This is a genomic window from Microbulbifer agarilyticus, assembly GCF_019800665.1.
In the GTDB taxonomy this organism is placed as follows: domain Bacteria; phylum Pseudomonadota; class Gammaproteobacteria; order Pseudomonadales; family Cellvibrionaceae; genus Microbulbifer; species Microbulbifer agarilyticus_C.
Window position 1 is genome coordinate 288358 of record NZ_JAHVKO010000005.1, and the last position, 115343, is coordinate 403700.

General features: G+C 57.2%; 102 protein-coding genes and 2 tRNA genes (2 of these 104 only partly in view). 45 read left to right on the forward strand and 59 right to left on the reverse strand.

The features are described 5' to 3' along the window. Positions 1-216 carry the final stretch of an acyl-CoA thioesterase gene (locus KUV22_RS13990; RefSeq protein ID WP_222232103.1) on the forward strand. It extends 600 nt beyond the left edge of the window, so the window shows 216 of its 816 coding nt (coding positions 601-816); its start codon lies off the left edge, out of view; it ends in the stop codon at positions 214-216. Positions 217-243: 27 nt separating this feature from the next. On the opposite strand, the gene KUV22_RS13995 is transcribed toward KUV22_RS13990, so the two are convergent. From KUV22_RS13995 to KUV22_RS14025, 7 genes are all read right to left on the reverse strand, one after another. Beyond that, positions 244-1212, reverse strand: a complete 969-nt coding sequence (locus KUV22_RS13995) for a zinc transporter ZntB (RefSeq protein WP_222232104.1) — start codon at positions 1210-1212, stop codon at positions 244-246. 14 nt (positions 1213-1226) lie between these two features. After that, a complete protein-coding gene (locus KUV22_RS14000) occupies positions 1227-2090 on the reverse strand; it encodes a D-hexose-6-phosphate mutarotase (protein WP_222232105.1) in 864 nt (287 codons plus the stop codon). Positions 2091-2175: 85 nt separating this feature from the next. Next, positions 2176-3009, reverse strand: coding sequence for an MBL fold metallo-hydrolase (locus KUV22_RS14005; RefSeq protein WP_222232106.1), 834 nt, complete (start codon positions 3007-3009; stop codon positions 2176-2178). Positions 3010-3025: 16 nt separating this feature from the next. After that, complete coding sequence (bamC, locus tag KUV22_RS14010) at positions 3026-4189, reverse strand: outer membrane protein assembly factor BamC (protein WP_222232107.1); 1164 nt, start codon at positions 4187-4189, stop codon at positions 3026-3028. A gap of 101 nt (positions 4190-4290) precedes the next feature. Next, positions 4291-5166, reverse strand: a complete 876-nt coding sequence (gene dapA / locus KUV22_RS14015) for a 4-hydroxy-tetrahydrodipicolinate synthase (RefSeq protein ID WP_222232108.1) — start codon at positions 5164-5166, stop codon at positions 4291-4293. A 137-nt stretch (positions 5167-5303) separates the two neighbouring features. After that, entirely contained in the window at positions 5304-6260 is a 957-nt protein-coding gene (lpxL, locus tag KUV22_RS14020) for an LpxL/LpxP family Kdo(2)-lipid IV(A) lauroyl/palmitoleoyl acyltransferase (RefSeq protein ID WP_222232109.1), read from the reverse strand. 222 nt (positions 6261-6482) lie between these two features. Beyond that, entirely contained in the window at positions 6483-6716 is a 234-nt protein-coding gene (locus KUV22_RS14025) for a DUF2789 family protein (protein ID WP_222232111.1), read from the reverse strand. A 278-nt stretch (positions 6717-6994) separates the two neighbouring features. On the opposite strand from KUV22_RS14025, the gene KUV22_RS14030 reads away from it, so the two are divergent. Further along, on the forward strand, positions 6995-9631 hold the full coding sequence (locus KUV22_RS14030; protein ID WP_222232113.1) for a TonB-dependent receptor plug domain-containing protein: 2637 nt from the start codon (positions 6995-6997) through the stop codon (positions 9629-9631). Between the two features lie 92 nt (positions 9632-9723). On the opposite strand, the gene KUV22_RS14035 is transcribed toward KUV22_RS14030, so the two are convergent. Both KUV22_RS14035 and fabV read right to left on the reverse strand, forming a co-directional pair. Further along, on the reverse strand, positions 9724-10767 hold the full coding sequence (locus KUV22_RS14035; RefSeq protein WP_222232115.1) for an NADP(H)-dependent aldo-keto reductase: 1044 nt from the start codon (positions 10765-10767) through the stop codon (positions 9724-9726). 89 nt (positions 10768-10856) lie between these two features. Beyond that, the gene (gene fabV / locus KUV22_RS14040) at positions 10857-12035 is read right to left on the reverse strand and encodes an enoyl-ACP reductase FabV (RefSeq protein ID WP_222232116.1); all 1179 of its coding nucleotides are present in this window, start codon (positions 12033-12035) and stop codon (positions 10857-10859) included. 438 nt (positions 12036-12473) lie between these two features. Between fabV and KUV22_RS14045 the strand changes: the two genes are divergently transcribed. Then, positions 12474-12887 (forward strand): acyl-CoA thioesterase, encoded by a 414-nt coding sequence (locus KUV22_RS14045; RefSeq protein WP_222232118.1) that lies wholly within the window; start codon positions 12474-12476, stop codon positions 12885-12887. Positions 12888-12957: 70 nt separating this feature from the next. On the opposite strand, the gene KUV22_RS14050 is transcribed toward KUV22_RS14045, so the two are convergent. Next, positions 12958-13815: a universal stress protein gene (locus tag KUV22_RS14050; RefSeq protein ID WP_222232120.1), complete on the reverse strand. Its 858-nt coding sequence runs from the start codon at positions 13813-13815 to the stop codon at positions 12958-12960. Positions 13816-14048: 233 nt separating this feature from the next. Then, positions 14049-15557, reverse strand: coding sequence for a SulP family inorganic anion transporter (locus tag KUV22_RS14055; RefSeq protein ID WP_390625292.1), 1509 nt, complete (start codon positions 15555-15557; stop codon positions 14049-14051). Positions 15558-16026: 469 nt separating this feature from the next. On the opposite strand from KUV22_RS14055, the gene KUV22_RS14060 reads away from it, so the two are divergent. The 6 genes from KUV22_RS14060 (at position 16027) to KUV22_RS14085 (ending at position 23410) form a co-directional block, all read left to right on the forward strand. After that, a complete protein-coding gene (locus KUV22_RS14060) occupies positions 16027-17307 on the forward strand; it encodes an efflux RND transporter periplasmic adaptor subunit (protein WP_222232122.1) in 1281 nt (426 codons plus the stop codon). Between the two features lie 70 nt (positions 17308-17377). Then, the gene (locus KUV22_RS14065) at positions 17378-18079 is read left to right on the forward strand and encodes an ABC transporter ATP-binding protein (protein ID WP_222232124.1); all 702 of its coding nucleotides are present in this window, start codon (positions 17378-17380) and stop codon (positions 18077-18079) included. Between the two features lie 26 nt (positions 18080-18105). Next, the gene (locus KUV22_RS14070; protein ID WP_222232126.1) at positions 18106-19428 is read left to right on the forward strand and encodes an ABC transporter permease; all 1323 of its coding nucleotides are present in this window, start codon (positions 18106-18108) and stop codon (positions 19426-19428) included. A gap of 21 nt (positions 19429-19449) precedes the next feature. Continuing rightward, positions 19450-20658, forward strand: a complete 1209-nt coding sequence (locus KUV22_RS14075) for an FtsX-like permease family protein (RefSeq protein WP_222232128.1) — start codon at positions 19450-19452, stop codon at positions 20656-20658. A gap of 26 nt (positions 20659-20684) precedes the next feature. Continuing rightward, complete coding sequence (locus tag KUV22_RS14080; protein ID WP_261319552.1) at positions 20685-22079, forward strand: sigma-54-dependent transcriptional regulator; 1395 nt, start codon at positions 20685-20687, stop codon at positions 22077-22079. Next, positions 22079-23410, forward strand: a complete 1332-nt coding sequence (locus tag KUV22_RS14085; protein WP_222232130.1) for a sensor histidine kinase — start codon at positions 22079-22081, stop codon at positions 23408-23410. The genes KUV22_RS14080 and KUV22_RS14085 overlap by 1 nt, the downstream gene beginning before the upstream one ends. Positions 23411-23433: 23 nt before the next feature. Here the strand turns inward: KUV22_RS14085 and KUV22_RS14090 are convergent, their stop codons facing one another. The 9 genes from KUV22_RS14090 to KUV22_RS14130 form a co-directional block, all read right to left on the reverse strand. Further along, entirely contained in the window at positions 23434-23838 is a 405-nt protein-coding gene (locus KUV22_RS14090; protein WP_222232132.1) for a hypothetical protein, read from the reverse strand. 74 nt (positions 23839-23912) lie between these two features. Then, positions 23913-24170, reverse strand: coding sequence for a hypothetical protein (locus tag KUV22_RS14095; RefSeq protein WP_222232134.1), 258 nt, complete (start codon positions 24168-24170; stop codon positions 23913-23915). A 602-nt stretch (positions 24171-24772) separates the two neighbouring features. Continuing rightward, on the reverse strand, positions 24773-26428 hold the full coding sequence (gene aceF, locus KUV22_RS14100; RefSeq protein WP_222232136.1) for a dihydrolipoyllysine-residue acetyltransferase: 1656 nt from the start codon (positions 26426-26428) through the stop codon (positions 24773-24775). A 27-nt stretch (positions 26429-26455) separates the two neighbouring features. After that, positions 26456-29125: a pyruvate dehydrogenase (acetyl-transferring), homodimeric type gene (gene aceE, locus KUV22_RS14105; RefSeq protein ID WP_222232138.1), complete on the reverse strand. Its 2670-nt coding sequence runs from the start codon at positions 29123-29125 to the stop codon at positions 26456-26458. Positions 29126-29827: 702 nt separating this feature from the next. Continuing rightward, complete coding sequence (locus tag KUV22_RS14110) at positions 29828-30445, reverse strand: class GN sortase (protein WP_222232140.1); 618 nt, start codon at positions 30443-30445, stop codon at positions 29828-29830. Beyond that, positions 30442-32856: a marine proteobacterial sortase target protein gene (locus KUV22_RS14115; RefSeq protein ID WP_222232142.1), complete on the reverse strand. Its 2415-nt coding sequence runs from the start codon at positions 32854-32856 to the stop codon at positions 30442-30444. Before KUV22_RS14115 ends, KUV22_RS14110 begins: the two co-directional genes overlap by 4 nt. 178 nt (positions 32857-33034) lie before the next feature. Further along, positions 33035-34138, reverse strand: coding sequence for a phosphoribosylaminoimidazolesuccinocarboxamide synthase (locus tag KUV22_RS14120; RefSeq protein WP_222232144.1), 1104 nt, complete (start codon positions 34136-34138; stop codon positions 33035-33037). Between the two features lie 165 nt (positions 34139-34303). Continuing rightward, positions 34304-35404 (reverse strand): AI-2E family transporter, encoded by a 1101-nt coding sequence (locus KUV22_RS14125; protein WP_222232146.1) that lies wholly within the window; start codon positions 35402-35404, stop codon positions 34304-34306. 101 nt (positions 35405-35505) lie between these two features. Continuing rightward, positions 35506-35784 carry a sulfurtransferase TusA family protein gene (locus KUV22_RS14130; RefSeq protein WP_222232148.1) on the reverse strand — a complete coding sequence of 93 codons (279 nt, stop codon included), beginning with the start codon at positions 35782-35784 and terminating at the stop codon, positions 35506-35508. A gap of 212 nt (positions 35785-35996) precedes the next feature. Here KUV22_RS14130 and KUV22_RS14135 point away from each other — a divergent pair, with 212 nt between their 5' ends. Beyond that, positions 35997-37466, forward strand: coding sequence for a M48 family metalloprotease (locus KUV22_RS14135; protein WP_222232150.1), 1470 nt, complete (start codon positions 35997-35999; stop codon positions 37464-37466). Between the two features lie 55 nt (positions 37467-37521). Here the strand turns inward: KUV22_RS14135 and nadA are convergent, their stop codons facing one another. From nadA to KUV22_RS14225, 18 genes are all read right to left on the reverse strand, one after another. Further along, complete coding sequence (gene nadA / locus KUV22_RS14140) at positions 37522-38601, reverse strand: quinolinate synthase NadA (protein ID WP_222232152.1); 1080 nt, start codon at positions 38599-38601, stop codon at positions 37522-37524. Between the two features lie 190 nt (positions 38602-38791). After that, a tRNA-Lys gene (locus tag KUV22_RS14145) sits at positions 38792-38867 on the reverse strand. 123 nt (positions 38868-38990) lie between these two features. Then, positions 38991-39066, reverse strand: a tRNA-Lys gene (locus KUV22_RS14150). 138 nt (positions 39067-39204) lie between these two features. Further along, on the reverse strand, positions 39205-39879 hold the full coding sequence (queC, locus tag KUV22_RS14155; RefSeq protein ID WP_222232154.1) for a 7-cyano-7-deazaguanine synthase QueC: 675 nt from the start codon (positions 39877-39879) through the stop codon (positions 39205-39207). Positions 39880-39945: 66 nt separating this feature from the next. Further along, complete coding sequence (gene queE / locus KUV22_RS14160) at positions 39946-40632, reverse strand: 7-carboxy-7-deazaguanine synthase QueE (protein WP_222232156.1); 687 nt, start codon at positions 40630-40632, stop codon at positions 39946-39948. A gap of 155 nt (positions 40633-40787) precedes the next feature. Further along, positions 40788-41582, reverse strand: coding sequence for a tol-pal system protein YbgF (gene ybgF / locus KUV22_RS14165; protein WP_222232158.1), 795 nt, complete (start codon positions 41580-41582; stop codon positions 40788-40790). Between the two features lie 57 nt (positions 41583-41639). Next, positions 41640-42113: an OmpA family protein gene (locus tag KUV22_RS14170; protein ID WP_222232160.1), complete on the reverse strand. Its 474-nt coding sequence runs from the start codon at positions 42111-42113 to the stop codon at positions 41640-41642. 136 nt (positions 42114-42249) lie between these two features. Then, positions 42250-43545 (reverse strand): Tol-Pal system beta propeller repeat protein TolB, encoded by a 1296-nt coding sequence (tolB, locus tag KUV22_RS14175; RefSeq protein ID WP_390625297.1) that lies wholly within the window; start codon positions 43543-43545, stop codon positions 42250-42252. Continuing rightward, a complete protein-coding gene (gene tolA / locus KUV22_RS14180; RefSeq protein WP_222232161.1) occupies positions 43545-44297 on the reverse strand; it encodes a cell envelope integrity protein TolA in 753 nt (250 codons plus the stop codon). Before tolA ends, tolB begins: the two co-directional genes overlap by 1 nt. 19 nt (positions 44298-44316) lie before the next feature. After that, positions 44317-44748, reverse strand: a complete 432-nt coding sequence (gene tolR / locus KUV22_RS14185; RefSeq protein ID WP_222232164.1) for a protein TolR — start codon at positions 44746-44748, stop codon at positions 44317-44319. A gap of 35 nt (positions 44749-44783) precedes the next feature. Continuing rightward, positions 44784-45476 (reverse strand): protein TolQ, encoded by a 693-nt coding sequence (gene tolQ, locus KUV22_RS14190; protein ID WP_010131016.1) that lies wholly within the window; start codon positions 45474-45476, stop codon positions 44784-44786. After that, positions 45473-45886 (reverse strand): tol-pal system-associated acyl-CoA thioesterase, encoded by a 414-nt coding sequence (gene ybgC / locus KUV22_RS14195; RefSeq protein ID WP_198039992.1) that lies wholly within the window; start codon positions 45884-45886, stop codon positions 45473-45475. Before ybgC ends, tolQ begins: the two co-directional genes overlap by 4 nt. A gap of 106 nt (positions 45887-45992) precedes the next feature. Continuing rightward, positions 45993-47012: a Holliday junction branch migration DNA helicase RuvB gene (ruvB, locus tag KUV22_RS14200; RefSeq protein ID WP_010131018.1), complete on the reverse strand. Its 1020-nt coding sequence runs from the start codon at positions 47010-47012 to the stop codon at positions 45993-45995. A 42-nt stretch (positions 47013-47054) separates the two neighbouring features. Further along, entirely contained in the window at positions 47055-47666 is a 612-nt protein-coding gene (ruvA, locus tag KUV22_RS14205) for a Holliday junction branch migration protein RuvA (RefSeq protein ID WP_222232165.1), read from the reverse strand. Positions 47667-47721: 55 nt separating this feature from the next. Beyond that, positions 47722-48252, reverse strand: a complete 531-nt coding sequence (ruvC, locus tag KUV22_RS14210) for a crossover junction endodeoxyribonuclease RuvC (protein WP_222232166.1) — start codon at positions 48250-48252, stop codon at positions 47722-47724. Between the two features lie 281 nt (positions 48253-48533). Continuing rightward, positions 48534-49277: a YebC/PmpR family DNA-binding transcriptional regulator gene (locus KUV22_RS14215; RefSeq protein ID WP_222232167.1), complete on the reverse strand. Its 744-nt coding sequence runs from the start codon at positions 49275-49277 to the stop codon at positions 48534-48536. Between the two features lie 82 nt (positions 49278-49359). After that, on the reverse strand, positions 49360-51138 hold the full coding sequence (aspS, locus tag KUV22_RS14220) for an aspartate--tRNA ligase (protein ID WP_222232168.1): 1779 nt from the start codon (positions 51136-51138) through the stop codon (positions 49360-49362). A gap of 42 nt (positions 51139-51180) precedes the next feature. Then, positions 51181-51438 carry an FmdB family zinc ribbon protein gene (locus KUV22_RS14225; RefSeq protein WP_222232169.1) on the reverse strand — a complete coding sequence of 86 codons (258 nt, stop codon included), beginning with the start codon at positions 51436-51438 and terminating at the stop codon, positions 51181-51183. 298 nt (positions 51439-51736) lie between these two features. Here KUV22_RS14225 and KUV22_RS14230 point away from each other — a divergent pair, with 298 nt between their 5' ends. The 4 genes from KUV22_RS14230 to KUV22_RS14245 all read left to right on the forward strand — a co-directional run bounded on the left by KUV22_RS14230 (position 51737) and on the right by KUV22_RS14245 (position 55701). Further along, positions 51737-52165: an HU family DNA-binding protein gene (locus KUV22_RS14230; RefSeq protein WP_010131025.1), complete on the forward strand. Its 429-nt coding sequence runs from the start codon at positions 51737-51739 to the stop codon at positions 52163-52165. Between the two features lie 133 nt (positions 52166-52298). Further along, a complete protein-coding gene (locus KUV22_RS14235) occupies positions 52299-54029 on the forward strand; it encodes a proline--tRNA ligase (protein WP_222232170.1) in 1731 nt (576 codons plus the stop codon). After that, positions 54029-54604: a lytic transglycosylase domain-containing protein gene (locus KUV22_RS14240; RefSeq protein ID WP_222232171.1), complete on the forward strand. Its 576-nt coding sequence runs from the start codon at positions 54029-54031 to the stop codon at positions 54602-54604. The genes KUV22_RS14235 and KUV22_RS14240 overlap by 1 nt, the downstream gene beginning before the upstream one ends. 62 nt (positions 54605-54666) lie before the next feature. Further along, positions 54667-55701, forward strand: coding sequence for a helix-turn-helix domain-containing protein (locus KUV22_RS14245; protein ID WP_222232172.1), 1035 nt, complete (start codon positions 54667-54669; stop codon positions 55699-55701). 243 nt (positions 55702-55944) lie between these two features. Here KUV22_RS14245 and KUV22_RS14250 read toward each other — a convergent pair whose 3' ends face one another. Continuing rightward, entirely contained in the window at positions 55945-56256 is a 312-nt protein-coding gene (locus KUV22_RS14250) for a c-type cytochrome (protein WP_222232174.1), read from the reverse strand. Positions 56257-56493: 237 nt separating this feature from the next. Between KUV22_RS14250 and KUV22_RS14255 the strand changes: the two genes are divergently transcribed. Beyond that, on the forward strand, positions 56494-57399 hold the full coding sequence (locus KUV22_RS14255) for a peptidylprolyl isomerase (RefSeq protein WP_222232176.1): 906 nt from the start codon (positions 56494-56496) through the stop codon (positions 57397-57399). Continuing rightward, the gene (locus KUV22_RS14260) at positions 57396-58409 is read left to right on the forward strand and encodes a HupE/UreJ family protein (protein ID WP_222232178.1); all 1014 of its coding nucleotides are present in this window, start codon (positions 57396-57398) and stop codon (positions 58407-58409) included. Before KUV22_RS14255 ends, KUV22_RS14260 begins: the two co-directional genes overlap by 4 nt. Positions 58410-58486: 77 nt before the next feature. Here KUV22_RS14260 and KUV22_RS14265 read toward each other — a convergent pair whose 3' ends face one another. From KUV22_RS14265 to KUV22_RS14295, 7 genes are all read right to left on the reverse strand, one after another. Continuing rightward, a complete protein-coding gene (locus KUV22_RS14265; protein ID WP_043317624.1) occupies positions 58487-58963 on the reverse strand; it encodes an Lrp/AsnC family transcriptional regulator in 477 nt (158 codons plus the stop codon). Between the two features lie 126 nt (positions 58964-59089). Beyond that, on the reverse strand, positions 59090-60295 hold the full coding sequence (locus tag KUV22_RS14270) for a pyridoxal phosphate-dependent aminotransferase (RefSeq protein ID WP_261319554.1): 1206 nt from the start codon (positions 60293-60295) through the stop codon (positions 59090-59092). Between the two features lie 203 nt (positions 60296-60498). Further along, positions 60499-62700, reverse strand: a complete 2202-nt coding sequence (locus KUV22_RS14275) for an autotransporter outer membrane beta-barrel domain-containing protein (protein WP_222232180.1) — start codon at positions 62698-62700, stop codon at positions 60499-60501. A gap of 76 nt (positions 62701-62776) precedes the next feature. Then, positions 62777-63292, reverse strand: coding sequence for a DUF2878 domain-containing protein (locus KUV22_RS14280; protein WP_222232182.1), 516 nt, complete (start codon positions 63290-63292; stop codon positions 62777-62779). Positions 63293-63384: 92 nt separating this feature from the next. Beyond that, the gene (locus KUV22_RS14285; protein ID WP_222232184.1) at positions 63385-64842 is read right to left on the reverse strand and encodes a cryptochrome/photolyase family protein; all 1458 of its coding nucleotides are present in this window, start codon (positions 64840-64842) and stop codon (positions 63385-63387) included. 37 nt (positions 64843-64879) lie between these two features. Next, positions 64880-65926, reverse strand: coding sequence for a YbgA family protein (locus tag KUV22_RS14290; RefSeq protein ID WP_222232186.1), 1047 nt, complete (start codon positions 65924-65926; stop codon positions 64880-64882). Between the two features lie 171 nt (positions 65927-66097). Continuing rightward, complete coding sequence (locus tag KUV22_RS14295) at positions 66098-66235, reverse strand: hypothetical protein (RefSeq protein WP_222232188.1); 138 nt, start codon at positions 66233-66235, stop codon at positions 66098-66100. A gap of 27 nt (positions 66236-66262) precedes the next feature. On the opposite strand from KUV22_RS14295, the gene ydiJ reads away from it, so the two are divergent. The 3 genes from ydiJ (at position 66263) to KUV22_RS14310 (ending at position 71188) form a co-directional block, all read left to right on the forward strand. Next, positions 66263-69334, forward strand: a complete 3072-nt coding sequence (ydiJ, locus tag KUV22_RS14300) for a D-2-hydroxyglutarate dehydrogenase YdiJ (protein ID WP_222232190.1) — start codon at positions 66263-66265, stop codon at positions 69332-69334. Positions 69335-69418: 84 nt separating this feature from the next. After that, positions 69419-70141 carry a tetratricopeptide repeat protein gene (locus KUV22_RS14305; RefSeq protein ID WP_261319555.1) on the forward strand — a complete coding sequence of 241 codons (723 nt, stop codon included), beginning with the start codon at positions 69419-69421 and terminating at the stop codon, positions 70139-70141. 618 nt (positions 70142-70759) lie between these two features. Beyond that, entirely contained in the window at positions 70760-71188 is a 429-nt protein-coding gene (locus KUV22_RS14310; RefSeq protein ID WP_222232194.1) for a 3D domain-containing protein, read from the forward strand. Positions 71189-71284: 96 nt separating this feature from the next. Here the strand turns inward: KUV22_RS14310 and KUV22_RS14315 are convergent, their stop codons facing one another. After that, positions 71285-71959, reverse strand: a complete 675-nt coding sequence (locus KUV22_RS14315; RefSeq protein WP_222232195.1) for a hypothetical protein — start codon at positions 71957-71959, stop codon at positions 71285-71287. 214 nt (positions 71960-72173) lie between these two features. Continuing rightward, positions 72174-72488 (reverse strand): hypothetical protein, encoded by a 315-nt coding sequence (locus tag KUV22_RS14320; RefSeq protein ID WP_261319556.1) that lies wholly within the window; start codon positions 72486-72488, stop codon positions 72174-72176. Between the two features lie 165 nt (positions 72489-72653). Between KUV22_RS14320 and trhO the strand changes: the two genes are divergently transcribed. Beyond that, entirely contained in the window at positions 72654-73661 is a 1008-nt protein-coding gene (gene trhO / locus KUV22_RS14325; RefSeq protein WP_222232197.1) for an oxygen-dependent tRNA uridine(34) hydroxylase TrhO, read from the forward strand. An 88-nt stretch (positions 73662-73749) separates the two neighbouring features. Here trhO and KUV22_RS14330 read toward each other — a convergent pair whose 3' ends face one another. Both KUV22_RS14330 and apbC read right to left on the reverse strand, forming a co-directional pair. Beyond that, positions 73750-74121 carry a hypothetical protein gene (locus tag KUV22_RS14330; protein ID WP_222232199.1) on the reverse strand — a complete coding sequence of 124 codons (372 nt, stop codon included), beginning with the start codon at positions 74119-74121 and terminating at the stop codon, positions 73750-73752. 189 nt (positions 74122-74310) lie between these two features. Then, a complete protein-coding gene (gene apbC, locus KUV22_RS14335) occupies positions 74311-75471 on the reverse strand; it encodes an iron-sulfur cluster carrier protein ApbC (protein ID WP_315857560.1) in 1161 nt (386 codons plus the stop codon). 252 nt (positions 75472-75723) lie between these two features. Here apbC and metG point away from each other — a divergent pair, with 252 nt between their 5' ends. From metG to KUV22_RS14370, 7 genes are all read left to right on the forward strand, one after another. Then, the gene (gene metG / locus KUV22_RS14340) at positions 75724-77775 is read left to right on the forward strand and encodes a methionine--tRNA ligase (RefSeq protein WP_222232201.1); all 2052 of its coding nucleotides are present in this window, start codon (positions 75724-75726) and stop codon (positions 77773-77775) included. A gap of 281 nt (positions 77776-78056) precedes the next feature. Further along, complete coding sequence (locus KUV22_RS14345) at positions 78057-78782, forward strand: hypothetical protein (RefSeq protein ID WP_222232203.1); 726 nt, start codon at positions 78057-78059, stop codon at positions 78780-78782. Positions 78783-78959: 177 nt separating this feature from the next. Continuing rightward, the gene (locus KUV22_RS14350) at positions 78960-79895 is read left to right on the forward strand and encodes a D-2-hydroxyacid dehydrogenase (protein WP_222232204.1); all 936 of its coding nucleotides are present in this window, start codon (positions 78960-78962) and stop codon (positions 79893-79895) included. Positions 79896-80234: 339 nt separating this feature from the next. Next, positions 80235-82847, forward strand: a complete 2613-nt coding sequence (locus KUV22_RS14355; protein WP_222232206.1) for a zinc-dependent metalloprotease — start codon at positions 80235-80237, stop codon at positions 82845-82847. Between the two features lie 282 nt (positions 82848-83129). Beyond that, positions 83130-83414 carry a DUF883 family protein gene (locus KUV22_RS14360; protein ID WP_222232208.1) on the forward strand — a complete coding sequence of 95 codons (285 nt, stop codon included), beginning with the start codon at positions 83130-83132 and terminating at the stop codon, positions 83412-83414. A gap of 139 nt (positions 83415-83553) precedes the next feature. Then, positions 83554-84084, forward strand: coding sequence for a hypothetical protein (locus tag KUV22_RS14365; RefSeq protein ID WP_222232210.1), 531 nt, complete (start codon positions 83554-83556; stop codon positions 84082-84084). Beyond that, a complete protein-coding gene (locus KUV22_RS14370) occupies positions 84053-84295 on the forward strand; it encodes a hypothetical protein (RefSeq protein ID WP_222232212.1) in 243 nt (80 codons plus the stop codon). The genes KUV22_RS14365 and KUV22_RS14370 overlap by 32 nt, the downstream gene beginning before the upstream one ends. Here the strand turns inward: KUV22_RS14370 and KUV22_RS14375 are convergent. After that, the gene (locus KUV22_RS14375) at positions 84292-85647 is read right to left on the reverse strand and encodes a nitrate regulatory protein (RefSeq protein ID WP_222232214.1); all 1356 of its coding nucleotides are present in this window, start codon (positions 85645-85647) and stop codon (positions 84292-84294) included. The two genes, KUV22_RS14370 and KUV22_RS14375, sit on opposite strands and share 4 nt — an antisense overlap. A gap of 195 nt (positions 85648-85842) precedes the next feature. Between KUV22_RS14375 and KUV22_RS14380 the strand changes: the two genes are divergently transcribed. Further along, the gene (locus KUV22_RS14380; RefSeq protein WP_222232216.1) at positions 85843-86733 is read left to right on the forward strand and encodes an NAD-dependent protein deacetylase; all 891 of its coding nucleotides are present in this window, start codon (positions 85843-85845) and stop codon (positions 86731-86733) included. Between the two features lie 60 nt (positions 86734-86793). On the opposite strand, the gene yghU is transcribed toward KUV22_RS14380, so the two are convergent. From yghU to KUV22_RS14395, 3 genes are read right to left on the reverse strand one after another with little or no spacing between them, the layout of a single operon-like run. Beyond that, on the reverse strand, positions 86794-87681 hold the full coding sequence (gene yghU, locus KUV22_RS14385) for a glutathione-dependent disulfide-bond oxidoreductase (RefSeq protein ID WP_222232218.1): 888 nt from the start codon (positions 87679-87681) through the stop codon (positions 86794-86796). Between the two features lie 59 nt (positions 87682-87740). Further along, positions 87741-88307, reverse strand: coding sequence for a transglutaminase-like domain-containing protein (locus tag KUV22_RS14390; RefSeq protein WP_222232220.1), 567 nt, complete (start codon positions 88305-88307; stop codon positions 87741-87743). A gap of 40 nt (positions 88308-88347) precedes the next feature. Then, a complete protein-coding gene (locus KUV22_RS14395; protein ID WP_222232222.1) occupies positions 88348-88803 on the reverse strand; it encodes a GNAT family N-acetyltransferase in 456 nt (151 codons plus the stop codon). Between the two features lie 327 nt (positions 88804-89130). On the opposite strand from KUV22_RS14395, the gene rsxA reads away from it, so the two are divergent. The 8 genes from rsxA to KUV22_RS14435 all read left to right on the forward strand — a co-directional run bounded on the left by rsxA (position 89131) and on the right by KUV22_RS14435 (position 98976). Next, positions 89131-89706, forward strand: coding sequence for an electron transport complex subunit RsxA (gene rsxA, locus KUV22_RS14400; RefSeq protein WP_010132630.1), 576 nt, complete (start codon positions 89131-89133; stop codon positions 89704-89706). A 10-nt stretch (positions 89707-89716) separates the two neighbouring features. Next, positions 89717-90325: an electron transport complex subunit RsxB gene (gene rsxB, locus KUV22_RS14405; RefSeq protein WP_077406312.1), complete on the forward strand. Its 609-nt coding sequence runs from the start codon at positions 89717-89719 to the stop codon at positions 90323-90325. Beyond that, positions 90322-92499 carry an electron transport complex subunit RsxC gene (rsxC, locus tag KUV22_RS14410; RefSeq protein ID WP_261319557.1) on the forward strand — a complete coding sequence of 726 codons (2178 nt, stop codon included), beginning with the start codon at positions 90322-90324 and terminating at the stop codon, positions 92497-92499. The genes rsxB and rsxC overlap by 4 nt, the downstream gene beginning before the upstream one ends. A gap of 25 nt (positions 92500-92524) precedes the next feature. Next, the gene (gene rsxD / locus KUV22_RS14415) at positions 92525-93577 is read left to right on the forward strand and encodes an electron transport complex subunit RsxD (protein WP_222232224.1); all 1053 of its coding nucleotides are present in this window, start codon (positions 92525-92527) and stop codon (positions 93575-93577) included. Beyond that, the gene (rsxG, locus tag KUV22_RS14420) at positions 93577-94284 is read left to right on the forward strand and encodes an electron transport complex subunit RsxG (RefSeq protein ID WP_222232226.1); all 708 of its coding nucleotides are present in this window, start codon (positions 93577-93579) and stop codon (positions 94282-94284) included. Before rsxD ends, rsxG begins: the two co-directional genes overlap by 1 nt. Then, positions 94284-94997, forward strand: coding sequence for an electron transport complex subunit E (locus KUV22_RS14425; protein WP_222232228.1), 714 nt, complete (start codon positions 94284-94286; stop codon positions 94995-94997). Before rsxG ends, KUV22_RS14425 begins: the two co-directional genes overlap by 1 nt. Positions 94998-95571: 574 nt before the next feature. Beyond that, positions 95572-96291, forward strand: coding sequence for a TetR/AcrR family transcriptional regulator (locus tag KUV22_RS14430; protein WP_222232230.1), 720 nt, complete (start codon positions 95572-95574; stop codon positions 96289-96291). A 234-nt stretch (positions 96292-96525) separates the two neighbouring features. Next, positions 96526-98976, forward strand: a complete 2451-nt coding sequence (locus KUV22_RS14435) for an MltF family protein (RefSeq protein ID WP_261319558.1) — start codon at positions 96526-96528, stop codon at positions 98974-98976. Positions 98977-99061: 85 nt separating this feature from the next. Here the strand turns inward: KUV22_RS14435 and KUV22_RS14440 are convergent, their stop codons facing one another. The 4 genes from KUV22_RS14440 to KUV22_RS14455 form a co-directional block, all read right to left on the reverse strand. Next, on the reverse strand, positions 99062-100210 hold the full coding sequence (locus KUV22_RS14440) for an SO2930 family diheme c-type cytochrome (RefSeq protein WP_222232234.1): 1149 nt from the start codon (positions 100208-100210) through the stop codon (positions 99062-99064). After that, complete coding sequence (locus KUV22_RS14445) at positions 100203-101510, reverse strand: parallel beta-helix domain-containing protein (RefSeq protein WP_224919085.1); 1308 nt, start codon at positions 101508-101510, stop codon at positions 100203-100205. The genes KUV22_RS14440 and KUV22_RS14445 overlap by 8 nt, the downstream gene beginning before the upstream one ends. 419 nt (positions 101511-101929) lie before the next feature. Beyond that, a complete protein-coding gene (locus KUV22_RS14450) occupies positions 101930-102529 on the reverse strand; it encodes a Yip1 family protein (RefSeq protein WP_222232238.1) in 600 nt (199 codons plus the stop codon). Between the two features lie 438 nt (positions 102530-102967). Continuing rightward, positions 102968-104032 (reverse strand): branched-chain amino acid aminotransferase, encoded by a 1065-nt coding sequence (locus KUV22_RS14455; RefSeq protein WP_222232239.1) that lies wholly within the window; start codon positions 104030-104032, stop codon positions 102968-102970. Positions 104033-104479: 447 nt separating this feature from the next. Here KUV22_RS14455 and KUV22_RS14460 point away from each other — a divergent pair, with 447 nt between their 5' ends. Together KUV22_RS14460 and KUV22_RS14465 are read left to right on the forward strand one after the other, a co-directional pair. After that, on the forward strand, positions 104480-104860 hold the full coding sequence (locus KUV22_RS14460) for a hypothetical protein (RefSeq protein ID WP_222232241.1): 381 nt from the start codon (positions 104480-104482) through the stop codon (positions 104858-104860). Positions 104861-104876: 16 nt separating this feature from the next. Then, positions 104877-106172 (forward strand): hypothetical protein, encoded by a 1296-nt coding sequence (locus KUV22_RS14465; RefSeq protein WP_222232243.1) that lies wholly within the window; start codon positions 104877-104879, stop codon positions 106170-106172. A gap of 647 nt (positions 106173-106819) precedes the next feature. Here the strand turns inward: KUV22_RS14465 and KUV22_RS14470 are convergent. Next, positions 106820-107287: a hypothetical protein gene (locus KUV22_RS14470; RefSeq protein ID WP_222232245.1), complete on the reverse strand. Its 468-nt coding sequence runs from the start codon at positions 107285-107287 to the stop codon at positions 106820-106822. 10 nt (positions 107288-107297) lie between these two features. On the opposite strand from KUV22_RS14470, the gene KUV22_RS14475 reads away from it, so the two are divergent. The 7 genes from KUV22_RS14475 to KUV22_RS14505 form a co-directional block, all read left to right on the forward strand. Next, positions 107298-107777: a hypothetical protein gene (locus KUV22_RS14475; RefSeq protein ID WP_222232247.1), complete on the forward strand. Its 480-nt coding sequence runs from the start codon at positions 107298-107300 to the stop codon at positions 107775-107777. Positions 107778-107838: 61 nt separating this feature from the next. Continuing rightward, positions 107839-109035 (forward strand): hypothetical protein, encoded by a 1197-nt coding sequence (locus KUV22_RS14480; protein ID WP_222232248.1) that lies wholly within the window; start codon positions 107839-107841, stop codon positions 109033-109035. 123 nt (positions 109036-109158) lie between these two features. Further along, on the forward strand, positions 109159-110739 hold the full coding sequence (locus tag KUV22_RS14485) for a hypothetical protein (RefSeq protein ID WP_222232250.1): 1581 nt from the start codon (positions 109159-109161) through the stop codon (positions 110737-110739). 349 nt (positions 110740-111088) lie between these two features. Then, positions 111089-113179 carry an SUMF1/EgtB/PvdO family nonheme iron enzyme gene (locus KUV22_RS14490; RefSeq protein ID WP_222232252.1) on the forward strand — a complete coding sequence of 697 codons (2091 nt, stop codon included), beginning with the start codon at positions 111089-111091 and terminating at the stop codon, positions 113177-113179. 11 nt (positions 113180-113190) lie between these two features. After that, positions 113191-113553, forward strand: a complete 363-nt coding sequence (locus tag KUV22_RS14495) for a hypothetical protein (protein WP_222232268.1) — start codon at positions 113191-113193, stop codon at positions 113551-113553. A 118-nt stretch (positions 113554-113671) separates the two neighbouring features. Then, positions 113672-114466 (forward strand): MotA/TolQ/ExbB proton channel family protein, encoded by a 795-nt coding sequence (locus KUV22_RS14500; RefSeq protein WP_010132654.1) that lies wholly within the window; start codon positions 113672-113674, stop codon positions 114464-114466. 97 nt (positions 114467-114563) lie between these two features. Beyond that, positions 114564-115343, forward strand: the 5' portion of a protein-coding gene (locus tag KUV22_RS14505; RefSeq protein WP_222232269.1) for a hypothetical protein. 525 nt of this gene lie beyond the right edge of the window; the window shows 780 of its 1305 coding nt (coding positions 1-780); it begins with the start codon at positions 114564-114566; its stop codon lies off the right edge, out of view.

A 115343-nucleotide genomic window follows, 5' to 3' on the forward strand; every position in this document is an offset into this window, starting at 1 on the left:
CTGGTCACCACCCTGTCCCCCGCCAGCACTTTGACCTGGACCGTGGAACTTATGCCCGCTGCCCACGACCTCGAGGCAAACTGCAACGACTGGTGGCAGTACCTGGCGGAAGTAGAGCAGGCGGAAGACGGCTATGCGGTGATTGGCGCACGCCTGTGGGATGCGCGCGGTCGCCTGATTGCGCTGTCGCGACAGACGGTAACAATCTTCGGCTGATTGCGGGCCAGGATTCGTCAGCAACGTTTACAGCCATTTTCTCCAGCGAAATGCCACCAGCTGCAACACAACAGTGACAACCAGCAGCACGCTGAAAATAATAAACGCTTGGGGGTTTTCCGAACCGGGAATCCCCCCGACATTAACCCCCAGTAACCCGGTAAAGAAGCTCAGCGGTAAAAAAACCGCAGCAATAATCGACAGTAAATACATCCGGTTGTTGAGCTGCTCAGAGATGCGGCTGGCCAATTCCTCCTGGGTGACAGCCGCACGATCGCGGATCTCATCAATATCCTCGATATGCCGCAACAAACGATCGCTGACTTCACGCAGCTGCATTTGATCCCGCTTACTTATCCACGGCCGCCTCTCCGCCATAAGATGGGTCAGCGCGTCACGTTGCGGAGTGAGGTAGCGACGCAGGGTAATGGTTTGCTTGCGCAAAACGGCGAGATCTGACCTCAAGTCGGCACTATCGCCGGCGACAACCCGATCTTCCAGCCCATCCATCGCATCTTCAAAGCTGTCCACCGTGTGCCCCATGTGCCACACCAGCAGTCCCGCTAATTCGAACAGCACTCCCGCACTCGTCGTTGGGCCACGGCCGCGCTCCAGTTGCTCTCGCAGGTCTCTGACTGCAAGCAGCGGTCGCTTGCGGGTGGTGATAATTCTCGACTCTTCGACCCACAGGCGCAGCGACACCAGGTCTTCCTGCTCAGATTCGGGATCAAGATTGACGCCGCGCAAGGCTATCAGCAGTCCATCGCCAACGGCTGTGCTTCGCGGCCGCGTCTCTTCCGTCAACAGGGCCGCAGCCACCAGGGGATCGAGTTGGGCGGTATCTGATACCCACGACTGCGCCTGTGCGTCGGAATAATCCAAATGCACCCACAGGCTGCCCTGAGCAGGCTTCCAGGCATCAACTTCAGCCCAGGTTAGATTGCGGGCACCGCCCTTACCGTCCAGAAGGTATGCGTGAATCAATCCGTTGTTCATCAGCACCTCTTGGTTTAGCGGGTGAGCTCCAGACGGGCGCCCGCTGTCTCACCCGCTGCAAGCTGCCAGCTATTCGCAAAAGCGTTGCCGTGTTCCACACAGACAAACCCCGTGTAATGCGGACCGACGTCGGCCATTGTGGCAGCGAGCTCTGCACCTGGGTTCCAGGTAATGACGGTGTGGCAGTTTTCACTGCGGGTATGAATTGGATTCGGGGTCAAGATAGTCTGCTCGGCGGGCGCCTGCTCAAAGACACGGTCAATCTCACCGGAAAAGTTCAGATTCCCCTCGAGAAGGTCGCGGGAAAAGCCCGTGGTCTTATCCAGATATTCAACCCCGGACAATCCCTCTACCTGCACGGTATTGACGTCATCCACAGCGAAATAGCTGTGTAGCGCCCAACTGTATTCCGCGGCAACCTCAGCGGTATTGGTCAGCTCAAGGTCGAACGTCAACGCCTCGCCCAGGCCAATAGTAAGCGAACAGTGGAAACTCGGCGCAAAGACTTCGTCGCCTGGGTGAGAAAAAGACAGCCGCAACAACACACGACCATCCTCCTGTTGCTCGCTGCTATCCAGCGTCCAGGACTGGCCACGCACTAATCCATGCTTGGGTTTCGAGGGATCTGCGCGGTTTTCTCCAAACCACGGCAGGCACACGGGCACGCCACCGCGCACGGCGCTACCGGGCGCAAACCCCGCAGCCGGGCTCAGCCATAACAGCGGCGCGCGATCACGCGCGGTAAATTCGAGAACCTGGGCGCCTTGCACCGCAATCACCGCCCGGCATAACGCGGTTTCCACCAGCAACAGGTCCAGACCGGGTTTGCCGTAAAGCGCACCGCTATCGGTATAACTCAGGTAATTGGTTGCAACCACAGGGAAACTCCATCTTCAGTTTGTTGCTGGCAAATTATTGCGGGACAAGCGCGACGGGGAATGCGCAGAATCTTGGCCGGGAGCCTTAGTCTATCGTCTCCGCAGGGGCGTTTGCTATTTGCACGCCATCCCGCGGTGGCGATGCAATATCGGTCGAGCTGATCTGAAGCCAGTCGAAGCCTTCCTGCTGGCAGGCAAAAATGCAGTTAGCCGCGCTGGCGGCAGCATCAGACAGGGCCGCACGCGCGAGATCGAGGCTGTTGTTCTTTTCGCTGATATGCGCCACAACGAGGTGCTGCAGGTGGTCGCTGCCGACCCGCTGTAGAAAACCTGCCGCCTGTTGATTGCTCAGGTGGCCGTAGGCACCGCCCACGCGACGCTTCAACGAGGGCGGATATGGGCCCTGCGCCAGCATTTGTGGGTCATGATTGGCTTCCAGTACCAGCGCATCGCAGTCGCCAAAGTGGGACTCTACATGGGGGGTAATGGTGCCCAAGTCGGTAAGTAGACCGAGACTGCTGCCACGGCTGCGAAACACAAACTGTGCGGCCTCGCGAGCATCGTGGGGGACGGCCACCGGGGTGACCTGAATATCCCCGATCACGAATGGCTGGTGCCCTTCGATCAGGTGAACCTGCGGCAAGGTACCGATATCCCGCGCGCGCAGGGTGCCCGGCGTCAGATATACCGGCAGGCGGTACTTGCGCGCAAGTGGGCCGACGCCGCCCATATGGTCGCTGTGTTCGTGGGTTACAAGAATTGCGGAGAGGTCCGCGGGAGAGACACCGAGCCGCGCCATGCGCCGCTCGGTTTCCTTGATGGTGAAACCGCAGTCCACCAACAGGCAGTGATCACCACAGGCGACCAGAGTGCCATTGCCCTTACTACCACTACCCAGGGAGGCAAATCGGATCGCCATGTCGTTACAGTTTCCGTCAGATCAGGTTCTGGCGGATCGCCATCAGCAGCTCGGAGGCTCTGGCGCGGGACAGCGGTTTGCCACGGGTAGAGCGCACGCGCACCTGCACGGATTCACCCACCTGACGCATCACCACCAGGTATCCGGGGATATCTGACGCCGGCGCACCGCCAACGCCGGGGATGCCGGCAAACAATTGTGCGCTCGGATCAACATTCGCCAGTACCTGCTCCAGACTGTAGCCATCGGCAGCCTGCGCAATCTTGTCTTCCCCTCTGCCGGAACGCCAGCTGGAGAACCATCCTTCATCTTCCTCGGAAAGCTCGCGGTCCGGGTCGAAGGTGACGTAGTAAACGCCCTGATCCGCATCTTCTTTATGCAGGCGATAGGCGCCGGTATTCAGCGCGTGGGCAACGGTGGCACGCGCACGATTCATTGCCAGATCAAGCGCCACAAACGGCTCCTGACCGGCAGGCTCCATCACCTGTACCTTGACCTTGCCACCACCAACGGCCTGCGCCACGAGGGAGGCGGAGGTGCCGGCGGCATCGGTGGCCAGCGCGGTGGACATCTCGTCGATCATCCAGCCTTCACGCTCCGCACTGCTGGATTGGGCCGGCCAGGTAACCGCCTCACTGGCCGGGGCAGACATTGGCGCGGACAGGTGACGCACATGAATTTCCGTGGTGTCCGGTTGCACTCCGGACTCGACCTGCAAACGGTACTTGTCTTTGGTTTCCGGGCTTTCGCCAAAGGTCAGCCAGGTGGTTTCCATGGTGCCAGAACCCGCGTCGGACATCGCCAGCTGCAGGCCGGTGGTACGCAGGAAGTAATGCAGTTGCGGCCAGACTTCATCCGGCGGCTGATTCACCAGCACCCAGCGACGGCTGCCCAGCTTTTGAATTTTCACCCGATCCAGGCCCACGTTCACATTCAGAGCCTGGGGACGCGGAACAACGAATTCTCCCCGCTCCACATCACCGGCAATGGTCGGCACTTCGTAAAGCTCTTCCTGGGGCTTCTCGGTAATGCCGGCGGGCATGCGCAGGGGTGGCAGGCTGTTGGCCATTTGGTAGTCGTCTCCGCGGTCGCGGAAATACCCATCATTGCCGAAAATACCACAGCCACTGAGAGTAGAAACCACAGCGCACAGCAGCGCTCCGGTGGTCAATTTTGTCATTATTCGTACCTTGTCGAATCAGTCGCGATCGCGTTTTATCCAGTTACGCTGGCCTTGCGTAAATCCGATGTCTCGGGTCTCAGCCAACCGTCTTGTCGCTGTCAGAGCACACCCGCACTGCGCAGCGCGTCGCGCACTACACCGTGATGCTCGGCGGACAGCTCGGTCAAAGGCAGACGGATTCCGCTATCGATACGGCCCATTTCTTTCAAAGCCCATTTAACCGGTATGGGGTTGGACTCCACAAACAGCGTTTTGTGCAATTGTTCGATACGTTGATTGATTGCGCGGGCGGTTTCGGCGTCTCCAGCCAGGGCAGCCTCACACATTTGCGCGACTGCGGCAGGAGCAACGTTAGCGGTAACACTGATGTTGCCGTGACCACCCATCAAAATCAGTTCCGCTGCGGTGGCATCGTCACCAGAGTAGACAGCAAAGTCTTCCGGTACCAGATCAATTACCGCGCGAGCCCGCTCCAGGTCGCCAGTCGCTTCTTTGATACCCACGATATTGGCTACCGAGCTCAGGCGTGCAACGGTTTCCGGCAGCATATCTACCGCAGTACGCCCGGGCACATTGTAGAGAATCTGGGGAATGTTGACGGCCTTCGCCACTGCCTTGAAGTGCAGGTACAGGCCTTCCTGAGTGGGCTTGTTGTAGTAAGGTGTCACCAGCAGGCAGGCATCGGCACCACATTTTGCCGCGGTGGCGGTCAGCTCGATGGCTTCGGTGGTGGAGTTGGCGCCAGTACCCGCGATCACCGGAATGCGCCCGGCAACCTGATCCACGACCCGGCGAATGACTTCCAGATGCTCGTGTACATCGAGAGTTGCAGACTCGCCTGTGGTTCCTACGGCCACCAGGGCACGGGTGCCCTGCTCTATGTGCCACTCCACCAAGTCGTGCAGTTTGTCCCAATCCAGGCTGCCGTCTGCATACATGGGTGTGGCGAGCGCCACCATACTGCCGGAAATCATTGCAACTCCTTCTCTAACCGGCCGCGAGCCGGTTAATACCACCAAAAATAGAATGCGGTATGTTACTTAGCGGGCAGGTTGGATGCCAGCGCAAAAAAGTCATCCACTGGAACAGAGGCCGACACCGCTAAAACTGGTTATTTTTTGCGCTTTTTGCGCCGTTTTTTGCGCGGCGGGTAGAAGCTTTCCTCACCCTCGGGGCGGGTTTTGAAGCGACGGTGCACCCACATGTACTGCGAGGGGTTTTCGCGCATGCGGGCCTCCACGAACTCATTCACCAGCACCGCGTCCTGGTACTCATCACCGGAGGGTATCTCGTCAATGGCCGGGAAGACCTTGACGTGATAGATACCTTTATCCTCCAGGCGCGTCACCGTATAGGGTACGACCTTGGCGCGGCCAACCCGGGCAAATCGGGAAGTACCGGTTACCGTTGCCGCCGGGACGCCGAACAGCGGCGCAAACACGCCCTGCTTGATGCCGTAGTCCTGGTCCGGCGCATACCAGACCGCGCGACCGCGTTGCAGGGCACGCAACATGCCGCGCACGTCCTTGCGCTGCAGTACATTGGAATCTTCGTTGTGACGCTCGCGGCCTTTGCGCTGCATATAGTCATACACCGGGTTCTTGTGTGGCCGGTACATGCCATCCACCGAATGGCTCATGCTCATAAAGGCCGCGCCCATCTCCAAGGTGGTGAAGTGCATGGCCATCAACACCACGCCCTGCCCCTGACTCTGCGGTTCCTGCAGGTGCTCCAGGCCTTCAATGGTGAAGCGGCGGCGCAGCCAGCGCGGAGAGCGGAACCAGGCCATGCCCGCTTCCATCAGCGCAATACCGTTGGAGGCAAAGTTGCGCCGCAGCAGCTGCTCGCGCTCGGCTGGGGAGAGTTCTGGAAAACACAGGGCTAAATTGCGCTCGGCAATCTGGCGGCGGTCATCGGCAAAGCGCAGCATCAGGCTACCAAGGGTGCGCCCCATGGCGATTTGCCAGCGATAAGGCAGTTGGGCGACCAGATACCAGATTCCAAAGAGGGTCCAGGTGAACCAGTAACGCGGGTGCAGCAGGGCGGCGCGAAAATGGGGTTTTTCCATAAAACGGGTAATTACGATCAGGGAATGGAGTCCCGGCCACCGCAGCGGCAGGAAGAATGCGGCGCATTATAGCTCCGCACCCTGCCAGCGGATATACCCGTTGAACGAACCCTTCTGTTGAGTCACAAAATGGAGTTCGTGGAAACCAAACCAGTCCCAAACACGCTAAGCACCCCGAGCGGAGCCATTAGAGAGATTAGGGAAGGTAAAGTGCCAGACCGCTCAGTGACGCAACATAGCGTCGAGCTCGTCGACCACCTCGCACCAGTCGCTGTCCTCATTCAGCGCGTCACTCAAGAACTTGCGCTGGCTATCACTCCAGAAGGTGGCCAGGGTGAGCTTTTCTTCTCCCGCTAGTTGGTGACTATTGAGGAAGTCCTCAATCGCGTCATTGTCGGACCCCAGCCCCAGTTGGGCAAAGAGGTCGCTCAGAGTGTGGTGCCCTCTCATATCCATGGTGTTCTCCTGCTGATTTATGTGGCCTGCCCTGAGTATAGGCGCGGGCACACGGCACCCAATCTATCCTCATCGGCAACTCTGCAGGAACGGCACCAAAAACTAAAAAAATGGAAATTTACGCCAAAATATTTCGAATTATGCGCCAGTAGAGAGATAGCCATCACACTTCCATCATCACCAGATTCGACCCGGTCCGCTAGTTGTTACAGTGGCCAACGCGGTATCCAGAAAAATAAACCCATCGATAGAACGAAAAAATTACGAGGAAAATTGCAATGGCAAAGGGATTTTTGAAAAAAACGCCTATCGCATTCGGTATTGCTGCAACACTGGCCTCAGCCCAGATTTTCGCGCAAAGCGCACAGAGTGACGCCCAAGAGGGGGAAATGGAGCTGGTAGAAGTGACCGGCTCGCACATCAAGCGTGCGGCAATGGACGGCCCCTCTCCCGTGGCCAGCCTGACTGCGGAAGATATCGCCAATACCGGGGTCACCGACCTGATCGGCCTGTTTGCCCGGCTGCCCATTTCAGGCCAGGGTACCTTCTCCACTCAGGCCAATAGCAGCGACGACACCGCCAATGGGGGCTCCTCGGTTTCCCTGCGCGGACTGGGGGCGGACTCGACTCTGATTCTGGTGAATGGCCGCCGCGTATCCGTGAGCCCCTTCGCCAAAAACATCGATACCGCCTTCGTGGATATCAATAATATTCCCCTCGCCGCAATCAAGCGGGTGGACATCCTTAAAGACGGCGCCTCCGCCACTTACGGTTCCGATGCCATCGCCGGCGTCATCAACGTCATTCTACGCGACGATTTCGACGGCCTCGAAATCTCCGGCAAGATTGGCGGTACCAGCGCCGGTGGCGGCGAGGAAAGCAATATCAGCATGGTATGGGGCAATACCACCGACAACAGCAGCCATACCTTTATCGTTGACTACTTTAATCGCGAAGAGCTGCTCTATGCGGATCGCCGCTATTCCAGAACGGCCAACCAGGCCGCGGCGCGCCCGAACGACCCCTTTGCCACGGATTTCCGCAGTTCCTCGGGCATTCCGGGAACCATTGCCCTCGCATCGGACCCCACCAATCGCCTACCGGACACCTTCGGCAACGACGTTTGCGCAGCCGAGGACATAGACACCGCCAACAACCTGTGCCGCTATGACTACGCGCCACACATGACCATGGTGCCGTCCACCGAACGACTCAGTTACAACTATCTCGGCACATACACCCTGTCGGACAACCTGGAAGCCTTTGTGGAGCTGAGCGGGCAGAACGCCAAAACCACAGTAAAAGGCGCCGGCAGCCCCAGCTTCAACGAACTGTTTATGGCCGGCGACAATCCCAACCACCCCTTCGCCGGCGACCCCACGCACCCCTTCTTCGGCCAGGACTTGACCATGCGCCGGCGTACCGTAGATATCGGCAATCGCCAGAAAGAGGTGGACTCGGATTACTTCCGCAGTGTGCTGGGCCTGGAAGGCGAGCTGGGCAGCTGGAACTGGGAAGCCGCCTACAGCTATATCAAGAGCGACGCGGTTGAGCGCGGTGTGGACGGTTTCCCCAACTCCCGTCGTATTCAGGAGGCCATCGACAGCGGGCTTTGGAATCCCTTTGAGCCCTCCACCAATACCGCCGAGGCACTGGCCTACATCGAGACCACGACTACCCGTGTGGGCAAATCCACCACCCGCTCTTACGATGCACAAATCTCTGGACCCGTGCTGGCCATGCCCAGTGGCGACATGATGCTGGCGCTGGGGGTTGAGCACCGCAGAGACAGCATCAGCGACAACCCGGATGACCAATTCGTGCGTGGTGATATTTTTGGCACCGAGGCTACCCAGGCAAACGGCAGCCGGGACAACACCGCGCTGTTTGCAGAACTGGCGGCACCGCTTGGCGACAACTTTGAAATGCAGCTCGCGGTGCGCCACGAAGACTACAGCGATTTCGGCACCACCACGGACCCCAAGGTATCCTTCCTGTGGTCCCCCCTGGACAGCCTTAGCCTGCGCGGCTCCTGGGGCACAGCCTTCCGCGCGCCGTCGCTTTCTCAGCTTGGTTTGGGCCGCACAGATGAATCGCCAAATCTTGTCGATACCATCCGCTGCGACGCAGTGGGCAACGTCAACAAGGCCTGTGAGCCTCAGGAATATACTGCAGTTTTCGAAGGCAACCCTGATCTAGGGCCGGAAGAATCCGAGAGCTACAATCTCGGAGTCATCGTCAACCTGAGCGACAGTTTTACGGCCTCGCTGGATTACTACCACTACGAAATCGAAAATATCATCGATTCGGATACCCAGTTTGTATTCAGCAACTTTGGCGACGATCCGAATGTCGTTGTTCGACTCCCGTCATCGGATCCTAACGACCCGGGTGAGGTGGTGACCATCAACGACTCCTTCCAGAACCTTGGCGACCTCAACACCTCCGGCCTGGATCTGGACCTGCGTTACAACCTGGACAGTGACCTCGGCAGTTTCACCTTGTCCTACGTAATGAATTACGTACTGGAGTACGAGGACCTGCGCCCCGACGTGGACGGAGGCCTGCGCGTCAACCTCACGGAAGGGGATTATGAACAGCCAGAATGGCGCTGGACCGGAGCAGTTGACTGGAGCCGCGGCGACCTGGGCGCACGGCTTGCGGTGAACTATATCGACAGCTTTGCTCAAGACGCGTCCGTGCAGCAGCCGGGCATGAGCGACATCGACTCCATGTCCACCGTAGACACCACGGTAAATTACTTTGGCTTTGAAAAGATCACTGTCACCCTCGGTGTCACCAACCTGTTCGACGAGGAACCGTCGTTCGACTACTCCGACTTTATGGGCTTTACCCCAACAGTCCACAGTGGTCAGGGGCGTTTTGCCTACCTCTCCTCAACCTACCAGTTTTAATCTCTAATCACGGATTGCAGTTAAGCTAAACCCAAAGAGGGCTGCCAGAAATGGCAGCCCTCTTTTTATCACCCGCACCAAAAGATTCGATTCTATGGCGCAGGATTCGGGTTCCCGTTGTGCACTTCATTAATTGCCGCCAGTAACTCATCACCCAACACCAGCTCCGCACTGGCAATATTACTTTGCAGCTGCGCCAACGTGGTCGCACCGATAATATTACTGGTAACAAACGGCTGCTGGGTAACAAAAGCCAGCGCCATTTGCGCCGGGTCCAGCCCAAATTCCCGCGCCAGTGACACATAGGCCTCGGTCGCTGCGACGGCGCGCTCGCCGGTATAGCGCTGGAAGCGCTCGAACAAGGTAAGGCGCGCACCTTCGGGTTGGGCACCATCCAGGTATTTACCACTCAAAGTGCCGAAGCCGAGGGGTGAATAGGCGAGTAACCCACACTGCTCGCGGATGGCCATTTCCGCCAGGCCCACCTCAAACGTGCGGTTCAACAAACTGTACGGGTTCTGGATCGAGGCCACCCGGGGTTTGTTACCGTGGGCGGCGAGGCGCAGATACCGGTGCATGCCCCAGGGCGTTTCATTAGACAGGCCGATGTGACGCACCTTGCCCGCGTCAACCAGCTCCTGCAGAGCGGACAACGTCTCCGCGATCTCCACGCCGTCATCATCGCCGTGCTGATAGCCGAGCTTGCCGAAGAAGTTGGCCTGCCGCTCTGGCCAGTGCACCTGATACAGGTCGATGTAATCCGTCTTCAACCGCGCCAGCGAATCATCGCACGCCTTGAGAATTTGGATGCGGTCCAAACGTGGACCGCCGCGCACATGACCGACACCCGAGTTCGCCGCCCCGCGCCCGGTCACCTTGGTCGCCAAAACTACCTGATCCCGCTTGCCGCGCTGCTGTAGCCAGTTGCCGATAAATTCCTCGGTGCGGCCACAGGTTTCCGGGCGCGGTGGTACCGGGTACATTTCCGCACAGTCGATAAAGTTGACGCCGTGTTCTGTCGCGTAATCCAGCTGGGCAAATGCATCGTCCTGAGAGTTCTGCTCACCAAACGTCATGGTACCGAGACAGATCTTGCTTACCTCGAGGTCGGTTTTTCCGAGCTTGCGAGTTTCCATGCAACTTCTCCTACGCAATCAAAAGTACGCGAGTATAAAACGAAAACGCCGGGCAATTGCCCGGCGTTTTTTCGATACGGTTGAGCGGATTACTTGAAGTCCGCTTCCACCACCGGGCTGGTTTCGGCTGCGTAATCAACGCCATTTACCCCAAACCCGAACAGCTTGAGGAAATCGTCGCTGTAGCCTTTGTAATCGGTCAGCTGGAACAGGTTTTCCTCGGTCACTTCCGGCCACAGTTTCTCGATTTTCGCCTGGGTTTCCGCACGCAGCTCCTTGTCATCCATACGGAAACGATTCACGTCATCGAGACGAGGGGTATCGGTGTACAGGCCCTCGGTGTAGAGGCGGTACAACTGCTCGATACAACCTTCGTGAGTGCCCTCTTCTTTCATCACCTTGTATACCAGGGAGATATACAGCGGCATAACCGGAATTGCGGAACTGGACTGAGTAACCAGAGCCTTCAGTACGGCAACATTCGCACTGGCGCTGCCGCTGTCACTGATGGCCTTGGCGGCGCGATCGAGATCTTCCTTCGCCTTGCCGATAGTGGCGTGACCGTAGATCGGCCAGGTGAGTTTCTCGCCGATATAGGTGTAGGCAACGGTCTTGCAATCGTCCGCCAGAACACCGGCTTCACCCAGGGCCTGCATCCACAGTTCCCAGTCTTCACCGCCCATCACCTTAACGGTCGCGGCAATTTCTTCTTCGTTCGCCGGGTCAACACTGATATCGGAAATCTGCAATTTGTCGGTGTTCAGATTCTTGGCGGTGTAGGACTCGCCAATCGGCTTCAGCACAGAGCTGTACAGCTCGCCGGTTTTCGGGTCGGTACGACGCGGAGACGCAAGGCTGTAAATAACCAGGTCGATCTTGCCCAGGTCCTGCTTGATCATGTCGATCGCCTGCGCCTTTATCTCGTCGGAGAAGGCATCGCCATTAATGCTCTTCGCGTACAGGCCGGCTTTGTGCGCTTCCTGCTCGAACGCGGCAGAGTTGTAGTAACCGGCAGACGCGGTGCGCTTCTCGGTGGGGGGCTTTTCAAAGAACACCCCCAGGGTGTTTGCGCCACAACCGAAGGCTGCGGTAATGCGCGAAGCGAGACCGTAACCGGTGGATGCGCCAACCACGAGGACGTTTTTCGGGCCGTCATCGATAGCGGGCTGGGATTTGATGTATTCGATCTGCTCGCGCACGTTGGCGGCACAGCCCTGCGGGTGGGCGTTGGTACAGATGAATCCGCGAACTTTCGGCTGGATAATCATGCCGGGCTCTCCGTTGGGTAATTCTTCTAACGTCTGTTCTTGCGTAGCTAGCCGACCGGTCGGCCATAAAGCGGGACATTCTAAAGCGTGTCGCCGGCAACGCCCATAGTGCGAGGTCACGGATCGGGAATTTCATGGCCAATATTTCGGGTATCGCGGCCAATTTAGCCAACATTGACTCGCGCCGCTCGCCCCACTCGAGTGCGAACCGCACAATTTTTGAACACAAATGACCAATTCTGGCGACTGAGTATCGCCCCTATATCGCCCAGTTAATGCCGCAAACCCTGAACCCCGGCCCATTTCGAGCCATCTTTGAGTAGCCAAAGCTCTTGGCACAGTTAATGCAAACACTGTGTAGAGTCGTGGGATGGGGCCGCAATGGAGCGCGGCACGCTTCCCGCCCCGACCAAGTGGTAACCAAAGAGGTAACAGCACATGAAGTACTACTCACGTCATTTCGTAAAACCCGGCGACCTGAACCCTGCACAACGTCTGTTTGGCGGCCAGGCACTGGCGTGGATAGATGAGGAAGCGGCGATTTTCGCCGGGTGCCAGATGGGCACCGCCAACATTGTGACCAAGCTGATGTCGGAAATAGACTTCGTCAGCTCGGCGGTCTGCGGAGATATTGTGGAATTCGGCTTCGAGGTGACCGACGTTGGCCGCACCTCACTGACCGTGCACTGTGAGATGCGTAACAAGCAAACCCGCGAGCTGATCGTGCGCGTCGACCGCATCGTGTTTGTGGCACTGGATGCGGATGGTAAACCGACCCCGCACAAGAAAGCTCGTCTGAGCATGCCTAGCCCGGCAAGTACTGCCCCTGTGACTACAAGACTCGCCGGCTAATTCTTCCTGAAAAAATAAAAAAGCCTGTGGGATGCCCCACAGGCTTTTTGTTTTCTGCGACACAACAACTTTAACGAAGTAGCAGTAAGGGCTGGTTAGTCCCCAGCAACATTTTCGCGGTCACACTGCCCAACAACAGATCGCGCAGCTTGCTGTGGCTGAACGCGCCCATTACTGTCAGATCGATATCGTATTCCTGTTGATACGCAATCAGCGCATCAACCGTCTTGCCCTGCAAGTTTGCGCTGGTCACGCGAATACCGGCGTGCCCCAATGTCTCGGCACCCTGCGCCAACACCGACTCGGCACCATCACCAACATACACCAGGTGACAGTCGACGCCCTTAAACACCGGACTGGTAGCGACCATATCCAGCGCCTTGCGCGCCGACTCACTGCCGTCATACGCCAGCATGATTGAACGGGGCTCTGAAAACTCCCGGTTCACCACAAGAATCGGCTTGTGCAGCGCACGTACCACCGTTTCCAGCTGCGCGCCCAGGCCTTTATCCGACTCGCCGTGCTCTTCACCGCGAATGCCCAGCACTAGAACCCGAATGTGGTCTTCCATCTCCACCAGAGATTCCACCAAAGAGCCGTGACGCTGACAGGTGATCACCCGCTCGGCACCCGCCTGCTCCGCACGCTGGCGCGCACCTTCCAGCATCTGCCGGCCCTGCTCCAGCAGCAGTTTCGAGCGCTGCTGTTCCAGAGAAGTCAGCTCTTCCAGCAGTTCTTCCTGGCTACCCAGGCCAATACTGCCGGACAGGTCTGCAACCGCCGGTGTGGTTACCCGTTCGATGTTGTGCAGGAGTTTGACCGGCGCCTTGGCGCGGCTGGAAATCCAGGCGGAGTAATCACAGACGGCGCCACTGTAGCGAGAGCCATCAATGCAGGAGAGTACGATGGGGTCTTTGTGCTCGGTCATTTATTATTTTCCCTCTATCACTTACCACTATACGTGTTCGTGTAGGTGCCGGTTTACAAAGTGATTCGCCGTGTATGAAGCCGAAATGCTGAATGGAAGTTTTTGAAACCGTCGGCGACATGGACGTCGCCGACGGAGCATACAGGGATGTACTTGTGCGCTTTCAAAAACTTCCATTCAGTGTTTCGGCGCCACGGAGGTAATACAGAGCTCCCGAACGAAGCTCGCAGGCCTTAGTGTCCGCCCAGCACCTTCTCAATCTCTTCCGGCTTATCGTGCACACCGAAGCGGTCAACGATAGTGGAGCTCGCCTCATTCAGGCCAATCAGTTCCACCTCGGCACCCTCGCGGCGGAACTTCACCACCGACTTATCCAGAGAGTACACCGCCGACACATCCCAGAAGTGCGCACGGCTCAGATCAATCACTACCTTGTCCAGCGCCTCTTTAAAATCAAACGCCGCGACAAACTTGTCGGCAGAATTGAAGAACACCTGCCCCACAACCTTGTAGGTACGGCAATTCTTCTCTTCATCCAGCTCCGAGCTCACATACATAAAGTGGCTCACCTTGTTGGCGAAGAACAGCGATGCCAGTAGAACACCCACAAACACGCCGAACGCCAGGTTATGGGTAAACACTACCACAATCACCGTGGACAGCATCACCAGATTGGTGGACAGCGGCAATTTGTTCAGGTTGCGAATGGAGCCCCAGTCGAAGGTGCCGATGGACACCATGATCATCACCGCCACCAGCGCCGCCATCGGGATCACCGCCACCCAGTCACTCAGGAACACCACCAGGGTCAGCAGGCCAACACCGGCCACCAGCGTAGACAGACGGCCACGACCGCCGGATTTCACATTGATCACAGACTGGCCGATCATCGCACAGCCCGCCATACCACCCAGCATACCGGCACCGATATTGGCGATACCCTGACCCTTACACTCGCGGTTCTTGTCACTGTTGGTGTCCGTCAGGTCATCCACGATGGTAGCGGTCATCAGGGATTCCAGTAGACCTACCACCGCCAAACCGGCGGAGTACGGGAAGATGATTTTCAGGGTTTCAAAGTTCAGCGGTACGTCCGGCCACAGGAAGATAGGCAGGGTATCCGGCAGCTCACCCATATCGCCCACGGTGCGAATATCCATCCCCAGAGTCACCGCCACCGCAGTCAGCACCAGGATACACACCAGCGGCGAAGGCAGGATCTTGCCCACTACCGGCACGTAGGGGAACAGGTAGATAATGCCGAGGCCCGCCGCCGTCATCGCATACACATGCCAGGTCACATCGGTGAGCTCCGGCAACTGCGCCATAAAGATCAGGATGGCCAGGGCGTTCACAAACCCCGTAACCACCGCCCTCGACACAAAGCTCATCAGGCTACCGAGCTTCAAATAGCCGGCAATGATCTGCAGCACCCCCGTCAATAACGTGGCCGCAAGCAGGTACTGCAGCCCGTGCTCTTTCACCAGCGTCACCATCAATAGCGCCATGGCGCCGGTGGCGGCAGAGATCATGCCCGGGCGACCGCCCACAAATGCGATGACCACGGCAATACAGAAGGACGCGTAGAGACCAACACGCGGGTCAACACCAGCAATGATGGAAAAGGCAATGGCTTCCGGGATGAGGGCCAACGCGACCACGAGGCCGGCGAGCACGTCACGGCGGATGTTGCCAAACCAGTCGTTTCTGGTGGACGACAACAGGGTATTGGAGAACTGCATAATCAGAAGAGCCTGTCTGGGGAGTCTTGTTCGGAGCCCTACTTCCTTTTGTCAGGAGCGTTCACCAGGAGCCTTCGTCAGCAACCCTAGCCAGAAACGCCTTAGCCAGAAAATAGGGGCGCGGATTCTAGCATCTTGGACTTGCTGGCTAAAGAACACTCAAATGATTTTACGGCTCCGGCCGGGAATCTATCCACCGCTACCACCGAAGTCGCCTCCTTCCACACCTGTCCGCTGCTACGGACACAGGCTGTCCGGACACATTCTGCGGACACCCCGGCAAACAGCCCTCAATCATTAAAAAATTATTTTTCTTTATTTATCAATAAGTTAACAACAAATATGACGTTGGCACGGCAATTGCGATAAGGCCGTTGCATCCGAAAAATCCACTTTGCATCCGGGGCACAAAAAACCCGCGTCACAGTGGCAGAAGAATACAAATCGATTCAAAGCACTTGGGAACAACATGATCAGAGATACCTCCGGGCAGGACATCCAGCTCGCACCACAAAGCCCGTGGAAGAACCCGCGCCTGCTCAAGCGCGCTGCCCTTGGTATTGGGGCAGCAGCGTTCGTGGTGTGGGGACTGATGAGCTGGCAGAGCACCAACGCGGTGGATGCCCGCCTGTCCCTGTCCCAGATCAATATCGCCGCGGTAGAACGCGGGGATCTGGTCCGCGACCTGGTAGTTCAGGGCAAAGTGGTTGCGGCCAATAGCCCTACCCTATTCAGCCCTGCCCAGGGCATCGTCAAATTCGCGGTCAAGGCCGGCGACACTGTCAGCGCCGGGCAACTGCTTGCCGAAGTAGACAGCCCACAGCTGCAAAACCAGCTCGCCCAGGAAGGCGCGCTGTACAACAAACTCAGCGTGGAACTGGCGCGGCAGAAAATTCAGGCAAAGCGCCAGCGCCTTGAAAACACTCAGAAGGCAGACCTCGCCAAGGTGGACCTCGCAGCGGCGCGCCGCGAACTGAAGCGCGCAAAGATCTCCCTGGAAAAGCAGATTATCCCCCAGCTGGATTTCGAAAAGGCCAGTGACGATCTAGCACGTGCCGAACTGGAACACGCGCAGGCGGTACAGAATGCGTCGCTGGAAAACGAGGCGCTCACCTTTGAAACCCAGACCCTGCAACTGCAGGTCGACCAGCAAAAACTGCAGATGGAAGAACTGCAGCGCAAAGTCAATGAGCTGCGCATTGTGTCCCCGGTAGACGGAACCATCGGCAGCCTCGCCACCACCCAGCGCGCGGCGGTCGCAGCCAACGCGCCGCTACTTACCGTTGTAGACCTGACCAGCTTTGAGCTGGAGGCCGCGGTGCCGGAAAACTACGCCGATGATCTGGGCCTGGCCATGGCCGTGGAGGTCACCATGGGCTTCGAAAAACTGCCCGGTGAGATTACTGCCATCGCCCCTGAAGTCATTAACAACCAGGTCATCGCCCGCGTGCGTTTCACCGATGGACAGCCCGCGAATTTGCGCCAGAACCTGCGCCTTACCGCGCGTGTATTACTGGAAAGCCGTGAAAACGTATTGCTGGTTAAGCGCGGTGGCTTCCTCGATCAAACCGGCGGTCGCTTCGCCTGGAAACTGAATGACCAGCAGCAGGCAGTAAAGGTGCCGATCACCATCGGCGCCTGGGGGCTCAATCAAGTTGAGATTGTTTCCGGACTGGAGATAGGCGACCAGATCATCACCTCCGCCGCAGACGAACTGGACAAGGCGCAGTTGGTTGCCCTGAAAGATTAATACCGCAACACAACAACAAACTCAGAACATATTCAAAGATCACGTAACTTCGAAGACAAGGAAATTTACCATGCTAAAAATGCAAAACATTCGTAAAAGTTATCGCACTGACACCATCGAAACACACGCTCTGCGTGACTTTAGCCTCGAGGTAAACGAGGGCGAGTTCGTTTCCGTTACCGGCCCCAGCGGCTCCGGTAAAACCACCTTCCTGAATATCGCCGGCCTGCTGGAAACACCGACCGGTGGCCAGTACCTGCTGGACGGTCAGGAAGTGGGCAACCTCTCCGATAGCGAGCGTTCACGTCTACGTAACGAAAAAATCGGCTTTATTTTTCAGGGTTTCAACCTGATTCCCGATCTGAACCTGTTCGACAATATCGACGTGCCACTGCGCTACCGTGGCTTCAATGCAAAAGAGCGTCGTCGCCGCATTGAAAGATCCCTGGAACAGGTCGGTCTTTCAGCCCGCGCCAAACACCTACCCGCACAGCTCTCCGGTGGACAGCAACAGCGTGTCGCCATCGCCCGGGCCCTCGCCGGTGAACCGCGTTTTCTGCTTGCGGACGAACCGACCGGCAACCTGGACTCGCTGATGGCACGCCAGGTGATGGAGCTGCTGGAGTTCATCAACGAATGGGGTACCACCATCGTCATGGTGACACATGACCCGGAGCTGGCACGCCGCGCCCAACGCAATATCCAGATCGTCGACGGCCAGGTATCCGACCTGCGCCAGACCATCGCGCAGCCAGAAGTCGCCATCGCCTAAGCTGAATTCGAGAAAAGGAAACCGAAATGATCGGCTATTACATCAGCCTCGCCATGCGCAGCCTGCGGGGCACACCTATTTTGAGTGCGCTTATGATCGCCGCCATCGCCGTTGGGGTGGGTGCATCCATGACCGTACTGACCCTGAACTATATGATGTCGCAGAACGCGCTGGAGCATAAAGACAGCGTGCTCTACGCCGTGCAGTTAGATAGCTGGGATCCGAACCAAGCAGCGGACACCACCAATGAAATTCCCTGGCAGCTCACCTACCCCGATGCGACTGCCCTGCTGCGCTCGGATATTCCTACCCGCCAGGTGGCCATGCATCGCTTCGGATTCACCGTAAATCTTGACGAATCTGAGTTACGTCCGTTTACCGCCAATACCCGCGTCACCACCCGGGACTTCTTTTCCCTGTTCGACGTACCATTTGAGTACGGGGGCACCTGGAGCAAAGAAGCAGATACCGCTGCAGTGCAATCCGTGGTTCTCAGCAAAGAAACCAACGAAAAATTATTCGGCGGTGAAAACAGCGTCGGAAAAATTGTAAAACTGAACGGCGAACCCTTTACCGTGATCGGGGTTCTGAAACACTGGAATCCATCGCCCAAAATTTATGACCTGAACAACAACCCCTTCGCGGACTCCGAAGAGCTTTATATTCCCTTTGGATTGCACCGCAAGTTCGGAATCTACAGTTGGGGCAACACCAATGGCTGGACGAGCAGAACAGCGGAAGGCGCGGAGGGCTACGAGCGCTTCCTTCTGGGAGAACACGTCTGGATTCAATATTGGGTTGAACTGGACAACGCCGAGCAAAGGGAAGCCTACGAACAGTTCCTTACCGGACATATTCATCAGCAAAAAGAACAGGGGCGCTTCGAACGTCCACTGAAGTTCGCATTGTCAGCCCCATCCGAATGGCTGGTACTCAATGAAGTATTGGAAAACGATAACCGTGTATTGGGCTGGGCATCGCTGGCCTTCCTACTTGTGTGCGTAATCAATGCCGTTGCCCTGCTACTGGCGAAATTCTTGCGCAAAGCACCGGAAGCTGGTGTGCGCCGCGCCCTGGGTGCCAGCCGCAACGCAATTTTCACCCAACACCTGATTGAAAGCAGTTGTATTGGCGTACTCGGTGGTTTGTTCGGCATCGTGCTCGCACTGGCTGGCCTTACCGGTATTCGTGTACTTGCTATGGGACAAGCAGACCAGATTGCCGCCATGAACTGGGAAATGATGCTGGCCGCCGTCGGACTTGCCATTTTGGCAAGCATTCTTGCGGGTCTGTATCCGGCTTGGCGTATCAGCCGAACCAACCCGTCTGTTTACCTGAAGACCCAGTAACCCGGAGACAAGGAAAAGAACATGTTTGAATTGAAACCCATGTTGTCCGCCCTCTGGCGCAACAAGGTGTCCGCACTGCTGATTGCACTGCAGCTGGCACTCACCCTGGCAATTGTGAGTAACGCCACTGTGATCGTAAAAGATCGCATGGAAAAAGTGGCGCGCCCCACCGGTATGGATGTGGAAAATATTATCGCCGCTACTTACATGCCTATCCCCACAGACTACGACATGGCAGGTGCCGTCATCGCCGACCTCGACTTGCTGCGTAGAACACCCGGTGTTTTGGATGCCTCCGTAACCAACCAGATTCCACTATCCGGATCCGGCTCCGCCGGCACCTACTTCAATGAACCCAACCAGGAAATCGGCGGCGAGAACGCCAACTATTATCAGGTGGATTCACATTTTATTGACACTCTCGGCCTCAATCTGATCGAGGGGCGCAACTTTACCCCGACAGATGAACATGTTGTCGGCCCCAACGAGCGCCATCACAGTGAAGTGGCTGTAATCAGCAAACAGTTTGCCGAAAAGCTTTTTTCCGGCGAATCCGCCGTCGGTAGGTTTTTTTATGCGGGCAACAGTGACCAACCAGTGGAAATCATCGGCGTTGTCGAGCAGCACCTTGGCGCTTGGCCCGGCTGGTCCCGTGCGGGCAATGTCGTTTTCTATCCATTACTGGTTACCGACAATCACAAACGCTACCTGATCCGCACCGAGCCGGGTCAGCGGGACGCCGTGTTTAAAGAGGTGGAAGAACTGCTCAACAACCGCGATCCGCAGCGGGTCGTTCAAGTGGAAACTTTGAGTAAAAATTTGGAACGCACCTATATCGGCGACAACGTCATGATTAAAGTGCTGTCCCTGGTAATGGCCCTGCTCACCTTTATCGTCGCACTTGGGATCATCGGCCTGACCATATTCTGGATCAATCAACGCACCAAACAGATTGGTATCCGCCGTGCACTCGGCGCCACACGTGCCAATATCAGTCGCTACTTTCTGGTAGAGAACTCCCTGATTGCCGGCACCGGCCTGGTACTTGGCACCGCCGGGGCACTGATCATCAATCGACTGATGGTAAGCGAGTTTTCACAACCGACACTCACATTACCGCTGCTTGCAGTGTGTGCGATAGTATTGCTGCTCGTGAGTATTACTGCCGCTCTGATGCCAGCCATGCGCGCTGCGAATGTTTCGCCGGCGATGGCGACGCGTAGCGTCTAGGTTTTGACTTACCTGTGGGAGCCTGCTTGCAGGCTCCCAAATTTTCAACACAAATCACCCAGGGAGAGCTGGACTTGGACAAGGTCCTGATTATTGACGACAACACCAGCATTATCTCTGCCCTGTCGCTGCTGTTGTCCCTCCACGATATCCAGACACTCTCTGCGATTACCCCACAAGCTGGCCTGCAACTATTACGGGAAAACCCGGATATCAGCCTGGTTGTACAGGACATGAACTTCACCGCCGATACTACCTCCGGCGAAGAAGGGCGTGCGCTGTTTTTTTCCCTGCGTGAAATTCAGCCGGATATCCCGGTCATCCTGCTCACCGCATGGACCCAGTTGGAAATGGCGGTGGAGCTGGTAAAGGCCGGCGCGGCCGACTATGTGGGTAAACCTTGGGATGACAACAAGCTCATCGCCACCATCAAAAACCTGCTCGAATTACACGACCTGCAGCAACAACAACGGCAATCCCAGAGCCGCGCCCAGCAGGCACGGGAGCGACTCCAGCAACAATTTGATTTGCAGGATATCGTTTACCGCAGCCAGAGCGTACAGACCCTGCTGGAGATGGCAACGCAAGTGGCGCATTCCGATGTGCCGGTGCTGATTACCGGCCCCAATGGTGCGGGTAAGGAAAAAATTGCCGATATTGTGCAGACAAACTCCAGCGTAAATGACGGCCCTTACATCAAGGTCAACGTGGGCGCTCTGCCTGAAGAACTGATGGAAGCAGAGCTGTTTGGCGCGGAAGCCGGTGCCTATACCGGAGCGGGCAACAAGGTCCGCCAGGGACGATTTGAAGCGGCCGACGGTGGCACACTGTTTCTGGATGAGATCGGCGAACTCTCCGCCAGCGGCCAGGTAAAACTGCTGCGCGTATTACAGACCGGTGAATTTCAGCGGCTCGGTAGCAGCCAGACCCGCAAGGTACAAGTACGTGTGGTTAGCGCCACCAACAGTAACCTCCAGGAAATGATTGCCGAGGGCAGCTTTCGCCAGGATTTGTTTTACCGCCTGAACGTCATTGAACTGAAGCTCCCTGCGCTATGTGATCGCCCGGAAGATGTCCTGCCGCTGGCCCGCGGCTTCCTGGCGAAAACGGGCAAGCAACTGAGCGCGCAGGCGCAACAAAGCCTGATGCGTTACCGCTGGCCCGGGAATGTGCGCGAGCTACAGAACGTAATGCAGCGGGCGGCTGTGCTAACCCAGGGGGAAGTTGTGGAGGAGACTACCCTCGCACTTCCGGAAGATGGCCCGCTCAAGGCACCCGAACACAGCTTTGAACCCAGTCGGGAACTGCTGGAACAGACTCTGGCCAATTGCAACGGCGTCATCGCCCAGGCCGCGCGCGAGCTTGGCCTTAGTCGTCAGGCACTGTATCGGCGTTTGGATAAGTATGGTATTCCTTACTGATGCAAACTCCGTCCACGCCCAAGACTTCTATCGAAGGGAAACTCTTCGCCACCGTGCTGCTGTCAGTGGCTGTCGCCACGGGCTTTCCTTTTGGACTCACTCGGCTCGGTGCGCCACCGGTTCTGGCGTGGAGCGGCGGGCTGCTGCTGGGGCTCACCGCCGCATTCCTGTTCATGCGCCCGATCACCCGCAAAATCAATCAGGCACTGCAAAGCCTGCAAGGCGGGCTGCTCAATTTTCGCGACGGTGATTTTTCTATCTCACTGGCACTGGATAGCCACGATCAGTTTGGTGAACTTGCCGCACTGTACAATGAAGTGGGCGAGATCTTGCGACGGGAACGCGCGCACATCCACCAGCGTGAACTGCTGCTGGATACGGTGATTCAGAGTTCGCCACTGGCCCTGCTGCTGATCGACCAGAGCCAGCATGTCATCTACGCCAACACCAGCGCCCGACACCTGCTGCACCAGGGGCGCCCGCTGCAGGGGCATCTACTTTCCCAAATCTTGCCGCACAGCCCCAGAGAACTGGCACAAGCGATTGAGCTGGAACAGGATGGGCTGATTAGCTACCTCGAGGGCGAAGCCACCCATACCATGCATATCAGCAACAGTACCTTTGTGCTGAACGCACAAAAGCACCGGCTGGTACTGCTACGAGAAATGACGCGCGAGCTGACCCGCGCGGAAGTTCAGGTGTGGAAGAAAGTCATTCGCTTGATCAGCCATGAACTGAACAATTCGCTGGCGCCCATATCATCCATGGCGCACAGCGGAAAATTACTCTCCGAGAAGATCGATTCGCAACAACTCGCCGGTGTATTCGATGTTATCGCCGAACGCTGCAAGCATCTCACCGAGTTTACCCAGGGGTATGCGCGCTTCGCCAAGCTGCCGCCCCCCGTGTGCGAAGAGGTGCCCTGGGATACGCTGGTTTCCCGCTTGCAGCCACTCCAGCCATTCACCCTCAGGGATACGCTGCCCAGCCGGCCTGGCTACTTCGACCCAACACAACTGGAGCAGGCACTGCTGAACCTGCTGAAAAATGCCGCCGAGTCCGGCAGCGCACAGGAAGATATTTCGGTGCGAATTCAGACGGACAGCCACGGACAGCTACTGACGGTAGCGGACCGCGGCACCGGGATGAGTGACCAGGTTTTGCAGCAGGCGCTGCTGCCATTCTATTCGACCAAGCCCGGCGGTGTCGGACTTGGATTGGCGTTGTGTCGTGAAATTGCCGACGCCCACGGCGGGCAGGTACAACTACACAACCGGGCCAAGGGTGGCCTCAGGGTAACCATCTGGCTCCCCTGGGCAGAGACAAGCTGAGTCAAAACTTATTGACCGTTCGGTTAGCCCGCTTGTGCTTCCATCGAATAGCAGCGCAGACCCTCGCTGTATAACCAGCAACGACCGCCTTCCGGACATGGTGCTTCCAGCTCCAGAGGCGATGTGCCAGCAGGACACAACTGCGCCTGGCCGGCATTGCACCAGGCGCCGGTATCCAATTGATAACAGATCGAATCATTCACCAGGCAGGCATCCGCAGTATGCGTCTCGAAGTGACCTTCAAAACAATTGCGGGGAAAAGCGGGCATCAAGTTGGCAGGTTGTGGACGCTGATAAAAGACCCCAGGTGTTCCGCTGAGGTCACACCAGAACCCATCCAGACTGGCTGCGTTTTCCACCCCGTCGCCGGTAGTGGCGCAACCAGCGCTCAACAAGGTAAATAGCAGGCAAAACAGGCGCAGCTTCATGATCACATCCTCTGTGATTTTAGGGTCTTGCTAGATGACCCGGAGTCCTCGCAGCGGCGCCCGCAGAATCCAACTTACTTTTCGTAGACGATACAGCGACGGCCGCCAGAAATTTCATAGCATTGAGCCGTCGCCGGACAAATGGAACCCGGTGCCAGCTCTTCCGCATCCCCAGGACAACCGTCGTAGTTAGTCTGCTGCTCAGCTACAGGCTCCCGCGGAATCGGCGCACTGTTAGGGTAGACCACCTGATCACGCACGCTGCTCGTCCCGCAGGCCGATAGCAGCGTTACCGCCGCCAACATAGAGAATAAGGTCGTTCGCTTGTACATGGGGTCTCCTTACTAAAATATGTAGCGGCGATGGGTGTCAGCGCAAACCGATTAACACATCAGTACACGCGCATTACCGGGAAAAACCAGCAGGCGGAACCCACACGACTATCTCCCGAGTCGGTCGCACACTGCTGATTGGCCGCCTGTGGCGCTGCTGAATTCGGCAGGTAATTTCCTACCTCGACAAAATTTGCCCTCTGGCCCTTACTTTCAGGGCTAAAGAAAAATGGATCGTGACTGATGTCATCCTCGTAGGGAAGGAAGATACAACCCTGTATGCACACAGTGGCGCCTAACACCACTCCTGCGATCCCTCTGCGACTCATGGCCTACTACCTCACAGCTGAAATTACCCTAACCGCTTGCCTGGAAACCGAGGTTTCCGCTTCCAACACTTTTAGTCTAGCCGGCAGGAAGGGTTCGACGCCGCTGTACACTTTTTGAGCGAAATTAAATGCGCCATTTTCAACCCCAGGATCACCCCGCCGCCATACGCCGGGAGCTGGCGTACTATCCCTCACCAAAACAAGATATTTCGCACAAAAAAAAAGCCGGTGGGGTTAGCCACCGGCTTTCATTTGCCAAGTCTGTAATCGAAATTACAGCAGCAGTCGACGCACGTCCGCCAACACACCGGCGAGGTACGTCAGGAAGCGACCGGCGTCGCCACCGTTGACTGCGCGGTGGTCGTAAGACAGCGCCAGCGGCAGCATCTTGCGCGGCACAAATTCCTTGCCGTTCCACTCGGGACGCACGGACAGCTTGGAAACACCCAGGATTCCCACTTCCGGCGCATTTACGATCGGAGTGAAACCGGTGCCACCGATGGCGCCCAGGCTGGAGATGGTAAAGCAGGCGCCCTGCATATCGCGCGGCTTCAGCTTGCCATCACGGGCGGCGATCGCCAGTGCGGTGGCTTCTTCCGCCAGGTCGTACAAGCCTTTTTTATCCACATCGCGAATAACCGGCACCATCAGGCCTTTCGGCGTATCCACCGCCATGCCGATATGTACGTAGTCCTTCTTAACAATGTGCTCGCCATCGTTGTGCAGGGATACGTTAAAGCTCGGTACTTCACGCAGTGCAGCCGCCGCGGCTTTCAGCAGGAAAGGCACCGGGGTGAGCTTCACGCCACGCTTCTCAGCTTCTGCCTTCATCGCCTTGCGGAAATCTTCCAACTCGGTGATGTCTGCATCGTCGAACTGGGTAACGTGCGGTACGTTCAGCCAGTTGCGCGACATATTCGCGGCGGTGATCTTGTGGATCTTGCTCATCGGCTCGGTGGTGACCGGGCCAAACTGGCTGAAGTCGATTTCCGGCATCGGCGCAATGCCAATACCGCCACCAACGCCACCGGCAGCACCACTTTCCGCTTTCTTCACCTGCTCCTTGATGTAGGCGTGCAGGTCGTCTTTGGTCACACGGTTACGCGGGCCAGTGGGCTTCACCTTGTTCAGGGTCACGCCCAGTTCACGGGCCAGCTTGCGCACGGCGGGGCCGGCGTAAACTTCCGCCGACGGCGTGTGATCGCGCTCAACATGCGGGTCGCGCTTGGGAGACGCAGATGGCTCGTGCGCCGCTTCCGGTGCCGCCACTTGCGGCGCGGGAGCGGGCGCTGCTGCCGGCGCCGGTGCTGCAGCTGCAGGAGCTGGAGCCGCACCACCAGAAACGCTCTTGATCACGCCAATCACGTCACCGGTAGAAACCTTGTCGCCTTCCTTCACGGAGAGGGAGACGATGGTGCCGGAAGCGGAAGATGGCACGTCCATGGACGCCTTGTCGCCTTCTACCACGATCAGGGCGTCGCCCTCTTCTACCGAATCACCCGCGGCAACGGAGATTTCAATCACGTCCACCGCATCGGCACCGCCGAGGTCGGGGACCTTGAGCTCCTCTTCCTTCTCTTCACCAGCTGGTGCTGGCGCCGGTGCTGCCTCTGCGGCTGGCGCAGGTGCGGGCGCCTCTGCCGGTGCTGGTGCGGCTTCTTGCGCAGCCTCTTCTGCAACCTCGCCACCGGCTTCGGTTTCCATTTCACCGATCACGTCACCTTCAGAAACCTTGTCACCTTCCTTGACGGAGATGTTCAGGATCTTGCCGGCAACGGGCGCGGGAATGTCCATGGAGGCCTTGTCGCCCTCCACAACAATCAGCGCATCCTCTTCCGCCACGGTGTCACCCACCGCAACGGCAATTTCAATTACGTCTACCTGATCGGCGCCGCCGAGATCAGGCACTTTAATGACTTGTTTTGCCATGTCTTGCCTTCCTTAATTCAGCGGGCCTTAAACCAGACGCGGGTTTACTTTTTCCGGGTCGATGTTCAGCTTCTTGATCGCGTCTGCCACTTCTTTGGCATCGATGACACCCTGGTTTGCCAGGCCGGTCAGCGCAGCGATCACCACGTAGTTGCGGTTCACTTCGAAGAAGCGACGCAGCTGCTCGCGGCTGTCGGAACGACCGAAGCCGTCGGTACCCAGTGCGATCATGTCGCCGTCGATAAACTCGCGCAGCGGCTCGACGTAGGAACGAATGTAATCGGTAGAGATCACTACCGGGGTTTCGTTGCCCTCGAACTGTTCGCCAATCCAGGATTTACGGGCCTCCTCGGTCGGGTGCAGCATGTTCCAGCGCGCCACGTCCTGCGCTTCGCGGGAAGCTTCGGTGGCAGAGGTCAGGTTCCACACGTCGGAGGTCACACCGAACTGGTCGGCGAGAATGTCCGCGGCGGCCAACACTTCGCGCAGGATAGAACCAGCGCCCACCAGCTGTACGTGCTTCTTCGCCGCCTTGCCTTTGCCCGGCTTGCGAGAATTGTTGTCCAGCTTGTAGATACCGCGAATGATGCCTTCTTCAACGCCCTGCGGCATTTCCGGCTGCAGGTAGTTTTCGTTCTCGATGGTGACGTAGTAGAACAGGTTCTTCTGCTCTTCGTACATCTCCTTCAGACCGTGGCGCATGATTACGGCGAGGTCGTAACCGTAAGCCGGGTCGTAACTCTTACAGTTCGGGATGGTGGCAGACAGTACGTGGCTGTGACCATCCTGGTGCTGCAGGCCTTCACCGTTCAGGGTGGTACGGCCAGCGGTGGCACCCACGAGGAAACCGCGCGCTTGCATGTCACCAGCTGCCCAGGCCAGGTCGCCGATGCGCTGGAAACCGAACATGGAGTAGTAGATGTAGAACGGCACCATCGGTACGCCGTGGTTGCTGTAGGCGGTGGCGAGAGCCATCCACGCAGACATCGCACCGGCTTCGTTGATGCCTTCTTCGAGCACCTGGCCTTTCTTGTCTTCCTTGTAATACATGATCTGGCCGTGGTCGACCGGAGTGTATTTCTGGCCCTGGGAAGAGTAGATGCCCAGCTGACGGAACAGACCTTCCATACCGAAGGTACGCGCTTCGTCGGGAACGATCGGCGCAACGTTTTGGCCCATCTTCTTGTCTTTCACCAGTACGGACAGTGCACGCACAAACGCCATAGTGGTGGAGATTTCGCGGTCGCCGGAGCCTTTGGTCAGCGCACTGAAAGCATCCAGTTCCGGGATTTCCAGTTTGGCTACTTCAGTGCTACGGGACGGTACCGGGCCACCCAGGGCCTTGCGGCGCTCGTCCATGTACTTCATTTCCGGGCTGTCCGGAGACGGGCGGTAATAAGGTACCTCTTCGATTTCTTTGTCGGTAATCGGGATCGCAAAGCGGTCACGGAAGCGCTTCAGGGCTTCGGTGTCCATTTTCTTCACGTTGTGGGTATCCATCGCCGCTTCACCGGCGGCACCCAGGCCGTAACCTTTAACGGTTTGCGCCAGGATCACGGTCGGCTTGCCCTTGCTCGCCATGGCTTCAGCGTAGGCCGCGTACACTTTGTACGGGTCGTGGCCACCGCGGTTGAGCTTCATGATTTCCTCATCGGAGAAGTCTTTGACCATCTCCTTGAGCTCCGGGTATTTACCAAAGAAATGCTCACGGGTGTAAGCGCCACCGTTCGCCTTGAAGTTCTGCATTTCGCCATCGACGGTTTCGTCCATGACTTTCTGCAGCAGGCCTTTGTCGTCTTTCTCGAACAGCGGGTCCCACAGACGGCCCCAGAGAACCTTGATTACGTTCCAACCGGCACCGCGGAACACACCTTCCAGTTCCTGAACAATCTTGCCGTTGCCACGTACAGGGCCGTCAAGGCGCTGCAGGTTACAGTTGACCACGAATACCAGGTTTTCCAGCTTCTCGCGGCCCGCCAGGGCGATTGCGCCCAGGGATTCCGGCTCATCACACTCACCGTCACCCAGGAAGGCCCACACCTTGCGATCACCGCGCGGAGACAGACCGCGGGCAGACAGGTAACGCATGATGTGCGCCTGATAGATCGCCTGAATCGGGCCAAGGCCCATGGATACGGTGGGGAACTGCCAGTATTCCGGCATCAGCCAGGGGTGCGGGTAAGAAGAGAGGCCATTGCCGTTTACTTCACGGCGGAAGTTGTCCAGCTGCTCTTCATCGAAGCGGCCTTCCAGGTAGGAACGGGCGTAAATACCCGGGGCACTGTGGCCCTGGAAGAAGATCAGATCGCCGCGCTCTTCACCTTCATTACCGCGGAAGAAGTAGTTGAAGGCGACATCGTACAGGGTCGCTGCCGATGAGAAGCTCGCGATATGGCCACCGAGGCTATCGCTGTTGGAGTTGGCACGCACCACCATAGCCAGTGCGTTCCAACGGATCAGGGAGCGGATACGACGCTCCATAAACAGGTCCCCGGGCATACGCTTTTCCGCTTCCGGCGGAATGGTATTGCGGTACGGGGTGGTAATGGCCGCCGGCAGCTGTACGCCGGTGTTGGTCGCGCGATCAGACAGCTGCTTGATCAGGAACGCTGCGCGCTCCTTGCCGCTGTGGCGGATGACCGCCTGCAGCGCGTCCAGCCATTCCTGCGTTTCCTGAATGTCGGTTTCTTCGTGCATCAAATGCTCCTCGGCGAATATACGACGTCGAGTCGGTGTTTTTTTATGGTCAGAATTTTTTGCCGCGCAACAGTACCGCAAATGCGGGGAATTCCCCCGAGTCAGGCACCTTCCTCGCCAATTCACCACCAAAAATGGCCGGAAAAGCGATTTTCACTGATCAGCAGTTCAGTACTGACAAGCGCTTGGGTGCTGAAAAGGGCTGTGCGACGGAATACCGCCGGCTGGGAACCCGTGGTTCCGCTTACCGGCTCGACTTTGAATTCGGCGTTGAATTCACGACCTGCTAAATGTAGGGCCAGCGCCTCGCAGCGCACAGGCATCACCACATAAAAACAGGCGGTAAGTGCTCAAGCGGGGGCGATTGTAGTATTACTACAAAAGTTTTTCCAGATAGGACAATTAGTAACAAATAAAACCAAATTGCAAAACAAATAGTTTTCACAAAGCGGTATTGGCGGATGATTTTGTCGCTAATGCGAGAAATTCTATTACAAAATAGAGTCCAAAAATCGCTTTTTGGTCACGCATGTACCAACTAAAGCGGGATTGGCGGGATGGTGACTTCCCACGCCAGCCTGTGTTGCGCCAATCCGTCAATAACCAAAAGCGCCGATTGACCTGCAACATTTGCGGCACTCGACAGGCCACATGCCCAGCCATTTTCGGTGGACATGGCCAGAATCAGGTAAAGGTTTGCGGTTACAACTGTATCACCGGAGCTTCCGGCACCGGCTCGGCGTAGACCAGATAGCGCAGCGGGCCGCCCGCCTCCAAAGCGCCAAAGGGGTAACAGGTAACCAGCAGCAAGCCGGGCCGGTCGCTAATTGGCAGCGTCTCCTGTGAACTGTCCACCACCCTGGCACCCAGCACCCGATAGTGCTGCCAGTGCCCATCACGTCCCTGCAGCTGCACCCCCATTCCCGCCTGCAATTTTTCCAGCCCGCGGAAGTGGGTGTCGCGGTGCGCGGCAATAACCGTGGTGCGTACGGGAGTATTACCCGCGTGCTCTTGCGCAAACGGCAGCGCTGAAGCCTCATGCAAGCCGGGCCCGAAGGCGAGCGCCTCACCACTGGTCCCATTCAATACCACCAAAGGTTTTTGCTGATCCAGTTTGAGCCGCGCTACCGGCCAGGTGTCCGCCCAGGGCCACGGCTTTTGAATCTCTCCCGCGTGCAACTGCCGCTCCCAGGCACTGCTGATCAGGTACTGCGACAATTCCGCTTTCACCAGTATCCAGCTGGCGCTCGCCAGCTGCCACACACCGGCAGCGATCAACAGCAGTGGAAGCGAACGTTTAGATAACCACCTGCGGTTCATTTCTGAACCCCTGGAATACGACAGCCAATCGCGCGCGGTGGCAACTCGCCCGACTTTATTGTGGCAGGGGAGAGGCGTCGCGCCAGGAAATGTTCCAGACGCGTTTGGCAACGACGCACATCGGGAACGAGGCCGGACAGCAGCGCACGCACACTTCGCACGATTGCGGCGCGTGCGCGCAGCCCCCAACCACAGAGGAGCAGCAGCAAGGCAGTAAGAAATTGCCCGTAAACGCCCGTCGCAGTAGACGGATACGTGAAGCGTTGCAGGTTTTGGCCACTGGCAACCGCATTGGGCACGGAACTGGACTTCAGCGCTTCGGCTTGTGGACGCACCGGGGTCTCTTCGACAGCAACAAAGCTGGTGTAGGGACTGGCCAACTGGTGACGAAGCGCCAGTGTGAGAATTTGCTGCTTGAGCGGATCTGCAACCTGCTCGCCTTCACCTTTGGTTCTTGCCAGTGGGCCGCGTTGGCGTTGCATATCCCTCAGCGCGGCAATTTTTGCGCGCGCCCACACACTGCCAATTTCATCGCCCTGCTGATCCACCGCCAATTGCGATAACGAAATACTGCGGGAAAAGCGCTTGCCTGCAAGACGGCCACTGACAACTAGCTCACCGCTCGATGGCACCCCCAGGGGCTGGCCCTCGATACGCGCGACCAGTCGTACCGGCTCACCCAGATACAGATCCGGCAACTGTTTTGGATAACCTTCCAGTTTGATGCCCCGCGGAAAGTCTACGCGCAGATCCGTCACCAGCGGGTTCTCCAGCTTCTCGAACAAGTGGCCCATTTGCGTCTGTACTTCACCCAGATCACCGATATGTACCGCACTGCCACGGCCTATTTGCGCGGCCTTGGTCATGAAGTGACTGTTGGGCGCTGAACCGATGCCCACGGTAAACAAACGCACCTGGCCGAGTCGTTGCTGGATAATTTCAAACAGTGCCCGCTCATTGCCAACCGCGCCATCAGTAATAAACACCACCTGACGCACCAGCTCACCAGCCTGCTCATCCAACTGCTGGGATAAGGCTTCTTTCAACGCAGGCGCCATCTCTGTCCCGCCGGTGGCACTCAGCGATTCCACCCAGTCGCGCGCGCGGTGAACATTCTCCTGACTGGCAGTGACGGGACGCGGATAAAAAGATCGGTGGTGGCTGTTAAATTCAATAATGTTGAACCGGTCCTGCGCATCGAGCCGCGATAACGCAAGCAGCAGACTTTCCTTGGCCTGACGAATCGAGTTGCCGCCCATGGAGCCGGATGTATCCACCACATACACCACTTCCCGGGGCAACCTGCGAGTCGCGCCGGATTCCCGTGGAGGCAACAACAACAACTGCAGATACTGTGCGCTGTCATCTTGTGATTGCTCTGCAAACAATGCGGCGGAAGGCATCGAGGAAGTCTGCGGCCGCCAGTGCAACACAAAGTCGCGGTCCATTGGCGCCGAGCCTCCTTTCAACTGCACCTGGTACCGATTCCCATCCTGGCGACGAAAGTCCACCTCGTGATAGGGGCTATAAATATCTGCCAGCGGTAATCCCATGCCAAGGTCGACATGAATCGACATCTGGTGGCTGCCACGGCTTGCCAGCTCCGCCATCGGCATCATGAAGGGGGTAATATGCTGCGCATCCGGCACCTGGTCCGTAGGCAGCGACCAGCCGTGGGGATTGAGCGCGAGCTCTTGTGCAGACTCTTGAGAAAGCTCACCCTGCACCCCCGGAATATAGCGAGGCGTAAGGGTACTCGGCAGGCGCAGGCTGAATTGATCGCGATCAAATTTAAGTGTTTGCAGATAGCGCACCTCAACGGCAATTTTTTCACCCGGTGCGATATTGGCGACACGGCTGGTAAACATGTTCGGCCGCTGCTGCTCCAGCAACGCTGCGCGCTTGCCCGCCGCGCGCGCTTCGGTATACACCTTCTTCGCCTCTTCACGCTCGCGCACCTTGCCGACAATTCTGCGCTCGCCAATTACAATCTCCATGCCGCGTACCGCGGCATTTTCCGGCAGCGGCAGTACGTAGACGGCCTCCCGCCAGTGATTGCTGGTGTTGCTAAATGTCTGAGCAATTTGCACCTCTGCCACCAGGCCACGTACACGCATATCGACCGCGGTCGACAGGTGTAAGGCCGGCTCAAAGGTTCCGGCCTCCGCACCGACAAACAGTAAATCGCCGCTCCCGGCATCTTCTATCGCCACCTCCTCAAAAGCCGGCTCTTGCAGTGTGTCATCGGCCCTTGCCCCGACCGCAGCAAGGAGCACCGCGAGCGTAGTCACGGTGAACAGCAGCCAGCTGCCAACGCGGCTTTTGCGATAGCGGCGGCGGTAATATTCGCTCGTAGGAAGAATCAACAAGTCGCGCTCGATGCGCGGTGATGGAAAAAGCGGTCGGTTCACGAGAGCCTCCAAATCAATGAATGGAGGTATTACACACAGGCAATCGGGCAACGCCGGGGAATCAATCGGGCGAACTGCGGGTCAATTGTGGCGAAATATGGCAAGGCAAAAATACAACGCCCAAAACCCAAAAACCGGCACGGGGCCGGTTTCTGAAAACATGGGGATAAGTGGGAAACTAGTCGATCAGGCCATACCCATCCCGTAATACGTCGATGATTTCCGCCTTGGGGTTGTCCGAAATCACCAGTTTTTCGCCGATGATCTTTTCAGCGATACCCACATAGGTATTGGAAACCGCCATCAACATGGATTCCGGCAGCTCATTGTCGCGGGCGAGAGCCAAGCGCTCATCCATACGGTCTTTATTCAACAGAATGTCCGGGTCCGGAAAATGATTCAGCAGTGCCTGGCGGAAACCTTCTTTTGAATTCTCCACAACTTCGCCATTGCGATACTGAGGGCCATCCCAGATGCGGGACGAGTCCGGGGTGCCCACTTCATCCATGTAGATTAGCTTTTCGCGACCTTCTGCGTCACTGACATAGCCAAACTCGAACTTGGTATCCACAAACACCTGATCCAGCTTTTCCAGCTCGGCGGAGATAACATCAAAGCCCTCTTTCAGAAGCTGCTCGTAACGATCAATATCCTCGGCGCTCTGGAAATTAAACGCGGCATAATTCTCCAGAATATTCTGGCGAGTAATGTTTACATCGTCCGCTTCCGGCACTCCCGGAATTCCCTTGAGGATCCCCTTGGTAGACGGGGTAATCAGCAGCTCGGGAAGCTTCTGGTCCTTTTGCAGGCCATCCGGCAGCTGGATACCACAGAACTCCCGTTCGCCCTTGCTGTAAGCACGCCACATGGAGCCGGTAATGTACTGGCGAGCGATGGCCTCAATCATCACCGGGCGGGCCTTCTGCACAATCCACACCGCGGGATGGGGAATATCCAGAATGTGGCTGTCCGCCAGGCCCTGCTCCTTGAAGCGCTTGAACCAGTGATTGGCCACGGCATTCAGTGCCGCACCCTTGCCGGGAACACCGCGCAGGCCATTCTCGCCTTTCCAGATGCAATCGAACGCCGACATGCGGTCGGAAATCACCATCACTGCCAGCGGCGCATCCGCGGCCACCGGGTAACCCTTTTCCTTGATCAAGCGGGCGCTGTCTGCCTCGGTCAGCCAGTAGACCGAGCGCACCTTGCCACTGTGGACCGGCTTATCGGTGCGAATCGGGAGATCATTGTTCACCGCGAGGACTTTGTCTGCGAGGCTCATGGAGTTTCCTGTGCCGTTAGAAAGACGGGTATAGATAATAGATAGACAGAAGCCCCGCGACAGCGGGGCTGAAAATTTAGGCGCGGGATTCTAGCAAACCCCCAACCGTCGAAAAAGTGACAGTCCAAATCAGTGCCGGCACTCAATCAGAGCCGGTCGCTGGACTCAAACTTCACTGTCGGCACTGGCCGCCGCTTCCCTGGCCCACTCCGCCTGGTGCTCACTGGTGGGCCAGGCATTGAGAATGGCCTTGGCGAGCGTGGCCAGAGGAATGGCAAAGAAAACGCCCCAGAAGCCCCAGATACCACCAAACACCAGCACCGCCAGAATAATGGCCACCGGATGCAGGTTGACCGCCTCGGAAAACAGGATCGGCACCAGCACGTTGCCATCGAGCAGCTGGATCATGCCGTAGGCGAACATCAACCAGAAAAACTCACTACTCCAACCCCACTGGAACAGGCCGATCATCGCCACCGGGATGGTGACCACCGCCGCGCCGATATAGGGAATCAACACCGACAGGCCCACCGCGGCGGCCAGCAGCAGCGCGTAATTTACGCCCAGCAGCAGGAAGGCCACGTAACTCACCACACCGACGATGGCAATCTCGATCACCTTGCCGCGGACATAGTTCGCCACCTGATCATTCATTTCATACCAGATCTGGCGCAGCATCGGGCGCTGATGGGGCAGGAAGGAGGCGCACCAGCGCAGCAGCTGCTTGGAGTCCTTGAGAAAGAAGAACACCAGAATGGGCACTACCACCAGGTAAATCAGCGCCGCCGCCAGGATCGGCAGGTTGGCCAGCGAGAAGGTCAGCAAGGTCTGGCCGATGCCGCCCAGTTCACTGCCGACGGTATTGAAGATCTCATCAATTTGCTGCGCAGTGATCAGGCGCGGGTACTGCTCCGGCAACAGCACCAGTAGATCCTTGCCGCTGGCAATCATATTGGGAAGTTCGGAAAACAGACGCACCGCCTGCCGCCAGATAATCGGCAATACCACAAACAACAGGGCCGCGATGATGCCTACCAGTACCAGGCAGGCAATACTCACCGACAGCCAGTGTGGCACCTTCCAGGATTCCAGGCGCTGCACCATGCCCTGCATCAAAAAGGCAATCACCAGCGCCGCCAGCACTGGCGTCAGCACACCACCCAATGTGGCTAGCACAAGCAGCGCAACCAGCAGCAGCAGTACCAGCAGTACCACCTCTTCCTGGCCGAAATAGCGATTTACCCACCCCTTAACAATCGCATACATAAATGCTGTTCTCTCGAAACTCTTTAGGATCTAACTCAGATCAAACTCAAAACTATCGCGCTTCCATCGCATTTCCGTCGCCACGACCAGTGAACACCTGGTCACTGATCGATCTGCTGCAGCCAATAATGGAAGAATTCACCGTCAATTTCAGCTCGCAATAAGGGCACGCCGCTCAACTCACTAAAGCTGCGGATATCCCGCTGTGACGCTGGATCGGTTGCAATCAAATGCAAGATCTCGCCCGGCGCCAACTGCTTCAGGGCCCGCCGCATGGCGAGCAGTGGTTGCGGGCACGGCTGCCCGCTGGCATCTACCCTTACAGCAGAGGCCCACACAATATCCGGTGCCAGACTGGCCTGTTTTGCGGAACTGGTCATAAAAACGCGGTTAAGAACCGTAAATGCGATGAATTATACCGGTGCCCATGGGTCAATGGGCCATGGAGCTGAACCTTTTACCCTGGAGCTGTTCAAAACCTCGACAGTCTCACAGGGTTACGTATAGTGTTAGCGGCAGGAAACCCGGCAGGCGCAGTAAAATTATGACCGAGAACCCGACATCATTCAGAAACCGAATCCGCCGCAGTTGCATGCTCCTGCGTCAGCGCGCGGCCGGCTTCATTTCGGGCCTCACCGCCGGGCTACTATTGACCGCCGCGCCATTGGCGGCAACTGCCCAGGGCGACCACCACATCCAACTCCCCATGCTGGGCGACACCAGCAGCGGCCTTGTGTCCCGCGCGCGCGAAAAAGAGCTGGGCGGTATGTGGCTGCGCATGTTTCGCAGTCAGGTGCGCACATCCAGTGATGCTCTGCTACAGCAATATGTCGAGAATTCACTGCAGGCACTGGCAGAATACAGCCCGCTGGAAGACAAAAGCCTCGACGTCGTTGTAGTGAACAACGACACCATGAATGCCTTTGCCGTGCCCGGTGGTGTGGTCGGCGTCCATACTGGGCTGTTTCTGTTTGCCGAAAACGAAGACCAGTTTGCCTCGGTTCTGGCGCACGAACTCGCGCACTTGAGCCAGCGCCACTATGCCCGTTCTTTGGAAGCACAGCGCAACAGTACCCTACCCACTCTCGCCGGCATGCTCGGTGCGCTGGTGCTGGCTGCGACCGCCGGCGGCGATGCCGGCCTCGCAGCCATGACCGCGACCCAGGCTGCCGCGCTGGACAACCAGCTGCGCTTTTCCCGCCAGAACGAACAGGAAGCGGACCGCGTTGGTATCGAAACCCTCGCCAAGGCCGGTATGGATCCACAGGCCGCGGGCGAAATGTTTGAGCAAATGCTGAAAGCGACTCGCTACTACCGCCGCCCACCAGAATTCCTGCTCACGCACCCGGTTACCGAAAAGCGTATCGCAGACGCCAAACTGCGGGCCAACCGCATGGACAAGGTGCCACTGCGCAACAGCCGCGAATACCACCTGATGCGTGCGCGTATCCGCGTGGCCGCCGAGGCTACCCCGCAACAGGCGGTAAAGCGCTTTCAGGCGGAGCTGCGCGGTATCAACGACAATGAAGACGCCGCCCGTTACGGCCTGGCACTGGCGCAAACTTCCGCCGGCAAACCCGATACCGCCATCGACACCCTGCAGCCGCTGCTGGACAAAGAGCCCGACAAAGACGCTTTTGTACTGGCGCGCGCCGATATCGACCTTGCCCGCCAGGATTACACCAGCGCGACCAATCGTCTGCAAAAAGCGGTAAACAAGAACCCGAAGAACCACGCCTTGACCATGGGGCTGGCCAATGCCCACTTTAAGGCGGGTAACTATCTGGCCGCAGAGCGCATTCTCAAGAAGCACAGCCGCGCGCGCCGCAAGGATCCAGCGGTGTGGTATCTGCTGGCGGAAACCCACGGTTTGGCTGGGGATATTGTCGGTGTGCACGAGGCGCGCGCTGAGTACTACATCTTAAACGGTGTATTCGACAAAGCCCTGCAACACCTGCGTCACGGGGTTCGCCTGGCGAAGAACGATTACCAGACCCATGCGATCCTGGAACAGCGCATGAAAGATGTGATCAAGATGCAGGAGCGGGCCAAAGAGCTCTAATTCCAGCAAATTCAGGGCAAAAAAATGAGCGGCAAGTTGCCGCTCTTTTTTATTTTCAGTCCAGAGGTTTGCGGAAATCCAGCATCCGCTGCAGCGGCATCATCGCCCGCTTGCCCAGCGCCTCATCCACAAAGATCTCATTGTCACCGCGCTCGAGAACACCACACAGGTTTTCCAACGAGTTCATCGCCATCCACGGGCAATTGGCACAGCTGCGACAGGTAGCTCCTGAACCCGCGGTAGGCGCAATGATCAGTTCCTTATCCGGGCACTGCTGCTGCATTTTGTAGAAGATGCCCTGATCGGTCGCAACAATAAACTGCTTGTTCGGGCGGGTCTTCGCCGCATTGATAATTTGCGAAGTGGAACCCACCACGTCGGCCAGCTCCACGACCGCAGCCGGCGATTCCGGATGCACCAGTACCAGCGCTTCCGGATACATAGCCTTCAAATCAGCCACGCCTTTCGCCTTGAACTCTTCATGCACGATACAGGCTGCATCCCACAGCAGTACGTCGGCGCCGGTCTGCTTCTGCACGTAGCTTCCGAGGTGTTTGTCCGGCGCCCACAGGATTTTCTCGCCTTGGGAGTCCAGGTAGTCCACAACATCCAGTGCGATGCTGGAGGTCACCACCCAGTCCGCACGCGCCTTAACCGCGGCCGACGTATTCGCGTACACCACCACGGTACGATCCGGATGCTGGTCGCAAAATGCGGAAAACTCCTCGATCGGACAGCCCAGGTCCAGCGAGCAGGTCGCCTCAAGTGTGGGCATCAGAACCCGCTTGTGGGGAGTCAGTATCTTGGCCGTCTCCCCCATAAATTTAACGCCGGCCACGATCAGGGTGTCGGCTTCGTGCTGCGCGCCAAAACGGGCCATTTCGAGGGAGTCAGAAACACAACCACCGGTTTCCTCGGCCAGCGCCTGGATCAGCGGGTCGGTGTAGTAATGCGCGACCAGCACGGCGTTCTGCTCTTTCAGCAGGCGCTTGATGCGCTCACGCCACTGGTTCAATTCTTCCTCGCTATACGCGTGGGCACCGGGGTGTGACAGGTGATCCTGCACAAAATCACGGGCATCGATGGCGTTGAGTGCGGGCGCGCTGGAAGCAATTTTATCGCTGCTGTCTGTCATAGCTGTTTGCGTAAGCTCTCTACGTACTGACGGAAAAGGCCGGCATTATACCGATACCGGTGCAATTCGCCGATGTTCAATCCGAAATCCCTGCAAATCAGATACATTTTAAGGTGGCAAAACAAGGGAAACGATGACGCAAAAGCGTTTGCGAGATATTGGCTAAACAGGGGGGGAGTTCTTAAGGAAATGGTGGGTCGTGCTGGATTCGAACCAGCGACCAATTGGTTAAAAGCCAACTGCTCTACCAACTGAGCTAACGACCCTTAAGACTGCCGTATCCCATACGGGAAGCGACAAAACTACTTGTATAACTCGTACTTGCTACGAGCTCTTTAATACATAACCGCACGACAAATGTGTCGGAATGCGGTTACAGGGGGGGAAGATGGTGGGTCGTGCTGGATTCGAACCAGCGACCAATTGGTTAAAAGCCAACTGCTCTACCAACTGAGCTAACGACCCTTGACCCCTCTACCTGAGGAGCTGCGTATCTTACGGATCTAATCCGGAAACGCAAGTCCCGGTTACAAAAAAATTGCTAACAAATTTAAGGGCTTAGACAGCCATTTTGCGCCCGTCAGGAATACTCCAGCTGGGCCCTCACGCGTACACGGTAGGGTCGGCAAGACCCGCTTCGGCAAAACCAGCCGCCCGCAGGCGGCAGCTGTCGCAGCGCCCACAGGCCGCGCCATTCGGCAGGGCCTGATAGCAGCTGACCGTCAGGCTGTAATCAACACCCAGCCCGGTACCACGCTCGACAATATCCGCCTTGCTCATCTTCATCAGCGGTGCGTGAATGGTCAGCTTATTACCTTCTACGCCGGCACGGGTGGCCAGGTTGGCCATCTTTTCGTACGCCTCGATATATTCGGGGCGACAATCCGGGTAACCAGAATAGTCAACGGCGTTTACACCCACAAAAATATCCTGTGCACCGAGTACCTCGGCCCAACCCAGGGCGATCGACAGGAACACGGTATTGCGCGCCGGAACATAGGTGACCGGGATACCGGAGGTCTCCTCTTCGGGCACATCGATGCTGTCATCGGTGAGCGCCGAACCACCAATGACGCGCAGGTCGAGCTTTACCACCTTGTGCTCCCGGGCGCCCAGATCTGCGGCAACGCGCTGCGCCGCCATCAATTCGGCACTGTGGCGCTGGCCGTAATCAAACCCCAGGGCGTAACACTCGTAACCCTCGGCGCGCGCCATGGCCAAGACCGTGGCGGAATCCAGACCACCGGAGAGTAAAACGACGGCTTTCTTGCTGCTCATAAACCTGCCAATTGCTTACTGTTTGCTTCGTAAAATAGGAAATACCGAGGATACTTATACACTTGGCTACACACCGGGAATGTCGCCCCAGAGCAACTTGTGCAGCTGCATCTGCATGCGTACCGGTAAGCCGTCTTCGAGTATCCACTCCGCCAGCTGGCGTGGCGCCAACTGTTCATAGCTTGGGGAGAACAGCACTTCGCCAACCCGCTCCGACAGGTGGTATTGATCCAGGGTAAAGCGCGCCCAGTCGTAGTCGCCACGGTCACAGATCACGAATTTGACCTGATCCTTTTTATTCAACAGCGGGATATTTTCCATACGATTGCGCGCCTGCTCGCCAGACGCCGGTGTTTTCAGGTCAACCACTCGGGATACCCGCGCATCCACCGCATCGACCGGCATGGCGCCGCTGGTTTCCAGCGACACCTGATAACCCGCATCGCACAGGGCTTTTAACAGCGGAATACAGTTTGGCTGCGCCAGAGGCTCGCCGCCAGTGACACAAACATGCCGCGCCGGATAGCTCCGAACCTTCTGCAAGATCGCGGCCAGCGACATCCGCTCGCCACCATAGAAGGCATATTCGGAGTCGCAGTAGGTACAGCGCAGCGGACAACCGGTCAGGCGCACGAATACCGTCGGCAAGCCCGCATCGCGCGCCTCCCCCTGAAGGGAGTAAAAAAGCTCACTGATGCGGAGAGACTCTTCGGTCAAATTCACCGCTCCCAGCTCAGTTTCAAATTCGGCCATACACCACTCTGATCGTGAAATTGTGCTGTCGGTTCAGCACATACAAAAACGCCCGGAGGGTATATACCCCCCGGGCGCGGGATCATAGAGTTTTTCTGATCACAAAACCAGCAATCCTTACTCGAGGAGCGGCTGCTGATGGTGACCGACAATCTCTACTGGAAGTTTTCCTTCAGGTACTGCTTGGCCAGTCCAGACGCGCGCTGGTCGCTTGAGGCGACCTGCTCCAGCAGGTCCTTGGCTTTCGCGTTGTCACCCAGCTGGTGGTACACCGTACCCAGCTTATAGCGACCATCCCAAACTTTATTGGAGTTGGGGTAGCCATCCAGCAGGGCGACAAACCAGGTGCGGGCCTCTTCGATATTGCCCTGAACCAGCGCGATCTCACCCAGCCAGTAGTTGGCATTCGGCGCGTATTGGCCGTTGGGGTAGTCTTCCAGAAGACTCTTGAACGCCTTGCTGGCACCGGCGTAATCGCCTTTGCGTGCGAGGCCGAAACTGGCCTGATAACGGTCGCGCTCACTCTCGCTCGCTTGCGGAGCCGCACCACCATTACTCGTGGCAGGTGCCTGAGTTTGGGTTGCGCCGGCAGCGTTGGTGCCGGCTGCTGCTCCCGTGGGCGCACCTTCAGCGGGTGCTGCACCATCCAGTTTCGAAATACGGCGGTCGAGATTCATATAGTCTTCGGTGCGCTGCTGGCGCAACCGCTTGATCTCGTGTCGCAACTCTTCCACGGCACCGCGCAGCTCCTGCACTTCCTGCTGGAGTACCTGCATCTGGTAATACGCATCCGCTTGCGGATTCGCCTGCATGCCGGCAGAGGTGTTGGTGCGAGCCGCCAGTTGTGGATAACTGGGGGGAGGCGGGGTTGCAGTCCCCTGATTGACTGAACTGCCACTGGACAGGTCAACCACCGGGGCCTGCGCGAATACGAACGAAGCCGCAGCCATGGAGGCTGCGGCTATCGCGATACTTCTAATCAAAAAAGACAATTGCATGCTTCTAGATTAGTTGATCACCACGCGACGGTTCATTGCGCGCGCGCTCTCGCTAGAGCCTTCCTGAGCAGGACGCTCTTCGCCGTAGCTGATCACTTCCAGGTTCGCAGCGTTTACGCCCTGAAGTACCAGGAAGTCACGAACCGCGTTGGCGCGACGCTCACCCAGTGCCAGGTTGTATTCACGAGTACCCAGTTCGTCAGCGTGGCCTTCCAGGCGAACGGTGCCAGCGGCGCCGCGCATACGGTCAGCGTGCTTGATCAGCAGCTCACGAGTAGAAGGCTTCAGCAGGCTCTGGTCAAAGTCGAAGTACACGACGTTATCCAGCGGAACTGCGGTTTCGGTTGCAGTGGTGTCTTCAACCACAGGAGGTGGGGTCACAACCTGCTGATTTGCGCTGTCATCGGTGTCGGTGCTGGAACAACCGGCAGTTACTGCCAATACACATACCAGACCCAGGCCGGTTTTTACTGATTTGAACATAAACAACTCCGCTTAGTGTTATCGAGAAATCCTGTAAGACGTTTTAAAACCGTGGATTTAATCAGGGTTTCGTTTCTTCTTAGTTGTTTGATCTCACACTTACGGCAAATAAACAACATTTACCGTAGTCACAGCATCAATCAAAGTAAGGCGACCACGCCGGCTCGCGGACATTTCCCTGCTGAGAAGGCAGGCTGTACTTCACCCCAGCATCCAGCGATACCGCAGCTAGAATACCTTTATTCCCCCGCTTGGTGGCGTACATCAGCATCGCACCATTCGGTGCAATACTCGGGGATTCGTCCAGGCGCGTCTCCGTTAGGACACGCATGCGTCCGGATACGATGTCCATCGTAGCGATCGTAAACACCCCCCTGCTACGATGCACCATAACCAGCGTTTTACCATCGGGGGATACCCGCGGACGTGCGTTATAGTCGCCGTCGAAGGTTAAGCGGTCTACTTGACCCGTGGCAAGAGTCAATTGATAAATTTGTGGCTTACCTCCCCTATCGGAAGTGAAAACCAGCGATTTTCCATCCGGCATCCAATTCGGTTCGGTATCGATGGAGAAGTGGCGAGTCATGCGGGTGAAGCGGCCGGTGGCCAGATCCAGCACGTAAATCTCAGGGTTACCGTCTTTTGACAGCACCATCGCCAGCTTGCTGCCGTCCGGAGAGAAGGTGGGAGAGCTGTTCAGACCCTTGAAGTTGGTCAGCTGCTGCCGCGCACCGGTGCGCAGGTTCTCGCGGAAGATCGCCGGGCGACCTGTCTCAAATGACACATAAGCCACTTCCTGGCCATTCGGGGACCAGCTCGGTGACATGACCGGCGCACTGAAACGGCGAATCTGGCGAGCGCGCGCACCGTCGATATCAGACAGCATCAGGGCATAGCTGGGCTGGCCGCCGCGCTGGGTTTCCTGCACATACACCATCTGGGTGCCGAACGCACCGCGGATACCGGTGATCGCCTCAAAAATTTCGTCCGCCGCGCGGTGCGCGATGTCCCGCAGCTGATTGGCCCCGCCCGTCACCTGCTTGGTGAACATCTTGCGCTGACCGAAAATATTCACCAGATCGAAGCTCAGTAGATAGCCATTGGCCTGGGGCTGCATGCGCCCGGTGACCACGTATTCGGTGCCCAGCATGCGCCAGTCACGGAAACTGACCTGTTCCGGGGTTTTCGGGAAAGACAGCATGTCGTCCCGCGGCACCGGCGCAATCAAGCCGCTGCGGCGTAAATCCGCGGAGATAATGGAAGACACATCTTCCGCGAGCACACCGCTACCGGACCACTCGAATGGCACTACGGCCACCGGGGTCGGGTTGTCATTTCCATCATCAATTTCCACCACCAGCTGGGCATGGGCGGAAACCGCCAGCACGCAGCCCAACAGGGCGGCAAACATAAGTGAGACTGTTTTCTTCATCATTGGCGCAGGCCTTCGACTCTAAATATCAGTTTGGTGGTTCTAATCTGGCGCTCGAACAGCGACGGCTCCTCGCGAGCCACTTTTTCCACTTCCGGGAACACTTCGACTTTCTTGACCGCGGTCAATACGGACCTATCCACAGCCGCATTGCCACTGCCTTTGGTAATCGTAGAGGCCACTACGCGACCGGTAGGTACGAAGTTGATCTCAACTTCCACCACCATGCCGTTACGGGCACTCGGGGGGCGGCTCCAAACCTGCACAATACGCTGGCGAATGGCCTGGGCCACAGACATGACCGCCGCGGAATCGTCGCTCGCTTCCTGCAGGAACTCCTCATCTTCCAACGCATCCTCGAATGCGCTCTTGCGCTCCTGCTCAAGGCGCTCTTTCTCTTTACGCGCCTTCTCTTCTGCCTCGCGCTTCTTGCGGGCTTCTTCAGCCTTGCGTTTTTTCTCCGCGTCCTGTCGTTTCTTGCGCTCGGCAGCGGCCTTGCGTTTCTTCTCTGCCTCCGCGCGACGCTGGCGCTCAAGCTCCTGCTGACGGCGCTTCTCGCGCAGATCGACCTTGGGGGGCGCCTTGGGTTTATTGGACTTGGACTCGAGCTGTACCAGCTTGGCCTCAACGAACTTGGGCATCGGCTTCAGTTCGCGATGGGATTTCGCTTCCCAACCAAAGGTCATCACCGCGATCAAAAGCGCGTGCAGGGCAACACTGATTACGATGGCCGGGCCGTAAGAGCTATTCATGCTTGGGTTCAGCTCCAGCTCACTGCGACGGCGGCTCGGTGACCAGGCCGACACTGGGCGCGCCGGCCTGCTGCAGATGGGTCATCGCACCCACGATCAGGCCGTACTTTGCATCCGTATCGCCCCACACCAGTACTGGTGTCTTCGGCTTCTGACGCAGTACCTTGGCCACGGTGTCCTTGATTTCCTTCAGCGGCTTGGCCACTTGCTCATCTTCACCAAGGTTCAGGTAATAGGTGCCATCCGCCTTCACCGAGATAATCAGCGGTTCGTCGTCGGTGTCATCAATGGGGGCAGAAGGGGCATCGGGTAGGTCGACCTTCACGCCCTGCATCAACAGCGGCGCGGTCACCATAAACACAATCAGCAGCACCAACATCACATCGATGTAAGGCACCACGTTGATCTCGGAGACCAACTTGCGTTTGGCGGGTTTGCGAAAATTGCTCATGATTCAGCTCTTTGCACAGCGTTGCGTCCGGCGCCTCAGCCGGCGGCATGCACCCTGCGGTGCAGAATGGAGGAGAACTCTTCAGCAAAGGTCTCATAGCTGGACAGCAGCCACTCCGCCTTGGCGGAATAGCGGTTGAATGCCATTACCGCTGGAATTGCCGCAAACAGGCCCATCGCCGTGGCAATCAGGGCTTCGGAGATGCCCGGCGCTACCGTAGCAATGGTCGCCTGGTGCATGGTGGCGAGGCCACGGAAGGAGTTCATAATCCCCCATACGGTGCCGAACAGGCCGATATACGGGCTCACCGAGCCGACGGTGGCGAGGAACGGCAGGTTCATTTCCACCTTCTCCTGCTCCCGGGACATGGCCACACGCATGGCGCGCTCGGTGCCCTCCATCACCGCCGCCGGGCTGCTTTTGCCCTGCTGGCGCAGGCGGGTGAATTCGGTGAAACCGGCACGGAACAGGGATTCCACACCGTCAATCTTGCCCTTCTCCGCTGCGGCATTGCCATCGCGGAACAGCTGGTTCAGGTCCGCACCGGACCAAAACTTGCGCTCGAAGTTGATCATGGACTTGCGCGCCCGCGACAGGTAGCTACCGCGCTGAATGATCATTACCCAGGAAATGACTGAGGCCAGCAGCAGCATCAGCATTACCAACTGCACCAATAGACTGGCGCTGGATATCAGCCCCCACAGGGAAAGTTGTTCACCGGCGTTCATGAATTTTGACTCGCTGCCTTCAATGCTTGATGGATGTTTTCAGGGAGAGCGCAGGGTTTGCGGCTTGCATCGTCCACACAAGCCACTTTGACCACACCCTCACAAATAATTTCATTACCGCGCCAAATTTTTTGCTCAAAGGTAACGGCGGCGCGACCGACCTTGCCCACGGCGGCACTGGCCCGGAGTTCATCGTCGAGCAATGCCGAACGACGGTATTGGATCTCCGCGGAGTGGACCACCAGCAACAGCCCCTGCTGTGGCATGGCGGGCTTATCATAGCCGAGCGCACGGACCAATTCTGTGCGCGCGCGCTCCATATACTTTAAATAATTGACGTAATAGACGATTCCGCCAGCGTCCGTATCCTCGATATAGACGCGAATGGGAATATTGAAAGGTTCTGACACGCACCATCCTTATCTTGCCGACCGCGCACGCATTTTTCTTGTTGAGCGCGGTTTGAGGGACATGCTACAGGATGTAGACCGGTTCGTCAGGTATGGTCAGTCCCAATTAGGCCCGGTCTGGCTTGGGAATGCCGAAATGTTCATAGGCCAGGGCTGTCACCACGCGACCACGGGGGGTGCGAGTCAGGTAGCCCTGCTGGATCAGGTAGGGTTCAAGCACATCTTCGATGGTGTCGCGCTCTTCACTGACCGCGGCCGCCAGGCTGTCGACACCTACCGGGCCACCATCGAACTTCTCGATCATGGTCAGCAACATACGGCGGTCCAACTGGTCGAATCCGCGCGCATCCACGTTCAGCATATTCAGTGCAAGATCGGCGATATCGGCGTTCACATGGCCGTCGCTTTTCACCTCGGCATAATCGCGCACCCGGCGCAGCAGGCGGTTGGCAATACGCGGGGTGCCGCGGGCACGGCGCGCCACCTCGTGGGCACCACCCTCGTCCATATCCACACCCATCAGGCCCGCGGAGCGCGCCACAATACTGGTGAGATCTTCCACACTGTAAAACTCGAGACGCTGCACAATGCCGAAGCGGTCGCGCAGCGGTGAGGTAAGCAGGCCCGCGCGGGTGGTGGCGCCGACCAGGGTAAACGGCGGCAGGTCGAGCTTGATGGAACGCGCTGCCGGCCCCTCGCCAATCATGATATCCAGCTGGTAATCCTCCATCGCCGGATACAGCACCTCCTCTACATGCGGACTCAGGCGGTGGATCTCATCGATAAACAGCACATCGCCGGGTTCGAGATTGGTCATGATCGCCGCAAGGTCGCCGGCTTTCTCCAGTACCGGGCCGGATGTGGTCTTGATTGCCACGCCCATTTCCGCGGCAATGATATTGGCGAGCGTGGTCTTACCGAGACCCGGCGGGCCGAACACCAGAGTGTGGTCCAACGCCTCGTTGCGCAGCTTGGCGGCCTGGATAAAGATCTCCATCTGCTCCCGCACCACCGGCTGACCGACATAATCGGACAGGGTTTTGGGGCGCACCGCACGGTCGTACTGCTCTTCCTGGCCGGAAGGACCCTGTGGTTCGGGGGCGATAAGACGATCAGCTTCAATCACGGGAAATTCTCTTCAAATAGTCCGGGCTGCTGCGGTTCAGGCTCAAGCGGGTGCCATGCTCTTCAGGGCAAGGCGGATCAGGGTGGCGCTATCGGCCTCCGGCTGCTCTTTGAGCGCCCGGGCCACCATTTTGGTAGCGTCTGTGGGCTTATAGCCCAGCGCCGCCAGCGCGCTTTCTGCCTCACCGGAGTGGTCCACCTTGGGTTCATTGTTGGTGGACATCAACGGGATATCGCCCAGGTCACCGGTTTGCGGGGCAAGCTTGCCGCGCAACTCGATAATCAGGCGCTCGGCGGTTTTCTTACCGACGCCCGGCACTTTCACCAGCGCACCGACGTTATCGTCCGCCACGCAGCGCGCCAGCGCCGCGCCGTCCAACCCGGAAAGGATTGCCAGCGCCATTTTGGGGCCCACGCCATTCACCTTGATCAGGGTGCGGAACAGCTGCCGGTCGGACTCACGGATAAAGCCAAACAGTTGCTGGGAAGTCTCCGACACCGCCAGATGGGTGTGCAGCTGCACGCTGCTACCGAGCTGCGGCAGCTCGAAAATGGTGGTCATGGGCGCGAGCACCTCATAACCGACGCCCTGCACATCGACCAGCAATTGCGGCGGCTGTACCGCAGCCAACGTTCCGGTGAGTCTTCCTATCATCTGCTTTCCAATTTCAAATTATCTAATGGTCGGCTTCGGCCGACTAATTCACTCATTAATCCACACTTAGGCGGCCGCGGCGGAAACGCGCACGCGACCCGGCCGATGACTGAATCAGGGTCTGCATGGTGTGCATATGACACAGCGCCACCGCCAGTGCATCCGCGGCATCCTCCTGTGGGGACGCGGGCAATTTCAGCAGGGTCTTGACCATATGCTGCACCTGCAGCTTGTCCGCAGCACCGTTACCCACCACCGCCTGCTTGACCTTGCGCGCCTCGTACTCGGCCACCGGCAGATCGGCGTGGGTCGCCGCGACGATGGCGGCCCCCCTCGCCTGCCCCAATTTCAGGGCCGAGCCGGCACTTTTGGACATAAACACGTTTTCAATGGCCATCTGCTGCGGCTGGTACTGCTGGGCAATCTGACTGACGGCATCAAAGATGAGTTTCAGGCGCTCGGGCAGCGGGCCGTCGGGCAACTTGATCACACCGCTGGCCACATAGCGGGCATTGGAGCGCTCCACATCGATGACTCCGTAACCGGTCTTGCGCGAGCCGGGGTCTATCCCCAGGATTCGAGTCACCTAAGACCACCCCTGTACATTTATACAATTAATAACGCGCAGTGTCCCAAGGCGACGCCGGGGCGTCAAGGCACGCCCAACGGCATCGACCCGGATAGAAAGGAAATCTCTGGGGGCAGAAACAAAAATGCCCCGACAAGCGGGGCATTCATACGATACTCGAAAAGCGTAGCGAGCGGGTGGCTGGTGGTGGCCGCCGGAGCGGAGGAAGCGGAATGTACAAATAGTACATGAGCATTCCGAGCACCGCCGGACGCCGCTAGGCGCACGCGCAGTAGCTTTTAGGCGAGCTCCGCCATCACCTCTTCCGGGATATCCGCATTGGTGTAGACGTTTTGCACATCGTCCAAGTCTTCCAGCATATCCACCAGTGCCAGCACCTTCTCAGCGCCGTCTTTATCCATGGGGACTGTGGTGGAAGGGATCATAGCTATGTCTGCATTGTCGGGGGTAAAGCCCGCCTCGGTCAGCGCATCCTTTACAGACAGGTAGTCGGTAAACTCGGTGGTCACCTCGATGCTGCCGTCGTCATTGGTCTCGATGTCTTCGGCACCCGCTTCCAAAGCCGCTTCCATCAGCGCATCCTCGTCGGCGCCGGCCTCGTAAAACATCTGGCCCTTGCGCGCGAACAGGTAAGCCACGGAACCGTCGGTCCCCAGGTTACCACCGCGCTTGGTGAAGGCATGACGCACTTCCGCGACGGTGCGCTTGCGGTTGTCGGTCAGGCATTCCACCAGCACCGCTACACCACCAACGCCGTAACCTTCATAAGTGACCGCTTCGTAGTTTTCACCATCGGCATTGCCGGCGCCACGGGCGATGGCCTTATCGATGGTATCGCGCTTCATGTTGGCGCCCAGCGCCTTATCAATGGTGGCACGCAGTGCGGGGTTGTCATCCGGGTTGCCGCCAGCCTTCGCCGCTACGGTCAGCTCACGAATGATCTTGGTGAAAACCTTGCCCCGCTTGGCATCCTGAGCAGCTTTGCGGTGCTTGATGTTGGCCCATTTACTATGTCCCGCCATCGAACTCTCTCCGGTCTACTTCGTTATGAGGCGCATACACACCTGATATGCCCCAGCGAAAACCGGGGCAGCACAGGATACGTTAGCCTACCTGCTCTTCTTTCTGACGCAGGCGAATGCTCAGCTCACGCAACTGTTTGGCGTCTACCGCACCCGGCGCGTCGGTCATAACACAGGCCGCGCTCTGGGTTTTCGGGAAGGCGATCACGTCGCGAATCGACTCGCTGTCGGTCATCAGCATCACCAGACGGTCGAGGCCGAAGGCCAGACCACCGTGGGGAGGCGCACCGTATTTCAGCGCGTCCAGTAGGAAGCCGAACTTCTCGCGCTGTTCCTGCTCATCAATACCCAGCACGCGGAACACCGTTTCCTGCATGGACTGGTCGTGGATACGGATGGAACCGCCCCCCAGTTCGGTACCGTTTAGCACCATATCGTAAGCGCGGGACAGGGATTCCAGCGGATTCTTCTCCAGCTCTTCCGGCGCACACGACGGCGCGGTGAAGGGGTGGTGCAATGCGGTCAGGCTGCCGTCATCGTTCTCTTCGAACATTGGGAAGTCCACAACCCACAGCGGCGCCCACTCGGCCACATACAGGTCCAAGTCTTCACCCAGCTTGCAACGCAGTGCACCCAGGGCTTCGGAAACCACCTTGCCCTTGTCGGCGCCGAAAAAGATCAGGTCGCCGTTTTCGGCGTTAAGGCGCTCGAGGATTGCGCCGCGCACGTCGTTCGGCAGGAACTTGACGATCGGCGACTGCAAACCGCCTTCCAGGTCGGACTTGTCGTTGACCTTGATGTACGCCAGGCCTTTTGCACCGTAGATGCTGACAAACTTGGTGTAGTCGTCGATCTGCTTACGGGTCAGTTTGTCATTGCCACCGGGAACCTTCAGCGCGGTCACCCGGCCTTTCGGATCATTGGCCGGACCGGAGAACACTTTGAAGTCCACTTCGGTCATCAAATCTTTGATGTCGACCAGTTCCAGCGGGATACGCAGGTCTGGCTTGTCGGAACCGAATTTCGCCATCGCCTCACTGAACGGCATACGCGGGAACTCGCCCAGCTCGATACCTTTCAGTTCTTTGAACAGCTTGCGAATCATGTTTTCGGTGATCGACATGATCGCGTTTTCATCCAGGAACGCGGTCTCGATATCAATCTGGGTGAATTCCGGCTGACGGTCCGCGCGCAGGTCCTCATCGCGGAAGCACTTGGCGATCTGGTAGTAGCGGTCGAAGCCGGACACCATCAGCAACTGCTTGAACAGCTGCGGCGACTGCGGCAGGGCGAAGAACTTGCCACCGTGGGTACGGCTGGGCACCAGGTAATCGCGGGCGCCTTCCGGGGTTGCGCGAGTCAGGATCGGGGTTTCGATATCCAGGAAACCCTCGTCATCCAGGTAATTGCGGATGGCGTTGGTGATCTTGGAGCGGAAACGCAGGTTGTGCTGCATTTCGTTGCGACGCAGGTCGAGGTAGCGGTACTTAAGGCGTACATCTTCGCCCACCGCAGTGTGCTCATCCAGCTGGAAAGGCGGGGTTTCTGCGCTGTTGAGAATTTCCAACTGCAGGCCGTACACCTCGATCTCACCGGTGACCATATTCGGGTTCACCGCTTCCGGGGCCCGGGCGCGCACACGGCCGGTAACCTTGAGGACATATTCACTGCGCACACGGTCGGCAAGTTCGAAATGCTCTGCCGCATCGGGATCGAAAACCACCTGGGCAATACCATCGCGGTCGCGCAGGTCGATAAAGATCACCCCACCGTGATCGCGGCGGCGGTCTACCCAGCCACACAGGGTTACTTCGCGGTCAATATCGGCGGATCGCAGGGCGCCACAATAGTCGGTGCGCATGGAGTCTTATTCCCTTAGTAGTATCGTCTTGTATTCGCTTTCTTAGCTGGCTTTGGCTTCCGAGCCACCGGATTTCCCGGCAGGCTTGGCGGCATCACCGGCAAGATTCTTCTTGCTGCCGGTTTTGAAGTCGGTTTCGTACCAGCCGCCACCCTTGAGGCGGAATCCGGCGGCACTGATCTTTTTACTCAATTCCGCTTTGTTACATTCTGGGCAATCGGTCAGCGGAGCATCGCTCATACGCTGCAGGGCTTCCATCTGGTGCCCACAGGCCTTGCACTGGTATTCGTAGATCGGCATGGCTCTAATCCGGATCTCACTGGATATAAAGGGGCGCAGATTATACATGAGCACCTGCATGGGAAGAAGCTGCCAACAAGCGGGAAAGCGCAATCCGGGCCAAAGAGGGCTATCGGTACCGCGCACTGACAATTTACGGGCCATTTTTCAGCCAAAACCCTGAAAAAAAGCACTTTTTTTCTGATTTAACCCGGTGCGCGCAGAAAAAAACTGGATATACTTCAGCTCAGTACTTCGGTTATCCCTGTTGTACACACACTTTCACTGGAATAAACACCTATATAGAAGGAAGCTAACGATGGCCGCGAAGAAAAAAGCAGCAGCTAAGAAAGCCCCCGCCAAGAAGGCAGCAGCCAAGAAGGCTCCAGCCAAGAAAGCAGCAGCCAAGGCCGCTCCGGCCAAGAAAGTGACTGCAATCAAAGACAAGTACACCAAAACTCAGATCCTGAACCAGATCGCCGAGAACACCGAGCTGTCCCGCAAGCAGGTTCAGTCTGTTCTGGACGAGCTGAACGACCTGATCCACGGCCACATCAAGAAGCGCGCGGTTGGCGAATTCGCACTGCCGGGCCTGATGAAAATCACCACCGTGAAGAAGCCGGCCAAGAAGGCACGCAAGGGCATCAACCCGTTCACCGGCGAAGAGACCGTGTTCAAGGCCAAGCCTGCGAGCATTCAGGTGAAAATTCGCCCGCTGAAGAAGATGAAGGAAATGGCCGAGTCCTAATCCTCGCGCTTCTCCGTCACGAAAACCCCGCTTCTGCGGGGTTTTCTGTTTATGGCTCCCCCTACCAATAGGGGCATCCTGCAGCGTAAAATGGCCGCCCTTACAATTTCACACACAGAACAAAGAAAGCACTATGCGCGCATCCCGCTATCTGATTGCCACCCAGAAAGAAACCCCCAATGACGCAGTAGTCATCAGTCATCAGTTGATGCTGCGTGCCGGCATGATCCGCCGCCTTTCCTCTGGACTGTACACCTGGCTGCCCACTGGCCTGCGCGTACTGCGCAAGGTGGAGCGCATCGTACGCGAAGAAATGAACAGCGCGGGTGCACTGGAAGTGTTGATGCCGGTGGTACAGCCATCGGAGCTGTGGGAAGAGTCTGGCCGCTGGCAGCAGTACGGTCCGGAACTGCTGCGCATTCAGGATCGCCACGACAACGCCTTTTGCCTCGGCCCAACCCACGAGGAAGTGATCACCGACCTGATCCGCACCGAGGTAAACAGCTACAAACAGCTGCCGGCAAACTTTTACCAGATCCAGACCAAATTCCGCGATGAAATCCGTCCGCGCTTCGGTGTAATGCGCGCGCGCGAGTTCACCATGAAGGACGCCTACTCCTTTCACCTCGGCGCCGAGTCGCTGCAGGAAACCTACGATGTAATGCACGGTGCCTACTGCCGCATCTTCGACCGCATTGGTCTGGATTACCGCCCGGTACTGGCGGACACGGGCTCCATCGGTGGCTCCCACTCCCATGAATTCCACGTTCTGGCGCAGAGCGGTGAAGACGACATCGCCTTCTCTTCTGGAAGCCGCTACGCCGCCAACGTCGAGCTGGCAGAAGCCGTTGCCCCCGCCGGCGAGCGCCCGGCGCCCAGCAAGGCCATGGAAGAACTGCACACCCCGGGCCACAAGACCATCGCCGCACTGGAAGAGGCTTACGGCATTGCCGCGAATACTTCCGTAAAAACCCTGATCGTACTGGGTGAAACCGAAGAGGAAGGTGGCGAAGCGCCGCTGGTCGCCCTGGTACTGCGCGGCGACCACGACCTGAATGAACTGAAAGCCGAGAAACTGACCGGTGTTGCCAGCCCGCTGGAGTTCGCCCCGGAAGCGCGCATCGCCGCGGAACTGGGTTGCGGCATCGGCTCACTCGGCCCGGTCGGCATGCAGATCGATGTCATCGTCGACCGTGCCGCGGCACACCTGGCGGACTTTGTCTGCGGTGCCAACAAGGGCGACTACCACCTGACAGGTGTGAACTGGGAGCGCGACGTAACGTTGGGACGCGTGGAAGACCTGCGCAATGTGGTTCCCGGCGATGCCAGCCCCGACGGCCAGGGCACCCTGGAAATCAAACGCGGTATCGAGGTGGGCCACATCTTCCAGCTGGGCACCAAGTACAGTGAAGCCATGAATGCCAGCGTACTGGATGAAAATGGTAAAGAGCAGGTCATGACCATGGGCTGCTACGGCATTGGCGTTTCCCGGGTGGTTGCCGCCGCGATCGAGCAGAACCACGATGACGCTGGCATTATCTGGCCGGAAGCTATTGCACCGTTCCAGCTGGCGATTGTGCCGATCAATATGCACAAGAGCGAAGCCGTGCAGCAGAAGTGTGAGCACATCTACGAGACATTGACCGCGAAAGGTATCGATGTACTGCTTATGGACGAGCCCAAGGCGCGTCTGGGCGGCATGCTCGCAGATGTGGAACTGATGGGCATCCCGCACCGCATCGTGGTTGGCGATCGCGGCCTGGAAAAAGGTAATATCGAGTACAAAGGTCGCAGAGACTCCGAGAACCAGGAGTTTTCCGCCGATCAGATCCTGGATATTTTACTCGAGAAAATCCCGCACTGATGAAACTTGCCCTCGCCACACTCAAGCTTTGTCAGCTGTGCCTGTTTTGCCTGCTGAGCAGCGCGGTATCCGCCCAGTCCAAGGAGGCGGACCCGCAGCTGCTGGCAGCGCTGAAAGGCGCGGTGACCGAAGCCGACTCGTTTGTCGACCGCTTCGATGCGGAAGTGTGGCTGATGGCAAAATCGCAACCGCTGGCGCGCTACATCAAAGATCCCGAGCGGCGCATGCATGTGCTCAAGGCCATTCACCGGGAAGCCACCCGCGCAGACCTACAGCCGGAAATCGTGCTGGCGGTTATTCAAATAGAAAGTGCCTTTGACCCCTACGCCGTGTCGCGGGTGGGAGCACAGGGGATGATGCAGGTAATGCCGTTCTGGAAAAATGAAATTGGCCGTCCGGAAGATAACCTGATCGATATGGACACCAACCTTCGCTACGGTTGCACCATCCTCAAACACTACATCAAGAAGGCCAAGGGCAATATGCCCAACGCGCTGGCCTACTACAACGGCAGCTACGGCCGCCACACCTACAGCCGCAAGGTCCTGGATGCCTGGGTAGATCGCTGGCGCTAGCGCGCGACAACCCTCAGGTATTAGTAAAAAATAAAAAGCACACGGGAAGAGGTACCTGATCCATGGCGTATAGCTTTTTTACCGGCGCAGCCTGCGGTTTGCTGCTGCTGGCCGCGGTCAGGATTTCCATTGGCCACAAGCGCAGAGACAGCCGCTGGCTAGTTGTATTGCTGCTGGGTATTTTTTGCTACCTGCTCGGACCACTGCTCAGCGATCAGAACTTTCATGTTCGCCTGCTGGTGTCCCTCCCCACCATTTTGATTCCCGGCACCTTCTGGCTGTTTACCCACCAGTTATGCAGTGATCAGGAGGCGTTTCCCAAGTGGGGCTGGGGAATCATTGCCGTGGGGCTCGCGATCGACTTTGCCAGCCAGCTGAACCTGCACCACTTCTTTTACCTGTTCGCACAACCGTTCAAGCTCGGCCTGATTGGCGCGGGACTGGCGACGCTGCTGCAGCAATTACAGTCCGACCTAGTCGCTGAGCGCCGTCAGCTACGCATCACTCTTTTAATTGCCATTGGCGGATACATGCTTATCGTGGTGTGTGCGGAGTTTTTGTTTTCCTTCCTGCCGACGCCTGCGGGTATCCCCACCCTGCATGCAGTAACCGCAACCTTACTGGCGTTTGGAGCCTGCTTCTGGCTGCTGTCCCTTTCGCCCAAGGCGCTTGAAGATTCATTGCCTCCGGCAAGTCACGTACCCGAAATTGACGAGGCGCCGGAGAAAACACTGGAGCCACTGGACGAGCCACAACGTCAGCTGCTGGTGCGCCTACAGGACCATATGGCGGCGGGAGGTTACCGTCACACCGGGTTGACCATTCGGGAGTTGGCGGAACAGCTGGACGCAAAAGAACACGTCCTGCGCGCATTAATCAACAAGCACTTGGGGTTTCGGAATTTTAACGAGTACCTGAACCAGTATCGTATTGACGAGGCGAGCCAGCGCCTGGCTGACCCGGATGAGGCGCACCTGCCGGTGCTAAGTATTGCGCTGGATATCGGCTACCGCTCGCTCAGCCCGTTTAACGCCGCATTCAAACGCCGGCACGAGAAGACACCAACGGAGTTCCGGCGAGAAGCACTGCCAAGCTAACGGCAGATGCGCTGAAACGACACAGATCTGTTCAAAAAACCGTCATAATTTTGGCTAGGCTTACGCCAACTGACGTCGGATAGGCCAAACTGAATCCTGCAGGACCTGCGCTACAGGCAATTAGCCCAGTCACCACTTCGCCTGTAGTTCAGGCTCCTGCAAACCCTCTCTATCCCGCCCCAGTCGAACCCGGGACGAAAAGCTACGCAGCCTGCAGGCTATTCACAATGCAGGCCTGCCAGCTCACTGTTTCGGTTTGGACATAAACTCGATCAACGCTTTGTAGTCTTCATCGCTGCAATCGGCACACATGCCGCCCGGAGGCATGGCATTGAGGCCGTTTTTTATCGAGTTAACCAGCGTGTCCATGCCTTTATCCAGGCGCGGTTTCCAGGCTTCCACATCGTGTACCTTCGGTGCGTTGGCCACCCCGGTATCGTGACAGATGTGACAGGACTTCTTGTACTTGTCCTCGACACTATCCGCCTGTGCGTGACCGCCAAGAACCAGGCCACACGCGACGAATGCAAGTGAACAGATTGTCGTAAATTTCATTACAAAAACCTTTATTACCATTGAAGCTGCGCCAAATACTACTCCAGCGTTCAGTGTAGTTTCCCGTTGCCGTGAATTACTACATTTCTTGCCTATTTCCCCTGACCCCGTGTTTTTTCACCAACTATATTCCCTTTCGAATGCGCGAGCATGGACTACCCTCAAGGGTATGAGAATTTTTTCTCACTGAGCTTTACCTGTCGTCACGTCATAACATCGATAAATCGGAGTTCACAGATGAAGCTGCATTGGATCAAGGATCCCAGTGTCCAGTTTGCCCTGATCGGGGCGCTACTCTTTGGTGTCAGCAGTATTTTTCAGAGTGGCAGCTTCGCCTCTAAAGAAGAGATCCTCATCAGTGAGGCGCGCATTCGCAACATCTCCTCAATCTTTGAACGGGGCTGGCAGCGTCCGCCCAGCGACCAGGAGCTCCAACGCCTGATCGACGAGTATGTGCGCGAAGAGGTACTTTACCGTGAAGCGCTGAATATGGGGCTCGACCAGAACGACGCGGTTATCCGCCGCCGTCTGCGCACCAAGATGGAATTCCTGGCAAAAGACCTGGTGGATGCCATCGAGCCGTCCGAGCAGATACTGCAGCAATTCCACCAGGAAAATTTGCAGGAATACACCAGCCCGGCGCAATACAGTTTTGAGCAGATTTTTCTCGACAGTGATAAGCGCGCCGAAGTCGCAGAAGACGCCCGTATCGTTCTCACCCGCCTGACCGCCGGCCGCGATCCACGCAAGCTCGGTGATCGCTCGCTATTGGATTATCGATTCGAGTCGGTAACACCGGAACGTATTGACCGTGTTTTCGGCAGCGACTTTTCTCTGCAGCTTGTCGACCTGCCCACCAGTGAATGGACCGGACCACTGACCTCGGCCTACGGCGAGCATCTGGTGCGCATTACCGAACTGGTACCCGAAGTTCAGCCAGCGTTTACTGAAATCCGCGACCAGATACTGAGCGACTGGCAAGAGGCAGAGCGCAAAGACGTGCTGCACGTCCAGTATCAAACCCTGCGGGACAAATACACGGTTTCCATCGCGCCGCTGTCACCCGCTGCGGAATCTACATCGGCAGAGTCCCCAATAACCGCTACGGATGAGCCCGCCGCCGGGGAGGTCGCCCGCCAGTGAAAAGCCTGCTTGCGGTGTTCATCCTGCTGCTGTCATTCTCGCTGCAGGCGCACGAATTGCGCCCTGCGGCTTTGACCTTGCAGGAAGTCGTTCCGGGAGAGTTTGACGTGACCTGGCGCGTGCCGGCGCAGGGAGACCTGAGGTTGTCACTGGATGTGGTTTTTGACCAGCAAAGCCAGCCTCGAAGTTTGCCCACCGCACTTTTTGCCGGCGGCTATTACGTGGAGCGTTGGCGCGCGAGCCATCCAAATGGGTTTGTTGACAGCACTATCGCGATCGATGGCCTGGAAAACACCCTCACGGATACTCTGGTACGCATCCAATGGCTGGATGGGCGCGAGCAGGTGGCGCGCCTGTTGCCGGATAGCCCGCAAATGCGGGTAGAAAACAAAGCGGGCAAAAGGGAGATTGCCAGCATGTACTTTGTTTTAGGTGTTGAACATATTTTACTGGGCATCGACCACCTGCTGTTTGTGCTGGCGTTGATGGTCCTGGTCACCGGGACCAAGCAGCTGATCACCACCATCACCGCCTTTACCCTTGCCCACAGTATTACCCTGGCGGCAGCGGTGCTCGGGCTTGTGTCAGTTCCTCAGGGGCCGGTGGAAGCGGTGATTGCCCTGAGCATTGTGTTTATCGCGGTGGAAATACTGCACAAGCTGGAAGGTCGCAGCACCCTCGCCATTCGCAAGCCCTGGCTGGTGGCATTTGCATTCGGTCTGCTGCACGGCTTTGGGTTCGCCGGAGCACTCTCCGAAATCGGCGTACCCGCCCACGAAATCCCCCTATCACTGGCGGTATTCAACCTGGGTGTAGAGGCCGGCCAACTGGCCTTTATCGTCGCGGTAAGCATGTTGACGCTAACGTTGAGGAAGCTACCCAGCGTGCACCAGTGGGAACTGCGCACCGGCCATTCGGCGAGTGTCGCCAGTGCACTGCCAGTCGCTTATCTGGTGGGGGGAGTCTCCGCGCTGTGGCTGGTGGATCGGACCATTGCTCTGGTGATCTGATTTGCAGATATCTGCGCCAAGCGCGGTATTGGCTGGATGGTGGGCTGCTCATCCAAGAATAACTAGCTCTGGAAAAACTAGTCCTGGAACAACAACTCGAGCGGATAACCATTAAACGGTTTGGTTTTTTCAATCACCAGATGTGAAGTCATGCGGGTAATAGCCGCATCTTCATCGGCCAGCAATTGCTCGGACACCCGGTTAAAGTCGCCGGCGTCCGGGCACACAAACCGCAGCATATAGTCGAACTCGCCAGACATTTTCACACAGGAAACAATCTGCTCAATCTTGTTGATGGCGCGACGAAAGCTTTCGCTGGTGCGCGCGTCCTGGCGCTTGAGTGCCACGTTTACATAGAACTCCGCATGACGCACCTTGTCGAGGTTCACCTCGGCCTGGTACTCGCGAATAAACTTCTCACTGGTGAGTTTCTTTACCCGCGCCAGACAGGCACTTTCCGACAAACCTATCTGATCCGCCAGGTTCAGATTGCTGATACGCGCATTGGTCTGCAGGACTTCCAGGATTTTGAGGTTGTGGCGATCAATTTTCACGGCAAATGCTATCGACTGATTTCTTAAACAGGGTCAATTCCGAAACAGCATAGCGGGAAATACGCGACACCGAAACACATGATCGGCAACTCGGCATAATCCCGCCTTCAACTATCCCACCTTCTACTATCCCGCCTTCAGGCAACCATCCATCACAAAGCGTTCGATGCGATCCAACGCACGTGACAAGTCGGCTTCATCCGCTGCCAGGGTCAGGCGCACATGGTTCACCGCGCTCGGGCCGAATGGCTTACCCGGCAACACCGACACGCGCTCCGCATCCAGCAACGCGCTGGCGAAGGCTTCGCCATCGTGGGCAACGGCGGAAACATCCACCATTACAAACATGCCCGCTTCCGGTGAGAAACAGCTCAGCCCCGGGATCTTGCCAATTCGCTCCACAATCAGGTCGCGGCGACGCTCATAGGCGTCGCGCATCTGCTTCACAAAGTAGGTATCAAATTCCAGTGCAAACGCGGCGGCTTCCTGAATAAATTGAGGACAACCGAAGATAGTAGCGCCGGCGTATTCGATCAGCCGCTCGACCAGTTCGCCCTGTGCCACAGCCCAACCCAGGCGCCAGCCACTCATGGCATGGGACTTGGACAAGCCGTCGATCACGACCACGTTATCAAGCTTCTCAGCGGCAGTGCGCAGAGAAGTATGGCGACGTGCAAAGGTGATCATTGAGTACATTTCATCGGAGATCAGCCACACACCGCGCTCGCGGCAATAGCTCGCCAGCTCGCGCAGCTGCTCCGGGGTCGCCATGGCACCGGTGGGGTTGACCGGCGTATTGATCATCACCGCGCGGGTATCTTCACCGATAGCCTGTTTGATGGATTCAATCTCAAAGGCGAAGCCCTTGTCCGCGGGGCAGGAAACCTTCTTCACGTCCAGCTGCAACGCGTCGGTGATCGGCACATAGCCGATATACATGGGTTCGGGGATAACGATCTGCTCACCGGGATTCAGCAGGCACGACAGCACCGCGAAAATGGCATTGGTGCCGCCGGGGAATACCACTACATCATCCGGGCTACAGGGGTGATCACTAACCTTGCTTTCGATATCGGCAATTGCGCGGCGCAGCACCAGCTCACCGGCAGCGGGGGAATAGTGGGTGCGACCTACACCGAGACGGGCGCGAGCGAAATCCAGAATGGGCTCGGGGGTATCAAAGTTTGGATCTCCGACACACAGGAAAATTACATCTTCACCTTTGTCTGCCAGCTGGTGAGCGCGATCGCTCACCGCCCACACGTCGGCGTCGGCGGAATGGAGGGCCTGGCTCAATTTGCTAAAGCGCGGAGCGTACATCTTCGGGTCCATGGTTTCGGTTGTTATCGATACTGCTAAGTTAACAACCGATGGGGTAATCCATGCCGCTTCGGCCTAGCCGATTTCGCAGCAACCGGATTTTTTCGCCGCCGCTGCCGCAGATTATGCGGCAGTGTGTAAATGACTCCCTGTTCGAGGGCTGATGGTCACAAAAACCCCTCCCACGCCGCGGCCTGTGCTCGCGCCAAGCAACCTTAGAACCGATAGTTCAGACTCAAGCCGCCAATTGCGTCATCCGGGCGCACCAGCACATCCGCTGCGATACGCAGCTTTTCGTTGATACTGACACCCACCATGGCACCGACGCCGTTCTGGAAGATACCGGTATTCTTGCTGCGATAGGACGGCAGTCGCGCCCAGTTGTTGAAGATAGAATTGACCCCGATACCCAGATCGGCGTAATCGTCGCCACTGGTCGTTTCCAGCCAGAACTCGCCGAACCACTGGTGCTCCCCCACATCGTCACCGTTATAAAAGAAGCCCAGTTTCGAACGCAGGTATTCCCGGTCCTGCCCGTGCACCCACAAACCAAGGGGATCGAGACGCTGCCCCCAGGAGCCGGCGTAGGTCAAGCGGTCGGCGGTGCGCTCGCGGAATCCGTTCACGTCCACCTCGGTCCACTCAAAGGACACAAACGGGCCCAAATGGCCGCATGCCTGCAACGCGGTGTCATAACCCGCACGCAGGAATACGCTGTAACCTTCGCCGTCGGTATCACCATCGAGGCGATGCCGGAATTTATTACCGATGCGTATGGTGCGCTGCACATCGTCGTAATCAAGATTCGAGAAGGTCACACCGCCATCAAGGAAAAACAGCTCGTTATCCCAGCGGGCAAAGGCACTCAGATTGAAGTTACGCGCCTTGAAAAACAGATCGGTCGGCTCGTACTCGCTGCCCCCATAAGACATGCTGAGCCCCCACTCCAGGTGGTCGAAGCCGGCAAAGCTCATACCCAGAAAGCCATCCCAGGCGGGGTACTCGTCGTTGACCGCAGGCGCCACACCAAGCTCTGAGTGGCCGACACTCGCGCCAAAAAATACCGTGGTCGTTGGATCGCGATAGCGCTGGGATATCAAGTGATGGTCGATATTGATGCGGTGCTGACGCATGTTTTCATAACCGAGATCCGGCAATACACCGAAGTGAATCGCCGCGGTCAGGGTTTGATAGTAATAATCCGCCAGTAATCGCTGTGCCGCCAACGTGGGGTGGATACCGTCATAGAAGATCAGTAAATCCGCATTGGGATTGGTGCCGTTCACGCCGTAAACTGGGCTCGGTGTTGCACAGTTTTCGTAGCAAAACGCACTCTGGTCAATATTGGCGAAGCCAAACGCCGTCGGGTCTGCGATGGCAAGCTCGAGTATCCCTTCCATATCCAGTAACAGAATATTGCCGATCTCATTTACCTGGCGCCGCAGACGATCATTGAAAATTTCGGTGCCGAGATTGGCATAATTGATCGCCGCCTGCCCCTGCACGTTGATCGCGGGGGTGTTACCAATGCGCGGGGTGTTGGTCATAACGATGTACTTGGCACCGAATGCCTTGAGCACACCGCCGGCGGTCGAGAGAAACGTCGCCGCGCGGGTCATGGAATCAAAATTGATGGTACCGGTGCTCACGCCATCCAGAATATTGTTGCCACCACCATTCAGGAAATAAAGATCATTGGGTGACACCGTATTTTGCGGCAGGTAGCCCTGACCGGTAGCGAAGGGCACGCCGGTCAAGGTGATATTGTTGTTGGGGTCGTCCACCAGTGCCTGCAAGGCAGCAGGATTATTAAACGCCGACACTGCGGCCGCTACTTCCACAGGACTGAGGTAGGGGCTCTCCCCCTGCGCCGGGTTACAGATGCCATCAGCCCCGCAACGGCTCGAGTCCGGCAATATCGTGGTCAGAGTATTGTGATCGGCCACCGTGGTGTCGGGAAATAGGACGCGAAACTGCTGCGGCCCGACAAGATCCAGCAACACATCGGCGGTCCGGTTACCGCCCACCGCCCAGTTGGGGCCGTTGGTCAACACCGAATCCACAATTTGCTGCAGCTGTTGATCGATGGTGCCCGGTGCCGGCGCACAGGGAATAACGCCACCAAATGCAGGGCCCAGGCCAAAACAGGAATTTTCCTTGGGCAGGCCGAGCAAATCGGCGAGGAAGGATACCGCGGGCTGACGGGGATAAATCCCCTGAGGGTCTTCGGAGGTAAACACGCCGGCATTGCCGTTATCGGAAAGACTGTCGCCAAATACGATCAGGGAACCGTATATCGCCTCTTCGGCCTGCCCCTCCGTTGCAACTATCCCCATACCCAGCAGCAGGGCCATCGACGTCGCCAAACTCGCCCTGCCAACGTTGCCAGCACCCAAATCCTTTGTGTCTCGCCGCACTGGGTTCTCCTTACCTCCGCGAAATTTCGTGGCAAGTATAGGTTAATCGCGAGAAAGGAATTTCTAGTCGAGGTGATCAGCCGACACGGTTTTCCACAGCATCCATCTGATTGACCAGCGGTGCCAGCACCCCACTAATCAGCGCCGCCAGCAGACTCCACACCAGGGCAATACTCAACAGGCACTGCCACACCGGCCGCCCCCAGCCCGCCGGGCCAAAGTAGACACTGTTCAGGTAAAACACCGGCGCAATAAGCAGGCCCGCAAGCGCCGCATGCAACGGTTTATGGATAAGCCAGGCAAGGGAATAGCGAACGGTGGTCGCCAGCATCGTCCAGATACAGATCACCCAGGCTGGTGGCAGAGTGGATTGATATTCCTGTACGCCATACAACATAAACGCCCACTCGACGCCAAAGCCACAGAAAATAAAACCGAGAATCAGAAAAATATCACGAATATCGCGCCACATAAAAAAGTGCAGCATAAGCACCACAAACAGCGCGATTAATGCCATGGCATTGCCGCCGAGTAAGGCCACCCACCACCCGGCAACAAACAGCGCAAAGTTGGCCATTTTTTTATAGTGCATTTAGCAACACATCCGTCAGAAGATTCTGTATCGCGAGCGCAATCTCTCCGGCGACAACTGCGCAGAAATATAGGGAATAAAACAGAGGTTTGCTATTTCTTCAAGTTGGCGAAAGCCTCAATCGCGATTTTTCGCGATTCAGTCACATCACAAATGGGCGGTGGATAGTTGTGGTCGGAAAAAAGATCCTGCGGCGGGCAATGAATATCCCGGTCAGACACCTCCGCCAGTTCGGGAATATACGCGCGAATAAACGCACCCTCGGGATCAAAGCGTTTCGATTGACTGTAGGGGTTAAACACACGGAAGTAAGGCGCTGCATCGGTGCCGGTAGACGCCGCCCACTGCCAGCCGCCATTATTGGCAGCAAAATCCGCATCGACCAATTGCTGCATAAAATACCGCTCACCTTTGCGCCAGTCTGTGAGCAAATTTTTGGTCAAGAACGAGGCGACGACCATACGCAGCCGATTGTGCATCCAGCCCGTCTGGTTCAGCTGGCGCATCGCCGCATCTACAATCGGCACACCGGTTTGCCCTGCACACCAGCGCTCGAAATCCTCGGCGCGGTCGGACCAGGCTACCGCTTCGGTCTCGGGCTTAAACGGTTTGTTGCGGCATACCCGGGGGAAATTTACCACCAGGTGCTGATAGAACTCACGCCACAGTATTTCGCTGAGCCAGACAGTAGCACCCTTGCTGGGTCCATCCCAGCGGCCATCATTGTGCGTCACCGCCAACTGCACACACTGGCGCACAGAAACAGCGCCACAATTTAAATAGGGTGACAGCCGCGAGGTGTTTTCGCGCGCGGGGAAATCCCGCCACTCTTCATAATCGTCAATTACATCGGCAAATTTTTTCAGCGTGCGCACGCCGGCCACCTCTCCCGCCGGCCAATCCAGCACCCGCCCTTCACCACCGGCAGCCACCCCATAGCCAGTCAGCGTATCGGGAATGCTGCGCACCAGGTTGTGTTCGCCATCGAGTGCAATCCAATCCGGCCACTGCGACAGGTGATCTGCAGGCTGTGCGCGCGGTGAGGGCAAGCTGCCAAAAGCTTCGCCACTATTGCTGTGGGCGGAAATAAACGCACGCTTGAATGGGGTGAATACTTTGAAGCCGTCGCCACTGCCCGTGGTGAGGCTACCCGGCGGAATCAAGGTGCGGTCGGTGAAGTACTCAACCGTAACGCCCAGTTTGCCCAGCGCGCTTTTTACCGAGTGGTCGCGCGCCGATTCGTTTACCGGGTATTCCGCATTGGCAAACAACGCATCTATTTGCAACTTCTGCGCAATTTGCGCCAGCGCGACATGGACGTCACCAAACGTCGGCACCTCAAGAAAATACAGCGGAATGTTCTTTTTCTGCAGCGCCGCCTGCAACTGGCGCAAAGAGCGCAGCCGCATGGCAACTACATTGTCGCCGTCCCCATGGCTGGCCCAGGTGTTTGGACAGGCGATAAATACCGCGGCGAGCGCATCACAGCTTTTCCCGGCGCGGTACAGGGCAGTGTTATCCGCCATGCGCAAATCGTTGCGCAACCACATCAGGCCTCTTTGGATGTTTTTCACAGGTATGCCTGGGCTAGCTGAAATCACACAGACCGAGCTCTGCGGGCTCTGCCGCCAGTAGCACCTGGCTGTGGATAAAACTGTGCGGGCTGCGCGGGAGGTAATGACGGAGCATGGTCAGCACTGCGGAAAGCGGCTTGTGCCCCACCCTGTAGTCTTCGATCAAATCTTTGAGCTCGGCCTTTTCACGCTTATCCAAGAATTCGCTCAGGTGGCCGGCACTGTGCATCAGCGCGTTGGTCTTGTCTTTACGGGAGGCCGGCCGCGACAGAATATCCATAATGCGCCCGCGCACCTCGAAGGCGAGCTCCGCCTCACTCATGGACTTAGCGTCGGCAAGCACCTTGCCCAGGGCACGGGTTTTATCCTGATGATGCGCCATCAATAGATATTTGTATGCGGTGTAAAACTCGATAACCCGCGCAAGGAAGGACAGCGGTCTGCCGGAGATACCGGGACGCTTATCGGCGCTGTTGTAATCTTCCTGCGCGACCGCATCGCCGGTGTGATCACTCTCCACGTAACGAAACCAGGCGTCATAGGCGAACACCCGGGTGAGGAAATTTTCACGCAGCTCGTTGTTGTTCAGGCGACCGACTTCTTCCATTGGTAAATGGGGGAACTGCTGCTGCAGGCGCCGGGCAAAAACCCCAACCCCCTCGCTGTCGATGCCGTGACCATTGGCAAGGTAGCGGCGCACACCGCGCAAGCCGCAACTGGGGGAATTCTGCATAAAAATGTAACCGCGCACCTTTTGCAGCTCCGGCACCACCGAATCGGCGTAATCCCGCAGCGGCGCGGTCACATCCACGCTGGCATCGTCGACACCAATCACCCGTACCGCGTCCACCGGTGCGCCATCCTTTTCTACCAGTAAATGAATGGGTTTGCGCGGCACCCCCATGCCAATGGCCACCTCCGGGCACAGCGGCACATAGTCAAAACACTGACCGAGCAACTCGGTGCATACCTTGCTGTGCTTGTGGCCACCGTTAAACCGCACCGCATCACCCATCGCACACTGGCTGATGCCCACCGGGATTTTTCGCGAGAAATTCATTCTTGGCTGTGCCTCCCATACTGCGGGCGCATGCGCACCCCGACGCCATGTAGAGCTATACGACCGGCTACTCTGTTCAGATTAAGGTACACACCGCTGGGCACGGCCGCAAAGGATTCCCGTCTTACTGACCGATAATTCATCCGTCACTCAGCCCGCCGCGCAATTTCTTCACAGATTTCGCGTATTTTCGACGATTTTGCGCAAAACGATCCGGCCTACCCCGGCAAACCGCCGGTAATTGTTGCGCAGGCCGCCACCGTCGCTAAAATGCCAGTCCTTCATTAGTTGTACTGTGTGTACAGACACTCGTCTTACCTGACCCCGGGGCCCGGAATGATTCCAGCACTGCGCGAAATTAACGAAGTACAGGCGCTTTACCTGCAATTTCTCGAGACGCTCAAGCGGCGTGGTTTTCATGGCGACGCCAGCCCCAGCTACGCCAGCCGCACAGTGCTTTCCACCGACAACTCCATTTACCAGGTCCTGCCCCAGGCGGTGGTGTACCCGCGGGACATTCACGACCTGCAGCTGCTGATGGAACTGGCCGAGTGCGAGGAATTCCACAAGGTGGTGCTGTCCCCGCGCGGCGGCGGCACTGGCACCAACGGCCAGTCACTGACCGACGGCATCGTGGTAGATATCTCCCGGCATATGAACCGGATCCTCGAGATCAACGTCGAGGAAGCCTGGGTACGGGTGCAGACCGGTGTGGTCAAAGACCAGCTTAATGCCGCCCTCAAGCCCCACGGGCTGTTCTTCGCCCCGGAGCTGTCTACCAGTAACCGCGCCACCATCGGTGGCATGATCAATACCGACGCTTCCGGTCAGGGCTCGTGCCTGTATGGCAAGACCCGCGATCATGTGCTGGAACTGAAAACCGTACTGATGGGCGGCGAGCTGTGGCACTCCCATGCCATCGACGACGAGGTCCTCGACGAAATTACCGCGCAGGAAAGCCGCGCCGCCGGTGTTCACTCGCTGGTGGACGGTATCGAGCGCGACAAGCGCGACCTGATCGCGGCCAAGTTCCCCAAGCTCAACCGCTGCCTCACTGGCTACGACCTGGCGCATATCCGCGACCGAGAGAAAGACGGCCGCTTCAACCTGAACAACATCCTGTGCGGATCCGAAGGCACCCTCGGCTTTATTGCCGAGGCCAAGCTGAACCTGCTCAAGATCCCCAAGTGCGCCGCACTGGTAAACGTCAATTACGACCACTTCCAGGACGCGCTCAAAGACGCCACCGACCTGATGAAGGCCGGTCCCACCTCCATTGAGACCGTGGACAGCAAGGTGCTGCAGCTGGCGATGGACGACATCGTGTGGGAGAGCGTGAGCGAATTTTTCCCCCAGGATGAGCGGCCGGTAAAAGGCGTCAACCTGGTGGAGTACACCGCCGATTCTGAAGAAGAACTGGATGCGGCACTGGCCAGATTCACCGCCCATGTCGACAGCGCAATCGGCCAGCCGGGCAAGAGCTTCGGCTACACCATTGCCCGCGGTCACGCTCAGGTGAACAAGATCTGGGGCATGCGCAAACGCGCGGTGGGCCTGCTGGGCAATGCCAAGGGCGAACAGCGCCCGATTGCGTTTGTGGAAGACTGCGCGGTGCCACCGGAGAACCTCGCGGACTTTATCGCCGAGTTCCGCGCGGCACTGGACGATGCCGGTTTTGCCTACGGCATGTTCGGGCATGTGGATGCCGGGGTACTGCACGTGCGCCCGGCCATCGATATGAAGGATCCGGAACAGGCCAAACAGGTACGCATCATCACGGAAAAAGTGGTGGACCTGGCCAAGAAATACAATGGCCTACTGTGGGGCGAACACGGCAAGGGCGTGCGCTCGGAGTTTGCCCCGGAATTTTTCGGCGAGCTGTACCCGGAACTGCAAAAGGTGAAGGCGGCATTCGACCCACGCAACCAGCTCAACCCCGGGAAAATCGCCACCCCCAATGCCGCCTCCGGCCTGCTCAAAATTGATGAGGTCTCCACCCGCGGCGAGAACGACCGGCAGATCCCGGTACAGGTTTGGGAAGGGTATTCCGAAGGTGTTTACTGCAACGGCAACGGCGCCTGCTTTAACTGGAACCCGGACGATGCCATGTGCCCATCCTACAAGGGCACTCGCAACCGTATCCATTCCCCCAAAGGCCGTTCATCACTGATCCGCGAATGGCTGCGCCTGCTGTCCGCGCAATCCATCGACCCGGAAGCCGAAGCGCGCAAAAGCCGAGAAAAGTCTTTCCTGCTGGGCCTGCCCGGGCGCTTCAAGAACAGTTTGGCCAAGGCCCGCGGTGAATACGACTTCAGCCACGAGGTCAACGAATCCATGCAGGCGTGCCTGGCGTGTAAGTCCTGCGCTGGCCAGTGCCCGATCAAGGTGGACGTACCCACCTTCCGCGCCAAATTCCTGGAACTGTATTACGGCCGTTACTTGCGCCCGCTGAAGGATTACTTCGTCGGCGGACTCGAATTTATGATGCCGCACCTGGCGCGCGTGCCGCAGGTGTACAACTGGCCACTGAAACTGAAGCCGGTGCGCTGGGTGATGGAGCGGGGACTGGGACTGGTGGATTCCCCCTCCATCTCCGCTACCCGCCTGGACAAGGCGATGCGCGAGCTGGGTGTGCCCTACGCCAGCCGCGCCAGCCTGAGAGCCATGGGCCCCGCCCAGCGCGCCAAGGCCGTGGTGATCGTACAGGACGCCTTCACCAGCTATTTCGACGCGGACGTGGTTGCCGACACCCTGCGCCTGCTCAAGCTGTTGGACTTCAACCCACTGGTGGCGCCGTTTCGCGCCAACGGTAAGCCGCTGCATGTGCACGGCTTCCTCCGCCAGTTCGCCAATACCGCGGCCAGCAACAGCGCCATGCTCAACAGCCTGGCGGAAAGCGGCGTGCCGTTGGTGGGCATAGACCCGTCCATGACCATGACCTACCGCGCGGAGTACCAGAAACTGCTGGGCGACAAAGCGCCTCAGGTACAGCTGCTGCAGGAGTGGCTGTCGGAGCACACCGAGCACCTGGCCACCAACAAGAACCGCCTGCAATCCGGCAGCTTTACCCTGCTGCCGCACTGTACCGAGCAGTCCAACGCCGCCGGCTCCAGCCGCCAGTGGCAGCAGGTTTTCAGCGCTCTGGGCATGCAGCTCAACACCCAGGCGGCGGGCTGCTGTGGCATGGCCGGCACCTATGGTCACGAGATGGCGAATCGCGAGACCTCGCGCACCATATTCCAGCAGTCCTGGGCCCCCAAGCTGAGCGGCGATACCAGCGCCATCCTCGCCACCGGTTACTCCTGCCGCTGCCAGAGTAAGCGCTTCGCTGACACCGAATTGCGCCATCCATTGCAAGCTTTGCTGGCACAAATCGAAGATTCAGGGTTTACTGTCAGTAATCACTAACTAAGCCAGTGGCCGGCGCCGCTGGCGTACTCTGATAGCGGACGGCGATACCAGAGCAACGATTCAGCGGCGGAGACCATGGCAATGGCGAAGACGACAACAAGGCCCAGCCGAGCACTGCGCAAAGTACTCAGTGCCGCTCTTCTGGGGCTGCAGCTGGTGGTCAGCGGAGCATTCGCGGGCAGCGCCGACCAGAACAAGGTGCCGCAACTTATCGCTGAAGCCGAGCAACATGCACTCTCGGGAAATTACGATGACGCTCTGCCGCTCTACGAGCGAGCCATCGCCCGTCTTGCGGACGACCCACTCCAACAGAATCAGCTGCGCTACCGCTACGGTATTATCCTGAACGCTCTCGGCGGCCAGCGTCCGGACCTCTATCCACTGGCGCGCAGCCAGTTCGAAGCGGTACTGCTTTACGTAGAGTCCGGCCCCGGCATCCCCTTTGAGCACTCCGCCGCACGAGTGCGCTCGGCTATCGCCCACACCTACCACCAGTACTCCGCTGTGCAGGAGAACCCGAACCGTCGTGCGATTATGCTGCGCAACGCCTATCAGCTGTATTCCAGCGCGATCAAAGAGCTGCGTGCCGAGGGTGACTGGCAAAACCTGGCCATCACCGCATTCAATATCGGCCAGGTATGCGAATGGCAGGGCAATCTAGAAGAGGCCATTGAGTGGCTGGAACAGGCGGTCGCGCTGGATCGACAGCATGGGTTTGCCGACCTGGAAGAGGATCAGGCATATCTGACTGCACTGCGCGAGCTGGTCAACCCCCAACAACCGGTGGGCAATACCGCCATCTAAGCCAGGGATGCATGGCTGTGACCGGTTACGCTCTGTAATTCCGGGATAAATTCCCCCTAGCGCCCCCTCCAAAATGGCCGTGAGAGACCACTGGCCACCTGATTCAAGTCATGTCGGCCGCGGAAAAAGCCTGTGAACCGTACTTCAAAGCCGAGCTGTGGCTGCGTAACATCGCTGTCAGCCCGGTAAATGGGTCAAATGAATTTCTGGTCACAAAAAATTCAAATAAAAATCTTATTCCACCGAATATGGGGTCCACACGCCCTAATCGTCTATTTTTTCACCAAACGCAGAAGACATCGCTGTCAGAGCACACCCAGTGACTGAGGCCGAGATACGAATGAAATGAGAACTTTCGTATTAAATTCAGTCTCGCCACCCTATTTTCTGGTCCAAAAACACTCAGAATTCGCCTTCAAGGCGGTAAAAATTCCTAATCCTTATCCAGAAACTCCTGCCTTCACTGCGACCAGATAGTTCGCAGCACCCGCTTGCGCAAAATCCCCCAAGCTCTAATATTGCCCACCCTGATCAAAACTTGATCACTTATGAAGAAATCAACTTGGAGCCGCACAAACCGTTTTGTTTGTGATCACCGAGCTTCCGGAGGAGATACATATGCGACAGAGTCTTAAACAGTTTGCCATCGTGCTTACCGCTTCCTTTGCTGCCCTGGGTGGTGGAGAGGCCTTTGCCGCCATCAAAGAATCCCCGGAGAAGAAGAAAAAGAAGTCCATGACCGTCACCGCGACCGCCTACAACTCTGTTGAAGGCCAGACCGATGACGACCCCTGGGTTGCGGCATGGAACAACCGCCTGCGTCCGGGTGACAAGATCATTGCGGTGTCCCGTGACCTGGAAAAGCATGGTCTGACCAATGGCGCCAAAGTGAAAATTGAAGGTCTGCCGGGCACCTATACCGTGCGTGACCGTATGAACAAGCGCTACACCAACCGTATTGATGTGTGGATGGAAGAAGACATCAAGAAAGCGCGTAAGTGGGGCAAGAAAAAGCTCAAGATCATCTGGAATCACGACAAAAAATAAGTGAACCGGAAGACAGGGCCTTGCCAACGCCAATCGATCGACAAAAAAAGCCCCCGCAATTGCGGGGGCTTTCTCATTTTGGTTCACGAAAAATACTCAAGGCTCGGTGGTGGTATCAACCCCCGGCACCTCGCGGCAGCCCTCGTTGCTAATAAAGTAAACGCTGGGCTGATGTGTCTGGTTGTAGCGATGCTCTATGCCCTCGTCGCGAAACACCAGTAGGTATTCCTCCTTTACCCAACCCTTGTCCGTAAGGTACTCACTGAGCCATAACAATGCCGGCCCGTCCTCGTGGCATTTGCCATAAAACATACGGGTTTTTTCCACCAGTTCTTTGGTCAAGTAGTCACGATATACGCCAGGGTAGGTAAAGCGCTCACCGGATAGGTCCGTATTCAGTACACCATCCTCGTTACCCTCGATTTCCGCCTGGGATTGATCACGCTGCTCTGCCACAGAACTATCAGGTGGTGCCTGCGCAGCGAACCGCTCTGGCTCCGGGATTTCATCTCTGCGCTGCCGTTTCTGCAACGGTTCGCCCGGGGCGATATCAATGCGTTCGAGAAAAATTGCCGTGTTCTCGTCGCAATCCACACAGGTGCGCCCGGCGATAATGGCATAGCCTTTCAGCTCGGAAATCAGTTTGGCTTCCGCAAGATCTACATCGATCACGCGGTCATCGGAAACTTTTAGCTGGATACCGGACATTGCCGGCATGGCGGGAGAAAACCCGCACAGGAAAATAAGAAGACAGAGAGGGAATATTTTCATGCAGAGCAACCACACTTAATACATCTGCAGACCGCGACCAGTTGGTGCCGCCAGAGCAACTTTCCTTGCTGCCTCTTGGCGGCACCGCGATTGGGTAGTGCTGTTACACTGTCGCGATTCCCTTCTATGTATAACCATAGCAGGCGTGGAAAATCCTGCTGCGTGGGGCCCTTACTTTTTGCGCACGCACTCCTGATGTGTAGTCATTTAACGCCTAGCTTCCGGGAGCCTCCCAGCTGCCACTCTCTTCCGCGGGACCGATAAACGCCCCAACGCCTTCTTCTTTCAAAGCGTCCAGTGCCTCCTGCAACGCCTCGGCATCGCTGTCGAACACATCCTCCCACACCGTCGTATTGTTATTTTCGTCGACGATTTCCAGCAGCCAACCGCCGTCACCATCCTCGTAAATATCAATGTTCACGGTGTGGTTACCGTCGCTATAGGCACGGCTCAGGGGGGAATCTTGCGGGGTAACTTCTTCGGCCATGGGGATAACCTCGCTGGCAAAGGGGGATGCGGAAAGTGGCATTCGCGGTCTAACAGGAGACAGTAAAGCGAACTCCTGAACGCCCGGTCAAGCCCTATTCAGCGCTGTCGAAAAAGTGTACGACGCGCGACAAAAAACTTGTTAAAATGCGCGGCGATTTTTACCCATGCCCCGGATTTACGCTCCGGCTTGCACAAGGAAACTCCCATGACCAATACCACGTCCGTTGTGGTCTGCGCGCTGTACAAATTTGTTCGCCTCGAAGACTTCGAATCCCTCCGCGATCCCCTGCTCAAGGTAATGCTCGACAACGAAGTGCGCGGCACTCTGCTGCTCGCGGACGAAGGCATCAATGGCACCGTAGCCGGTAGCCGTGCCGGTATCGACACTCTGCTCAGCTACCTCAAATCCGACAGCCGCCTGGCTGAGCTGGACTACAAAGAGTCTTACACCGAAAACATGCCCTTCCTGCGCAGCAAGGTAAAACTGAAGCGTGAGATCGTCACCATGGGTGTGGAGGGAATCGATCCTCGCCGCACCGTCGGTACCTATGTGAAGCCCGCGGACTGGAATGCGCTGATTTCCGATCCGGACGTTGTGCTGATCGATACCCGCAACGATTACGAATTCCAGGTAGGCACCTTCGAGCACGCGGTGAACCCGAACACCACCACCTTCCGTGAGTTTCCCGACTACGTGAAGGAAAACCTGGATCCGGGCAAACACAAGAAAGTGGCAATGTTTTGCACCGGCGGTATTCGCTGTGAGAAGTCCACGGCTTACCTGAAAGAACAAGGTTTCGACGAGGTGTACCACCTGCAGGGCGGCATCCTGAAATACCTGGAAGATGTACCCAAGGAAGAGACCCTGTGGAAGGGCGAATGCTTTGTGTTCGATGATCGGGTGACCGTGAACCACGATTTGGAGCGGGGCTCCTACCAGCAGTGCAACGCCTGCCGTATGCCGATCACCGATGAAGAGATGCTGTCTCCACTGTTCGAACAGGGGGTGAGCTGCCCGCACTGCCACGATACGGTGTCAGACGCCGACAAGTCGCGTTTTCGTGAGCGTGAGAAGCAGATTCAGCTGGCCAAGCAGCGCGGTGAGCGTCACTTGGGCGAAGATGCCAAGGCTACGACCTTAAACCGTCGTCAGCACAAGCAAGCGCTGCGTCGTAAGCAGGCGGAGCAGGCGCGCAAGGCCCAGGACGTATAAGCCGACGCGCGCAGTGCATCGTGTAAACACGATCGCGCAAAAAAGCTTTGCAAAAAACGATGCACTGATCCCTGCACAAGCGGGGCCTTCAGTGTTCGTCCCCAAGCAACCAGTGTTCCGCTGCCTGCTCGGTAACAAATTCCATTAGCGCCAGGCCCTCTTTGCGGGCAGCGCTGTCGATCACCACGTTGGCGTTATATTCGGGCGCGTGTAACACCGCAAAGCGCCCTTCGCTGATTCCCGGCAGGTGCGCAATGTAGCTGCCCAGTGCGCGCCGCTCTTCTACCGACATATCAATATCTGCTTTGCGCACGTCGGCCAGCACCAGTAGCGGGTGAAGGTGGCCGTACTTCTCGGCCACCTGGCGCACGGCGGCATGTTTTTCGGCTCCGTCCACCCGGTCGAAAAAGCCGATATTCACCACGCGCGTGGCCGCATTAAATCGAACCTGAAAACTCACTGCCTTCTCCTGTACCGGCTCACCGAGCGGATCGATGCCGCTATGCACTGGGCGAAACCCGTTTATTGCTGTTTATTGCGATACAGCAGGTTTCTCGGTTCGCCCAAGTGATCAAAGGAGTAATTCATTTGCCGCCAACGAGTATATTCAGGCGTTGAGGTGGAACCCAACGTGTTTTCGTGGAACCGATTACTCCATATCGATCTCGGGTAAACCCTCTTCTAAGTCAGCGGCCAACCACACTTGAGCGGCAGCGGCACGCGCTACCTGTTTGTACAGTGCCGCCACCGCACCCTCCGGCTCAGCCGCCACGGTGGGTTTGCCACCATCCGTTTGCTGGCGAATAGACATCGCCAGTGGCAACTGCCCGAGCAGGCGCGTGTCGTAATCCGCCGCCATTTTTTCGCCACCACCAGCACCAAAAATTGGCTCCTGGTGACCGCACTTGGAGCAGGTGTGCAGGGCCATGTTTTCCACAATGCCGAGCACTGGCACGGATACTTTGCGGAACATTTCCACGCCCTTGATCGCGTCTACCAAAGCCAAGTCTTGCGGTGTGGTCACAATGACCGCGCCGGCCAGAACAACCTTCTGCGATAGCGTGAGCTGAATATCGCCGGTGCCCGGCGGCATATCGACAATCAGGTAATCCAGTTCGCCATCTTCTGTGCTCTCGCCCCAGAGTGTCTGGGTCAACATCTGGTTCAGCGCGCCGCTGGCCATGGGGCCGCGCCATACGGCGGGGGTATCCTCGGTCAGCAAATAGCCCAGCGACATGGTCTGCAAACCCTGCGCCGGAACCGGCACAAAAAACTTGCCACCTTTCACCTCGGGGCGTGTGCCCTCGGTACCGAGCATGGTCGGCAGGCTCGGCCCATAAATATCCGCGTCCAGCAAACCCACCGCGGCGCCTTCTGCCGCTAGCGCCAGTGCCAGATTCACCGCGGTAGTGGATTTGCCCACACCGCCCTTACCCGACGCGACCGCGATAATGTGTTTCACGGCCTTGAGCGGCTCGGGCACCTCTCCCACATCAGTACGCGGGATGTCGAAAAACAGATCAAAGTTCAACGTGCTGCCCGCCAGAGGCCCGCCTGCAAGGACCGGCGCACAGACCGCGCGCACACGCTCCGCCCATGCCTGCTGCTGGCTCGCGCAGGGGTACCCGAGGGTCACACTGGTAAATATGGTCTTGTCGCCATCAAAACCCACCTCAATATCGGCATCCAGCGCATCCAGCGGCAGGGCGGTGGCCGGATCTTCCAGGGCGCCAATCGCCGCCGCTACCTGCTCAAGCTGTTCCGTAACCGCGGGAGAGAAGTCTTCATGGTCTTGGTGGTCGTCGTTCACGGCAGCATCCTCACTGGCTCTGGAATTTGGGCGGCATTGTGGTCAAGCTCTGGCGTGAACACAAGAGACGCCCCAGTACAGAATTCAGTACAGACTATTCGGTGCAGACCCGGCAGTCCCGCAAAGGGCGGCGTGCGTCGCCGGCAGGTGCCTTACAAGCCCCATTTCTGCTATATTCCGCGCTCTTTCAGGCCCACGGCCGCCCAATCAAAGAATCCACACAGACTAATCTCGCAGCCTTTGGAATCCATGATGTCTCAAACCGACAATCAGCCCAGAAACATTCTCGTCACCAGTGCCCTGCCGTATGCCAACGGCTCCCTGCACCTGGGTCATATTCTCGAGTACATCCAGACCGATATCTGGGCCCGCTTCCAGCGCGCCCGCGGCAACCAGTGCCTGTATATGTGCGCCGACGACGCCCACGGCACTGCCATCATGCTGAAGGCCGAACAACTGGGTATCACCCCGGAACAACACATCGCCAACATGCAGGCGGAGCACGAGCGCGATTTCGCCGACTTCCTGATCGGTGTGGACAACTACCACTCCACCCACTCCGACGAGAACCGCGAACTGTCGGCAATGATCTACAAGCGCCTGCGCGAGAACGGCCATATTGCCTCCCGCACCATTACCCAGGCCTATGACCCGGAGAAAGAACTGTTCCTCGCGGACCGCTACATCAAGGGCACCTGCCCGCGCTGTAAGTCCGAAGACCAGTACGGCGATAACTGTGAAGTGTGCGGCGCGACCTACAGCCCCACCGAGCTGATCAACCCGGTATCGGTTATTTCCGGTGCGACGCCCGTGGAGAAAGAGTCCGAGCACTTCTTCTTTACCCTGCCGGCCTTCACCGACTTCCTGAAACAGTGGACCCGCTCCGGCACCCTGCAAAGTGAAGTGGCGAACAAGCTGTCCGAGTGGCTGGACGAAGGCCTGCAGGAGTGGGACATCTCCCGCGATGCGCCCTACTTCGGTTTTGAAATCCCCGACGCCCCCGGCAAATACTTTTACGTATGGCTGGACGCGCCGATCGGCTATATGGCGAGCCTGAAAAACTACTGCGATGCGAAAGGTCTCGACTGGCAGGAGTACTGGAAAAAAGACAGCACCGCCGAGGTGTATCACTTTATCGGCAAGGACATCGTCAACTTCCACGCGCTGTTCTGGCCGGCCATGCTCGACTCTGCCCAGTTCCGCACCCCAACCAAGGTGTGTGTACACGGCTTCCTGACCGTCAATGGCAAGAAGATGTCGAAGTCCCGCGGTACCTTTATTAATGCGCGCAACTACCTCGACCACCTGAACCCGGAATACCTGCGTTACTACTTCGCAGCGAAGCTGACCGCCGGCGTGGACGACCTGGACCTCAACCTGGAAGACTTTATCGCCAAGGTGAACTCAGACCTCGTGGGCAAGGTTGTGAACATTGCCTCGCGCACCGCCAAGTTTGTCAGCAAGTCCGGCGGCGCCCTGTCCAGTGAACTGGCCGACCCGGTGCTGTGGAACCAGTTTGTGGAAGCGGCCCCGCGCATTACCGATTTCTTTGAAGCGCGCGAATACAGCCGCGCCACCCGCGAAATCATGGCACTGGCGGATGCCGCCAATGCCTGGATTGCGGAAAAAGCCCCCTGGTCTCTGGCCAAGGAAGAAGGCAAGGAACAAGAAGTACTGGCGATCTGCTCGCAGGGCGTGAACATGTTCCGCGCGCTGATCAGCTGGCTGGCCCCAGTACTGCCAGAAACCGCGAAGAAAGCCGAGGAATTCCTCGGTGTGGCACTGGACTGGAACACCGCGACGACGCCGCTGGCCGGCCACACCATCAACAAATTCAAGCCGCTGATGCAGCGCATAGAAAAAACTCAGGTGGAAGCCGTGCAAGAAGCCGCAAAAGAATCCCTGGCACAATTGCAGGCCGAGACCCAATCCAACACCGAGGCAGCCAAAGGCCCACTGGCAGACGACCCGCTGGCGGACGAAATCCAGTTTGACGACTTTGCCAAGGTGGACCTGCGCATCGCGCTGATCGCCAATGCGGAACACGTGGAAGGTGCCGGCAAACTGCTGCGCCTGACACTGGACCTGGGTGGCGAAACCCGCAATGTATTCGCCGGTATCAAGAGCGCCTACAGCCCGGAAGACCTGATCGGCAAGCACACCGTAATGGTTGCCAACCTGGCACCACGCAAAATGCGCTTTGGTGTGAGTGAAGGTATGGTGCTGGCGGCAGGACCGGGTGGCAAAGACCTGTGGATCCTGGAGCCTCATGCAGGTGCGCAGCCGGGCATGCGGGTAATGTAAGCCACCCTCTTAACTTCCCGCCGTGGTGGGGCAGCCATGCTGCCCCACCCGCTGTTTCACTTCCTACTCGCCACCTACTCAACGCCTGCTGCCAGCACCTTAGACCTTAGGTCGAGCACTGCCATCCCCTCCTCTCGGCTCCCCCAGCGACCGCCTCGCTTTTGACAAATGTCCTTGTCAGGACGCCTCCCGCTGCTTCCAATGGAGTAACATCCTAATAACGCTGCCGTGTCGAGCAGATACTGACACTCAGCAACGGGACAAACGATTCGAGGCCAACAATGTCCGCAGTCATTTTTCCTATCTACGCACTCTGCCATGCCACCCTGTGTGCCTGGGCCTTCACTCTGTGGAAATCCCAACGTGCCCCCGGTGCTGTGCTGGTCGCCCTTGTCTGCGCCGCGCTCACTTACGACAACATCATCCTGTCGATCGGCGCATCCATCGGCATCGGCCCATTGCTCGAAAGCCTGAGCTGGCCGCGCTTTGTCATGCATGCCTTTCTCACCCCATTGCTGTTGATCGTGGCAAGCAAAGCCGCACAGGCCGCTGGGTTGCGCTGGGCCCAGGGCCCGAACTGGAACCGGCTTATCTGGCTGCTTGTTCCGATGATGATTCTGGTCGGCGTTTATGAAGGGCTTATCGGCCTGGAACTGGTGCCCGCATGCTTTGACGATACCCTGCGCTACACCTCCAACCTGCACCCAACCCAACTGTGCTTTGAGGGGCAGCAGCCGGTGGCCGGCAATGGCCCACCTATTCCTTCGATTGTCGCCACACTGCTCACTCTCATTGTTGGCATCGGCTTGTGGCGCCAGCTAGGGTGGCCGTGGATGGCGCTCGGTGCGACCATCATGTTCTTTGCCGCGGCTATCCCTTCCAGTTTGCTGGGAATGGCCCCGGGCAACGGCGGCGAAGTACTGCTGCTGGCAAGCCTGGTTTATAGCGTTGCCCGCTTTGCTGGCAACACGGCACCCTCAGCAGAACTGGCAGCAGCGATAAAATAGCCCGATCGCGCTGTGCACGATTAACCACACTGCAAGCACACCCAATCGCCAAACCGGCCTGAACGGTTTACCATCCCCGCCAGCAGTCCTACCCTGCCGACCAGCGCTGCGAACCCGCAGTGCTCGCTCGCAATAACACAGCCGGAAACGTTAAAACCTTAAACTTTGGAGCCAACAATGCGCGGTGTATTTCTCGATACCCTGACCATGAAGCTAGATGAGTTGGATATCTCCGCTCTGCAAAGCACACTGGATCAGTGGGAGTTTTTTGAAACCACCACACCAGAGCAGACCGCACAGCGTATTGCCGACGCGGACGTGGTGATTACCAATAAAGTAGTGCTCGACCGCGCGCTCATCGAAAAGGCACCGAATTTAAAACTGATTTGTGTGTGTGCCACCGGCACCAACAATATCGATCTGGATGCGGCGGCTGCCCGCAACATTCCGGTAAAAAATGTTACCGGCTACACCGGCACCTCCCTCGCGCAACATACCCTCGCCTTGATTCTGGCACTCGCCACCCGCTGGCACCAATATCATAGCGACGTCGGTAGCGGCCGTTGGGCAGAGTCCCCGGTTTTCTGTCGCCTCGACTATCCGGTGATCGAGCTCGATGGCAAAGTGCTAGGCATTATTGGCTACGGCGACCTCGGGCAAAAAGTCGCGCGATTAGGTGAGGCGCTCGGTATGAAGGTGTTGATTGCGGAGTCGTTTACCGGCGAGAAAAGAGATGGGCGTTCACCGCTCGCGGAAGTAATTAAGCAAGCGGATGTAATCAGCCTGCACTGCCCACTGACCGAAGAAACCGATCAATTGGTCAATCAGCAGTTCCTGTCCGCAATGAAAGAAACCGCCTTCCTGATCAACACCGCCCGCGGTGGACTGGTAGATGAGGCCGCCCTCATCGCCGCACTGAAAAACCACGAGATTGGCGGCGCTGCACTGGATGTGGTCAGCGTGGAACCTCCACCGGCGGATCACCCCTTGCTGGCAAACGATACCCCCAACCTCATCATCACCCCACACAATGCCTGGATCAGCCGCGAGAGCCGGCAGCGCTTGCTCGATGGGGTGACCCAGAACATTGTTGCGTGGCAAACCGATACCTGACGATCTAAAAACACCGCTGTTGCTTCAGGCTACAGCGGTGTTTTTTCGTGCCGATAACTGAAGTCTCCGGCGTCCATTTATCCTGCTATTTATCCCCTCGATACACTTTCACTGGCATTCCTCCCGACATTTCAGCCAGAAATGGCACGCAAAATACCTCGCGAAAACAACTTACCTGTCAGTAGTGCATTTATGTAGCAATTGTAATCCGCTGGCCACGCCGTTTCGGACTCTGGACAGGCCAACAAAAGATTTGATTTACTCGAGTAGTCAACAGGGAGGGGTAAGGCTGTTTGCAGACCTGTGATATCAGCCCATCAAAAAACAAGGATAAACGTCATGACTACTCCAGCGCGAATAGTGAAAATTATTTCGCTCGCCCTACTTGCCGCGATTGTCGCCGCATGCGGCGACAGCACACCAAAAGAAAATACAGAAAGCGCGAAATCCAACCTCAAACCGGTCGCGGAAATCACTGATAATAGCGAGCAAATCAGCGGGCTTTTCGACCTTTATCAGAACACCGTCACCGGTAGCGTCTATTTAAAGCTTGCGCCGAATCAGCTGAACAAAGAAATCATCCACCATATGCAGGTGAGCAACGGAATTCCGGGCAGCAACATCCTCCACACCATGGGGATGTACTTTGAACCGCGCATTATCCGCTTCGAGAAACACTTCGACAAAATTCACGTGCGGCAGGAAAACACTGTGTTTGTGCACGACAAGGAAAACCCGGTAAGTCGCGCAAGCCATGCAAACCTGAACCGCCCGATACTTGCCGCCCTGAAAATCGAGGCAGAGGATGAAGCCAGCGGCGCAGTTTTCGTCAACATTGATTCGCTGTTTCTTAACGACTCATTACGTCAGCTAAAACCCTCTCCCAACCCCGAGGAAAAGCCGGGCACCCGCCTGACCCTTGGCAAGCTAAACAGTGACAAGACCCGTTTCACCAGCCTGCACAACTACGCACAAAATACCGATGTCGTAGTGGAGTATGTCTATGACAACCCGGAGCCGGTGTTACCGAAAGAGTTCGGTCTGAACATCAAAGATTATGCCCTGAGCGATGAGCGCAGCCTCGCGTTCAGTATTCGCCATATTCTGATTCAGGCACCGGACAATGATTTTGCACCCCGCCGCGATGACCCGCGCCTGGGATACTTTTCTACGCTCAGGCAGGTCCTGACCTCTGACAGCGCCGCGCCCTATGGTGACTTCATCAATCGCTGGCATTTGGTCAAAAAGAACCCACTGGCCGAGATTTCCGAGCCCGTAAATCCCATTGTCTGGTGGATCGAAAATACTACGCCGCTGGAATACCGGGACACTATCCGTGATGCCACCCTCGCCTGGAACCTGGCTTTTGAGCAAGCCGGCTTCAAAAATGCTATCCAGGTCAAGGTACAGCCAGACGATGCTGACTGGGATGCGGGAGACCTGCGGTACAACGTATTGCGCTGGACCGCCTCACCTCAGCCGCTGTTCGGCGGACTGGGCCCGAGCATTGCCGACCCACGCACCGGACAAATCCTGGGAGCGGACATCATGCTCGAGCTGGTGGCGATGCAAAACCGGTCGCGAATGGAAGAGATCTATAATGTACCCGCCAGCCACTCCGCTGCTGCCGACGGTAACTTCCATCCCATGGCGCAGCCCCATATGCCGATCTATCAAGGTGCGGCATTTGGTGCAGCAGCGCTCGCCGCGAGTGGCGCCGATAAAGCAACCACCAGCAGATTCTCGGAAGAATTTCTCTACTTTTTGATTTTGCACGAGGTGGGACACACGCTCGGCTTAAACCACAACTTTATCGCCAGCCAGTATCAGCCTTTGACCTCGATTTTTGATGGTGAGACGACGCGCAAACAGGGCCTCACCGCTTCCGTCATGGATTACCCGGCCCCCAACCTGTCCATCAGCGAGGGCAGTCAGGAGCAGTTCTACAACGTGGCACCGGGAGCCTACGATCGCTGGGCCATTGAATATGGCTATTCTCCTGCGGCGGTAGATAAGGCAGAAGAAGCCCAGCGTCTCAGTAACATTCTCGCCCGCTCCACCGATCCGGCACTGGCATTCGGTAATGATGCGGATGATATGCGAGCGCCGGGCGCCGGTATCGATCCGCGCATCATGATCAATGACATGAGCGGCGACGGTATCGGTTATGCGCAGCACCAATTCCGTCTCAGCCAGAAGATTCTCAATTCACTTCCAGAGCGCCTGCTGAAGCAAGGGGAGTCGCGTCAGGAACTGGTGAATGGGGCAAACGTCGCCCTGCAACACTATGCAAGTGCCGCCAAGGTAGTTTCGCGCTACATCGGCGGGGTGATGGTAGATCGCGCTATGGTCGGCCAGGAAGGCGGAAACGATCCGTTCCGACCGATAGCGGCCACCGAGCAGAAACGCGCAATGTCAGTACTTGAGGAATATGTGTTCGGGCCTGACGCGCTGATACTCTCCCCCGAACTCATCAAAGAGATGCAGCAACAGCGCCGCTGGTTCTTCTTTTACGGCAAAACAGAAGACCCGAAGGTACACGACTTGGTTCTGAATATTCAGAAGTCCGTGCTCGATCATCTTCTCAACCCGGTGGTGCTTAAGCGAGTGCAGGATTCGAGCCTGTATGGCAATGAGTATTCTATGACCGACCTGTACGCCGACCTGAACCTGGCGATTTTCTCCGCGGATGCGACCGGCAACGTAGATACCTTCCGTCAGAACCTGCAGCGAGAGTACATCAATCGACTGATTGCCATTGCCAACGCAAGCAAAGACAGCGCCCGCCAGCAGCAGTCGCAGGCCATCGCTCGCTATTCGCTCAAACAGATTGATGCGCAATTGAAGAGTACCGGCAACAATCCCGCTTCGCGCGCGCACAAGGAGCAATTGCAATTTGTTATTCGCAGGGCCTTAAACCCAAATGCAAGCCAACCGAGTAGTGCTGGCTAACCACCACCCTGCTGCGTTCCGGTGCATCCTTAGGGAGAATCCGGAACGCCCATTCCCCCAAATTTATTGAATGATCCAGCACACACGAGTCACCAACAGACAAAACGCTGCAGTCATCAAACTCTGGTTTTTTAAAAGGCACCCGCTACCCAGCTATGCTTTGTCGCTCTAGTCAGCCTCTTGCTAATACCGTTTTGACACATTCGGCAATAACCAGTTTGATTCACAAACATTCCTGATTAACCTTCGCGCTCACCTTGATTGCTATCGGAGGGTAACACCATGGCAACAGCAAAAGCGCCTAACTCAGGTTCCAGTCACAACAAGCTGCATCAGGCATACAATCTTGCGGGCGAGGCAGCCCACGAGACCGCCTCGCAGTTAAAGTCACGTGCTCGTGAAACTGCAGACACCGTGAAGGCTCGTGCCCACGATGGTATGGAGAAAGGTAAGCAGCGCGCGCACGACGTTGCCGAACGTGCGGAGAATCAGATCAAGGCTCATCCGCTTGTCAGTGTGGGCTGCGCCTTCGCTGCCGGCTGGCTGATCGCAAAAATCCTAAAATAACGTCAATTGACCTACAATTTTCTAAATACGTAACCACTGCCTGTGTCATGCACAGGCAGTGGTTATGCTTAGCGGCATAACGATCACTGACTACCGCACGTCCGCCCGACATCACACACACTGATCGAGGTATTGATTGATGGCAGCCCCCGGCAATCAGAATGACGATTCGAATCAATCGGCTGACCCCAATCACGATCCAGAGCCCAATGCCTCTTCGCAAGAGTCGCAAGGTGCATCACCTCAAGCGGCCGTAGACACACCGCAGGCAGAATCACTACTAGACGAGTTCAATACGCTTCGTGACCGCGCGGAAGCCACCATGACTCTTGCCTCGGCCTGGGCAGAAAACCTGACGAGTCTGGTACAGCTGGAATTCCAACGCACCCTGCAAGCGGGAAAGCGTATCGTCATCATGCTGCTGTTCCTGTTCTTCCTGGCAATCGCGTTGATTGTGAGCCTGTGCGCGGGACTGGGATTGCTCGGCTACTACTATTTCCAGTCCATTTATATTGGCTTCGGCATTTTTATGTTGTCCCAGATCATCATCCTGACCGTGCTGTTACTGTCGATCAATCGCCTGAAGAATCTTCTGGGATTCGACGAATCACGCAAGCAAGCTCAAGAGGCGCTCGATAATGTCACTGCGCTCTTTAAACAAACAGATTGAACAACGCCGGCAAGCGCTGGAAAAACAACGCCGCTGCGCCCTGAGCCTGATGGAGCAGCAAAAGGCGCAGGCGCTAACCCAGGCAAACCGAATCCCGTTACCTCTCGCGATGCTGGGGGCGTTTGCCGCGGGCTTCATCATTCAGCGGGTTTACAACAAACCTTCCACCCGCTCGCTGGTGAACTGGTATCTGACGCTGAGGAATTTCTAGCGACCGCTACCGTGTTCGGTTTCGCTAACTGCCCGGCTCGCTGCCCCCACCGGGCCAAGACGCTGCTCGGCACTGGCGTCCACAATCCGTTGCGCGATATCAACCAGCTTGAGGTTCATGTCCATGGCACGCTGCTGCATGGTGCGATAGGCATCATCCTCATTCATGCGCAGGCTCTTCATCAATAAGCCTTTCGCACGCGCCACCAGCTTACGTTCGACTAGCGTCTTGCGGGTTTCTTCCAGCTCGGCGCTCACTCTTTGGATATGTTCCACCTGCGAACGAATCAGGCCATAAAGTGAATGCGCCAGTGGCTGTCCGTGCAATGTGGAGACGCCAGCAGACGCTCTGCCGCCGTAAAGCCCTGGCAACTGCGGATCAAACAATACCGCCAGTGTCGGTAAACGATTCCAGTCCATGGACTTCATCCGCTGTAACTGCGCATAGTGCTGCCCCAATTCCGACTGGGCGCCGGAAACACGCTTGCGGCTTACTTTGAGCAGCTGTTCGGTGAGCGTATCCTCCAGACCGTGCATGGCATCAATCCGTGCACTGGCCAATTGATACCACACCTCGCTAATCTCAGCCGCGATTGGCTCTCCATCCTTCAAACCCGCAATCACTTCTCGTAACCGCTGCAGGTCTTGACTCGGCTGACTCTGTTCGATGAATTGCCATTGCACAGTATCCGCCTCGCCAGCGTACTCAAGAAATACATCCACACTTTGCCGCTGGCATAGCTGCAGTTGCCTGATGCGCTCGTGCAGGCTCTCATCAAAACGGCTGCCGGCAAATCCAATTGCTCCCCAAGCGCGCTCCTGCCCGGAGAATTCCTTGGCCTGCATAAAGTTAAACAGTGCCACCAGTATGCGGGTAACTTCCGGATCATCGGCGACATCCGCCGCTTCCAGCACGACTGACAGCAGGCCCGCAATCAATCGGCAATAGGCATCGGTAGACTCCAGAGCGGAGATTTCAAACGCGGTGATGTGACCCCGAAGAATGCGCAATTCATCCAGGCCATGTAATGAGTAGGCAATGCAGTTGAGCAGGCGCATGTTGTGTACACGCTCACTGTGCCCATCTTTCAAATAGCGCTCTCTCAATACATGTCGGAAGCGGCCTTCACTGCTCAGGCAATTCTGAATCTGGCTGGAACGCTGCTCGCTAAAATGATCCCCGGCAGAGACCAGGTAGATATTACTCATGCCACGCTCTCGCTGCAGCTGATGCACCAGGTCGGACACCCGGATTACCAGCTCGCAGCTTCCCGCAAGATGTTCCAAGGCCTGGATTTCCGCGCGCTTGGCTGCGAGCAGGAATTTTTCTGCATCCTCTTGGTGGTCGGTCATAATCGTGGCTCCGTTTCAGGTTTCCTTACACTGGGTATCCGCGCGAGAAATCCACAACATCTACCCAGTAATTAGCAATTTGCATTCCACATTCCATCGGGACCGAACCATTCGCTGACACGCTTTGCGTCCACGCAACGCTGGCAGACTGGGTACAATAGCGGTTCCACAGCCACCCATGAGGCGCCGCGAACCATGAGTCTGAGCACACTATCCCCCTATTCCCTCACCGGCGACAACATTGTTGCAGATTCCGTATTACCCAGTGCGAAAGCGGCAGCGCAGTTGGCGGACTTTATCCAGCGCCACCCGCGCCTGACGGTGTTGACCGGAGCGGGCGTTAGCACCGACTCCGGCATTCCCGACTACCGTGACCAGCACGGACAATGGAAGCGCAATCCGCCGGTGGACCACCGCGATTTCATGGCCAGCGCCGCCACGCGGCAGCGCTACTGGGGCCGCGCACTGATTGGCTGGCCGGTAATCCGCAACTCCGCGCCGAACGGTGCGCACTATCGTCTGGCGGAGCTGGAGCGACGCGGGCATATTCACTTGATGATTACGCAGAATGTCGACCGCCTGCATCAGCGCGCGGGCAGCCAGCAGGTTATCGACCTGCACGGGCGCGCCGATGAAATTCGCTGTATGCAGTGCGATTACCGCGCGGTGCGCCAGGAGATACACGATCGCAGTTACGCGCTAAATCCGGAGTTTCGTCACTACACCGCGGAGACCGCGCCGGATGGCGACGCCGATTTGGAAGTGGACTTCGGTAACTTCCGTGTGGCCGACTGCCCGGAATGTGCCGGCATTCTGAAGCCAGATGTGGTGTTCTTCGGGGACAATGTTCCGCGCGAGCGCGTGGATACGGCAATGGATGCGTTGCGCGCGAGCGACGCACTGCTGGTGGTGGGATCTTCGTTAATGGTGTATTCGGGATTTCGTTTCTGCCGCTATGCGAAAGAGTGGGGCAAGCCCATTGCTGCGTTGACTCTGGGGCGCACCCGCGCCGACGACCTGCTGGACTTGAAACTGAATGCAGGTATTGGAGAAACCCTGGAGCGCACGCTTATGCAACTAGCGTAATACTCTGGTGGTCTCCGCCAACACCTACCCTGTTCGTTACATCAAATAACGACTCAGCAGCTAGTCGTTATCGTTCTCGCTGTTTTCGCCGATCTTATCCTGCGTACGCAACTCGAAATCACTGGCATCGTGCCGCTCATGTAGCTGCTTGGCGGGGTCACCCCAGGCACGGTTCACCATAGCGCCGCGTTGCACGGCAGGTCGCTCACCAACCTCGTCCACCCAGCGGTTTACATTTTTGTAGGTGTGCGCCTCAATAAATTCGGCCGCATCATAGGCTTCATTTTTCAGTACCGCGCCGTACCAGGGCCAGATAGCCATATCGGCAATGGTATATTCACGACCTGCAATAAACGGGTGTTCCGCCAACTGGCGGTCGAGCACATCCAGCTGGCGCTTCACTTCCATGGTGTAGCGATTGATCGGGTACTCGTACTTTTCCGGTGCGTAAGCATAGAAGTGACCAAAGCCACCCCCAAGGAAAGGGGCCGCGCCCATTTGCCAGAACAGCCAGTTCAGGGTTTCGGTGCGCTGCTCCGGGGTATGCGGCAGGAAGGCGCTAAACTTTTCCGCCAGATACAACAGGATGGAGCCGGACTCGAATACCCGGATCGGCGGGTTGGTGCTGTGATCTACCAGCGCGGGGATCTTGGAATTCGGGTTAATGTCGACGAAACCACTGCTGAATTGCTCACCTTCGGTGATGCGGATCAGGTGCGCATCGTACTCCGCTCCCGCGTGCCCGAGCGCCAGCAGCTCTTCCAGCATGATGGTGACTTTCACCCCATTGGGGGTAGCGAGCGAGTAGAGCTGCATGGGGTGTTTCCCCTTGGGCAGTTCCTTGTCATGGGTCGCACCGGCAGTGGGGCGGTTGATGTTGGCAAATTGACCGCCGCTCTCCGAATCCCACTTCCAGACCGCAGGCGGGGTATAGCTCGCATCCGACATGATCACTCCTCGTTAGCATTCCGTTAGGTTGCCTAAGAGTAATCCGGCCGCCGGATTTTTTAAACGTCCGGGAGGTTTTCGGTCACGGCCGCGTAGCTGTGCTGGCTTTGCAGCAGCTGGATCACTTGCGGCAGGGGATCCGCATAGACTTCCGGCAGGTCGCGTTCGCCGTCGGCTGAGGGGGTGTAGGCAAGGCGCTCTTCCGGTGGGATAAATTCGGCGGTAATACCGGGCTTGTTACCCCGGGCATCCACCCGAAACCAGCCGTAGCGTTCCAGATACACACTGTTCAGGCCATGCAGGCAAAAACGCGCGGAGGCTTTATCCAGCAGCAGGCGCTGGTAGCTGAAACCGGCGGGGATGTCATTCGCTCGCAGTAACGCCGCCAGCAGGTGGCTTTTGGCGAAGCAAAATCCCGTACCCGCGCTCAGCACATCCGAGGCCCGGCAGGTAACCGGGTTCAGCGCAAAGTCGCCGCTGTGGCGAATTTCGTCACGCACGAACTCAAAGCTGTTGCGCGCAGTGCCGAATTTGGCGCCCGAGGGGCACTTCAGGTCGGCTGCGAGGGCGACAATATCCTGGTGCTGCCAGTCGATAATCGGGGTGTGTTGTAGATAAGCCTGCATGATTGTGTCGTTCGTTTGCGATGCTATTCAGAGGGCCAATTTAGAGGGGCAGCCTCATATATACGCTGTTGGGGTCGTCTGTATATGCTGCGAAGGGCGGACACTCACTGAATCCGTGGCGCAGATAGAGCCGGCGCGCCGGCGCAAAAAAGTCCATCGCGCCGGTTTCCAGGCTCAGGCGTGTATAGCCTCTCTCGCGAGATTCCCGGATTATATGGCGCAACATGGCACTGGCAACGCCCTTCCCGCGCGCGGCCGCCCCGGTGCGCATGGACTTGATTTCACCGTGGTCCGGCGCCAGCTCCTTGAGCGCGCCACAACCCACCAGCGTATCGCCGTCATACACCGACCAGAAGGAGATCTCCGGCTGCCGCAAGCCATCCAGATCCAGCGCGTGCTTGCTCTCCGGTGGTGAAGTGGCGCGCATATCCTCGATATGCTCTGCCAGGAACGCTGCAATGCGCTCCCCCGAAAGGTCATCCAGAACGATGTTCATAGTGCATCCTCAACCACAAATTCCGCTATTCCCGGGCACTGCAGCATATATGGCAAGTTGAACGCCTATAGCCTCTCCCCCATAATACCGCCCCTGATCAGGCAAAAATGACCTGCAACACTGGCCCGTGGCGCCGCTCGAAGGAACCCATCGAGAGGTCTGCAATCTTCGCGCCAATACAATGAGGACGGCGCCAGCTGCTTGTTAGGGCCTTGCCTAGAAAGAGCGCACACTAAAGAGCCTTCTATTTAGTGTGTGTTTAGCCAACCCCGCTTCTTCCTCGTTGTGCACGCCGCGGCCCGGCGCAGTGGGCAGAATGGAATCTCTATGACCGAATTTACCGTCATCCTGCTCTCCACCATCCTGGTGAACAACTACGTACTGGTGCAGTTCCTGGGATTGTGTCCATTTATGGGCGTTTCCAACAAGCTGGAAACCGCCATCGGCATGGCCGGTGCCACCACCTTTGTCCTCACCCTGGCCGCCATCTGCTCCTATCTGGTGAACACCTACTTACTCGAGCCCTTCGGGATGGAGTACCTGCGCACCATATCCTTCATTCTGGTGATTGCGGTGGTGGTACAGTTCGCGCGTATGTTTATCGAAAAGACCAGCCCGCTGCTGCATCGGGTGCTCGGCGTCTTCCTGCCTCTGATCACCACCAACTGTGCGGTTCTCGGCGTTGCCCTGCAAAACACCCTCAAGGCCAACAATTTTGTGCAGTCCACCCTGTATGGCTTCGGCGCGGCGGTAGGCTTCTCCCTGGTTCTGATTCTGTTTTCCGCGATGCGCGAGCGCCTCGCGGTGGCAGACGTGCCCAAACCTTTTAAGGGTGCCGCTATCGGCATGATGACGGCCGGACTGATGTCCCTGGCCTTTATGGGCTTTAGCGGTCTGGTGTAAGGAGGCGACTATGGAATGGTTATCTGAAGTATCCACGCCCCTGCTGATCCTCGGCGGTATGGCCCTGGTATTTGGCGCCCTGCTCGGCTTCGCCGCGGTGCGCTTCAAGGTAGAGGGCGACCCCATCGTCGACCAGATCGACTCCCTGTTGCCGCAAACCCAATGCGGCCAGTGCGGCCACCCGGGCTGCCGCCCCTACGCCGAAGCCATCGCCAATGGCGAGGCCATCAACAAGTGCCCACCCGGCGGCCAGGCCACCATCAACGAACTGGCCAACCTGCTGGATGTGGAAGCTACCCCGCTGGATGCGGAGCACGGCACCGAAGACGTCAAAAAAGTGGCGTTTATTCGCGAAGCCGAGTGTATCGGCTGCACCAAGTGCATCCAGGCCTGCCCGGTCGATGCCATTGTTGGCGCCGCCAAACAGATGCACACGGTGATCGTGGACGAATGCACCGGCTGCGACCTGTGCGTAGAGCCCTGCCCGGTGGACTGTATCGATATGGTGCCACTGGAAGCCAGCCTGCAGCAGTGGCACCCGAACAAACCCACAGATGGAGTGCTTCTGATCGCCAGCGACAGACCCGACCTGCACAGAGATGACCGGAGTGCAGCATGAGCCACACAGATGAAAGATTGAGCGCCAGCGAGCGCCGCGCTGCCCGCGAAGCACACCTGATTGCCAGCTCCAAGGCCCGGGATCTGTCCCGCGAACTGAAGATCAACGATTTCCACGGCGGCGTGCATCCGCCGGAGAACAAACACCAGTCTACCGGTGAGCCCATCGGTAGCATCCCCCTGGCGGAAGACCTCATGGTGCCGCTCAACCAGCATATTGGCGGTACTGCCATTCCGCTGGTGAAGCTAGGCGATGAAGTATTGAAAGGGCAGAAAATCGCCGAAGCGGACGGCCCGGTAAGCTGCCCGGTACACGCGCCAACGTCCGGCAAGGTAGTCGCCATTGAGCCGATGGCGGTACCCCACGCCTCCGGTATGGTGGCGGACTGCATCCAGATTCGCACCGACGGCCGTGACGAGTGGTGTGCACTTACTCCGGTGGCGGACTACCAGAACCGCAATATCGACGACCTGCTCGAGCAGATTCGCGAATGCGGTATCGCCGGAATGGGCGGCGCGGGCTTCCCCACCGCGGTAAAGCTGAACCCCCGCGGCGGCGTCGAGATAGACACCCTGATCATCAACGGCACCGAGTGCGAGCCGTATATCACCGCCGACGATATGCTGATGCGCGAACGCGCCGACGAGATTATCGCGGGTGTGGAAATACTCGCTCACCTGCTGGAGCAGCCAGAGCGGGTTCTGATCGGTATCGAGGACAACAAGCCGGAAGCCATCCAGGCCATGAAACAGGCCGCAGAAGGCACCCGCTTCCATGTGGTGACCTTCCCCACCAAATACCCGTCTGGTGGCGAAAAGCAGCTGATCGAAATCCTGACCGGGCGCGAAGTGCCCAACGAAGGCCTACCGGCCAATGTCGGCATCGTGTGCCAGAACGTAGGCACCGCGCGTGCGGTTTACCGCGCCATCGCTCTGGGCGAACCGCTGATCAGCCGCGTCACCACCGTAGTGGGTGAGTCCCTCAGCCGCCAGCGCAATGTCGAGGTTCCCCTCGGCACCCCCATCCAGCACATTCTGGAATGCCATGGAATCGACCGCGGCGTGCTGCAGCGCATTGTGATTGGTGGCCCGATGATGGGCTACACCATCGAGGACGAGGCTTCTCCGGTGGTAAAGACCACCAACTGCATCCTCGCCCCCACGGACAAAGAATTACCGCCAGCACCGCCGGCCCAGGCCTGTATTCGTTGCGGGCTGTGCGCCGAGGCCTGCCCGGCCAGCCTGCTGCCGCAACAGCTGTACTGGTATGCCCGCGCAGAAGACCGGGAAAAGCTGCAGGCTTACAACCTATTTGACTGTATCGAATGCGGCGCCTGTTCCTACGTGTGCCCATCCAGTATTCCACTGGTGCAGTACTACCGCGCCGCCAAGGGCGATATCCGCGCGGCGCGACAGGAAAAGGAAAAGGCGGACCGCGCTCGCGAGCGCTTCGAATACCGCAAGCTGCGTCTGGAAAAAGCCGAGCAGGAAAAAGAAGCCAAGCGTCTGGCACGCAAGAAAGCCGCCGAAGAAGCGCGCAAAAAGCGCGAGCAGGACGCCAGCAGCCCGGAAGCCCAGGCCGCCAAACAGGAGTCCGACGTTGTCGCCGCCGCACTGGCGCGGGTAAAGGCCAAACAGGCCACCCCGGAGCAGCAGCTGGCCCGCGCCCAACGCACCCTCACCAGTGCCGAGCACCGGGTAGAACGTATGCAGCAGAAGCTCGCCGACGCGGAAGAAGCACAGAAAGCACAGCTGGAAGCGCAACTGAAAACCGCCGAACTGAAACTGCAGGAAGCCCGCGACAAGTTGGCAGAGGCGGAAAAACTGCAGGTAGCCGCGCCGGCGCAGGACCAGCCCCCAGCAGAAGGTGAAGGTGAAAAGGCCGAGCCATCGATCACCGAAGACAAGCTGACCGTGGCCAGCGCATCATCCTCCGCGGCGGGCGCCGCCATCGAGCGCGCCAAAGCCGCAGCCGCTGCCCGCGCCAGTATGAGCCCAGCAGAAAAGCTCGCGTCGGAGATCGAGGCGCTGAAGAAGCGCGTGGAAAAGGCGGAGGCGCGCCTGGCAAAGGCCCGCAGTGAAGACGATCCGAACACCGGCGCCTTTGAAACCGCACTGGAAAAAATGCAGGCCAAGCTGCAGGAAAGATTGGCCCAGCAGGGTTCCGGCGAGTAACGCCGGGCGCAATACGAGAATTCCCATGTCCCTGATGCGAATCACATCTCCCCACGCCCACTCCGGCCAGAGCACCTCGAAGGTGATGGCCCAGGTGGCCGCGGCCACCATTCCCGGCGTGCTGGCACTGGTAGTCTATTTCGGCCCCGGCGTGCTGTTCAATATCGCCCTGTGTGTCGCTGCCGCCTGGCTGACCGAAGCTGCCGTAATGCGGCTGCGCAACCGCCCGGTAGGTTTTTACCTGAAGGACAACAGTGCACTGGTTACCGCGCTGCTGCTGGGTATCGCGCTGCCACCCTACTGCCCCTGGTGGGTGCCGGTAATCGGCAGCGTGAGCGCCATTCTGCTGGCCAAACAACTCTACGGCGGCATGGGCTACAACCCGTTCAACCCGGCGATGGTCGGCTACGTGGTGCTGCTGATCAGCTTCCCGGTGGAAATGACCCGCTGGGTCGGCGCTTCCGAACTGATTCAGGGCGCTCCGGACCTGAGCGAAACCTTTGCACTGATCTTCGGCAATATGAATGTGGACGGCTTCACCCGCGCCACGCCGCTGGAGATCGTGCGCCACAACGAGTCCACCATCCTCGCGCAGCTGTACGAGATGGAACCGGCCTTCAGCAAAGGCAGCGTGGCGGGACTCGGCTGGGAAATGGCGAACTTCGGCTTCCTGCTGGGCGGCCTGTTCCTGCTGTTCCGCCGCCTGATCACCTGGCATGCGCCGGTTGCCATGCTGGTGACCCTGACCGCACTCTCCATCGTTTTCTACGACGGCGGCAGCTCCCTGAGCGAAGGCTCCCCCATGCTGCACCTGTTCTCCGGTGCCACCATGCTCGGCGCTTTCTTTATCATCACCGACCCGGTGAGCGGCTGTACCAGTAACAAGGGCCGCCTGATCTTTGGGGCCGGCGTCGGCATCCTGGTGTTTGTGATCCGCGCCTGGGGCGCCTATCCGGACGCGGTCGCGTTTGCGGTGCTGCTGATGAACTTCGCCGCACCGTTTATCGACAACTACACCCTGCCCCGCACCTATGGCCACAAGGCCGCACGCAAAGCCACCGACCTGGAGGAACAGTAATGCTGAAACGCTCCATCGGTAAAAATGCGGCCATCCTGGCGCTGTTCGCACTGGCTACCGCCGGCACCCTGGCAATCACCCAGATCACCACCAAAGAGCCTATTGAGCGCGCCATACGCGAGGCATCCGCCAAGGCCCTGCTCGAGATCATTCCTATCGAGCGTCACAGCAACGATATGCTGGTGGATACCTACCCTATCCCCAAGCAGTACTGGGCAATGCTGGGACTGAAAGAGGGCGGCGACATTAACCTCGCGCGGGAAACCGACGGCACCATCGATGCGGTCATTATTCCCACCGTCGCCCCGGACGGTTATTCCGGACCGATTCAAATGCTGGTTGGGGTAAACCGCGATGGCACCATTGCCGGCGTACGCGTCACCAACCATGCGGAAACTCCTGGTCTCGGCGACAAGGTGGAAGTGAAAAAGAGCGATTGGATTCTGGCGTTCAGTGGCCAGTCCCTGGACGACCCGGGCCGCGATATGTGGAAGGTCGAGAAAGACGGCGGCGCCTTTGACCAGTTTACCGGTGCCACCATCACGCCGCGGGCGGTGGTGAATCAGGTGCGCACCGTTCTGGACTTCGTCGCCGAACATCAACAGGCAATTTTCAGTGCTCCGGTCTCCAAGCGTGCGGTTGAGGTCAGGCAGCCGGAAAACCATTCGGAAAACGAGCAAGAGCCAACCAAGGGGGAACAGAACTAATGGCCACCCCAGATTATTCGGAAATCTCCCACAACGGCTTGTGGAAAAATAACCCCGCGCTGGTCCAGCTACTGGGCCTGTGCCCGCTACTGGCCGTAACCGGATCCGTGGTTAATGCCATCGGCCTCGGGCTCGCCACTACCGCGGTACTGGCCTGCTCCAACCTTGCGGTATCGCTGGTGCGCCATCAAATGCCGGAGACGGTGCGCCTGCCCGCCTCGGTCATGATCATCGCCACCTTCGTAACCTGCGCCGAACTGTTGATGAAGGCCTTCACCTACGAGCTGTATCTGGTTCTCGGTATTTTTATTCCGCTGATCGTGACCAACTGTGCCATCCTCGGCCGCGCCGATGCCTTCGCCAGTAAAAACCCGGTGCTGCCCTCGCTGGTGGACGGCCTGATGATGGGGCTAGGATTTAGCGCGGTACTGATTGTCATTGGTGCGGTGCGGGAAATCATCGGCCAGGGCACCCTGTTTAGCGATATGGACCTACTGCTTGGCCCCATGGCCGCCAACTGGACCTTGCCGGTACTCGGACAGGACTACTCCGGCTTCCTGGTGGCAGTACTCCCTCCCGGTGCCTTCCTGGTTACTGGACTTTTGATTGCAGCAAAAAATGCCATCGACGCGAATATTGAGCGCCGCCAAAAGGCGAACACCAGCATCGTCACCGGCAGCAAGCGAGTACGCACCACCGGAAAGATTTCCTAAGAAACTGCGTGAAAAATTCTTTATAAAGCAAAAATCGTTTTTAGATAAATAAAAAATTCTCTCTCGGGAGCACAACGAAAAAGCCGGCGCACCGCCGGCTTTTCTATTTACGCTTGTTCGGGCGAAATCCGACTGTCACATCGACCAATCACAGCAAACAGTCGCGATCAATTTCAGCCACACAAAGAAACTGCCCAGTGTACTTTTACTCTATTACCCGAAGCATCCTTCAATACATTCCGAAGCATCATTCAACAAACGCCGTTTGTAAGTGACCGTAATGGGATTTTTTTCACAAACCGCAACTTCCGGCTAGCCAAGCGGGGATACATGGATAAAATAGCGCGCACGTCCAACATGCGTCCGACTAGTCAAACCTACTCGTAGATTCAACGAAGCACTTTTCGTTAGACTCTCAACATAAACAACAATAAGACCGAGTCAGACCGGGACCGATGACAGTGAAAAGGCAACGCAGCCCACTTTCAATAAATCACGCTATTTTCATCTGGATTAAGCATTACCTGATTTCCAATAGCTTTTTGCCGCCCATTGCAAAGGAAGTCTCGCAACCATGACTTTAGACAACGGAAAGTCTGAACTGGTTTATCAAGGTCGCCGCGCACAGCGCGCCGACAGCCGTCAACGCCGTAAAGCTATTCTGGAAGGTACCCTACGCCTTATTGTGAACGAAGGTATTCGTGGAATCCGCCATCGCGCCGTAGCCAAAGAAGCGGAAGTACCTCTCGCCGCAACCACCTATTACTTTAAAGACCTGAACGACCTTATCAGCGACGCGTTCACCTATTTCGTCGAAAAAAATATCGATGAAACGCGTTCTCTCCAGGAGGAGAGTTTCGCCGCAGTGCGCCAACTTCCCAAAGAGCAACTTCACTCAGCGGAAGGCCGCCGGCAATTGACGCAACAGTTGACCCGCTTTGTGCTGGCCCATATACGCACCCAGGTAGCCAGTCGCGACAATCGCATCATCGAGCTCGCCTTTAAAAATGAAGCGCTGCGCAACCCGCAGCTGACTCGCGCAGTGCGAATGGCCAGTCAGTCCATTGAAAATCTGATTGTGGAATTCTTTGAGCTGCTGCAACTGGCCGACCCGTTGGCCGCTGCCCAGATTGTTTACGGCACCATCCTGAACCTCGAATTCCAGATTTTGAATGGCGCAATCGCGGCGGACTCGCCGCTACTCGAACGGGCAGTCTCGTTAATGGTGAAACGGCTTATTCCCGCGCAAGCCGTCGCACCGGCCGTTCAGACAGCACGCCCACAATTCGCCTAGGCGCCATCTCTCTGCTATTAGCGGGTGGCCCCGGTCACCTGCCCCATCCTCTTCTTAAGTGGGGACAACCTCCCGAGCCCGCCGCTCGAGCCCAGCACCCAGCCCAGCACCCAGCCCAGCACCCAGACCCGCTCCACATTTTCCGCAATCACCAATTTAGCCGCCATCCAAACCGCACCCCGAGTGACGAGCTAGACTGATAAAGACGTCATTGGAAGTGTTAGAAGCATGGTCATGGAACTGCTGTCTGCCCGCTCCCCGAGCAAGTGTTTCCCGAGTCTTGCGGTAACTTTCTGTTTTGCCGCCTTTTTGATATTGCTTAGCGTGGGTTGCAACCGTCAGGACCCGCCAGATGGCGCCCCGGACAAGACGGATAAAGAAAGCTCTGCGCCAGCGGCACAGCTTGAAAACACAACCGCTGACAGCGCAGAAAACCAAGCCGAACCCAGTGCGACAACCCCGTCAGAACAACCACCAGATGACACCGAAGAACCACTGATGCCGGCTCAGAGAGGCGACCTGCGTCCGGAAGCGAAATGGCGCCCGGAAACCTCCGGCGAATACCCGATTAACGCCTACAAGAATTATGAAGAAGCCGGCGACCTTGATGCGATCAAGGAGCGCGGAATACTACGCATACTGGTCGACATTTCCAACCTGGACACCCTCCACCGCGAAGCTACCCAGCAAGATATTGAGCTTGAGGAAGCGAAACGGTTTGCGCGCACCCTGGGACTCGAACCCGTGGTTCTCTATGCCGAAAACTTCGATCAACTGATGCCACTGCTAAATAGCGGCAAGGGCGACATCATCGCCAACAACATGGTCATCACTGACGCGCGCAAAGAGATCGTCGACTTCTCTACCCCCACTGCGGACACCCAGCTAACTCTGGTATCGCGAATAGATGCTCCGGAATTCAAGAAAGGCGGTGACAATAGCAAATTATTCGCCGGCAAGACGATGAAGGTAACCAAGGGCACAGTATTCGAAACTGTGGCCAAAAAACTTATCGAAAACAATCCAGAATTAAAACTCGAGGTAGTAGAAGAGAATTATGTCGAGTTGATGGTTGACGTTGCCGAAGAAAACCTCGATTTCACTATCGTCGAGCAACAGACTTTCGATCTAGTTACCCAGTTCAAGGACAACGTTAAAGCCAACTATGTCCTCCCCAAAGAATTTCAGCTGGCCTGGGCGGTACGTAAAGATTCGCCGAAGTTACTGGAAGCCATTAATAAATTCGTACGTGACAGCATGCTCACCCGAGTTGTGCAGCGCTCGGTTGGCGATCTCGATGAAATCAGGAAGCGCGGCTATATACGCGTGGTGACGCGCAATCACCCTGGCACCTACTACATGTGGAAGGGGCGCATTCTTGGGTTCGAATTTGAACTCGCAAAAGATTTTGCCGAAAAAGAAGACCTGCGCCTGGAGATCGTTGTCGCGCCCACGCACGCAAGCCTTCTCACCATGCTAAAAGATGGCAAGGCAGACATTGCGGCGAGCCTGCTTTCGGTGACCGAGCGCCGCGACAACAGCGGTATGGACTTCGGCCGACCCTACATGAAGGAAAGGGTTGTTGTGGTAGGGACAGACGACGACCAAATCGACAGCCTCGAAGAGCTCGACGGAAGAACCATCCATGTGCGGAAGTCAGCGAACCATTATGACATCGCGCTGGAACTGCAGAAAAAAGTGCCGGGCGTTAAGATTGAGCTTGCGCCGGAGGAACTCAATATCCAGCAAATTATCGACAAGGTCGCCGATGGTGAGTATGACCTTGCCATTGCCGACGACGTTTCGGTCAAACTGGAACACAGTTGGCGAAAAAATATCGACGCTCTGATCGATCTGCATATTGATGACAACGTGTATGCGTGGATGGTAAGGGAAAACAATCCTGAGTTGCTCAAGGCCGTTGAAAAGTTCTTCGACAAAAAGGGCACACAGAAAAAAATCGCCGTACTCTACAACAAGTACTTTGATTCCCCGAAACGAACGCGCCCCGAAATCAATGAACTGAACGCCGAGGGCAACATCTCGCCCTTCGATGAATTCGTGAAAAAATATTCAGATGAATACGATTTTGACTGGCGCTTGATCGTCGCACAGATGTTCCAGGAGAGCACCTTCAATCCCAAGGCAAAATCCTGGGTGGGCGCACGCGGCCTGATGCAGGTAATGCCCGACACCGGCAAACAGGTGGGTGAGAAAAACCTGTTCGATCCGGAAACCAGTGTGCGCGCCGGCCTGAAGTATCTGGAATGGCTGCACCGCAAGTTCGAAGACAAAGGCATCAGCCCCGAAAATATGATGTGGTTTACCCTGGCTTCCTACAACGCCGGCCTCGGCCATGTGTATGATGCGCAGGACCTCGCTGAAGAAAAAGGCTGGGACCGCAACGTCTGGTTCGACAATGTGGAGAACGCCATGCTGTTGCTGTCGGACAAGAAATACTATGAAAAGGCACGCTATGGCTATGCGCGGGGCCAGGAACCCTTTGACTATGTGCGCAAGATCCAGTCGCGCTTCCGCACCTACGTCGCACTGCTTGAAGACTACGAACGGCGCAAGCAAGAACAGGAAGAGGAGACCGGGCAATTGCTCGACACTCTGTATCCACAATTCAGCCAATGGGTTGGCGCAGGCCCGCACTCTATCGCGAGTGCTGGCGGACTGTAGGTTCGCTTAACTTCTTTCGAGCACAAAAAAAGGCGACGGTTCTCACCGTCGCCTTTTTTCATTCGCTGCTTAGCTAATTCGACTATTAGCTGCAGTTACCCGGCATAGACGCAATCCACTCCTTCAGCAGCGCGGTACCTTCTTCGTGGACCAGGCTACGTCCCAGCTCCGGCATCATCGCACCAGGGTCGGTGGACTCAACGCGGAAGTTGAGGATGGAGTCATCCGGGCTACCCGGAACAATCGCGAACAGACGATCACCGGAACCGGTACCCGCTGCTACCGGCGGCTTACACACACCCAGACGGCGCATATCGTGCTCCGCAATATTGAGCATCAAACCAGAGGTATCCGCCGGGCCAGCGGGGTTGTGACAGTGGCCGCAGTTGATATCCAGGTATGAGCGCGCGCGCTCTTCCAAAGAGGCTGCTTCCTCTTTGTAGTTCACGTTGCGCGGCACCGCCGCCAGCTCAGGCAAACCGGTGAGGAAGCCCATCTGCTGCCAGTACACCAGCTGGTTCTGTGCACCGTCCTGAAGCGGGCTTTCGCGATACTCGTAATCCTTGTTCAGGTGACGAGCGCGAGGGCCAATGGGGCGCACCGCTTTTTTGGAGTGGTTGTCCGCATGGCAACCGGCACACTGGTTTGCATCGGGCACCACATAGGTGAAGGCTTCCTGAGTGCCGTCCTCACTGACCAGCTGCATACGCGTCGCGTCGCCCGCAATCTCGAGTACGGCATCGGTCTGCGCCTCGTTCCATACGTAGGGCAGTGCCTGCCAGCCGTCCGCGCGCTTGACCAGCACGCGGGTTTCAACCAGCTTCACCTTGGACAGGTCGAGACCGGAGCCGGCAAAGTCATTGCTGTGATCGTCGGTACGGATCACCGCGCCGCCTTCGCCCCGAGGGTAGTAGAAGGTTTTGCTGATGATGGTACCTACCGGATAGTCGAATTCCGCTTCGCCGTATACCGCAGAGGTGCCCTCTGGCATCCATACTGTGCGCAGCTTGTGCGCATAGTCGGTGAATAAAGCGGTGTTCAAGTCAAACGGCACGACCCGATCATTCAATGACAGCTTACCGTCGATTGCCTCGACCAAGTGCCACTCGCTCAGGTTATCCGGAACAGCGTTACGTTCGTGTACTGTTACCTGCTCACGCGGTGCCTCGCACCCCGCAAGCATGAGGGCCAGTACAGCACCCCCAAATAACCTGGATGAAAACAGCTTACGCATCGGCTACCTCATTCGCTGCGTGTTGCTCTTCCTGAGAGGGCTCCTTTTCTTTATCAAACTCGAGTACAACCTCGGGCAACTTCTTCAAGTTACAGCTGTGGGCACTGATGTCGGTGGTAATATTTTTGAAGCCACCCTGCAGGTCGACATTAATGATGCCCGCGTCGCCGTTGTCGATACACAACTGCAGATTTTCCGGCAGTTTGCCATCGACCATTTTTTTCTTGTCAACGGCACCGTCCCACAGTACGTCAGGCAGGCTGCCGCCGAGACCGAACTTGGCAAGCTTCAGCGCTTTCAGCTGCATGTCATCGGGGGATTCACCACCACCAACGAAGGTGTTGTCGTAGATGTAGATACCTTCCGGATAGGGGTCGAAGTCTTCCTGGGTGGACTTGTCGCTGTAGTAGCCCGCCGCGTAGTAACTGCTGACGATGACGTTGGCAGTGTCGTTATCGGAAATTTCGTTATTGAAGATTTCTACGAAGTCGTTGGAGTTGATCACCACGCCGGAACCAGCAGGGATTGCGGCAACCGGGGTACCTTCGTGGCCGAAGTTTTCGTAGTTGTTTTTGAAGATCTTGTTGTTGTACACACGGGTGCTGTGGCCCGGCTGCGGCAGGTTCGGCATATTGAATACCAGAATACCGCCGGTGTTATTGGTGGCTACGTTGTCGTAAACATCGGCACCAATGGTGTTTTCAATCTCAATACCGGCAACATTAAATTCCGCGCGGTTGTTGCGCACAATCACATTGCGGCTCTGGCCAACATAGATACCCGCGTCGGACGCGCCGATCGCCACGGTGCCTTCAACCAGGGTATTTTGCGTCTGCACCGGGTAGATACCGTAAGCACCGTTTGCAGTGGACGGTCCGTTGGTCCACTCGACACGAATGTCACGGATGATGATGTTCTTGCCTTCGTTGACCTTCAGCGCATCACCGATGGTGTCTTCAATCGCGAGGCCTTCGATGGTGAAGTCGCTGGCATTGACCAGCAGGCCTTCAGCGCCCTGAATCTGGTCCTTAAAAGAGAGGATGGTTTTGTCCATGCCCGCGCCGCGGATGGTAACGCCGTCGACGTTCAGGGACAGGCTGCGGTTCAGCGCAAAGCGCCCTTCCGGGATTTCGATTACATCGCCAGGCTGCGCCTGGATCAGCTGCTTCAACAACTGCTTCTGGAAATCAGCCGCGTTAGCTGCTGCGGCAGGGCTTGCGGTGCTGGTTTCTTCTTTTTGCGAACAGGCGGTGGCCAATGCTGCCAGCAGGAGCGCGCCAAACTTAGCCGATGTCTTCATTTTCTCTCCAAACATTTTTATTCGTATTGATCTGTTGCCCACGCAAGTTCGGTGCGAAACGCTTGCCCTGCGGTGATCTACTCACTACGTAACAGGCAAAGCCTCTCCCCCATTCGTGACCAAAACTTACTCTCCATTCTTAATTGGTACGCCTGTACCAATTAAAGGGTGCAAAGCACGTCAACGACCCTTGGCTGGATACTATCTGCTCCATTGCCCACGAGCAATTCAGGACATGGAACTTTGTCTCAATTTAACCAGAGGATTTGCGACCGGCAGGTCTAGGTATGCATTTGGGCAATCTCGCCCAGTGAGCGGCCAAGCGCCGATACCAGATATTTTCGCTGGGAACCTGGGCGGAGGATGCCATCATCCCGAGAGCCCGGCACATGGCCGGGCTTCAGGGTAAGCAGCACAGGTTAGCTGAATACGGGGGCGGCCACGAAGCTCCAGAAGAGCACAGTCCCGACCATAACCACCACGACCATCACCAGACACACGGTAACCACCGCACTGGCGAACAGAAAGCCGCGCTCCTCGGAAACGTTCATTACGATGGGGATACCCACATAAAGCAGGTAAACGGCATATGCCACGGCCAGAGTTGCCACCAGGATATCAAGCCACAGGATCGGGTAGAGACCTGCTGCACCGGCGATGAAGATAGGTGTAGCGGTAAATCCGGCGACCACGATTCCTTTCATAGGATGCGTCTTGGCACCGTAGGTTTTCGCCATCCAGTGAATAAAATAGCCGACGGCAACCACCGCCAGAATCATGGTGACATAGAACACGGCCACCAAGGAAAGCGCACTATTGTTGGTGAGCGTGCGGACCTCTCCGCTGCCGCCAATGTTCCAACCAATTTCGGTCGTACCGAAGTACCAGCACAACGCCGGTACCAGCGCCAGGATAATGACGTAAGGAATCTGGCGGTTGACCCCTTTTTCGGATAAACCGGCAATTTCCTGCCACTGCCTGCGCGGTTGTACCATCAGGCCGTAGAGATGATTCAGCATTCCCATTCTCCTCACTCACGAGGAACCACACGGCTTTTGGCCGCAGGGGAGAGCCTTTCAGGGAGTCACAGACGCAATTCGACTCCTGTGTCTCAATTTGATCTGGATACTACTTGTCAAAGTGAGGGATACCGCCAAAGGCTTTTCCCAAAAAGTTCCAGTTTCTTATTTTGTCACCGGCAGTTAGCACGCAGCCATTCGTACCGGCGTATTTCGCAGCGCCTGTTTCTCTCAGGCACGTTGTTGTTGTAACACCTCCGTCATGCAAGTCAACGGACGCTCTGTATTTCGCGCAAATAAAAATGCGGTCGTTCCCCATGGAAACAACCGCATCCTGAATAGTGCTACCGAAACACTCGAACCCCGGCTTTCGGCGGCAGTTCACTCAGCAACGTAAAGGCACACGCCGAGCGAATTACCCGAAAGAGCCCAAAGACGTCACAAGCTGGCCATTTGCACCATTTGCATCCAACCGAAACGATCCTCGACACGTCCCTCCTGAATATCCAGCAGTGCAGCGCGTAATTCCGCGGCAACCGGACCGGGAGCGCTGGCCAGGCGGTAACGGTTTTCGCTATCACCAAGTTCGCTGATGGGGCTCACAATGGCGGCGGTGCCGCACGCGAATGCCTCGCTGCAGGTGCCGGAGGCAACCAGCGCGAGCAAGTCGTCAATATCGATTTCCCGCTCATGGACTTCGATACCCAGGTCCCGTGCCAGCGTCAGCATCGAGTCCCGGGTCACCCCTTCCAGGATGGAACCATTGAGTGCCGGCGTATGCAGGGCGCCGTCCATCACCGCGAAGAAGTTCATGCCCGACAGTTCGTCTACCGTGCGACGATTGCCCGGGTTCAACCACAGGGACTGGTCGTAGCCACGCTCCTTGAGGCGCGCAATGCTCAACAGTGATGCCGCGTAATTACCGCCCACCTTGGCGTCGCCGGTACCACCTACCGCCGCGCGGCTGTCTTCCCGCTCGACCCACAGGCGCATATTGCCGGCGTGGTACGCCTCGGAAGGACTGGCGATGACATAAAACTCGTACGCCTTGCTGGCAGTCACCGAGAGGTCTGGCTGGGTTCCGATCAAAAAGGGACGAATATAAAGAGATTCGCCAGTACCCACGGGGATGAGTGTTGCGCAGTAGGACACTACCGTGCGCACCGCATCCATAAACAGATCTTCCGGCACCGGTGGCATGCACAAGCGGCGCGCAGAATGGACCATACGCTCGGCGTTGCGCTCCGGCCGGAACAGGCCAATCTCACTGCCACAGCGATAGGCTTTCATACCTTCGAAACAGGTTTGCGCGTAGTGCAGGACCTTGGCGGCCGGGTCCAGGGCCAGCGGTCCGTAGGGGACCAGCTCACCATCACTCCAGCGGCCATCCTGATACCGGGCGCGAAACATAACTGGCGCCATCACGGTACCGAATCCCAATCGTTCAGGGACCTCATACCCGCGCAGGCTGGCAATGGCTTCTGGTTGTATTTTTATGCTCACAAAGCTCTCCCACTGTTTCTGGTGCGGTCAATCCTGCGAATTATGGCTGCAACAGGGGTAGTTTCCAAACCCCTAGACCAACAAGCAGCCAAATCAAGCAACAAAAAGAACAAAAAAAGACACTTTTTAGGATAACCCACACCCAAATAGATAAAAACTCCGCCAGAGACGAAATCGCCAGCCGTACTGACATCTGCATCGGCCTGACGACACCCTAGACCACCTCAGGCAGGCAACGACACGCTTTGTCATCCGCCTCCACCGCACGGGCGAATTATTGGCACTGAGATAGTTCCATGCTCCTTCGCTCACAGTCGCAGGCTGCCAGACTGTTTGAGTCAAAATTTACATGCGGTTGCGTAAATCATCCGATGCCGGCGCGAGATAAAACCTGTCTCGATAATTACCGCCAAAATCGACATCCGGAATTTAGGCACCGACGTACGAATGCCAGTTCGCGCCGTGTCCAACACGCGTCGATCTGTGTGGCAAAGCCGAGTGGCGCGCCTGCCTACGCGAGGAGGCAAAGCACGAAATATCCTTGGCTATACTGAAAACACATGGACGGTAATCGCCATACACAAGGAAAACCACCGCCAACAATTGGCAAAAGATTTTCCGGCGAAACCAAAGTCCAGCGTCGATATCGACAACACACCGGGAAACCGGCAGGAAAGAACACGAACCACACTTCAGGGAGAGAAGTTCCGCGCGGAGTCGTCGGCGGCAGAAAATTGCATGACTGCCAACGATGGAAGTAGCCACGTGGATATCGAGCTTGTCGAATTTTGTGTTGCACAAAATTCTTCGAGTCAGGCAAACATGTAATGGAAGTGGTTCAATCGTGACACAGACAGATACCAGCAACGCTATTGCTATCGGCTTGATGTTTACAGCCTCAGCTCTGCTGTGTGGCTCTGTTGCGGCGGAAGAAAACTCCGCTCTCGACAATGCCAAGGCTCCACCTACGGCGTATATAGAGGCAGCGTCAAAACCACTGGAGAAACCCAAGCGACGACTTCGCCGCTCAGTGGCCATCGACGAGTACCGCCAGCGCATAGAAGACATGGAAGCCGAGCACGGTGCCTATGGCGCGGGCATTGACGAACAATTAATGGGATTGGGCCATGCCCTGCAACGACACGGCGCGCATGAAGAAGCTATCTCACAGTTTCGTCGCGCAATGCTGATTAACCGTGTCAACGAAGGGCTCTACTCGCTCAACCAGGTTCCGATGATCGAACGCATCATCGAAAGCCAGGTCGCCCTGAACGAATGGGAAGGTGCTAACGACAACCACCAATATTTGTTCTGGCTTCACGCAAAAAACTATGGGGAAAAAGATCCACGGATGCTCCCCATCATCAATCAACTGAGCAGCTGGCACCTGCAAGCGTACATTGATGAAAAAGGTGCAACCATGTTCGAGCACCTGATCAATGCAACGAATCTGTATGCGTTGGCAGTGGATATTATTTCGAACAATTTCGGCGCGAATGATTTGCGACTGGTCGAGGCCCTACGTGGTTTGAAAGCATCGAACTACTACCTGGCGACCTATTCCGGTGAGCCGCAGGAAGCCATCGTAATCAACACCGGGTTCGCCGGTGGCAACATGTCGAATGAGCGCCGCGCGCAGCTGGATCACTATCGCATGAATAGTTTCAGCTCCGGAAAAACTGCGATCACCAAGATCATGGATGTGTACCAGAAAAACCCGGCCTCGCCACCGGCGGCTTCCGCCAAGGCCAAGGTGGAACTGGGAGACTGGTACATGCTGTTCAACAAGTGGCACTCGGCACGCAAAACCTACGGCGAGGCCTACCACGCACTCTGGGATAACGGTGCGACCAATCAGGAAATTGACGAGATCTTCGGGCGCCCGGCGGCACTACCCAGCCTGCCCCTGCTCGATGAAGATCGCGAGGCGCTGGCGAATGCCTATGTGACCGTATCCTACGATGTCACCGCTTTTGGCAAGGCGCGCAACATCCGCATTCTCAGCGCGCAACCGGAAGACAAGGTAAGTATCCGCTCTCGGGTACGCAATGTACTGAAACGCGCGAAATTCCGCCCCCGTTTTGAAGATGGTGAACCGGTGGAAACGAAAGGCATCGTTCAACGATTCGTTTTTGACTAAGTCCTCTGTCGGCGAATTTATCGGAACAGGATTAAACAGGGGCCAAAGGTACGTAAGGAAACAAACCGTGTTCGACTGATGTATCGAGGTAAGTGAAAGCCGCACAAAACAGGCAGGGAAAAAGTGGCATGAAATCAAGCCCGGCCCTTAAACCTAGTGTTGCCGACACTGTCGAACAGACAAGGAACACGCGGGTCGCAGCGCGATCGCTGCGGCCCGTGAACGCATCAGGAGAAAGCAATGACTTTAAGGACGCTCGCCCGTCGTTTCGACGCCTCCAACAGTGGCATGCACAGCCACAATTGGAAAACCCTCGCCTCGGTACTGGTCCTCGCCGCGGTGATCAGTGGCTGTAAAAATCAGCAAACACAGCAACAGCCTCCGGCACAGCCACAACAGCCATCCAGTTCGAGCCCATCGAGCCCCTCACAGTCTCAGTCGCAATCCCAATCGCAGTCGTCGAGCTCATCGAGTAGCCGCTCGCAATCCAGCCCGTCCACGGCCAGCAGCATGCCTTCGCCGAGTTCGCCGAGCAGCAGCCGCAGCCCGAGCGTGTCGACCTCCAGCAGCCAGGCGCAGCCAAATACTTCATTCCCCAGTATTGAGTCCGGGGATCGCTCCAGTGAGCAAGCGTCTAGCGCCTCTGATCAGGGTGAGGAATCCAAGCGTCGCTCCAGCGCGCAAAGCAGCAGCGACGCAGACCCAACCGCCAGCCGCAGCCCCTCCTCGCCGGTGTACAGCGATTCTGACCAGCGCCCGGAAGAATCTCGTATGCCACCGGACCCCTCTTCCAATAGCGAGGGAGAGCCGCCGGATGAGATCGACTTTTCCGAAGAGCAAAACACGGCCAGCAGCTCGTCCAGCAGCAGTTCCTCAAGTTCTTCGTCCAGTTCATCCAGCAGCTCATCAAGCAGCAGTGCGTCTAGCAGTAGCTCACAGGCCAGCGCCAGTGCCTCCGGCGCACCAAGCAGTGCTTCCAGCAGTTCTCCCAGTAGCGCCGCCAGCGGGGCCCCGGCTTCGGCACAGGGTGGCCAGAGCGGTGGACAAAGCAGCGCACAGCAGTCCAGTGCATCCGCCAGCGCGGGAGGCCCCGCCGGTGGCAGCAGCGCGCCCAATGAAGCGCCAATGAGCAGTGCCGAACGCGTCGCCGAGCTCGAAGGACAGTTCGAATCCACCATGGCCAGTTACGACGGCATGATCCTGCGCGAGCGTGATTACGTGCGCAACCGCCCGGCGTCCGAGCAGGAAGAGGAGGCCATGGAGGACGAGGTTCCGGCCGGTGAATCCCTCGAGGACTTGATCCAGTCCGCCGAAGCAGAGTTACCGGCACCGCCCCCACCCGGCGGTCAGGGTGAAGGCGGCTCTGGCCCCGAACAAAGTAATTCCAGTGGTCAGGCGACCGGCCCAGGTCTTCCTACCAAAGGACGCATGGGTGAATTCGATCACGGCGGCAGCCCTGCGGTGGTGCCAGAAGATATTCCGACCGGAGACGATGACGACGTTGTCGCGCGCCAGATTCGCGAAGCCGCCACCCGCGAAACAGACCCGGAGTTGCGTGAACGACTCTGGGAAGAGTATCGGAAATACAAAAAATCACAGAAATAACAACGAGCATTCATCAGGGACACTTGAAAGAGTTCGGAGAAACTAGGGAGAGAGTAACGTCATGTTTTTCTCGTATTTACGCAGCACCGTATGCAGCCTGGCGTTCGGTCTTTTGACCATCACCGGCTGCACAACCACCGAAGTACGTACCACCGCCTATACACCGCTGACGGTTGAAGATCAGGCGATTGCAGAAAACCGCCTGTTGGACGTGGGTATCGTTCAATTTGACGCAGGGCTTGATCGCGAGGATGAACCGGAAGAAGACGAGCTGGTGTTTCCGGAACTTCGCCGCGCGGAGTCCCGTTATATTGCGGTGACCCTTGCGGATGCGCTGCAATCCAGTCAGGGCTGGGGCGCGGTACGGGTAATTCCCAGCGAACGCACCAATATCGATGTGACCGTATCCGGCACCATTGTGCAGTCAGACGGAGAGACCCTTACCGTCGAAGTGACCGTGCGTGATTCTCGCGGACAGCTGTGGTTTACCAAGGAGTACACCGAGCTCGCCTCCCATTACGCCTACGACCGCAAGCACCCCACTGAAGGGGATGCATTCCAGGGCATATATAACCGCGTATCGAACGACATGCTGATGTACCGACAGGGTCTTTCGGACCAGTACATCGCCGAGCTGCGCACCATTTCGGAAATTAAATTTGCCCAGAGTTTCTCACCCAGCGCATTCCAGCGTTATCTGGTTCAGGACCAGAACGGCATGTACCAGCTGACCTCGCTACCAGCAGACAACGATCCCATGCTGCAACGCGTGCGCCAGATTCGTGAACGGGATTATCTGTTTGTGGACACGCTTCAGGGTTACTACGGGACCTTTGTAAAAACCATGAAGGCGCCCTACCAGGAGTGGCGCGCCATGAGTTTTGAAGAAGTGAAACAAATGCGCGAACTCAAGCGCAAAGCGCGTAACAACACCATCATGGGTGTGGCCGCAATCGTTGGTGGTATTGCCGCTGCTGGCGCGGGCGGCGGCGCGGCAAGCCAGGCGGGTAACGTCGCCGTTGCCGGCGGTGGCTATCTGGTAAAGAGCGGCTTTGATCGACGCTCCGAAGCCAAGATGCATATCGAAGCACTCCAGGAGCTTGGTGATTCCATGGAGGCAGAAGTGGAGCCGCAAATCGTAGAACTGGAAGATCGCACCGTTACCCTGTCTGGTTCGGTGGAAAACCAGTATCAACAATGGCGCGAACTCCTCAGAGAAATCTATCAGGCAGAAACCGGTGGCCTGCAGGACATTTGACTGTGTTTCCGCGGGTGCCCATCTCTGCCGGGCGCCCGCAACGCGGAACCGTACAGAGTGCGGCAGTGAGTTCATCATCGCCGCCAATCAATAGACAATAACAGCGAGCACAGCGGAATACACATGCAACACCGCGATTCCAATTCAGAAGATCCATCCTACATCCAGCCCGCAGAGTTTTCCTTCGGTGGCGAGGAAGACGGCAATGCCCCCCAAGGTAGTGCAGGCTCGACGGACAAAACGAACCCGCAACGCAACCTGCGAAAAAATACCGGGAAATTGATTCCACTGCTCGTTGGCGGCGGCATGCTGACCGGTTTGGTGGCTGTATTCTGGTTGCTGCCGCAGATGGTCGACACACCCGAGCCGCCGGTAATTACGGCGACCAGTCAGGCCCCCACTGCCGCCACAGCTGCCCAGCCCAAGATTGAAGAATCGCCCTTCACCGAAGCGGAGATCATGCAGCAACGGCGGGATGTTCAGCAGGTGCTGCAAGAAATTCTCCAGTTACAGGAAGAGCTGCTTGAGCGACGGGTGGAGACCTGGGCGGCGGAGGACTACTTCGCCGCACGCACCCTTGCAGAGGAAGCAGATGGGATCTACCGCCAGCGCAAATTCATGCAGGCCTTGCAGCAATATCGCCAGGCATTGTCGGCGATGCAGCTACTGCGTGACAGTATTCCTGCGCGTATCGAGCAACACCTGGCGGAGGGCAATAGCGCACTGGACATTGGCGACGACAAGGCCGCACACACCGCATTTGATCTGGCACTCACCATTTCCGAAGGGCACCCGCGCGGGGAAAAAGGCAAGGCCCGCGCAGACCTCTTGCCCGAAGTGTGGTCACACTTCACCAGCGGTAAGGAAGCGTTTGAAACACTGAAGCTGGATCTCGCAAAAACCGAACTTGAAAAAGCGCTGGCACTCGATGCCGAGACGGCACCCGCCAAAGCCCTGCTGCCGGAAGTTAAGGCCGCTATTCTCGAGCGCGATTACAGCGAAGCAATGTCGGCAGGTTACGCTGCGATTGATCGCAATGAATTTGAGAAAGCCAAAACGCTTTTTTCCAAAGCCAAGAAATTGAAGCCACAGGCGACAGATCCGGACGCCGGCCTGCAACAAGCAGCAAATGGTATCGCCCAGGCCAAAATTGATCGCCTCTTTGCCAGCGCCAGAAAAAATGAACAAGCGGAGCAGTGGCACAAAGCTACAGCAAAATACACAAAACTGATTGAGTCTGACGCTAGTCTGGTGGAAGCCATAACCGGCAAAGCACGGGCCAGCGCACGGGCAGAACTCGACGATCAGCTGCAGGAATTGCTGGGCGACCCGTTGAGCCTGAGTCAGGCGAAGCGCAACCAGTATGCGCGCAAGGTCCTTGCCGATGCACGCGGATTGAATGCAGGCGGCACCCGTATCAGCGGGCAGATTGAATCCCTGGAAACCGCACTGACCCGAGCGCTGATTCCTATTACCGTGGTGTTACAGTCAGACGCCAGCACCCAGGTCACCATTTACCACGTAGGCAAGCTCGGCAACTTCTCGCAACGGGAAATCGCGTTGAAACCGGGCCGCTACACCGCGGTGGGCACCCGCCAGGGTTATCGCGATGTGCGCCAGGAATTCGTTGTTGACCCCAAGTCCGACTCACCGGTTGTCACCATTCAGTGCGCAGAGAAAATTAACAGCGCCAATAATTCCTGAATCGGGAAACCCTGCCCCGGCGAACAGATCAAAAAGTACAAGATTTTTCACGTTGTACACGCTGTTCGCTGGCATCACCACCTCAGAAAATCTGACCCACTGGACGCGTAATTTTTAGTTATTTTGACGAAGCCATCAGTGGACGAAATTGTCGTCTCAGTATCGCCAAAACAAGTAAAGCTACGCCAATCATCCTGCGATTCAGGCCGCACAGACGAGAGCAGACTAAGCTGAAATGCGCGGCTTTGTGTCTCTTGCCCAGAGGTGTCTCCGCCGAAACTGCATGCGGATAAAAATGCGACAGCCGCGACGGAAAAATCAATAAGTACGCAGTAACAGGGAATCATAAATGACAGCCAAGGAAGCGGTATCCGCTCGCGATAGTGAGCCGTCCAACGAAGATGCACCCGTTATTCAGCCGATTGGCTTCACCCCTGCTCCGGTGGCTTCCGGCAGCAAGAAACTCCTGCTGTCCCCAAGAGCAATCATCGTCGCCAGCTGCCTCTTCGCGGGCGCATTGATGCTGGTGTACTTACTGATCGCCCGCTCCCTTATTTTCGAAACCCAACCCAGTGATGCCGACGTCACCGTAAGCGGTATTGCACTGCCCCTGGGAGATGGCCATCTGGTGTTACCGGGCCATTACAGCTACACCGTGAGTGCCACAGGTTATGTGCCGCAAAGTGGCGAGGTGGAAGTGCGCAGCGATCGCAACAGTCGCCACGCGGTCAATCTGGAGCGCTTGCCTGGGCACCTGCAGGTGGTCACCGAACCCAATGTGCCGGTACGCATTTTGGTAAACGGCGCGGAAGTGGATAGCAACGCAGGACTTGCGTCCGCTATCCCCGCGGGTCGCAAACGCATCACCATTATCACCGAGCGCTACCTGCCATTTAGCAAAGAACTCGAAATCGAGGGCCTGGACAACACGCAGACACTCACCGCGAATCTGCGTCCTGCCTGGGCCAATGTATACATCACCAGTAATCCTGCCGGCGCCACCGTGAGCGTAGAAGGAAAAATTCTCGGCACTACCCCGCTTACCGCTGAGCTGGTGCAAGGCGACCGGATGGTGGACATTTCACTATCGCAATACAAAACCGTTCAGGTTCCCGTGCCGGTAACCGCCGGTGTCGACCAGACCCTGCAAACTGTCGACCTGTCTGCGGCCGATGGCACCCTGCGAGTTGTGAGCACGCCCACCGGAGCCAGCGTCACCGTCAATGGTGAGTACCGGGGCCAGACACCGCTGGATTTGGATCTCGCATCCAACAGCCGCCATAAATTGCGCTTCTTTATGGATGGCTACAGCACCGTTGAGCGTTCGGTGGATGTGCGCGCCGGCGACCTGCGCGACATGAATGTCGAGCTGGTGGCGGTATTCGGCAAGGTATCCATTAGCAGCAGCCCCGCTGATGCTCAGGTGTTCATCGATGGCAAGCTCGCTGGCGTTGCAGGTCAGACCTTCACCCTGCCTACGCGCAGCCACAGTATCCTGGTGCGCAAGGCTGGCTATGAGGATTACCAGACCACCATTGTTCCCTCCAACAAACTGAAACAATCCGTTCGCGCCGTCTTGCTAACCGGCGAACAGGCCCGCTGGAGCAATGTCCCCACCGAGATCACCCATGGGGCAGGCGGCAAGATGCTGCTTATGCGCCCGAAGGCGGAATTCACCATGGGCTCCTCTCGCCGCGAGCAGGGGCGACGCGCCAATGAAGTGCTGCGCAAAGTTGCACTTAACCGTCCGTTTTACATTGGAACAACGGAAGTCACCAATCGCGAATACCGGCGCTTCCAGCGCATGCACAATTCCAGCCACGCCAACGGTGTCAGCCTGGATAACGACAGGCTACCGGTCGTAAATATCAGCTGGAACGACGCTGCGCTGTTCTGCAACTGGCTCAGTGCGCGCGATGGGCTCAAAGAGGTATACCGCAACGAGGGCGGCCGCGTTACAGGTTTTGATGCCAGCGCCGACGGCTACCGCTTACCCACCGAAGCAGAGTGGGCCTGGGCATCGCGCTTCGAGCGCGGCGCCATGCGCAAGTTCCCATGGGGTGACGCACTCCCGGTAGGCAAGAACTCCGGTAATTACGCGGATAGCAGTGCCGGCCAAATCGTTCCCGCAGTGCTGCGCACCTATAACGATCGCTACCCCGCAACGGCTCCCGTCGCCAGCTACGGTCCCAACCACATGGGCCTGTTTGACATGGGTGGCAACGTATCCGAGTGGATTCACGATATGTACAGCATCGGCACCGGCCTCTCCCTCAAACGAGAGGAAAACCCCGTTGGTACGCAGGAAGGGGACTATCACGTAGTACGCGGCTCCAGCTGGAAGCACGCGGGTCTGACTGAGCTACGGCTCTCCTACCGCGACTACGGTGCGGACCCACGCAATGACATCGGTTTCCGTGTTGCCCGCTGGGTCAAATAATCGGAGGGCATATGACACAAGAAAAATCGCAAAACAGCTCTGCACCCGTTACGCAGGCTCTGTTTGTGACGAGCTCCAGCAATAAACGAGCGGCTCTCATTCTGGCAGCAGCCTTCGCTTGCGCACTCGCCTTGCACCCCTTGCCGAGCGCCGCGCAACAAGAGGCCGCCGACGACGCCAGCGAAAATACGCAGCAGAGCGATGAATCAGAAAATACGGCAGCGCCGAAAGCCGCGGTAGAAACCACAGCCGCACCCAAACCGAAAAAAACCAAAACCAGTATCAAAGCGCAAAGCGCACAAAACGCGGACAGTTACGAAGCAACGGAAGAAATTTCCGAGGACCTTTCTGTTTCGTATCCCGTGGATATCTGAAGTTGACACAGACATTGCACCTAATCCCGATAACGGGCGGGTGCATAGAGCACACACAGACAATAGCAATACCGGGCCAATCACCAATGGAAGGCCCTCCAAAAAAGCGGGAAATCTCATGAAATTCAAGTCTTCAGATTTTATGTTCCAGCTGTTTGCCCTGCTCGGGGCCATCATCCTGGTCCATGCCATCTATGTAGCGATTATCCGCCCAAATGCGGATGCCTTGATCGCAGAACAGATGGCACGTGAAGAAGCCGGGGAAACCTACGCACAACAGCGGTCCCTCTACATTGTGATGCGCGACTATGAACAGGAAGCCTGTTTTGTCCTGATGCTATGGGCCATGGCCATCATGGGGCTTAAAGCGCGACGCTCCATCCGTGAGCGCAAACTGCTGGACGAGGCATTACTCAATGTCAGCGAGGGGACACCAATACTGCCGGAAGATGCCCGGGATCTTTCGCGGCCAATCCAGGCACTGCCTGAAGACGAACGCAACTTTTTACTTCCCCGCGCACTGCTGACCGCACTGCAGCGTTTTGGATCCACCCGCAATGTCGCCGCAGTCTCAAACTCCGTGAAGGAAGTGTGTGAAACGGAGGGGGATCGTCTGGATAGTGAATTGGCCATGGTGCGGTACATCACCTGGGCTATTCCCTCGATCGGATTTATCGGCACCGTGCGCGGTATTGGTGAAGCCCTGGCTCAAGCCCATCGCGCAGTAGAAGGCGATATTGCTGGCGTCACCGTGAGCCTCGGTGTGGCTTTCAACTCCACCTTTGTAGCGCTGGTAATCAGCATCGTCATTATGTTTTTCACCCACCAGCTACAGCTGATGCAGGAGCGGCTGGTACTGGATACACAGAACTATTGCGACAACAAATTACTCCGTTTCCTCAAGGTGAGTTAAGCGACGGAGAAAAGATTTGAGCAATGCCGGGAATCCCGGTTAACCAGAGATTCGGCAAGTCACGGACCTGACTGCCCAGAGCAAAACAGGAATTGGCATGAGCAAGGGTGTACTGGAAATTAACGACTGCGGCCTGCGTGTTTTCGATGGCACTAATGAAATCCTCGAAAGCCCGGGGGTCGCGATTATTAACAGCCGCGAGATCATTACCGGTACCGCCGCACTAATGCGTGCGCGCAGCCACCCCACCGAGGTTAATCATCAGTTCTGGCGGCGACTGAGCCTGGAGTCGGTAAAGTCGAACAATCCGGGATGCCGTCACCATGCGGATCTTGCTTTTTGTCAGCTCAAGCACATCGCGGAGCTCTGTGATCTGCCAGATGAGGTCGCCCTTGCGGTACCCGGCAACTTTACCCATGAACAACTGGCCCTGTTACTCGGTGTCGTGAAGGAAAGTGCATTCAACAGCGTCACCCTGATCGATAGCGCAGTTGCCTGCATCAGCAGCTGCGCACCGCGCGGCGGCCATCTGCATGTGGAACTGCACCGGCACCAGACACTGGTGAGCCGTGTAGAGGTACATGAACATGCGGAGCTGGAGATTGCGGAAACCGTCACCGATTCCGGTCTCCAGCATTTTCAGGAAGCCTGGGCCCGTGTGTTTAGCGACGCCTTCGTGATGCAGTGCCGATTCGATCCGTTCCACTCGGCCGAAGCTGAGCAACAACTGTATGACCTGCTGCCGCAGTGGATAGCCCGCGCGATGCGCCAGGGTGAAGTTATGGCAGAACTGGACGACCGCACCGCAAAGGTCAGCCTGCGTCAGCTGCAGGATGCGAGCACCCCCATCCTCTCACGGGTGCGAGCGATGATCGAC

What these genes read in the sequence shown, in the direction of transcription:
- KUV22_RS14360 (WP_222232208.1), top strand. Translation starts at nt 83,130, where the DNA reads ATGGCAACAGCAAAAGCGCCTAACTCAGGTTCCAGTCACAACAAGCTG.
- KUV22_RS14440 (WP_222232234.1), bottom strand. Translation starts at nt 100,210, where the DNA reads ATGCGTAAGCTGTTTTCATCCAGGTTATTTGGGGGTGCTGTACTGGCC.
- KUV22_RS14430 (WP_222232230.1), top strand. Translation starts at nt 95,572, where the DNA reads ATGACTTTAGACAACGGAAAGTCTGAACTGGTTTATCAAGGTCGCCGC.
- KUV22_RS14305 (WP_261319555.1), top strand. Translation starts at nt 69,419, where the DNA reads ATGGCGAAGACGACAACAAGGCCCAGCCGAGCACTGCGCAAAGTACTC.
- KUV22_RS14085 (WP_222232130.1), top strand. Translation starts at nt 22,079, where the DNA reads ATGCAAACTCCGTCCACGCCCAAGACTTCTATCGAAGGGAAACTCTTC.
- KUV22_RS14110 (WP_222232140.1), bottom strand. Translation starts at nt 30,445, where the DNA reads ATGAACCGCAGGTGGTTATCTAAACGTTCGCTTCCACTGCTGTTGATC.
- KUV22_RS14120 (WP_222232144.1), bottom strand. Translation starts at nt 34,138, where the DNA reads ATGAGCCTCGCAGACAAAGTCCTCGCGGTGAACAATGATCTCCCGATT.
- KUV22_RS14285 (WP_222232184.1), bottom strand. Translation starts at nt 64,842, where the DNA reads ATGTGGTTGCGCAACGATTTGCGCATGGCGGATAACACTGCCCTGTAC.
- fabV (WP_222232116.1), bottom strand. Translation starts at nt 12,035, where the DNA reads ATGATTATCCAGCCGAAAGTTCGCGGATTCATCTGTACCAACGCCCAC.
- KUV22_RS14225 (WP_222232169.1), bottom strand. Translation starts at nt 51,438, where the DNA reads ATGCCGATCTACGAATACCAGTGCAAGGCCTGTGGGCACCAGATGGAA.
- KUV22_RS14030 (WP_222232113.1), top strand. Translation starts at nt 6,995, where the DNA reads ATGGCAAAGGGATTTTTGAAAAAAACGCCTATCGCATTCGGTATTGCT.
- nadA (WP_222232152.1), bottom strand. Translation starts at nt 38,601, where the DNA reads ATGACAGACAGCAGCGATAAAATTGCTTCCAGCGCGCCCGCACTCAAC.
- KUV22_RS14500 (WP_010132654.1), top strand. Translation starts at nt 113,672, where the DNA reads ATGAAATTCAAGTCTTCAGATTTTATGTTCCAGCTGTTTGCCCTGCTC.
- KUV22_RS14045 (WP_222232118.1), top strand. Translation starts at nt 12,474, where the DNA reads ATGAAGTACTACTCACGTCATTTCGTAAAACCCGGCGACCTGAACCCT.
- KUV22_RS14130 (WP_222232148.1), bottom strand. Translation starts at nt 35,784, where the DNA reads ATGACCAGTTCCGCAAAACAGGCCAGTCTGGCACCGGATATTGTGTGG.
- KUV22_RS14230 (WP_010131025.1), top strand. Translation starts at nt 51,737, where the DNA reads ATGGCCGCGAAGAAAAAAGCAGCAGCTAAGAAAGCCCCCGCCAAGAAG.
- ybgF (WP_222232158.1), bottom strand. Translation starts at nt 41,582, where the DNA reads ATGGCTGCGGCTTCGTTCGTATTCGCGCAGGCCCCGGTGGTTGACCTG.
- KUV22_RS14245 (WP_222232172.1), top strand. Translation starts at nt 54,667, where the DNA reads ATGGCGTATAGCTTTTTTACCGGCGCAGCCTGCGGTTTGCTGCTGCTG.
- KUV22_RS14315 (WP_222232195.1), bottom strand. Translation starts at nt 71,959, where the DNA reads ATGAAAATATTCCCTCTCTGTCTTCTTATTTTCCTGTGCGGGTTTTCT.
- KUV22_RS14355 (WP_222232206.1), top strand. Translation starts at nt 80,235, where the DNA reads ATGACTACTCCAGCGCGAATAGTGAAAATTATTTCGCTCGCCCTACTT.
- KUV22_RS14450 (WP_222232238.1), bottom strand. Translation starts at nt 102,529, where the DNA reads ATGCTGAATCATCTCTACGGCCTGATGGTACAACCGCGCAGGCAGTGG.
- KUV22_RS14095 (WP_222232134.1), bottom strand. Translation starts at nt 24,170, where the DNA reads ATGTACAAGCGAACGACCTTATTCTCTATGTTGGCGGCGGTAACGCTG.
- KUV22_RS14270 (WP_261319554.1), bottom strand. Translation starts at nt 60,295, where the DNA reads ATGGACCCGAAGATGTACGCTCCGCGCTTTAGCAAATTGAGCCAGGCC.
- rsxB (WP_077406312.1), top strand. Translation starts at nt 89,717, where the DNA reads ATGGAATGGTTATCTGAAGTATCCACGCCCCTGCTGATCCTCGGCGGT.
- yghU (WP_222232218.1), bottom strand. Translation starts at nt 87,681, where the DNA reads ATGTCGGATGCGAGCTATACCCCGCCTGCGGTCTGGAAGTGGGATTCG.
- KUV22_RS14060 (WP_222232122.1), top strand. Translation starts at nt 16,027, where the DNA reads ATGATCAGAGATACCTCCGGGCAGGACATCCAGCTCGCACCACAAAGC.
- KUV22_RS14255 (WP_222232176.1), top strand. Translation starts at nt 56,494, where the DNA reads ATGAAGCTGCATTGGATCAAGGATCCCAGTGTCCAGTTTGCCCTGATC.
- KUV22_RS14370 (WP_222232212.1), top strand. Translation starts at nt 84,053, where the DNA reads ATGTCACTGCGCTCTTTAAACAAACAGATTGAACAACGCCGGCAAGCG.
- lpxL (WP_222232109.1), bottom strand. Translation starts at nt 6,260, where the DNA reads ATGGAAAAACCCCATTTTCGCGCCGCCCTGCTGCACCCGCGTTACTGG.
- tolA (WP_222232161.1), bottom strand. Translation starts at nt 44,297, where the DNA reads ATGAATAGCTCTTACGGCCCGGCCATCGTAATCAGTGTTGCCCTGCAC.
- rsxD (WP_222232224.1), top strand. Translation starts at nt 92,525, where the DNA reads ATGTCCCTGATGCGAATCACATCTCCCCACGCCCACTCCGGCCAGAGC.
- KUV22_RS14005 (WP_222232106.1), bottom strand. Translation starts at nt 3,009, where the DNA reads ATGGCGATCCGATTTGCCTCCCTGGGTAGTGGTAGTAAGGGCAATGGC.
- KUV22_RS14090 (WP_222232132.1), bottom strand. Translation starts at nt 23,838, where the DNA reads ATGAAGCTGCGCCTGTTTTGCCTGCTATTTACCTTGTTGAGCGCTGGT.
- aspS (WP_222232168.1), bottom strand. Translation starts at nt 51,138, where the DNA reads ATGCGCACCGACTATTGTGGCGCCCTGCGATCCGCCGATATTGACCGC.
- KUV22_RS14320 (WP_261319556.1), bottom strand. Translation starts at nt 72,488, where the DNA reads ATGCCACTTTCCGCATCCCCCTTTGCCAGCGAGGTTATCCCCATGGCC.
- KUV22_RS14345 (WP_222232203.1), top strand. Translation starts at nt 78,057, where the DNA reads ATGTCCGCAGTCATTTTTCCTATCTACGCACTCTGCCATGCCACCCTG.
- KUV22_RS14235 (WP_222232170.1), top strand. Translation starts at nt 52,299, where the DNA reads ATGCGCGCATCCCGCTATCTGATTGCCACCCAGAAAGAAACCCCCAAT.
- trhO (WP_222232197.1), top strand. Translation starts at nt 72,654, where the DNA reads ATGACCAATACCACGTCCGTTGTGGTCTGCGCGCTGTACAAATTTGTT.
- KUV22_RS14395 (WP_222232222.1), bottom strand. Translation starts at nt 88,803, where the DNA reads ATGAACATCGTTCTGGATGACCTTTCGGGGGAGCGCATTGCAGCGTTC.
- KUV22_RS14480 (WP_222232248.1), top strand. Translation starts at nt 107,839, where the DNA reads ATGTTTTTCTCGTATTTACGCAGCACCGTATGCAGCCTGGCGTTCGGT.
- KUV22_RS14350 (WP_222232204.1), top strand. Translation starts at nt 78,960, where the DNA reads ATGCGCGGTGTATTTCTCGATACCCTGACCATGAAGCTAGATGAGTTG.
- KUV22_RS14290 (WP_222232186.1), bottom strand. Translation starts at nt 65,926, where the DNA reads ATGAATTTCTCGCGAAAAATCCCGGTGGGCATCAGCCAGTGTGCGATG.
- KUV22_RS14475 (WP_222232247.1), top strand. Translation starts at nt 107,298, where the DNA reads ATGAGCAGTGCCGAACGCGTCGCCGAGCTCGAAGGACAGTTCGAATCC.
- KUV22_RS14495 (WP_222232268.1), top strand. Translation starts at nt 113,191, where the DNA reads ATGACACAAGAAAAATCGCAAAACAGCTCTGCACCCGTTACGCAGGCT.
- KUV22_RS14490 (WP_222232252.1), top strand. Translation starts at nt 111,089, where the DNA reads ATGACAGCCAAGGAAGCGGTATCCGCTCGCGATAGTGAGCCGTCCAAC.
- KUV22_RS14375 (WP_222232214.1), bottom strand. Translation starts at nt 85,647, where the DNA reads ATGACCGACCACCAAGAGGATGCAGAAAAATTCCTGCTCGCAGCCAAG.
- tolR (WP_222232164.1), bottom strand. Translation starts at nt 44,748, where the DNA reads ATGAGCAATTTTCGCAAACCCGCCAAACGCAAGTTGGTCTCCGAGATC.
- KUV22_RS13995 (WP_222232104.1), bottom strand. Translation starts at nt 1,212, where the DNA reads ATGAACAACGGATTGATTCACGCATACCTTCTGGACGGTAAGGGCGGT.
- KUV22_RS14460 (WP_222232241.1), top strand. Translation starts at nt 104,480, where the DNA reads ATGCCAGTTCGCGCCGTGTCCAACACGCGTCGATCTGTGTGGCAAAGC.
- tolQ (WP_010131016.1), bottom strand. Translation starts at nt 45,476, where the DNA reads ATGAACGCCGGTGAACAACTTTCCCTGTGGGGGCTGATATCCAGCGCC.
- KUV22_RS14025 (WP_222232111.1), bottom strand. Translation starts at nt 6,716, where the DNA reads ATGGATATGAGAGGGCACCACACTCTGAGCGACCTCTTTGCCCAACTG.
- KUV22_RS14240 (WP_222232171.1), top strand. Translation starts at nt 54,029, where the DNA reads ATGAAACTTGCCCTCGCCACACTCAAGCTTTGTCAGCTGTGCCTGTTT.
- dapA (WP_222232108.1), bottom strand. Translation starts at nt 5,166, where the DNA reads ATGATTTCCGGCAGTATGGTGGCGCTCGCCACACCCATGTATGCAGAC.
- KUV22_RS14250 (WP_222232174.1), bottom strand. Translation starts at nt 56,256, where the DNA reads ATGAAATTTACGACAATCTGTTCACTTGCATTCGTCGCGTGTGGCCTG.
- metG (WP_222232201.1), top strand. Translation starts at nt 75,724, where the DNA reads ATGTCTCAAACCGACAATCAGCCCAGAAACATTCTCGTCACCAGTGCC.
- rsxC (WP_261319557.1), top strand. Translation starts at nt 90,322, where the DNA reads ATGAGCCACACAGATGAAAGATTGAGCGCCAGCGAGCGCCGCGCTGCC.
- KUV22_RS14280 (WP_222232182.1), bottom strand. Translation starts at nt 63,292, where the DNA reads ATGCACTATAAAAAAATGGCCAACTTTGCGCTGTTTGTTGCCGGGTGG.
- queC (WP_222232154.1), bottom strand. Translation starts at nt 39,879, where the DNA reads ATGAGCAGCAAGAAAGCCGTCGTTTTACTCTCCGGTGGTCTGGATTCC.
- KUV22_RS14445 (WP_224919085.1), bottom strand. Translation starts at nt 101,510, where the DNA reads ATGAAGACATCGGCTAAGTTTGGCGCGCTCCTGCTGGCAGCATTGGCC.
- aceE (WP_222232138.1), bottom strand. Translation starts at nt 29,125, where the DNA reads ATGCACGAAGAAACCGACATTCAGGAAACGCAGGAATGGCTGGACGCG.
- KUV22_RS14135 (WP_222232150.1), top strand. Translation starts at nt 35,997, where the DNA reads ATGCTCCTGCGTCAGCGCGCGGCCGGCTTCATTTCGGGCCTCACCGCC.
- tolB (WP_390625297.1), bottom strand. Translation starts at nt 43,545, where the DNA reads ATGAAGAAAACAGTCTCACTTATGTTTGCCGCCCTGTTGGGCTGCGTG.
- KUV22_RS14485 (WP_222232250.1), top strand. Translation starts at nt 109,159, where the DNA reads ATGCAACACCGCGATTCCAATTCAGAAGATCCATCCTACATCCAGCCC.
- KUV22_RS14055 (WP_390625292.1), bottom strand. Translation starts at nt 15,557, where the DNA reads ATGCAGTTCTCCAATACCCTGTTGTCGTCCACCAGAAACGACTGGTTT.
- rsxA (WP_010132630.1), top strand. Translation starts at nt 89,131, where the DNA reads ATGACCGAATTTACCGTCATCCTGCTCTCCACCATCCTGGTGAACAAC.
- ruvA (WP_222232165.1), bottom strand. Translation starts at nt 47,666, where the DNA reads ATGATAGGAAGACTCACCGGAACGTTGGCTGCGGTACAGCCGCCGCAA.
- KUV22_RS14310 (WP_222232194.1), top strand. Translation starts at nt 70,760, where the DNA reads ATGCGACAGAGTCTTAAACAGTTTGCCATCGTGCTTACCGCTTCCTTT.
- rsxG (WP_222232226.1), top strand. Translation starts at nt 93,577, where the DNA reads ATGCTGAAACGCTCCATCGGTAAAAATGCGGCCATCCTGGCGCTGTTC.
- queE (WP_222232156.1), bottom strand. Translation starts at nt 40,632, where the DNA reads ATGGCCGAATTTGAAACTGAGCTGGGAGCGGTGAATTTGACCGAAGAG.
- KUV22_RS14380 (WP_222232216.1), top strand. Translation starts at nt 85,843, where the DNA reads ATGAGTCTGAGCACACTATCCCCCTATTCCCTCACCGGCGACAACATT.
- bamC (WP_222232107.1), bottom strand. Translation starts at nt 4,189, where the DNA reads ATGACAAAATTGACCACCGGAGCGCTGCTGTGCGCTGTGGTTTCTACT.
- KUV22_RS14390 (WP_222232220.1), bottom strand. Translation starts at nt 88,307, where the DNA reads ATGCAGGCTTATCTACAACACACCCCGATTATCGACTGGCAGCACCAG.
- KUV22_RS14075 (WP_222232128.1), top strand. Translation starts at nt 19,450, where the DNA reads ATGTTTGAATTGAAACCCATGTTGTCCGCCCTCTGGCGCAACAAGGTG.
- KUV22_RS14125 (WP_222232146.1), bottom strand. Translation starts at nt 35,404, where the DNA reads ATGTATGCGATTGTTAAGGGGTGGGTAAATCGCTATTTCGGCCAGGAA.
- KUV22_RS14425 (WP_222232228.1), top strand. Translation starts at nt 94,284, where the DNA reads ATGGCCACCCCAGATTATTCGGAAATCTCCCACAACGGCTTGTGGAAA.
- KUV22_RS14215 (WP_222232167.1), bottom strand. Translation starts at nt 49,277, where the DNA reads ATGGCGGGACATAGTAAATGGGCCAACATCAAGCACCGCAAAGCTGCT.
- KUV22_RS14050 (WP_222232120.1), bottom strand. Translation starts at nt 13,815, where the DNA reads ATGACCGAGCACAAAGACCCCATCGTACTCTCCTGCATTGATGGCTCT.
- aceF (WP_222232136.1), bottom strand. Translation starts at nt 26,428, where the DNA reads ATGGCAAAACAAGTCATTAAAGTGCCTGATCTCGGCGGCGCCGATCAG.
- KUV22_RS14070 (WP_222232126.1), top strand. Translation starts at nt 18,106, where the DNA reads ATGATCGGCTATTACATCAGCCTCGCCATGCGCAGCCTGCGGGGCACA.
- KUV22_RS14065 (WP_222232124.1), top strand. Translation starts at nt 17,378, where the DNA reads ATGCTAAAAATGCAAAACATTCGTAAAAGTTATCGCACTGACACCATC.
- KUV22_RS14365 (WP_222232210.1), top strand. Translation starts at nt 83,554, where the DNA reads ATGGCAGCCCCCGGCAATCAGAATGACGATTCGAATCAATCGGCTGAC.
- KUV22_RS14435 (WP_261319558.1), top strand. Translation starts at nt 96,526, where the DNA reads ATGGAACTGCTGTCTGCCCGCTCCCCGAGCAAGTGTTTCCCGAGTCTT.
- KUV22_RS14035 (WP_222232115.1), bottom strand. Translation starts at nt 10,767, where the DNA reads ATGGAAACTCGCAAGCTCGGAAAAACCGACCTCGAGGTAAGCAAGATC.
- ydiJ (WP_222232190.1), top strand. Translation starts at nt 66,263, where the DNA reads ATGATTCCAGCACTGCGCGAAATTAACGAAGTACAGGCGCTTTACCTG.
- KUV22_RS14170 (WP_222232160.1), bottom strand. Translation starts at nt 42,113, where the DNA reads ATGTTCAAATCAGTAAAAACCGGCCTGGGTCTGGTATGTGTATTGGCA.